Origin of the sequence: Microbacterium murale (genome assembly GCF_030815955.1) — a bacterium.
Taxonomy (GTDB): domain Bacteria; phylum Actinomycetota; class Actinomycetes; order Actinomycetales; family Microbacteriaceae; genus Microbacterium; species Microbacterium murale_A.
The window spans coordinates 2,087,390-2,202,732 of the sequence record NZ_JAUSXK010000001.1 but is presented as its reverse complement, the minus strand read 5'-3'; the positions used below and the strand labels follow the sequence as shown (position 1 = coordinate 2,202,732).

General features: G+C 67.0%; 97 protein-coding genes and 4 pseudogenes (1 of these 101 cut by a window edge). 42 read left to right on the top strand and 59 right to left on the bottom strand.

The window, feature by feature from the left end; translation table 11 throughout:
* Positions 1 to 239, bottom strand: the 5' portion of a protein-coding gene (locus QFZ46_RS10820; protein WP_307361242.1) for a universal stress protein. Its footprint begins 304 nt before the window's first position; 239 of the gene's 543 nt are visible here — the first part of the coding sequence; the start codon lies at positions 237 to 239; the stop codon falls past the left edge of the window.
* Between the two features lie 149 nt (positions 240 to 388).
* On the opposite strand from QFZ46_RS10820, the gene QFZ46_RS10815 reads away from it, so the two are divergent.
* Complete coding sequence (locus tag QFZ46_RS10815; protein WP_188438153.1) at positions 389 to 574, top strand: DUF3073 domain-containing protein; 186 nt, start codon at positions 389 to 391, stop codon at positions 572 to 574.
* 82 nt (positions 575 to 656) lie between these two features.
* On the opposite strand, the gene QFZ46_RS10810 is transcribed toward QFZ46_RS10815, so the two are convergent.
* Genes QFZ46_RS10810 through purM form a run of 3 tightly spaced genes read right to left on the bottom strand, consistent with a single transcriptional unit; the run spans position 657 to position 4,552 of the window.
* The gene (locus QFZ46_RS10810; protein WP_307361239.1) at positions 657 to 1,973 is read right to left on the bottom strand and encodes an MFS transporter; all 1,317 of its coding nucleotides are present in this window, start codon (positions 1,971 to 1,973) and stop codon (positions 657 to 659) included.
* Positions 1,970 to 3,427 (bottom strand): amidophosphoribosyltransferase, encoded by a 1,458-nt coding sequence (gene purF, locus QFZ46_RS10805; protein ID WP_307361238.1) that lies wholly within the window; start codon positions 3,425 to 3,427, stop codon positions 1,970 to 1,972. Before purF ends, QFZ46_RS10810 begins: the two co-directional genes overlap by 4 nt.
* A 6-nt stretch (positions 3,428 to 3,433) precedes the next feature.
* Positions 3,434 to 4,552 (bottom strand): phosphoribosylformylglycinamidine cyclo-ligase, encoded by a 1,119-nt coding sequence (gene purM / locus QFZ46_RS10800; protein WP_307361236.1) that lies wholly within the window; start codon positions 4,550 to 4,552, stop codon positions 3,434 to 3,436.
* Between the two features lie 199 nt (positions 4,553 to 4,751).
* On the opposite strand from purM, the gene QFZ46_RS10795 reads away from it, so the two are divergent.
* Positions 4,752 to 5,357, top strand: a complete 606-nt coding sequence (locus tag QFZ46_RS10795; RefSeq protein WP_307361235.1) for a zinc-binding alcohol dehydrogenase — start codon at positions 4,752 to 4,754, stop codon at positions 5,355 to 5,357.
* 6 nt (positions 5,358 to 5,363) lie between these two features.
* Here the strand turns inward: QFZ46_RS10795 and QFZ46_RS10790 are convergent, their stop codons facing one another.
* The 3 genes from QFZ46_RS10790 to QFZ46_RS10780 all read right to left on the bottom strand — a co-directional run bounded on the left by QFZ46_RS10790 (position 5,364) and on the right by QFZ46_RS10780 (position 9,992).
* The gene (locus tag QFZ46_RS10790) at positions 5,364 to 5,678 is read right to left on the bottom strand and encodes a potassium transporter Trk (protein ID WP_307361233.1); all 315 of its coding nucleotides are present in this window, start codon (positions 5,676 to 5,678) and stop codon (positions 5,364 to 5,366) included.
* Between the two features lie 158 nt (positions 5,679 to 5,836).
* The gene (locus tag QFZ46_RS10785; RefSeq protein ID WP_307361230.1) at positions 5,837 to 6,667 is read right to left on the bottom strand and encodes a siderophore-interacting protein; all 831 of its coding nucleotides are present in this window, start codon (positions 6,665 to 6,667) and stop codon (positions 5,837 to 5,839) included.
* Between the two features lie 4 nt (positions 6,668 to 6,671).
* The gene (locus QFZ46_RS10780; RefSeq protein WP_307361227.1) at positions 6,672 to 9,992 is read right to left on the bottom strand and encodes an HtaA domain-containing protein; all 3,321 of its coding nucleotides are present in this window, start codon (positions 9,990 to 9,992) and stop codon (positions 6,672 to 6,674) included.
* Between the two features lie 172 nt (positions 9,993 to 10,164).
* Between QFZ46_RS10780 and QFZ46_RS10775 the strand changes: the two genes are divergently transcribed.
* From QFZ46_RS10775 to QFZ46_RS10765, 3 genes are read left to right on the top strand one after another with little or no spacing between them, the layout of a single operon-like run.
* A complete protein-coding gene (locus tag QFZ46_RS10775; protein ID WP_307361224.1) occupies positions 10,165 to 11,277 on the top strand; it encodes a heme/hemin ABC transporter substrate-binding protein in 1,113 nt (370 codons plus the stop codon).
* Positions 11,274 to 12,347, top strand: coding sequence for a FecCD family ABC transporter permease (locus QFZ46_RS10770; RefSeq protein ID WP_307361221.1), 1,074 nt, complete (start codon positions 11,274 to 11,276; stop codon positions 12,345 to 12,347). The genes QFZ46_RS10775 and QFZ46_RS10770 overlap by 4 nt, the downstream gene beginning before the upstream one ends.
* Entirely contained in the window at positions 12,344 to 13,117 is a 774-nt protein-coding gene (locus tag QFZ46_RS10765; RefSeq protein ID WP_307361219.1) for a heme ABC transporter ATP-binding protein, read from the top strand. The genes QFZ46_RS10770 and QFZ46_RS10765 overlap by 4 nt, the downstream gene beginning before the upstream one ends.
* Before the next feature lie 115 nt (positions 13,118 to 13,232).
* On the opposite strand, the gene QFZ46_RS10760 is transcribed toward QFZ46_RS10765, so the two are convergent.
* The 8 genes from QFZ46_RS10760 to melA all read right to left on the bottom strand — a co-directional run bounded on the left by QFZ46_RS10760 (position 13,233) and on the right by melA (position 21,907).
* Positions 13,233 to 13,601 carry a sterol carrier family protein gene (locus tag QFZ46_RS10760; RefSeq protein WP_307361218.1) on the bottom strand — a complete coding sequence of 123 codons (369 nt, stop codon included), beginning with the start codon at positions 13,599 to 13,601 and terminating at the stop codon, positions 13,233 to 13,235.
* Positions 13,602 to 13,642: 41 nt separating this feature from the next.
* Positions 13,643 to 15,355, bottom strand: coding sequence for a hypothetical protein (locus tag QFZ46_RS10755; RefSeq protein ID WP_307361216.1), 1,713 nt, complete (start codon positions 15,353 to 15,355; stop codon positions 13,643 to 13,645).
* 39 nt (positions 15,356 to 15,394) lie between these two features.
* Positions 15,395 to 16,318 (bottom strand): carbohydrate kinase family protein, encoded by a 924-nt coding sequence (locus tag QFZ46_RS10750; RefSeq protein ID WP_307361213.1) that lies wholly within the window; start codon positions 16,316 to 16,318, stop codon positions 15,395 to 15,397.
* Positions 16,315 to 17,184 (bottom strand): carbohydrate ABC transporter permease, encoded by an 870-nt coding sequence (locus tag QFZ46_RS10745; RefSeq protein ID WP_307361212.1) that lies wholly within the window; start codon positions 17,182 to 17,184, stop codon positions 16,315 to 16,317. Before QFZ46_RS10745 ends, QFZ46_RS10750 begins: the two co-directional genes overlap by 4 nt.
* Complete coding sequence (locus QFZ46_RS10740) at positions 17,184 to 18,134, bottom strand: carbohydrate ABC transporter permease (protein WP_307361210.1); 951 nt, start codon at positions 18,132 to 18,134, stop codon at positions 17,184 to 17,186. Before QFZ46_RS10740 ends, QFZ46_RS10745 begins: the two co-directional genes overlap by 1 nt.
* 55 nt (positions 18,135 to 18,189) lie before the next feature.
* Positions 18,190 to 19,065 (bottom strand): SIS domain-containing protein, encoded by an 876-nt coding sequence (locus QFZ46_RS10735; RefSeq protein WP_307361207.1) that lies wholly within the window; start codon positions 19,063 to 19,065, stop codon positions 18,190 to 18,192.
* Positions 19,066 to 19,128: 63 nt separating this feature from the next.
* Positions 19,129 to 20,442, bottom strand: coding sequence for an extracellular solute-binding protein (locus QFZ46_RS10730; RefSeq protein WP_307361206.1), 1,314 nt, complete (start codon positions 20,440 to 20,442; stop codon positions 19,129 to 19,131).
* Between the two features lie 148 nt (positions 20,443 to 20,590).
* Positions 20,591 to 21,907: an alpha-galactosidase gene (gene melA, locus QFZ46_RS10725; RefSeq protein WP_307361204.1), complete on the bottom strand. Its 1,317-nt coding sequence runs from the start codon at positions 21,905 to 21,907 to the stop codon at positions 20,591 to 20,593.
* Between the two features lie 84 nt (positions 21,908 to 21,991).
* Between melA and QFZ46_RS10720 the strand changes: the two genes are divergently transcribed.
* The 3 genes from QFZ46_RS10720 to purD all read left to right on the top strand — a co-directional run bounded on the left by QFZ46_RS10720 (position 21,992) and on the right by purD (position 24,864).
* Complete coding sequence (locus tag QFZ46_RS10720) at positions 21,992 to 22,801, top strand: DeoR/GlpR family DNA-binding transcription regulator (RefSeq protein ID WP_307361202.1); 810 nt, start codon at positions 21,992 to 21,994, stop codon at positions 22,799 to 22,801.
* Between the two features lie 70 nt (positions 22,802 to 22,871).
* Positions 22,872 to 23,555, top strand: coding sequence for an NUDIX hydrolase (locus QFZ46_RS10715; protein WP_373457644.1), 684 nt, complete (start codon positions 22,872 to 22,874; stop codon positions 23,553 to 23,555).
* 31 nt (positions 23,556 to 23,586) lie between these two features.
* The gene (gene purD, locus QFZ46_RS10710) at positions 23,587 to 24,864 is read left to right on the top strand and encodes a phosphoribosylamine--glycine ligase (protein WP_307361199.1); all 1,278 of its coding nucleotides are present in this window, start codon (positions 23,587 to 23,589) and stop codon (positions 24,862 to 24,864) included.
* Between the two features lie 14 nt (positions 24,865 to 24,878).
* Here the strand turns inward: purD and QFZ46_RS10705 are convergent, their stop codons facing one another.
* The 3 genes and pseudogenes from QFZ46_RS10705 to QFZ46_RS10695 form a co-directional block, all read right to left on the bottom strand.
* A complete protein-coding gene (locus QFZ46_RS10705; RefSeq protein WP_307361196.1) occupies positions 24,879 to 26,057 on the bottom strand; it encodes an ROK family transcriptional regulator in 1,179 nt (392 codons plus the stop codon).
* Between the two features lie 102 nt (positions 26,058 to 26,159).
* On the bottom strand, positions 26,160 to 27,212 hold the full coding sequence (locus QFZ46_RS10700) for an ABC transporter permease (RefSeq protein ID WP_307364575.1): 1,053 nt from the start codon (positions 27,210 to 27,212) through the stop codon (positions 26,160 to 26,162).
* Between the two features lie 2 nt (positions 27,213 to 27,214).
* A pseudogene (locus QFZ46_RS10695) lies at positions 27,215 to 28,700 on the bottom strand (sugar ABC transporter ATP-binding protein).
* Positions 28,701 to 28,994: 294 nt separating this feature from the next.
* Between QFZ46_RS10695 and QFZ46_RS10690 the strand changes: the two are divergent.
* From QFZ46_RS10690 to QFZ46_RS10680, 3 genes are read left to right on the top strand one after another with little or no spacing between them, the layout of a single operon-like run.
* Complete coding sequence (locus QFZ46_RS10690; protein ID WP_307361193.1) at positions 28,995 to 30,047, top strand: substrate-binding domain-containing protein; 1,053 nt, start codon at positions 28,995 to 28,997, stop codon at positions 30,045 to 30,047.
* Between the two features lie 60 nt (positions 30,048 to 30,107).
* On the top strand, positions 30,108 to 31,271 hold the full coding sequence (locus tag QFZ46_RS10685) for a Gfo/Idh/MocA family protein (protein WP_307361191.1): 1,164 nt from the start codon (positions 30,108 to 30,110) through the stop codon (positions 31,269 to 31,271).
* Positions 31,272 to 31,310: 39 nt separating this feature from the next.
* Positions 31,311 to 32,315, top strand: a complete 1,005-nt coding sequence (locus QFZ46_RS10680) for a sugar phosphate isomerase/epimerase family protein (RefSeq protein WP_307364573.1) — start codon at positions 31,311 to 31,313, stop codon at positions 32,313 to 32,315.
* Positions 32,316 to 32,365: 50 nt separating this feature from the next.
* Here the strand turns inward: QFZ46_RS10680 and QFZ46_RS10675 are convergent, their stop codons facing one another.
* Both QFZ46_RS10675 and QFZ46_RS10670 read right to left on the bottom strand, forming a co-directional pair.
* On the bottom strand, positions 32,366 to 32,896 hold the full coding sequence (locus QFZ46_RS10675; protein WP_307361189.1) for a GNAT family N-acetyltransferase: 531 nt from the start codon (positions 32,894 to 32,896) through the stop codon (positions 32,366 to 32,368).
* 49 nt (positions 32,897 to 32,945) lie between these two features.
* Entirely contained in the window at positions 32,946 to 34,373 is a 1,428-nt protein-coding gene (locus QFZ46_RS10670) for a DHA2 family efflux MFS transporter permease subunit (RefSeq protein WP_307364572.1), read from the bottom strand.
* A 132-nt stretch (positions 34,374 to 34,505) separates the two neighbouring features.
* Here QFZ46_RS10670 and QFZ46_RS10665 point away from each other — a divergent pair, with 132 nt between their 5' ends.
* On the top strand, positions 34,506 to 35,366 hold the full coding sequence (locus QFZ46_RS10665) for a phosphoribosylaminoimidazolesuccinocarboxamide synthase (RefSeq protein WP_307361187.1): 861 nt from the start codon (positions 34,506 to 34,508) through the stop codon (positions 35,364 to 35,366).
* A gap of 314 nt (positions 35,367 to 35,680) precedes the next feature.
* Positions 35,681 to 37,021 (top strand): uracil-xanthine permease family protein, encoded by a 1,341-nt coding sequence (locus QFZ46_RS10660; protein WP_307361185.1) that lies wholly within the window; start codon positions 35,681 to 35,683, stop codon positions 37,019 to 37,021.
* 131 nt (positions 37,022 to 37,152) lie between these two features.
* Here QFZ46_RS10660 and QFZ46_RS10655 read toward each other — a convergent pair whose 3' ends face one another.
* Genes QFZ46_RS10655 through QFZ46_RS10635 form a run of 5 tightly spaced genes read right to left on the bottom strand, consistent with a single transcriptional unit; the run spans position 37,153 to position 43,339 of the window.
* Positions 37,153 to 38,865 (bottom strand): acetyl/propionyl/methylcrotonyl-CoA carboxylase subunit alpha, encoded by a 1,713-nt coding sequence (locus tag QFZ46_RS10655; protein WP_307361183.1) that lies wholly within the window; start codon positions 38,863 to 38,865, stop codon positions 37,153 to 37,155.
* A complete protein-coding gene (locus tag QFZ46_RS10650) occupies positions 38,862 to 40,499 on the bottom strand; it encodes a 5-oxoprolinase subunit B/C family protein (protein ID WP_307361181.1) in 1,638 nt (545 codons plus the stop codon). The genes QFZ46_RS10655 and QFZ46_RS10650 overlap by 4 nt, the downstream gene beginning before the upstream one ends.
* Positions 40,499 to 41,299, bottom strand: coding sequence for a putative hydro-lyase (locus QFZ46_RS10645; protein WP_307361180.1), 801 nt, complete (start codon positions 41,297 to 41,299; stop codon positions 40,499 to 40,501). Before QFZ46_RS10645 ends, QFZ46_RS10650 begins: the two co-directional genes overlap by 1 nt.
* 1 nt (position 41,300) lies before the next feature.
* Positions 41,301 to 42,065: a LamB/YcsF family protein gene (locus QFZ46_RS10640; protein ID WP_307364570.1), complete on the bottom strand. Its 765-nt coding sequence runs from the start codon at positions 42,063 to 42,065 to the stop codon at positions 41,301 to 41,303.
* Positions 42,066 to 42,067: 2 nt separating this feature from the next.
* A complete protein-coding gene (locus QFZ46_RS10635; protein ID WP_307361178.1) occupies positions 42,068 to 43,339 on the bottom strand; it encodes an NRAMP family divalent metal transporter in 1,272 nt (423 codons plus the stop codon).
* 129 nt (positions 43,340 to 43,468) lie between these two features.
* Here QFZ46_RS10635 and QFZ46_RS10630 point away from each other — a divergent pair, with 129 nt between their 5' ends.
* The gene (locus QFZ46_RS10630) at positions 43,469 to 44,107 is read left to right on the top strand and encodes a GntR family transcriptional regulator (protein ID WP_307361176.1); all 639 of its coding nucleotides are present in this window, start codon (positions 43,469 to 43,471) and stop codon (positions 44,105 to 44,107) included.
* A 38-nt stretch (positions 44,108 to 44,145) separates the two neighbouring features.
* Positions 44,146 to 44,997, top strand: a complete 852-nt coding sequence (locus tag QFZ46_RS10625) for a VOC family protein (RefSeq protein WP_307361173.1) — start codon at positions 44,146 to 44,148, stop codon at positions 44,995 to 44,997.
* A gap of 46 nt (positions 44,998 to 45,043) precedes the next feature.
* On the opposite strand, the gene QFZ46_RS10620 is transcribed toward QFZ46_RS10625, so the two are convergent.
* Entirely contained in the window at positions 45,044 to 46,078 is a 1,035-nt protein-coding gene (locus tag QFZ46_RS10620; RefSeq protein ID WP_307361171.1) for an alpha/beta fold hydrolase, read from the bottom strand.
* 119 nt (positions 46,079 to 46,197) lie between these two features.
* Between QFZ46_RS10620 and QFZ46_RS10615 the strand changes: the two genes are divergently transcribed.
* Positions 46,198 to 48,141 (top strand): TPM domain-containing protein, encoded by a 1,944-nt coding sequence (locus tag QFZ46_RS10615; RefSeq protein ID WP_307361168.1) that lies wholly within the window; start codon positions 46,198 to 46,200, stop codon positions 48,139 to 48,141.
* A 52-nt stretch (positions 48,142 to 48,193) separates the two neighbouring features.
* On the opposite strand, the pseudogene QFZ46_RS10610 reads toward QFZ46_RS10615, so the two are convergent.
* From QFZ46_RS10610 to QFZ46_RS10590, 5 genes and pseudogenes are all read right to left on the bottom strand, one after another.
* Positions 48,194 to 49,187, bottom strand: a pseudogene (locus QFZ46_RS10610) (LacI family DNA-binding transcriptional regulator).
* Between the two features lie 89 nt (positions 49,188 to 49,276).
* Positions 49,277 to 50,707 carry a GH1 family beta-glucosidase gene (locus QFZ46_RS10605; RefSeq protein ID WP_307361166.1) on the bottom strand — a complete coding sequence of 477 codons (1,431 nt, stop codon included), beginning with the start codon at positions 50,705 to 50,707 and terminating at the stop codon, positions 49,277 to 49,279.
* Between the two features lie 5 nt (positions 50,708 to 50,712).
* The gene (locus QFZ46_RS10600; RefSeq protein WP_307361164.1) at positions 50,713 to 51,600 is read right to left on the bottom strand and encodes a carbohydrate ABC transporter permease; all 888 of its coding nucleotides are present in this window, start codon (positions 51,598 to 51,600) and stop codon (positions 50,713 to 50,715) included.
* Positions 51,597 to 52,661 (bottom strand): carbohydrate ABC transporter permease, encoded by a 1,065-nt coding sequence (locus tag QFZ46_RS10595; RefSeq protein WP_307361161.1) that lies wholly within the window; start codon positions 52,659 to 52,661, stop codon positions 51,597 to 51,599. The genes QFZ46_RS10600 and QFZ46_RS10595 overlap by 4 nt, the downstream gene beginning before the upstream one ends.
* Before the next feature lie 97 nt (positions 52,662 to 52,758).
* A complete protein-coding gene (locus QFZ46_RS10590; RefSeq protein ID WP_307361158.1) occupies positions 52,759 to 54,072 on the bottom strand; it encodes an ABC transporter substrate-binding protein in 1,314 nt (437 codons plus the stop codon).
* A gap of 172 nt (positions 54,073 to 54,244) precedes the next feature.
* Here QFZ46_RS10590 and QFZ46_RS10585 point away from each other — a divergent pair, with 172 nt between their 5' ends.
* Positions 54,245 to 54,778, top strand: a complete 534-nt coding sequence (locus tag QFZ46_RS10585; protein ID WP_307361155.1) for an adenine phosphoribosyltransferase — start codon at positions 54,245 to 54,247, stop codon at positions 54,776 to 54,778.
* Positions 54,779 to 54,788: 10 nt separating this feature from the next.
* Here the strand turns inward: QFZ46_RS10585 and QFZ46_RS10580 are convergent, their stop codons facing one another.
* Positions 54,789 to 55,454 (bottom strand): MerR family transcriptional regulator, encoded by a 666-nt coding sequence (locus QFZ46_RS10580; protein ID WP_307361152.1) that lies wholly within the window; start codon positions 55,452 to 55,454, stop codon positions 54,789 to 54,791.
* Between the two features lie 307 nt (positions 55,455 to 55,761).
* Between QFZ46_RS10580 and purS the strand changes: the two genes are divergently transcribed.
* Together purS and purQ are read left to right on the top strand one after the other, a co-directional pair.
* Positions 55,762 to 56,010 carry a phosphoribosylformylglycinamidine synthase subunit PurS gene (purS, locus tag QFZ46_RS10575; RefSeq protein WP_307361150.1) on the top strand — a complete coding sequence of 83 codons (249 nt, stop codon included), beginning with the start codon at positions 55,762 to 55,764 and terminating at the stop codon, positions 56,008 to 56,010.
* Entirely contained in the window at positions 56,007 to 56,714 is a 708-nt protein-coding gene (gene purQ / locus QFZ46_RS10570) for a phosphoribosylformylglycinamidine synthase subunit PurQ (RefSeq protein WP_307361149.1), read from the top strand. Before purS ends, purQ begins: the two co-directional genes overlap by 4 nt.
* A gap of 40 nt (positions 56,715 to 56,754) precedes the next feature.
* Here the strand turns inward: purQ and QFZ46_RS10565 are convergent, their stop codons facing one another.
* Positions 56,755 to 57,636, bottom strand: a complete 882-nt coding sequence (locus QFZ46_RS10565) for a hypothetical protein (RefSeq protein ID WP_307361147.1) — start codon at positions 57,634 to 57,636, stop codon at positions 56,755 to 56,757.
* Positions 57,637 to 57,776: 140 nt separating this feature from the next.
* On the bottom strand, positions 57,777 to 58,205 hold the full coding sequence (locus QFZ46_RS10560) for a DUF1761 domain-containing protein (RefSeq protein WP_307361145.1): 429 nt from the start codon (positions 58,203 to 58,205) through the stop codon (positions 57,777 to 57,779).
* A gap of 87 nt (positions 58,206 to 58,292) precedes the next feature.
* Between QFZ46_RS10560 and QFZ46_RS10555 the strand changes: the two genes are divergently transcribed.
* The 6 genes from QFZ46_RS10555 to nhaA all read left to right on the top strand — a co-directional run bounded on the left by QFZ46_RS10555 (position 58,293) and on the right by nhaA (position 65,672).
* A complete protein-coding gene (locus tag QFZ46_RS10555; RefSeq protein WP_307361143.1) occupies positions 58,293 to 59,222 on the top strand; it encodes a 2-hydroxyacid dehydrogenase in 930 nt (309 codons plus the stop codon).
* A 171-nt stretch (positions 59,223 to 59,393) separates the two neighbouring features.
* Complete coding sequence (locus QFZ46_RS10550) at positions 59,394 to 61,055, top strand: glycoside hydrolase family 13 protein (protein ID WP_307361142.1); 1,662 nt, start codon at positions 59,394 to 59,396, stop codon at positions 61,053 to 61,055.
* 9 nt (positions 61,056 to 61,064) lie between these two features.
* The gene (locus tag QFZ46_RS10545) at positions 61,065 to 62,069 is read left to right on the top strand and encodes a LacI family DNA-binding transcriptional regulator (protein WP_307361140.1); all 1,005 of its coding nucleotides are present in this window, start codon (positions 61,065 to 61,067) and stop codon (positions 62,067 to 62,069) included.
* A gap of 102 nt (positions 62,070 to 62,171) precedes the next feature.
* Positions 62,172 to 63,539, top strand: a complete 1,368-nt coding sequence (locus QFZ46_RS10540; RefSeq protein WP_307361138.1) for a TrkH family potassium uptake protein — start codon at positions 62,172 to 62,174, stop codon at positions 63,537 to 63,539.
* Between the two features lie 37 nt (positions 63,540 to 63,576).
* Positions 63,577 to 64,272 (top strand): potassium channel family protein, encoded by a 696-nt coding sequence (locus QFZ46_RS10535; RefSeq protein ID WP_307361136.1) that lies wholly within the window; start codon positions 63,577 to 63,579, stop codon positions 64,270 to 64,272.
* An 80-nt stretch (positions 64,273 to 64,352) separates the two neighbouring features.
* Positions 64,353 to 65,672: a Na+/H+ antiporter NhaA gene (gene nhaA / locus QFZ46_RS10530; RefSeq protein ID WP_307361133.1), complete on the top strand. Its 1,320-nt coding sequence runs from the start codon at positions 64,353 to 64,355 to the stop codon at positions 65,670 to 65,672.
* Positions 65,673 to 65,691: 19 nt separating this feature from the next.
* On the opposite strand, the gene QFZ46_RS10525 is transcribed toward nhaA, so the two are convergent.
* The 3 genes from QFZ46_RS10525 to fdxA are packed head-to-tail and all read right to left on the bottom strand — an operon-like array spanning position 65,692 to position 68,472.
* Entirely contained in the window at positions 65,692 to 66,321 is a 630-nt protein-coding gene (locus QFZ46_RS10525; protein ID WP_307361130.1) for a superoxide dismutase, read from the bottom strand.
* Between the two features lies 1 nt (position 66,322).
* The gene (locus QFZ46_RS10520) at positions 66,323 to 68,149 is read right to left on the bottom strand and encodes a flavin reductase (protein WP_307361127.1); all 1,827 of its coding nucleotides are present in this window, start codon (positions 68,147 to 68,149) and stop codon (positions 66,323 to 66,325) included.
* Positions 68,146 to 68,472, bottom strand: coding sequence for a ferredoxin (fdxA, locus tag QFZ46_RS10515; protein ID WP_307361125.1), 327 nt, complete (start codon positions 68,470 to 68,472; stop codon positions 68,146 to 68,148). The genes QFZ46_RS10520 and fdxA overlap by 4 nt, the downstream gene beginning before the upstream one ends.
* A 76-nt stretch (positions 68,473 to 68,548) precedes the next feature.
* On the opposite strand from fdxA, the gene soxR reads away from it, so the two are divergent.
* Positions 68,549 to 69,037 carry a redox-sensitive transcriptional activator SoxR gene (gene soxR, locus QFZ46_RS10510; RefSeq protein ID WP_307361122.1) on the top strand — a complete coding sequence of 163 codons (489 nt, stop codon included), beginning with the start codon at positions 68,549 to 68,551 and terminating at the stop codon, positions 69,035 to 69,037.
* A 3-nt stretch (positions 69,038 to 69,040) separates the two neighbouring features.
* Here soxR and QFZ46_RS10505 read toward each other — a convergent pair whose 3' ends face one another.
* From QFZ46_RS10505 to QFZ46_RS10475, 7 genes and pseudogenes are all read right to left on the bottom strand, one after another.
* Positions 69,041 to 70,537, bottom strand: a complete 1,497-nt coding sequence (locus QFZ46_RS10505) for a SulP family inorganic anion transporter (protein ID WP_373457643.1) — start codon at positions 70,535 to 70,537, stop codon at positions 69,041 to 69,043.
* A 105-nt stretch (positions 70,538 to 70,642) separates the two neighbouring features.
* Positions 70,643 to 72,928, bottom strand: a complete 2,286-nt coding sequence (locus QFZ46_RS10500) for an exo-beta-d-1,3/1,6-glucosidase (RefSeq protein ID WP_307361119.1) — start codon at positions 72,926 to 72,928, stop codon at positions 70,643 to 70,645.
* Complete coding sequence (locus QFZ46_RS10495) at positions 72,928 to 73,854, bottom strand: ABC transporter permease (RefSeq protein WP_307364568.1); 927 nt, start codon at positions 73,852 to 73,854, stop codon at positions 72,928 to 72,930. Before QFZ46_RS10495 ends, QFZ46_RS10500 begins: the two co-directional genes overlap by 1 nt.
* A gap of 138 nt (positions 73,855 to 73,992) precedes the next feature.
* Positions 73,993 to 75,084 (bottom strand): ABC transporter permease, encoded by a 1,092-nt coding sequence (locus tag QFZ46_RS10490; RefSeq protein WP_307361116.1) that lies wholly within the window; start codon positions 75,082 to 75,084, stop codon positions 73,993 to 73,995.
* Positions 75,081 to 75,881 (bottom strand): ABC transporter ATP-binding protein, encoded by an 801-nt coding sequence (locus QFZ46_RS10485; RefSeq protein WP_307361113.1) that lies wholly within the window; start codon positions 75,879 to 75,881, stop codon positions 75,081 to 75,083. The genes QFZ46_RS10490 and QFZ46_RS10485 overlap by 4 nt, the downstream gene beginning before the upstream one ends.
* Positions 75,878 to 76,703: pseudogene (locus QFZ46_RS10480) on the bottom strand (ABC transporter ATP-binding protein). Before QFZ46_RS10480 ends, QFZ46_RS10485 begins: the two are co-directional and overlap by 4 nt.
* Positions 76,704 to 76,791: 88 nt before the next feature.
* Entirely contained in the window at positions 76,792 to 78,459 is a 1,668-nt protein-coding gene (locus QFZ46_RS10475; RefSeq protein ID WP_307361110.1) for an ABC transporter substrate-binding protein, read from the bottom strand.
* 161 nt (positions 78,460 to 78,620) lie between these two features.
* Here QFZ46_RS10475 and QFZ46_RS10470 point away from each other — a divergent pair, with 161 nt between their 5' ends.
* The 3 genes from QFZ46_RS10470 to QFZ46_RS10460 are packed head-to-tail and all read left to right on the top strand — an operon-like array spanning position 78,621 to position 81,151.
* Positions 78,621 to 79,265, top strand: a complete 645-nt coding sequence (locus QFZ46_RS10470) for a TetR/AcrR family transcriptional regulator (protein WP_307361107.1) — start codon at positions 78,621 to 78,623, stop codon at positions 79,263 to 79,265.
* Positions 79,266 to 79,280: 15 nt separating this feature from the next.
* A complete protein-coding gene (locus QFZ46_RS10465; RefSeq protein WP_307361105.1) occupies positions 79,281 to 80,495 on the top strand; it encodes an amidohydrolase in 1,215 nt (404 codons plus the stop codon).
* A gap of 2 nt (positions 80,496 to 80,497) precedes the next feature.
* Entirely contained in the window at positions 80,498 to 81,151 is a 654-nt protein-coding gene (locus tag QFZ46_RS10460; RefSeq protein ID WP_307361102.1) for a hypothetical protein, read from the top strand.
* Between the two features lie 24 nt (positions 81,152 to 81,175).
* Here QFZ46_RS10460 and QFZ46_RS10455 read toward each other — a convergent pair.
* A pseudogene (locus QFZ46_RS10455) lies at positions 81,176 to 81,875 on the bottom strand (GTP pyrophosphokinase).
* Between the two features lie 145 nt (positions 81,876 to 82,020).
* Here QFZ46_RS10455 and QFZ46_RS10450 point away from each other — a divergent pair.
* Complete coding sequence (locus QFZ46_RS10450) at positions 82,021 to 84,123, top strand: APC family permease (RefSeq protein ID WP_307361100.1); 2,103 nt, start codon at positions 82,021 to 82,023, stop codon at positions 84,121 to 84,123.
* Positions 84,124 to 84,246: 123 nt separating this feature from the next.
* Here QFZ46_RS10450 and QFZ46_RS10445 read toward each other — a convergent pair whose 3' ends face one another.
* Positions 84,247 to 85,218 carry an HNH endonuclease signature motif containing protein gene (locus QFZ46_RS10445; RefSeq protein ID WP_307361098.1) on the bottom strand — a complete coding sequence of 324 codons (972 nt, stop codon included), beginning with the start codon at positions 85,216 to 85,218 and terminating at the stop codon, positions 84,247 to 84,249.
* 824 nt (positions 85,219 to 86,042) lie between these two features.
* On the opposite strand from QFZ46_RS10445, the gene QFZ46_RS10440 reads away from it, so the two are divergent.
* The 8 genes from QFZ46_RS10440 (at position 86,043) to QFZ46_RS10405 (ending at position 95,525) form a co-directional block, all read left to right on the top strand.
* The gene (locus QFZ46_RS10440) at positions 86,043 to 86,978 is read left to right on the top strand and encodes an alpha/beta fold hydrolase (protein ID WP_307361097.1); all 936 of its coding nucleotides are present in this window, start codon (positions 86,043 to 86,045) and stop codon (positions 86,976 to 86,978) included.
* A gap of 31 nt (positions 86,979 to 87,009) precedes the next feature.
* The gene (locus QFZ46_RS10435; protein ID WP_307361095.1) at positions 87,010 to 87,600 is read left to right on the top strand and encodes a GNAT family N-acetyltransferase; all 591 of its coding nucleotides are present in this window, start codon (positions 87,010 to 87,012) and stop codon (positions 87,598 to 87,600) included.
* A 177-nt stretch (positions 87,601 to 87,777) separates the two neighbouring features.
* A complete protein-coding gene (locus QFZ46_RS10430; RefSeq protein WP_307361091.1) occupies positions 87,778 to 87,867 on the top strand; it encodes a potassium-transporting ATPase subunit F in 90 nt (29 codons plus the stop codon).
* Positions 87,867 to 89,546, top strand: a complete 1,680-nt coding sequence (gene kdpA / locus QFZ46_RS10425) for a potassium-transporting ATPase subunit KdpA (RefSeq protein ID WP_307361089.1) — start codon at positions 87,867 to 87,869, stop codon at positions 89,544 to 89,546. Before QFZ46_RS10430 ends, kdpA begins: the two co-directional genes overlap by 1 nt.
* A gap of 1 nt (position 89,547) precedes the next feature.
* Positions 89,548 to 91,692: a potassium-transporting ATPase subunit KdpB gene (kdpB, locus tag QFZ46_RS10420; protein WP_307361087.1), complete on the top strand. Its 2,145-nt coding sequence runs from the start codon at positions 89,548 to 89,550 to the stop codon at positions 91,690 to 91,692.
* A 25-nt stretch (positions 91,693 to 91,717) separates the two neighbouring features.
* On the top strand, positions 91,718 to 92,317 hold the full coding sequence (gene kdpC / locus QFZ46_RS10415) for a potassium-transporting ATPase subunit KdpC (RefSeq protein ID WP_307361086.1): 600 nt from the start codon (positions 91,718 to 91,720) through the stop codon (positions 92,315 to 92,317).
* Between the two features lie 14 nt (positions 92,318 to 92,331).
* Complete coding sequence (locus QFZ46_RS10410) at positions 92,332 to 94,857, top strand: ATP-binding protein (protein WP_307364567.1); 2,526 nt, start codon at positions 92,332 to 92,334, stop codon at positions 94,855 to 94,857.
* Entirely contained in the window at positions 94,854 to 95,525 is a 672-nt protein-coding gene (locus QFZ46_RS10405) for a response regulator (RefSeq protein WP_307361084.1), read from the top strand. Before QFZ46_RS10410 ends, QFZ46_RS10405 begins: the two co-directional genes overlap by 4 nt.
* A 1-nt stretch (position 95,526) precedes the next feature.
* On the opposite strand, the gene QFZ46_RS10400 is transcribed toward QFZ46_RS10405, so the two are convergent.
* The 6 genes from QFZ46_RS10400 to QFZ46_RS10375 all read right to left on the bottom strand — a co-directional run bounded on the left by QFZ46_RS10400 (position 95,527) and on the right by QFZ46_RS10375 (position 103,444).
* The gene (locus QFZ46_RS10400; protein ID WP_307361083.1) at positions 95,527 to 97,578 is read right to left on the bottom strand and encodes an iron ABC transporter permease; all 2,052 of its coding nucleotides are present in this window, start codon (positions 97,576 to 97,578) and stop codon (positions 95,527 to 95,529) included.
* Complete coding sequence (locus tag QFZ46_RS10395; protein WP_307361081.1) at positions 97,575 to 98,606, bottom strand: ABC transporter substrate-binding protein; 1,032 nt, start codon at positions 98,604 to 98,606, stop codon at positions 97,575 to 97,577. The genes QFZ46_RS10400 and QFZ46_RS10395 overlap by 4 nt, the downstream gene beginning before the upstream one ends.
* 74 nt (positions 98,607 to 98,680) lie before the next feature.
* Positions 98,681 to 99,508 (bottom strand): ABC transporter ATP-binding protein, encoded by an 828-nt coding sequence (locus QFZ46_RS10390; protein WP_307361079.1) that lies wholly within the window; start codon positions 99,506 to 99,508, stop codon positions 98,681 to 98,683.
* Between the two features lie 72 nt (positions 99,509 to 99,580).
* On the bottom strand, positions 99,581 to 102,427 hold the full coding sequence (locus tag QFZ46_RS10385; RefSeq protein WP_307361078.1) for an ATP-binding protein: 2,847 nt from the start codon (positions 102,425 to 102,427) through the stop codon (positions 99,581 to 99,583).
* A gap of 89 nt (positions 102,428 to 102,516) precedes the next feature.
* A complete protein-coding gene (locus tag QFZ46_RS10380) occupies positions 102,517 to 102,783 on the bottom strand; it encodes a hypothetical protein (protein ID WP_307361076.1) in 267 nt (88 codons plus the stop codon).
* 94 nt (positions 102,784 to 102,877) lie between these two features.
* The gene (locus QFZ46_RS10375; protein ID WP_307361074.1) at positions 102,878 to 103,444 is read right to left on the bottom strand and encodes a TetR/AcrR family transcriptional regulator; all 567 of its coding nucleotides are present in this window, start codon (positions 103,442 to 103,444) and stop codon (positions 102,878 to 102,880) included.
* A gap of 96 nt (positions 103,445 to 103,540) precedes the next feature.
* Between QFZ46_RS10375 and QFZ46_RS10370 the strand changes: the two genes are divergently transcribed.
* On the top strand, positions 103,541 to 104,383 hold the full coding sequence (locus QFZ46_RS10370) for an alpha/beta fold hydrolase (RefSeq protein ID WP_307361073.1): 843 nt from the start codon (positions 103,541 to 103,543) through the stop codon (positions 104,381 to 104,383).
* A gap of 121 nt (positions 104,384 to 104,504) precedes the next feature.
* Here QFZ46_RS10370 and putP read toward each other — a convergent pair whose 3' ends face one another.
* Positions 104,505 to 106,037 carry a sodium/proline symporter PutP gene (putP, locus tag QFZ46_RS10365; RefSeq protein WP_307361072.1) on the bottom strand — a complete coding sequence of 511 codons (1,533 nt, stop codon included), beginning with the start codon at positions 106,035 to 106,037 and terminating at the stop codon, positions 104,505 to 104,507.
* Positions 106,038 to 106,150: 113 nt separating this feature from the next.
* Between putP and QFZ46_RS10360 the strand changes: the two genes are divergently transcribed.
* Entirely contained in the window at positions 106,151 to 106,819 is a 669-nt protein-coding gene (locus QFZ46_RS10360; protein ID WP_307361071.1) for a TetR/AcrR family transcriptional regulator, read from the top strand.
* Entirely contained in the window at positions 106,816 to 107,904 is a 1,089-nt protein-coding gene (locus QFZ46_RS10355) for a Zn-dependent alcohol dehydrogenase (RefSeq protein ID WP_307361069.1), read from the top strand. Before QFZ46_RS10360 ends, QFZ46_RS10355 begins: the two co-directional genes overlap by 4 nt.
* 74 nt (positions 107,905 to 107,978) lie before the next feature.
* Here the strand turns inward: QFZ46_RS10355 and QFZ46_RS10350 are convergent, their stop codons facing one another.
* From QFZ46_RS10350 to QFZ46_RS10325, 6 genes are all read right to left on the bottom strand, one after another.
* Complete coding sequence (locus QFZ46_RS10350) at positions 107,979 to 109,034, bottom strand: DUF998 domain-containing protein (protein WP_307361068.1); 1,056 nt, start codon at positions 109,032 to 109,034, stop codon at positions 107,979 to 107,981.
* Between the two features lie 159 nt (positions 109,035 to 109,193).
* Entirely contained in the window at positions 109,194 to 110,135 is a 942-nt protein-coding gene (locus QFZ46_RS10345) for a siderophore-interacting protein (RefSeq protein ID WP_307361067.1), read from the bottom strand.
* Positions 110,125 to 110,925, bottom strand: a complete 801-nt coding sequence (locus tag QFZ46_RS10340; RefSeq protein ID WP_307361064.1) for an ABC transporter ATP-binding protein — start codon at positions 110,923 to 110,925, stop codon at positions 110,125 to 110,127. The genes QFZ46_RS10345 and QFZ46_RS10340 overlap by 11 nt, the downstream gene beginning before the upstream one ends.
* A complete protein-coding gene (locus QFZ46_RS10335; RefSeq protein WP_307361062.1) occupies positions 110,922 to 111,962 on the bottom strand; it encodes a FecCD family ABC transporter permease in 1,041 nt (346 codons plus the stop codon). Before QFZ46_RS10335 ends, QFZ46_RS10340 begins: the two co-directional genes overlap by 4 nt.
* On the bottom strand, positions 111,962 to 113,008 hold the full coding sequence (locus QFZ46_RS10330; RefSeq protein WP_307361059.1) for a FecCD family ABC transporter permease: 1,047 nt from the start codon (positions 113,006 to 113,008) through the stop codon (positions 111,962 to 111,964). The genes QFZ46_RS10335 and QFZ46_RS10330 overlap by 1 nt, the downstream gene beginning before the upstream one ends.
* Entirely contained in the window at positions 113,005 to 114,087 is a 1,083-nt protein-coding gene (locus QFZ46_RS10325; protein WP_307361057.1) for an iron-siderophore ABC transporter substrate-binding protein, read from the bottom strand. Before QFZ46_RS10325 ends, QFZ46_RS10330 begins: the two co-directional genes overlap by 4 nt.
* A 147-nt stretch (positions 114,088 to 114,234) precedes the next feature.
* Here QFZ46_RS10325 and QFZ46_RS10320 point away from each other — a divergent pair, with 147 nt between their 5' ends.
* Positions 114,235 to 115,269, top strand: coding sequence for an FUSC family protein (locus QFZ46_RS10320; RefSeq protein WP_307361056.1), 1,035 nt, complete (start codon positions 114,235 to 114,237; stop codon positions 115,267 to 115,269).
* The last annotated feature ends 74 nt before the right edge of the window (positions 115,270 to 115,343 follow it).

The following is a 115,343-nucleotide window of genomic DNA, read 5'->3' as shown; positions in this document are numbered from 1 at the left end:
GCCTCGAGATTGAGATCGATCGGCGCCGAATGCACGTAGCCGTCCGGGTCTTCATATGTGACGAACCGAGTGACGTCCACATGCGCGACCACGAGAGGGACGCTCAGCAGGCTCGCATAGCGCGCGGCCTCCTGCAGTACGTGGACGGCCTGACCCGGCTGCATGCCGACGATCACGGCCTTCTGCAACGCGGCGTTCTGGGCCGTTTCGTCGGACGGGGAGGAGGTTGCATCAGTCATGTGGATCGTTCCCTTCACCTGCCGGCAAGAGCCAGTGCGCCTGGCCCTCGTGCTATCCTGAATGCTACTCTTACCGGCCGCACGCCGGTGTCGTGAATGCCTCGGGCACCTGATTGTCCGACAGCTTAAATCGTTAGGGGGTCTCGCGCATGGGCCGTGGCCGTCAAAAGGCGAAGCACACCAAGATCGCTCGCGAACTCAAGTCCTTCAGTCCTTCGGTGAACTACTCCGCGCTTGAGCGAGAGCTCGCTCATCCGACGGATGAAGACGCCTACGTGGACAAGTGGGCAGACGATTATGCGGACGAAGACGAAGACGAACTGGAAAAGGCCTGACCGCCTGATCTGACAACCCCCGCACCTCGTGCGGGGGTTTCGTCGTGCCCGCAACCCGGTGCCCATATCCCGGTAGCGTGCCTCACCAGCGCCCGTGACGGCGCTCCCACTCCGCCTCGATCGTCTGGCGGCGACCGGCGATCAGGCCGAAGGGAACGGAGATCACGAGGACGGCGCCGATGATGAGCAGGGGCACCAGCCAGTCATCGGTCTGGTCATGCACCACGCCGAGCAGGATCGGGAATGCGGCCGCGCCGATGTAACCGGCACTCTGCACGAAACTGCTGAGAGCGACGGCGGTCTCGGGCGTGCGCGCGCGGACGCTGATCAGAACCAGTGCCAGCGGGAAGAGCACACCGACGACGCCGAACAGTGCGACCCACAGCCCCACGAGCGCGGCAGACGGCACCAGGATGAGGCCTGCGAGGCCCACGATGCCGCAGGCCACGGCGATGATGAACAGCGGCCTGGTCGCCTGGAAGCGCACGACCAGCAGCGGCACGACGAGCGACGCCGGCAGCCCCATGAAGGCGAAGAGCGAGAGCAGAAGACCCGCCACGGATGCTGAGACCCCGGTCCGGTCGACCAGAATGGCGGGCAGCCATGCGAACGAGACGTAGGCCATCGTCGACGAGGTGCCGAACACGATTGCGATCGACCAGGCCAACGGCAGACGGACCAGCCGCGCGAAGATCCGGGAGTTCGCCGGCGCGACCGCGATCGGACCAGTGACGAGTGTCACGGGCTCGGATTCCTCGGCGTCAGCGCGTGCCGCATCTCGAGCCGAGCGATCGTCCCGCACGGCGGGTACTGGCACGCCCTCGGTGCGTCCCCGCAGAAGCATGAGCACCCAGGGGATGCTTCCGGCGAGCGCGAAAACGCCCCACATCGCCAGCGACACGCGCCATCCGGCGGCATCCGCCACCGGCACCGCGACCAACGGTGGGATGAACGTGGAGAGCGCCATCGCTGTCGTGTACAGCGTCATCATCAAGCCGAGTCGGTCGGGGAAGTACTTCTTCACCAACGGCGGCAGCAGGATGTTCCCCATTCCGACACCGGCGAAGATCAACGCAGTGGACAGCAGAAGCGTGACGGCGTCCACCGAGAACCCGCGCAGGACGAGGCCTGCGGCGATCGCGATCAAGGCGATGACGGTGACCCGCTCGAGTCCCAGTCGACGCTCGAACACAGGGGTCAGCAGTCCGAAGACCGCGAAGCACACCGGCGGCGCAGTGCCGATCAATCCGACGACCGCCGAAGAAAGCGGGAAGTCAGCGGCGACATGGTCGAACAGCGGTGACAGCGATGCCACCGCTGACCGCAGTGAGAAGGCGCACAGCAGAATACCGAGCACTGCGAGCGCCCTACCCTGCCAGAGCGGGCGCGAGGTGGTCACGACGACTGCGAGCTCTCGACCCAGGACAGGTACTCGTCGGTGACGGTACCCGTGACGTAGCGGCCGTCGAAGCAGCTCATGTCGAGGTCGGTGACGTCGGACCCCTCGATGATCGCCGCCCTCAGGTCTTCGACCTCCTGGTACACCAGGTGATCGGCGCCGAGCTCGGCGGCGATCTCGGGGATCGTGCGGTCGTGGGCGATCAGCTCGTGCTTGGACGGCATGTTGATGCCGTACACGTGCGGATACCGCACCGGTGGTGCGGCCGATGCGAACGTCACGGAGAGGGCGCCGGCATCCCGCGCCATCTGGATGATCTGCTTGCTCGTCGTTCCGCGCACGATCGAGTCGTCGATCAGCAGCACGTTCTTGCCCTGGAACTCGGTCGACATCGCGTTGAGCTTCTGACGCACGCTCTTCTTGCGCACCGCCTGGCCGGGCATGATGAAGGTGCGGCCGACGTAGCGGTTCTTGTAGAAGCCCTCGCGGTACTCGATGCCGAGCTTGCGGGCGACCTCCATCGCCGACGGACGGGCGGAATCGGGGATCGGCATGACGACGTCGATCTTCTCGCGCGGCACGTGCTTGGCGATCGTGTCGGCGAGGCGCTCCCCCATCCGCAGCCGCGATTCGTACACGGCGATGCCGTTCATCGTCGAGTCGGGGCGGGCGAGATACACGTACTCGAAAGCGCAGGGCGTGAGCGTCGGGTTCGCGGCGCACTGCTGGCTGAACAACTCGCCCTGGTCGGTGATGAAGACGGCCTCGCCAGGCGCGACCTCGCGCACGACCTCGTAGTCGCCGTTCTCGAGCACCAGGGATTCGCTGGTCACGACCCACTCATCGTGCTCCGCGCCGTCGCGGCGTCCGAGTATCAGCGGGCGGATGCCGAACGGGTCGCGGAATGCCAGCAGACCGTAGCCGGCGATCACGGCGATCACGGCGTACGCGCCCTCGATGCGCTCGTGCGTGCGGCTGACCGCTTCGAAGATGCGCTCGGGTTCGAGGTCGACATCGCTGGTCGTCGCCTGCAGCTCGCCGGCGAGCACGTTCAGCAGCAGCTCGGTGTCGCTCGAGGAGTTCAGGTGCCGCCGGTCGCGCTTGGCCATGTCGGCGGTGAGTTCGCGCGTGTTGGTGAGGTTGCCGTTGTGGATGAGGACGATGCCGTACGGCGCGTTCACGTAGAACGGCTGCGCCTCTTCCTCACTGGATGCCGTGCCCTTGGTCGCGTAGCGCACGTGGCCGAGGCCGACGTTGCCGAGGAGGGAACGCATGTCGCGGGTGCGGAAGGCTTCGCGCACCATGCCCTCGGCCTTGATCGTGTGCATGACGCCATTGGGCTCTGCAGTCGAGATGCCGGTGGCATCCTGCCCGCGGTGCTGCAGCAGGAGGAGCGCATCGTAGATGTCCTGATTGACCGGGCCGCCAGCGACCACTCCGACGATTCCGCACATGGGGTATTACTCTGCTCCATCCGCGTATGCGCCGACGAGACGCACCGCACCACCATCGACGCCTTTGGCGCCCTCTTCGAATTCTCCGGACGGGCGAGCACCCGTACCGACTGTCGCGACCTGCCAGGCGTCGATGCCCTCTGCGGCGAGCGCGGCGATCGCGGCATCCTTCTGGCCCTGATCGATGACCGCGAGGAAGCCGATGCCGAGGTTCCAGGTACCCTCGGCCGATTCCAGGCTGGAGCCGGCGATGTCGCTGAGCACGCGGAAGACCGGGCTCGGCGACCACGTGGAGCGATCGATCTCTGCCCAGCTGCCCACCGGAAGCACGCGGGCGAGGTTCGCGGCGATGCCACCACCGGTGACGTGACTGAGAGAGTGCACGCTGCCGTCTGCCAGCGCCTCGATCAGACGCAGCAGCGGGAGCGTGTAGAGACGCGTCGGCTCGAGCAGCGCCTCGCCCCAGGTGGTACCGAGGTCGGCGGAGTTGTCGCCGTAGCCGATACTGGCACCGGTGATGATGTGGCGCACGAGGGAGTAACCGTTCGAGTGCAGGCCGCTCGATGCCAGCGCGAGCACGACGTCGCCGTCCTGGACGCGCTCGGCGCCGAGCACGGCATCCGCCTCGACGATGCCGGTGGCGGCGCCTGCGACGTCGTAGTCGCGGGGGCCGAGGAGGCCGGGGTGCTCAGCGGTCTCCCCGCCGACGAGCGCGGTGCCGGTGGCCGTGCAGGCGTCGGCGATGCCGCGCACGATGTCGGCGATGCGTTCGGGGACGACCTTGCCGCATGCGATGTAGTCGGTCATGAACAGGGGCTTCGCCCCCACCACGACGATGTCGTCGACGACCATGCCGACCAGGTCCTGACCGATCGTGTCGTGCTTGTCGATCGCCTGCGCGATCGCGACCTTGGTGCCGACGCCGTCGGTGCTGGTCGCGAGCAGCGGTTTGGTGTAGCCGAGCAGAGCCGTGGCGTCGAAGAGACCGGCGAAGCCGCCGACACCTCCGAGCACTTCGGGGCCGTGCGTCGCGCGCACTGAGGACTTCATCAGCTCGACGGCACGATCACCTGCTGCGGTGTCGACGCCGGCTTCGGAATAGGGATTGGTGGGGGAGGCAGCCACCCCATAAGACTACCGGTGCCTGAGCACTCGGTTCTCCGCTGTCCGTCTCACCTGATGGGTCGACGGTTGGTGACATGCGCGTGATTCCCCGCGACCGATCGCCGGCCCAAGCTGAACTTAGGTGCGGCCGCAGCAGCGGCAACGCGTGTTCCATCCAGCAAGTCGGACAGGTGCCCCATGACCTCCCTAGGATGGGGCCATGGCCGACAAGCCGCAGTGGTTGATCCGTGAGGATGCCGGGGTGCCGGCGCTGGTCGCGCTCGCGCTGCGACAGATGCTCGGCATCCGCGAGCCCGAAGGCCTGCCGAGCCTGCGCGATCTGCAGGTGCGGGCGCCGGATCAGGCAGACGCCAGCGCCGACCTCGAAGCGCAGTGGCGAGACTACTGGGACATGGCTGTGGAACCGCGGGCTCATCCCGCCGAGGGGCCGTTGGAGCTGATCGACGGATTCGACACTCTGGTCGCACTGCCTGCCACCGGCGCCGAAGAACTTCGTGCTGCGATCACTCCGCTCGCGGCACCTGCCCTGAAATACGCTCAGGATGCCCACAACCGCTATCTGGACACGATGAAGACGGCCACCGGGGGCGGCGCGTATCGCGCCTATGCGAGCGCGATCGCCGAGTTCGAGCGTGAGATCGGCCGCCGCGCGCATTCATTCGAACTGAACGTGCAGGTGCTGCCGTTCTCTCAGCGCGGCATCTGGTGGATCGGCGCGCTCACGGTCGCCGTCACCGATGGGCTCAGACGCGATGTAGTGGCGTTCGACGCCGCCATCCGGCCGATCATCGCCGAACTGGCGTGACGGTGATCAGTCCGACTCGATGATCGTTTCGCGGTCGACGCGCACGACGCGGTCGTGGCGGCGGGCGACACGTTCCAGCAGAATCGCGGCCACTCCCCCGAGTGCGAGCCCGATCGGCACGGTCCAGAGCAGCGCGAAGCCGAAGACCTGGCTGGGCGGGTAGACGACATCGAGCGCCTGCGACGGCTCGTAATTGCCGACCATGGTCAGGATGCCCGCAGCGATGATGCCGAGCACCACTCCGATGCCCATGAAAACGCCGTAGCGGGGCACCCGTCGAACGGTCGCCTCGACAGTCTCGTGAGAATCGGTGGAGGACATGCATCCATTGTCCCACTGTTCGCCGGCGAGCGGACCTCAGGTGCGGGTCAACGACAGTGGCCCGACACAGATGCAGGGCGATCGTACGGATGCAGGGCGACACGCCGCCAGATACCCCTGCATCCGTGCATCCGCCCTGCAGGTGTGCCGGCCGCGCGCTACACCTGCCCGACGGCCTCGCGCTTCTCGGCCTGGAATGCGTCTTCGCGGCGGCCGTGGGCCCAATACGCCGACAGCGACAGCTGCGCGCGGTCCAGGCCGCGCTCATCGGTCAGGAACGGCCGAAGCTGCTTCATCGCCCCGCGCTCGCCGTGCGCGAAGACCTGCACGCGACCTGGACGCCACTCGAGAGTGCGCACGGCGTCGATGAGTTCGGTCGTCGTCCCTGCTTCACGGTCGCCTCGGTGCAGCCAACGCACCTCGATCCCCTCGGGGGAGATCAGCTCAAGATGCTCGGACTCATCCTGCACCTCCAGGAGCACCGTGCCGACAGCATCCGCCGGCATCGCCTCCAACGCCGCCGAGATCGCAGGGATCGCCGACTCGTCACCTACGAGCAGATGCCAGTCCGCCGCGGCGTCCGGTGCGTATCCGCCACCGATCCCTCCGAGCACGACGGGATCACCCGGCTTCGCGTTCGCCGCCCACGGCCCCGCCACCCCCTCGTCGCCGTGCGTGACGAAGTCGATCCAGATCTGCCCCGCGTCCAGATCGAACCGGCGGATCGAGTACGTGCGCACGGAGGGCAGCAGTTCGACAGGAAGCCGCTCACGCAGCTCTGCCATGTCATACGGCGGCGTGAGCTGCGCCTCAGCCGGGGCGAAGTGCATCTTCGTATAGGCGTCGGTGAAGCCGTTGTCCTCGACGGCCGCGATGCCTGGGCCACCCGCGACGATGCGCACCAGATGAGGCGTCAGCCGAATGCGCTCGACGACGTCCAGCACGATCTGCGGACGGGGGCGTCGCTGCGGACGTTCAGTGGTGGCCATGGCATCAATCCTCGCCGATGGTGGCGGAAGCCGCATCCCGGCGCCGCTTGACGATGACGCCTGCGCCCGCACCTGCACCGACGACCAGCAGTCCGATGACCACCCACGCCCAGATCGGCAAGCCCGCGGCGTCGCCGGCGATCGGCGTCGCAGCGGCGCTGATCGCGGCGACGGCCTCGTTGTCTGCCGGTTCCTCCACCGGGGCGAGTCCGCAGTCCGCACCAACGGGGATGCGCAGCGACACCGGGTCGAACGACTCGCCGGCCGCGTAGGTGCCGAACGCCGCGGATCCGCTCTCGGTGAGGACGGATGCAGCGTCGTTCACCGTCAGCACGCCGTCGACGATCTCGGCATCCGCGACGGAGAACTCGACGAATCGCACACCCTTCTGGTCGATCTGCTCGCCGCCCTGCGTGGTACCGGCGATGTCGAACAGGATGTAGCCCTTGTCTCCGGCCAGTTCGACGCGCGCGTTGTTCAGCTTCGTGTCGAGTGCGCCGTCGTGACCGTGGAACGCGATAGTGCCACCGAAATCGACCAGACCGCTCCGGGCTTCGGGATCGAACGAGCCCGTGCCCTCGGACCAGACGAACTCGGGGAACTCGTAGACGACGCCGGTGAGATTCCAGCCGCCGTGCGCGATGCCTTCGATGTAGTTGCGGAAGCTCTCCTTGTAGCCCCAGTCGAGGCTGGCGCCCTCTACCGCGCAGACGCCGACGGCTGCCGTCGTGCGATCGAGGGTGAAGGCGAGCCCGCGGTCGACGGAGCCCTGGAAGGTCAGCGTGTGCGCGCCGGCCTCGAGCGTGGCAGGCAGCGCGCCCGTCCATGTGGCGACGCCGTTCGCATCCGCAGTGACCGTGTCGAGCAGAACCGGCGTCGAGTACACGACGACCTTGATGCCTTGTTCGCCCGGCTGGAACCCGGCTGCCGACGCGGTGGCGGATGCGCCGGACTGCAATGCTCTGAGGTTCTCCTTGTCGATTTCGATCCCATCGGTCGCCGGAGGCGCCGAAGGCAGTTCGACCTTCGGCTGGACGGATGCCGCCGCCACCGTGCCGACAGTGCCGTTGGGCGCCGCGGCCGGTGTTCCGATCGTGAAGGTCACCGGATTCAGGACGGTACTGAAGCCGCCGAGCACCTGATTCTGCCCCGCAGACGTCAGGGTCGCTGGTGCCGCGGTGAACGTCGTCGCACCCCCTGCGGTCGTCTTCGCAGCAGACGCGATGTCGATCGCCGCGAACGGCACGCGAGTGCCGTTGTGCGTGAGGTAGAGCGTCGCAGCCGTCGCGGAGGTGATCTCGACGCGGGGGTTCGAGATCATCACGTTGAGCACGCCGTGGTGGCCGGTGAATCGAACCGCTCCGGTGTATCCCACCGCACCGAGACCGGTCGCCCGATCGTAGGTCGCGCCCGCGGCCTGCCCGAACTGGAACTGGCCGCCGGAGCGCGTCGCGCCGCCGGTGACCCGGATCTCCCCCTGCGCGATGTGTCCCGTCACGTAGTCCGCGAACGATGACGAGATCGCCCAGCGCAGCGAACCTCCGGCGACCGGCTGCTGGGGGGCGGTGGGCGGAGCCGTCGGCGGCGTCGTCGGCTTCGGCGGCTCGGGCGACGGACCATCGATCAGCTTCCACTGGTCGGCGGTGATGGTCACTCCACTGCGCGCATGGATCGTGTCGGCGTTCGGCATCGTGTGCTGCTTCCAGACAATCACCTCGTAGGCCTTGGTCCGATCGAGCGTGTCACCGGCCGCGGTGAGAGCGGTCGTGAACGCGCCGTCTGCGAGGTTCCGCACGTACTGCATCGCGAGGAATCCGCCTCCGGCCGTGACATCCGCCTCGGTGCCCTCCTCGATCAGCGCGGCGTAGACGCCCGGTTCGCCGTCGAACCCTCGTCCCTCGACGTCGACGACGAGGTCGGTGCCGTCGACGGACGTGACAGTATCCACGACCTTGTCCTGCACGGTCCGATAGTCCAGCAGCACGCTCTGCTCCTGTGCGGCGTTCTTCACGCCTCCCGCGCCGTAGGTGTACACGCCGTACGCCCCGTTCTCCGGCTGTGCCGGCGCGTCCTTCAGCGTCAACGTCGCCGTGAAGGTTCCGTCTGCGGCGATATCCACCCACTGCGCGCGGATCGCTCCCTGGTACTGCGTCGGGACCTGGTCGAGCACGCTCTCGGCCAGCGCCCACGCCTGCGCCCCGACGGATCGTGCGCTGGACGCCGCGCCCGTGGACGGCTGCCAGTTGGCAGCGAAGTCTCCGAACACGACGTACGTGCCCTGCGGCAGATGCGCCGGGATCGGCACTCCGCGGCCGCCGACGTTGGCCATCGGGTCGTAACCGCTGCCCTTGATGATGACCTCATCGCCCGCCCTGAGTACTGAGCCAGCGGCCGGAGTAACGCCGTCCGAGAGGAATACCTCGATCGAGGGCTGCAGCGGGGCGGGCTGCAGCGCCGCCCACTGCTCGCTGCTGATGACCACGTCGGTGCGGGCGTGGATCGTGTCTGCGTTCGGCATCGTGTGCTGCTGCCACGCGATCACCTCGTATGAGACGGCCTGGTCGAGCGCATCAGCGGCGGCGGTGAGGTTCACCTGGAACGCACCGTCGGTGATGCCGCGGACGTACTGCATCGCGAGGAAGCCGCCCCCAGCTGTGACATCCGCCTCGGTGCCCTTCTCGATCAGTGCGACGTACTCGCCGGAGAGAGCGGCGAATCCGGCACCGGCGACGCTGACGACGAGACCCCCATCGGCAGATGCTGAAGACACTGCTGCCGTGACGGCCGGAGCCGGCGTCTCAGGTTCTACCGGGACCTCAGGCTCGACCGGGACCTCGGGCTCGACCGGAACCTCGGGTGGGAACACCGCATCCCACTGCTCCTGCGAGATCGACACGACCGAGCGCCCGTAGAGGTTCTCCGGTGCGAACGCGCTGTGCTGCTTCCACATGACCACCTCATAGGTCAGCGTTCGGTCCAGTTTCTCGATGGGCGCAGTCAACGCGAACGACGTCGATCCTGCGGCGACCGCAGGAAACGGCAGCGCGAACGCGACGTACTCCTGGCTGTTCAGCGCATCGTCCTCACCCTGCACGATGAGCGCCGCGTAAGTCCCCCCGATGTCGCCGGGAAGCCCCTCGGCGCTGACCTGGATCACCAGACCGGACTCAGATGCCGCGGTTACCTGGGGCGATACCGTCGCGCCATCGGCGGCGAACGCGGCCGGTGCGGTCAGCGTGCCGAACAGCATCATCAGCACGGCCAGCACCGCCGCGAACGCTGCTCGGGTGCGACTGTTCGTCGCGCGGATCTCGGTGTGATTCACGGATGCCTCCAGGCGTGGGGCCGTCTGCGCCCGGTCATCAGGGCGCGCGTGACGGCGGAAACCTCTTCAGGTCTGATGCTGTGATTTATGTTGGTTAGGCTTAGCTAACCTCCGCTTCTGACCATAGACTGATCGACGTCATCTCGTCAAAAATTAGGACAGGCTAACCTCAATGCGCGCTCGTCTTTCCCTGCTCATCGCGGCCACTCTGGTCTTTGGACTAGCCGGATGCGCCATCCCGGCGACCGCAGGCTCAGAGGGCGCAGCATCCGACACCTGCCCCGCCGCCGCGCAGCAACTGTCAGATCTCGAACTCGTCGACGACGTGCGCACCGCGACCGGGGGTTCCACCGCGTGCCTTCCCGATCATGCGATCAGTGCTGTCTCCGACAAGACCGCACCCGAGCTCCCCGTCACCGTCACCGACGCCGAAGGCCGAGACGTCGAGGTATCCGATGTGAGCCGCATCCTGCCGATCGACATCTCCGGCACCATCGCGGCCACGGTCTTCGCGCTCGGCATGGGCGCTGACGTCGTCGGTCGCGACTCCTCCACGACCTTCGACGGGACGCAGGAACTGCCGGTCGTCACCAAGGCCGGCCACACCCTCAACCCGGAGGCGATCCTCGAACTCGCCCCGACCGTGATCCTCACCGATACGACGATCGGACCGAAAGAGGTGCGCCAGCAGCTGCGCGACGCAGGCATCGCGATCGTCGTGATCTCGGATGAGCTGCGCCTCGACAGCACCGACCAGCTCATCGAGGAGGTGGCGTCAGCGCTCGGCATCTCGAGCCGTGGTCAGGAACTCATCGCCCAGGTGGACGCAGACCTCACTGCGGCGCTCGCGGAGATCGCACAGGTCGTACCTGCGGACGAGTCCGAACGCGCGCGGATGCTGTTTCTGTACGTGCGCGGCAGCGCGAACGTGTACTACATCTTCGGCAAGGACTCCGGCGCCGATTCGCTCATCGAGGCGGTCGGCGGCATCGATGTCGCGAGTGAGATCGGCTGGGAGGGCAACAAGCCCATGACGGCCGAGGCACTCGTCGCCGCGCAGCCCGACGTGCTGGTCATGATGACGGACGGCTTGGAGTCGGTCGACGGCATCGACGGGCTCATCGAACGGGTGCCTGCTGTCGCTGAGACGCCCGCCGGCGTCAACCGCCGCGTGATCGACATGGCGGACGGCGAGATCCTCAGCTTCGGCCCACGATCCCCCGAGATCATCCGCGCGATCGCGCGCGCTCTCTACGCGCCCGCCTCCGGCGAGATCGCAGAATGACCTCAGAGGTCATCACCCGCACGCCCGAGCGGCACCGGGTGATGAGGTTCGGGCTGGTCGCTCTCGGCCTCTCCGGGGCACTCGTGCTGACCTGCATCGTGTCGCTCGCGAGCGGACAGTACTCGCTGTCCCCCACCCAGATCGTCGGCATCCTGCTGCACGGCGTCGGCATCGAGACCACATGGGCCCCGGCGAATCTCTCCGATGCGGGCGTGATCTTCAACATCCGCCTGCCCCGCCTCGTGCTCGGCATCCTCGTCGGCACCGCGCTGGCGGTCGCCGGCGTGCTGATGCAGGCGATCTTCGGGAATCCGCTGGCGGATGCCAGTGTCGTCGGCGTCTCGTCCGGAGCAGCCCTGGGGGCGGCTGCCAGCCTCACGTTCGGCCTGTCGACCTTCGGGATGTGGACCACCCCCGCACTGTCGTTCATCGGGGGACTCATCGCAGTGTTCTCGGTGTACTTCATCAGTCGATCCGGCGGGCGGACCGAAGTCGTCACGTTGCTGCTCACAGGCATCGCGATCAACGCGATCGGCGGCGCGGGCATGGCGTTCATGACGTTCCTCGGCACAACCTCGACGCGCGAGCAGATCGTCTTCTGGCAGCTCGGCTCCCTCAACGGGGCGCTGTGGCCGAACATCGCCGTCGTCGCGCCGTTGACCGGGGTCGGCATCGTGGTCGCGGTGATCGTGGCTCATCAGCTGGACCTTTTCGCGCTCGGCGAGCGCACCGCACGGCACCTCGGGGTGCATGTGGAGCTTCTGCGGATCGTCGTGATCGTGACCGTCGCCATCCTGGTCTGCGCCGCTGTCGCGTTCGCAGGCATCATCGGGTTCGTCGGACTCGTGATCCCTCATCTCATGCGCATGGTCATCGGTCCCGCGCATCTACCGGTGATCGTCGCTTCTGCGATCGGCGGCGCGTTGCTCATCGCCCTCGCCGACCTCGTCGCCCGCACTGCCGTGCCACTGGCCGACATGCCGATCGGGATGATCACCTCGCTCGTCGGCGGCCCGTTCTTCTTGTGGCTGCTCGTGCGCACGCGCCGTCGCGCCGGAGGGTGGGCATGAGCGCGGGGCTGCGGGCCTCCGGCGTCACCGTCCGTGTCCCCGGAGGCAGAGCCATCCTCTTGGATGCCTCGATCGACGTGCACCCCGGTGAGATCCATGCCCTGGTGGGGCCCAACGGCGCGGGAAAGACCACGCTGTTCGGGGTGCTCGCCGGGGACATCGCGCCGGGATCCGGCACAGTCGAGATCGATGGGCGTTCGATCACCGGCATCCGGCCCCGCGAGCTCGCCCGCACGCGGGCGGTGCTGCTGCAGGAGAACGCCGTCTCGTTCCCTTTCCGTGCGGAACAGGTCGTGAGGATGGGCCGCGCGCCGTGGGCGCGCACCCCGCGCGAGGCGGATGACGACGCCGCCATCACCGCGGCGATGCGCGCAACCGAGATCGACGCGCTCGCGCATCGACCGGTGTCGTCGCTGTCAGGAGGCGAGCGGGCCAGGGTGGCCATCGCCCGCGTGCTGGCGCAGTCGGCGCCGATCATGCTGCTCGACGAGCCGACAGCCTCTCTCGATCTCAAACACCATGAAGACGTCATGCGCCTCGTGCGCGCCACAGCGGATGCCGGCACCGCCGTCGCCGTGGTGCTGCATGACCTCAACGCCGCACTCGCCCACGCCGACCGGCTGACGCTGCTCGCTTCCGGGCGCGTGATCGCGTCGGGATCGCCCGCGGAAGTCCTGACGGGTCAGCGCATCGCACAGGTGTACGGGCAGGCGGTGGATGTGTTCCCGCATCCGATCACCGGTGCTCCGCTGGTCGTGCCACGGCGGTGAGCGCACGACCTGCGCTGCACGCCTGCAGGACGATCGTACGGATACAGGGCGACACACCGACGGACGACCCTGCATCAGTGCATCGGCCCGGCAAGTGTGCGGACGGGGCGAGGGCCTAGGGGCGCAGCGGCATCAGGTCCGAAAGGTCGGCGCGTGTGCCTGAGGCCTGAACGCGCCCTCCGGCGACGGCCTCGTCCCAGCTCTCGACACCCGTCGCCATGTCGATCCAGGTCGCCGCATCCATCTCGATGACATTCGGTGGCGTGCCGCGCGTATGCCGCGGCCCCTGCACGACCTGCACCGCGCCGAACGGCGGCACTCTCACCTCGACGCTGTTGCCAGGTGCCTTCTCATCGAGCAGCTGCAGAAGGTAGCGCACCGCTGTCGCGAGGTCGGTGCGCGCTGGCTTCACCGTGGCCTCGGTCGCGGTGCGCACGGCGGCCAGTGCAGCGCGCCCTGCACTCACGTCGATCTTTCTGGCCACGGGATCAGCCTACGACGGCGCGCGAGATCTCAGACGCCGTCCTATCCCAGCGGGACGAGGCGGACGAACCGCACTGCGAGGTCGTCAGCGCCGTCGACGACGGAGATGCGCAGGCGGGTGGCGTCCGTTCCGATGGCACCGTCGGGAAGCGCGATCGTGGCGGTACGCCATTCGCCGGATCCGGTGCGCGTCACGGCGGAGGATGCCCCGGCGTCCGTGTCGACGGTGAAGGAGCCTGTGCCGTTATCGAGGAACGTCACTTTGATGACCGACTGCTGCCCGTCGGATGCCGCAGCGAACCGCGGATCGACATCGAGGAGGAACCCCGTGTCGCCCGCAGCGATGCCGGTGGACAGGCCCTCGTGCGCCGTCCCGTTGGCCTCTTCGAGCTCGCCGACGTGCGTGTCGACCTCGGTGCGGTGGGCGATCGATCCGGGTTCATCGACCTGCACGATCCAGCGCTCCAGATTGCGCACCCACGGCCGTGACGGCCAGGCGTTCTCATCCTCGAACGGACCTGTCTGGTCGCCGTGCGCCCAGAAGGTGTCCTCGGCATCGCGCAGCGCCGCCCACGCGTCAGGCGAAGTCGCGGCCGTCTGCCCCAGCTCGAGTCGCACCCAGTCCCAGTGCTCGGCGTACTCGGGCATGTACGAAGGTCCTGGCACGACGTACATCCAGTTCATCCGGAGCTGCAAAGCCTTCAGGTTCGCCTGCCGCACCGCGTAGTACGGGTCTGACGTGTCATAGCCGCAGTCGGTGAAGCACTCGTTCTCGGTCGCGACGACGAACCGGCCGGAGTGGATCGGCAGCGACTCGTCCACGATCATGTGCCCGTCCGGCTGGACGTGAGACCCGTACGCCGGCGCTTCGCTGAGGTGGAAGTTGCTCGGCTCGGTGATTCCGGTGCGGATGCCCATCCCCGCATCCACCGCCTGAGCGGCGAGCAGGTCGCCTGCCGAGCCAAACGGGCCCCATGGGTAGTCCTCGCCGGTGAAGACGAGCTTGTGAGCGTTGTCGCCGAATAGCTCGACGAGGTCGGTCCAGGCGTGCGCGTACCAGGCGAGGTAGGCCTGCTCGTCGAGATCACCGCTCTCCACGGCCGCTGTCACCATCTCGTAGTCGTACTCGGCCCATGTGAACGCCCCGGGCACGTACACGAACCGCAGCCGCGGGTCCTCGGCAAGGCCGAGGTCGACGAACAAGGCACGGTAGGTGTCGAGGAGATGGCCCCAGACGCACTCGTCCCAGATCGGCAGATGCAACTGGCCGTCGTAGTCCGGTCCGTACGATGCCACCCCGCAATCCTCTGCGACCCACTCCGGTGCCCAGTCCTCGCCGCTGGCGAAGACGCGCATCCAGAAGTCGCCGGGTGCGGCGAGCTGCGCTTCCAGCGCGTCGAAGCTCGTGCCCTGGGCTGCGCCTGTCGACTGCCTGTCGATCGGCCCGTCCTGCTCCGGTCGGATCTGTCGCCAGCTGACATCTATGGATCGCACGGCGACGAGGTCGCCGAGCGAGGCCTCCTCCGAGAAGTACCCTGAGTTCGGCGCTGGGCGAGCCCGCTGCGGCAGAGTCCAATCGTCGCCATCGACCACGCGGACACCATCGGGACCAGCATCGATGAATTCCGTTCGCGGTCCGACGTCGAGGTCGACATCGAGCGAGCCGCCATCCGGCAGCACCTCGCTGGTCATCGTGCATCCGGGGAGAGAGGCGAGGACGATGGCCGCGGCGGCCGCCGCCACCCTACGGTGCACAGAGCGCACCCTCTCCGCGGAAGGCGTCAAGACCGACGCTCATGCGTGCTGCTCGACTTCGGCGCGACTCGCCTGCCCGCCAGTGCCGCCGGCTCCGCGGGTGGAGAGCGAACCGGCGACAGCCGCCCAGCCCAGCGCACGAGCCACATCGCCGTGCTCGATCCACGAGGCGAGGAATCCCGCGTCGAAGCTGTCGCCCGCTCCGGTCGTGTCCACGACGTCGACAGGCAGGCCCGCAGCCCGCAGGACGAGTCCGTCTGTCACTGCCAGCCCGCCGGCGGCACCGTTCTTAACGACGACGACCGGTCCGTGTGCGGCGAGCAGCCGGGCTGCGGACTCGGCATCCGCGGCGACGCCCGGATCGAGCGCTGCCGCCAGCGCGATCGCTTCGGCAGCATTCGGCAACAGCAGGTCGAGCAGCGGCAGACACTCCCCCACTCCTTCCCACCGCTCGGCCGGGTCCCAGTTGGTGTCGAGGCTCGTCGTGATCCCTCGAGCACGCAACGTCGCGAGCACCGCGGACAGCTCGCGAGCGAGCTCGGGCACGAGGAAGTAGGACGCGAAGTGCACATGGCTCACGCCTTCGGCAGCCGCGAGCACCTCATCGGCGGTTATTCCGGCGAATGCGCCGGTGAGCGTGAGGATCGAACGGTCGTGAGGAGCGGAAAGGATGACGGACACGCCGGTGGGCTCGTCCACGACTCGAACAGCACCAATCTCCACGCCGGCCTGCGCAAGCAGTTCCCTGGTGCGATCGCCGAACACGTCAGCCCCGACCCTCGCCACCAGCGCCGTCGCGACCCCGAGCCGCGCGAGTCCGGCCGCACAGATGCCCGCACTCGATCCGAGCACGAGGTCGACCCCATCGAGCAATTGCTCGGCCTGGCCGAAGCGCGGCACTACATCACCGCGCAGCACGAGGTCGAGATTGGCATCGCCGGCGACCAGCACGCGGGCGCTCACCCTTTCATCCCCGACATCGTCATCGTCGCGACGAACTGCTTCTGCGCGAACAGGAAGAAGATGACCAGCGGAGCTGTCGCGATGACATTGCCCGCCATCAGCAGCTCCCACTGTGTGCGACGGGTGCTCTGGAAGTTCGCAATGCCCAGCTGCACCGTGAAGATGCTGTCGTCGTTGATCGCGATGAGCGGCCAGATCAGATCGTTCCAGGAGCTGAGGAGAGTGAAGATCGCCAGCGTCGCGATAGCAGGCTTGGCCAGCGGTAGCACGACGCGCAGGAAAGTCTGCAGCCGGTTCGCACCGTCCAAAGCTGCTGCTTCTTCGATGTCCGCAGGAATGGAGAGGAAGAACTGGCGCATGAGGAAGATGCCGAACGCCGAAGCGAGCCACGGCACGAAGGCGGCCGAGAGGGTGTTGATCACGCCGAGCTTGGAGAACATCACGTAGGTCGGGATCATGAGCAACTGGGTCGGGATCATGATCGTGGCGACGATCATGAAGAATCCGAAGTTTCGCCCTCGGAACTTCAATCGTGCGAAGCCGTAGCCGGCGAGCGAGCACAGGATCACGTGTGCGACGATCGCGATCACCGAGACGATGATGCTGTTCATCAGCCAGACGACGATGTCGGTTGTCGTGAACAACGCTATGAAACCGTCGATGGTGAACCGCGAGGGGATGAACGGAGGTGGGAACTTCACCAATTCGTCCGCAGGCGACAGAGAAGCCAGCACCATCTGCGCGAACGGGATCACGAAGAGGAGCGCGATGGGCGCGAGCACGAGATGCCAGCCGCTGAAGCCCTTGCGCCGCCGCGGCCGCTTGTCAAGCTTTCCTGTCGTGATCGCATAGGTGTTCAGCACCATCAGAACGCCTCCATCTTGCGGCTGCGGGCGTAGATCACCATGCCGATTGTGATGAGCAGTGTCACAGCGAACAGCACATACGCCGCGGCAGATCCGTACCCGAACTCGAGTGTCTTGAATGCCTTCTCCCACAAGAAGTAGACGATCGTCTTGGTGGCGTCCAACGGACCGCCGCGCGTGGTGGTGTAGACGAGATCGAACAGCTGCAGGGCGCCGATCATCTGCCAGATCGTCACGAACACGGTCACCGGCCCGAGCTGGGGCCAGACGACCTTCCAGAAGGTCTGCCAGCGGTTGGCGCCGTCGATCCGAGCAGCCTCGAGCAACTCGCCCGGCACATCCTGGAGGGCTGCGAGATAGATGACCGTGGTGAATGCCGCCTGCCCCCACAACGACGTGATCGCGATCACGAGCATCGCCTGGTTGGGGTCCTCCAGCCAACCCTGCGCTGGCAGGCCGGCCGAGCGGAGCACGTTGTTGGCCAGACCGTATTGCGGGCTGAACAGGTAGGTCGCAAGGATTCCGGTGGCTGCGGCCGACGCGACGAACGGAACGAAGATCGCGGTGCGGTAGAGACCGATGAATCTGATGTCGCGGTTCAGCGCCACGGCGAGAAAGAGACCGAGCAGCACGGATGCTGGAACGAAGAGCGCCACGTACAGGCAGGTGTGGCTCACTGCCTCCCAGAACTCGCCGTCGGTCATGAGGTAGGAATAGTTGTCTCCGCCCACGAACTGCGGCTCGGCGAAGCCGTTCCACTTCTGCAGCGAGAGCAGGAATGCCCATGCCGCGGGGAAGATCGACAGCCCGAGGATGATGATCATGGCCGGACCGACGAAGCCCCAGCCGGTCAGGTCAGCCCGCCATCGTCCGCGCGCTCGTCGACGATGCGGTGGTGGCGTATCCGGGTCCGGTTCGTTATCGGTGATCATCACCGGGTTTTCGCTCATCGTCGTCATCGTTCCTCCTCGGGCTGCGCGGTCTGGCCTCAGATGGAGTCGCCGGTCAGGACAGGACGATCGATCTCGTCAGATGACGGGGCTGATCGGGGTTCAGGCCTCGGTTCTCAGCCACGGTCACCGCGAGACGCTGCGCGAGAACCAACTCGATCAAGCCGTCATCCGTGCCTTGCACGACGGTCGCTCCGGTGCGTTCGATGTCGCGGGCAAGACTCTCATCGGCGACACCGAGGAACCAGACCAGAGACTCGGCGTGAGCGACGGCGAGCGGACCATGACGGTAATCGAGCAGCTGATACGATTCAGCCCACGCCTGCGCGGCCTCACGAATCTTCAGTGCTGCCTCCTGCGCGAGGCCGTACGTCCATCCGCGCCCGAGGTAGACGATGTGATCGAAGCCGGTCGGCAGGGTCGATTCGACAGCGAGAGCCTCCTCCAGCCTGCCCGGCAGGTCTGCCACATCATGACCGAAGGCGGCACGCGCGAGAAGGAGGAACGTGGTGGGGAACCGGGTCTGGACGACAGATTCCTCGTCGGCGAAGTCCAAGACGAGCACATCATCAGCGAGCTGGGCGCAGGGCGAATCCGCGACGCCGGTGACCACGATCTTCCGCACTCCCGCCGGGAGATCTTCCAGCGCCTGAATGATCTCCGTGGTCGTTCCCGACCGTGTGATCGCCAGCACGGCGTCGTAAGGGCGCCACGTGCGCGGCTCCGACGCATACGCGGCGTCCGTCTCCCCGAGCCCTGCCTGTTCGCGCAGCAGTGCGAAGGATTCGGCGACGAACGCCGAGGTGCCGCATCCGATGACCAGCATCCGCTCTCCTCTGCGGACGACGACCTGTGCCGCCTGCGCTCTCAGATCGAGTGCTCGGCGCCATACATCGGGCTGGCTGGCGATCTCTTCAGAGGTGATGCTCATGTCTGTTCTCCTGCGTGCATGTGGGGCCATGAATCGTGATGGTGGAGACCGTACGGTCGTGCGTCAATCGCCCGACAATGATCGGTCGGCTTTCTCCGCCGCCGCTTTCAACGCTTCCTCCGGTGTGCCCTGGCCCTGGAGCACCTGTGAGATCGCGTTGCCGACGGCTTCCGAAAGGCCTACGTATCCCGACACTGTCGGGCGGGCGTTGGTGGCGTTCTCATTGTTCTGGGCCATGATGTCGAGTCCTGGCAGAGCCGCGACCTGTTCCTGGAACTCAGGCGTGTCGATCTCACTGGCGCGCAGAGGCAGGTTGCCGTACGCGACATTCCAGCGCAGGTCCTGCTCAGAAGCGGTGAGCCATTTCATCAACTCCACCGACCAGTAGTTCTCGTTGACGTCCTGCGTGTCGAAGAGCGCCCAGATGTCGGGGCCGGAGACGGTCTGGTGATCGCCGTCTGTGCCGGGCAGCATCGTCACGCCGTAGTCGGTGCCGGCGACGCCCAGGTCCCACAACTGCCATGGACCGGAGGTCATCATGCCGATGCGGTCGGCAGCGAACAGCTGCGCGAACTTCGTGTCGGTCTGGTCGAGGTAGATGCTCTTGTCATCGACGGCCATCTGGCGAAGGAACTCGAGCGCCTCGACGCCCTCTTCGCTCGCGAACGCAGCAGTGGACTGATCCTCGGAGAGAATCTCTCCGCCGTTCTGCCACAGGTGCGGCCAGAACTGCCAGGTCGTCTCCTCGGAACCCGACACCGAGTAGGCATACCCATATGTCTCGTTCGCGGGATTCGTCAGCTTCTTCGCGGCGTCACGGAACTCAGCCCAGGTCCACTCCTCCGTCGGGTAGTCGACCCCGGCCGCGTCGAAGACGGTCTTGTTGTAGATCAGGGAGATGTTGTCGACAAGGGCGGGGAAGCCGATGATGGCCTCGCCTGTGGGCTGGACAGTGGCGCGCGCCGCTTCGGAGAACTCGTCCCATGCCACCTCAGGGTCGGCGACCTGCTCAGTGATGTCGAGCGTGCGCTGGGAGGACTCCAACTCGCTGGCCCAGGCTCCGAACGCGTACGAGATGTTCGGGTAGCTGCTGCCCGCAAAACCTGCGGAGAGCTTCTGCAGGAGTTCTTCTGTGGACGATGCTCCCGGCGAAATATCGATCGTGACATTGGGGTGGAGTTCTTCGAACTCGCCTGCCATGCCTTCCAGGAGCTTCTGCGCCTCGTCGCTCTGGCCCGTCCACCATGTGATCGTGACATCGGCCTCGGGATCGAGCTCGGTGGCCCCCTGGGAACCGGAGCATCCGGCCAGTGAGAAAAGTGCGCCGATCGCGGTGATCGCGATGGCCGTACGAACCATGCTGCTGCGGTGTGTCATGACGTCCTCTCGGATGGGGCGCGGAGTCGATGCGGTGCCCAGGTAGTCGCTAATTTGGTCTGAGAATGATCACTTGTAAAGAAATATGCGTAAAGCAGTCATTTTTCTTGATCAGATCATTGCCCGCAGGTCGGGAACGCGAGCGTAATCAGGCGGTCTGGAGCGTCCCGCCGAGGTCACGCGGCAGCAGGCCGGCATGCGCGGCGGTGAGCTCGTCGCACAGCTTCCAGATCTGCGCCGGTGTCAGCGTCGAGCTCGCATTCGGATCGGTGAGCACGGCGCGACGCACCATCTCCGGATCTCCCTCGCGCGCGCCGCGAATGGTGAGTTCGGCAACGGAGAGATACGTGCGGTTCAGGGCCGCGCCCGCCGCGGGGATCGAGCCCCACGCGATCGGATGCACGCCGTCAGCGTCGACCGAGGCCGGGACCTCGACCACGGCTTCCTCCGGCAGGTTGTCGATAAGACCGCGGTTGGGCACGTTCACGTGGATCTCACGCGTGATGCCGGTGAGAATCGAGTGGATGATCTGGGGTGCGTACTCGGCAGCATCCCCCTCCTCATGCAGAGGAATGGGTTGACCTGCGGCAAGCAGTTCGCGCGCTTCATGGAACTCGCGCACGTTCTCCTCGGAGATGCCGATGTATTGCAGCGGCTCAATGCGGAACCGCTCGATCTGCGCGTCGGAGCGGAGGAACCAATCGAGGTACTCGGCGGAATGCTCACTCGTCTCGGTCGGGTAGAAGCCGATGCGCCGGAAGATCTCAGCGCGCACGCGCCGCTGCAGATCAGCGTCCCCGTCGATGAGTTCGCGCAGGCGGGGATAGAGGTCCTCACCGTCGCGGCTCCATTCGGTGAGCCAGGCCTGGTGGTTCACGCCGGCGGCTCGGTAGTGGGTGCCCTCCAGCGGAACGCCGATGAGATCGCACAGGTCGTTGACCGTCCAGTAGACGCTGTGACAAAGCCCGACGGCTTTGATCTCGGGGGCGATGACCGACATCCACCAGACGTTCATCGCCATCGGATTGGTGTAGTTGAGGAACCACGCATCCGGGCACAGCTCCTGCATGTCACGGGCGATGCCGGTGAGCACCGGGAACGTACGCAAAGCCCGGAAGACCCCGCCGACGCCGGTCGTGTCGCCGATCGTCTGTCGCAGGCCGTGCGCTGCGGGAAGCTCGAGGTCGATACGAGTGGCGTCGATGCCTCCGACCTGGATCATATTGATGACGAAGTCGGCTCCCGTGAGAGCTTCGCGTCGAACGAGTGAAGCAGTCACGCGAACGTCCCGGCCAAGCTGCTCCGCGACGTTCAGCACCGTGCCGCGAGCGACCTCGAGGCGTTCGCCGTCGATGTCATGCAACGCGATGTCGAGCGTCGGCAAGTCGGGAAAGCGCAGGAGGTCGGTGACGAGCTGACGCGTGAACACGACGCTGCCCGCGCCGAGAAAGGTGATCGTTGGCATGACCCGATTCTCAGAGGAATGCGCGTTGCACGCAAGCAAATGACTGAATTGACACTCAAACGCTCAGCTGGCATGCTCATTTTCATGGCCACCGCCTACAGCACCAGCACAGTCGCCGAGCTCGGCGGCTCACCTAAACGCTCTCGCCGCATGGCCGGGATCCTCGACACGATCGCCGAACGCGGCGAGGTCTCGCTCGGTGAACTCACGCAACAGTTCGACAGCTCTGCCGCGACGTTGCGCCGCGACCTCACCGTGCTCGCCGATCAGGGACTCATCACCCGCACGCATGGCGGCGCGAAAGCGGCAGGCTCGCTCGCCGAGCTGCCGGTCGCTCTTCGCGATACCCGCTTCCAGGATGCCAAACGACGCATAGCGCGGGCGGCGGCCGGTCAGATCCCCCGGGAGCGCCATGCGATCGCTCTGAGCGGCGGAACCACCACCGCCGGCGTGGCCCGTGAGCTCACAGGCCACGCGGACCTCACCATCGTCACGAACTCGCTGTCGATCGCCTCGCTCGCCGCCCCGTATCCGAGACTACGGATCGTCATGACCGGCGGCATCCTGCGTCCGCAGTCCCTCGAGCTGGTCGGCGTGCTCGCTGAAGGCACGTTCAACGCGATCAACGTCGGCACTGCTGTCTTGGGTGCCGACGGGTTCTCAGCTGCGGCGGGCGTCACAACCCATGACGAGACCGAGGCCCGTACGAACCACGCGATGGTGGCCAAGGCGCAGCGCACGATCGTCGTCGCCGACGGCTCGAAGATCGGCAAGGTCGCTCTCGCACAGATGGCGGACACGTCGAGTATCGACATGCTCATCACGGACGACAGCGCCGACCCTGACCAATTGGATCAGCTGCGGGCAGCGGGCGTCACTGTCGTAGTCGCCTGAGTCCGATCCCCGTCACGCGGCTAACGCTCTATCCCACGCCGGCCCTTCGCGTGGCGGATAGGCTCGGATCGTGAGTGACAACCAGCATCCGGAGGGCGCCCGCGCCGAGTTGCTCGCCGCTGCACAGTCGGACGGCTGGGGCACGCGCATCCTGCCGCGGCTGGCCGATCCGGACGCCGCCCGCGAGTCCGCCGTGCTGATCCTGTTCGGGGTGCTCGACAGCACTCCCGCCCCGCTCGCGGACGTCTCCGTGGCGAAGGATCTCGACGTGCTGCTCCAGCGACGCGCCTCGACTCTTTCATCGCATCCGGGGCAGGTGTCGTTCCCCGGTGGCGGCCGTGAAACCGCCGATGCGGACTTCGTCGCCACCGCGCTGCGTGAGGCGGAGGAGGAGACCGGCCTCGACCCGGATGGCGTCGAGATCCTCGGTGTGCTGCCGGAGCTCCCCCTCGCGGCGAGCAACCACCTCGTGACGCCGGTGCTCGGATGGTGGACGAAACCGTCGAAGGTGGCGGCTGTCGATCACGCCGAGACCGTGGAGGTGTTCCGCGTACCGGTGGCGCAACTGCTGGCCCCTGCCACCCGCTTCACCTCGGTGATCGAACGTGACGGATTCCGGTTCAGCGGCCCCGCGTTCGACGTCGACGGCACGATCGTGTGGGGCTTCACCGCCATGGTGCTGGACCGCATCTTCGACACCTGCGGGTGGACGGTGCCGTGGGATGAGACGGTCGAACGGCCGGTGACCGTCTGACGTCGCGCGAGCGGCTCGGTAGTCTGGACGGGTGAAGATCCTCGTCCTCGGTTCCGGTGCCCGTGAGCACGCGATCATCCTCGCCCTGAAGGCAGAGGACGCGCAGCATGAGATCCTCGCCGCCCCTGGTAACGCGGGTATCGCCCAGGATGCTGCACTCGTCTCCGTCGATCAGCTCGACGGTGGCGCGGTCACCACCTTCGCGAACGAGAACGGGATCGATCTCGTCGTCATCGGCCCGGAGGCCCCGCTCGTCGCCGGCGTCGCGGATGCATTGCGCGAACGCGGCATTCCCGTGTTCGGCCCCGGGAAGGCCGCCGCTCAGCTGGAGGGCTCGAAGGCCTTCGCGAAGCGGGTGATGGACGCGGCGTCCGTGCCGACCGGCCGCGCCGTGCGCGCCGCATCCGTCGCCGACGTCGAGACGGCTTTCGACGACCTCGGCGCGCCCTATGTGGTCAAGGCCGACGGCCTGGCTGCGGGCAAGGGTGTCATCGTCACGTCCGACCGTGCCGAGGCCCTCGCGCACGCGACTCACTATCTCCCGCACGGCCCTGTGCTCATCGAGGAGTTCCTCTCCGGCCCCGAGGTGTCGCTCTTCTTCCTCTCCGACGGCGACACGGTCCGTGCACTGAGCCCCGCTCAGGACTTCAAGCGCGCGTACGACGGTGACGAAGGCCCGAACACGGGTGGCATGGGCGCGTACTCTCCGCTCCCCTGGCTCGACGAGCAGTTCGGCAGCGAACAGGCTTTCGTGTCTCTTGTGACAGAGCAGGTCGCGCTGCCGGTGATCCGCCAGCTCGATTCCGAAGGCACTCCGTTCATCGGCCTGCTCTACGCGGGGCTCATCCTCACGGACAAGGGCATCAAGGTCATCGAGTTCAACGCCCGCTTCGGTGACCCGGAGACGCAGGTCGTGCTGCCCCGCCTTGTGACTCCGTTGTCGGAACTGCTGTTCGCCGCGGCATCGGGCACTCTCGAAGACCAGCCGGACCCCGTGTTCTCGGAAGACGTCGCGATCACCGTCGTGCTCGCGAGCGAGGGCTATCCGGAGGCGCCGCAGACCGGGCGCCAGATCTCGGGGCTTTCGGATGCTGCGAGCGTCGACGGTGTGCGGATCGTGCACGCCGCGACAGCAGGGCCGGATGCTCCGGGCGGTGACCTGCTCGCCACCGGCGGGCGCGTACTGAACGTGGTGTCGGTCGGATCCGACTTCGCCGCCGCGCGCACGCGGGCGTACGACGCGATGAGCCGCATCGGCCTGGACGGCGCACACTTCCGCCGCGACATCGCCGCCCGCGTCGCCGAGTAGGCGGTGCGGCGCGCTCAGCCGTCGAGCGCGAAGCTGCGGGGCAGGATCTCCGGGCTCAGCGCATGCTCGATCGCGAGCAGGCTGGCACCGCGCACGGCGGCTTCTCCCGCTGTGACCGACTGCACGATCGCGAGGTGCTCGGTCGCCAGCGGCATGGAGTGCGTGTAGACGACCTCGCGAACGCCGGCGATCAGGTGCTCGCCCACGCGCGCCATGGCGCCGCCGATGGCGATCACCGACGGATTGAGCAGACTCACGGATGCCGTGAGCACCTCGCCGAGGTCACGGCCGGCCTGGCGCACGGCCTGAATCGCTTCGAGGCTGCCGGCTTTGACCAACTCGACGACGTCGTCGCCATCGGTCGCCGGGATTCCGCGCTGGCTGAGCGAGCGCGCGATAGCGGGGCCGGAGGCAAGCGCCTCGAGGCAGCCGGTGTTCCCGCAATGGCACGGCACATCCGCTCCTCTGGCGACGCGCACGTGACCGAAGTCACCAGCGATGCCCTGCGCCCCGCGAAGCAGACGTCCGTCCGAGATGATGCCCGCACCGATGCCGGTGGCGACCTTGACGAAGATCATGTGATCGGTCGATGGCCAGGCGGCAGCGCGCTCACCGAGCGCCGAGATGTTCACGTCATTGTCGACGAGCACAGGAACCTGCAGGTGCTGCTGCACCCAGCCCGGCACGTCGAATCCGTCCCAGCCGGGCATGATCGGCGGCTTCGCCGGACGACCGGTCGCGTGCTCGACGGGCCCTGGCACGCCGACGCCGACCGCCGCGACGCGGTCATGGCTGAGTCCGGTCTCGAGGATCAACTCGTTCGCAGCCTCGACGAGCCACGACAGCACGGTCTCCGGCCCGAGCGAAACGGCGAGTCTGCCGGTGCGTTCGGCGAGAATCGTTCCGGCGAGATCCGTCACGGCGACCGTCGTGTGCGACGCGCCGATGTCGACGGCGATGACGACCTTCGCCGTGGGGTTCAGGGCGAACTGGGAAGGAGGACGCCCACCGGTCGATGCAGCATCGGCGACGGGGGCGATCAAGCCCTTTCGCATGAGTTCGTCGACGCGCGCGGCCACGGTCGATCGGGCGAGTCCCGAGGTCTTCGCCAGTTCTGCTCGGGTACGCGGTTCACCGTCGCGCAGCAATTGGAAGAGTTCGCCGACACCGCCGGTGCTGAGATTGCTTGCCATTCCTACCCTGTGATTCTCGTGAACGGCTCTGTGCTTCGCCAGGACTGCACCGCATCCACGCCCTGGAGGCCCTCGTTTTCGGCCCTTCCGCGTCTGTCGAGTCTACGCGGGAGGCACCACCTGACCCGCGGGGCGCAGGCGGCTGCGCGGGACGCGTCCGACGGCGAAGCGCTGCTGCAGCAGTACCGCGACGACGATGATCACGCCCTTGGCGACGGCCTGCGCAGAGGACGTGAGGTTGTTCTGCACGAACACGTTCGACAGCGTCGCGAAGATCAGCACACCGAACACGGTGCCGGTGATCGTGCCGCGTCCGCCGATGAGGAGGGTACCGCCGACGACGACGGCCGCGATCGCGTCGAGCTCGTACAGGTTGCCGTGCGTCGAGGTGCCGGCCGTCGTACGGCCCATGAGCATGACGGCGGCGATTCCGGCAGTCAGGCCGACGAGCGCGTACAGCCACATCGTGTGCCGCTTGACCTTGATGCCCGCCAGACGTGCGGCCTCGGGGTTGCCGCCGATTGCGACCGTGCGGCGTCCGAACGTCGTGCGATTGAGGAGGAACCATCCGGCGACCGCGACGACGGCGAAGATCCAGATGAGGATGTCGACACCGAGGATGTCCACATTCATGGCGCGGACGAAGTCGCGGTCGGAGATCACCAGGGTGCGATTGTTGGCGAGGATCTCGGCCAGGCCGCGCGCACCGACCATCATCGCGAGCGTCGCCATGAAGGCCGCGACCTTGCCGTACGCGATCACGACTCCGTTGATCAGGCCGGCGCCGACCCCGACCAGCAACGCGACGACGACTGTCACGATCCAGTGGCTGGAGCTCGCGATGTCCTGGATCGCCGCCAGTGAGCCGACGACGGATGCCAGCGCCAGGACGGCGCCGACGGAGAGGTCGATGCCACCGGCGATGATGACGAAGGTCATTCCCACGCTGATCACGCCGATGATCGAAGCCTGGCGCAGGATCACGAGGGCGTTGTCGAAGTTCAAGAAGTTCGAGGAGGTCACCGCCCCGACGACGATGATCACCAGAAGCGCCAGAACCAGGCCGAGATTGCGCCCGACGGATCCGGACAGCCACCGGCGCAGCGCGGACGGGGTCTCAGCCTCGGTCTGACCGGGCGAGGTGGGGGTCTGCACGCTCACGCGGCGACTCCTTTCATGACGAGGTCGAGCACGCCGTGCTCGTCGATCTCTGATGCGGGGAGTGTGGTGAGGACGCGTCCGTCGCCGACGACGAGGACCGAGTCGGCGAGACCGAGGACTTCCTCGATCTCGCTCGAGATGACGACGATGGCGTGCCCGGATGCCGCGAGTCGGCGGATCAGCGCGTAGATCTCGGAGCGCGCTCCGATGTCGACGCCTCGGGTGGGCTCATCCAGCAGCAGCACTGAGCTGCCGTGCACGAGCCAGCGGGCGAGCAGGATCTTCTGCTGGTTTCCCCCCGACAGGGTCGCCGCAGGGCGGTCGGGATCAGCCGGCCGCAGTTCGAGAGCGGCGATCTGATCCCTGGCAGTGCGGCGCTCGCTGCGCTCATCCAGCAGCGGGCCCTTGGCGAACCGCGTGAACGACGACAGCGTGACGTTCTTGAAGATCGGCTCCCCGAGCACGAGACCCTGGGACTTGCGCTCCTCGGGACTCAGCCCGACGCCCGGCAGCCACTGCCGCGGAGACGGATCCGCGCGGAAGCTCTTTCCCGCCGACACGGACGGTTCCGGTCGACGCCCGCCGAGCACCGTAGATCGTCTCGATGATCTCGCTGCGCCCCGAGCCGACGAGACCGGCGAGACCGATGATCTCGCCGGCGCGCACGGAGAACGACACGTTCTCGAAGACCCCGTCGAGGCCCAGGCCCTCGACCTCGAGCAGCACCGGCGCGTCGGCGGCGATGGGCTCTGCCGGCGGGAAGACGTTCTGCACGGCGCGACCGGTCATGTGCTTGATCAGCTCGGCGGTGGTCGTGTCCGCCACCGACAGATTGCTGGCTACGGTGGAGCCGTCCTTGAGCACTGTGATGCGATCGCCTATCTGGCGGATCTCCTCGAGGCGGTGGGTGATGTACACGACCGCGATGCCCTGCGATGTCAGTTCCCGCACCACCGCGAACAGATTGCGCACCTCTTCGGAATCGAGAACCGCCGAGGGCTCGTCCATGATGATGAGCTTCGTGTCATGCGACAGGGCGCGGGTCATGCTGACGATCTGCTTCTCGGCAGCGCTGAGCGAGCCGACTTCGGCGTGCGGCGACATCGATCCGTGGCCGAGCCGCTCGAGGAGCCTGCGCGTCTCGTGGATGAGCTGGCCGCGCCGCGTGAATCCGAAGCTGTCGAACTCATGGCCGAGGAAGACGTTCTCCGCCACCGTGAGGCCGTCGACGACGTCGAGCTCCTGATACATGGTCGAGATGCCGAGCGAGATCGCCGTCTGCGGGTTCGCGATCTCGACGGGCTCACCCATCCAGCGGATCTCCCCGGCATCGGGAGTGTGCACACCGGCGAGAGTCTTGATGAGCGTCGATTTGCCTGCGCCGTTCTGGCCGAGCAGGCAGTGCACCTCACCCGGCATCACCTCGAGGTCGACCCCGCGCAACGCGCGCACACCGACGAAGCTCTTCTCGACACCGCGCATCTCCAGTAATGCCGGAGTCTGGTCAACTTTGATCACAGCAGGAACATAACATGCTCTGATTTCTAATGCGAGAGCGTCGTGCTTCACGTTCGAGCGATCCCCATCGAAGCAAGTTCCCCTGGATAACAGGATTACAACGCTGTACTTACTTCTGACAGTCTTCCAACAAAAGCTGGTCACGTGATGACATGTTCTGCTAACTTGACCATGTCAGTGCGCGGCGCACACCGACTCGATCCCGATCGAGAATGCCTGCACCGCACGCATCTGCATCACATTTCAAGGAGGAAAGACATGCACAGCATGCGCACACGCGGGCTCCGCCCGCTGATGGCAGGAGCGGCAGCACTGTTCGCCGTCACTCTGCTGGCCGGATGTACCAGCGATGGTGCAGAGGGCGAAGGCGAGACCGAGAACCAGGGCACCACGAGCGAGGAGAACACGGCCTCGGGCGACACCGTCGTCATCGGCTGGTCGGGCCCAGAGGCCGACCACGGATGGCTCGGCGCGATCAACACCGGCGCCATCAATGCGGCCGAGAGCTTCGACGACGTCGAGCTGCGTCAGGCAGAGGGAACCAACGACGCCAACCAGCAGATCGCGGCCGTCGAGCAGTTCATCAACGAAGGGGTCGACGCGATCGTGCTCCTTCCCACGGACGGTGCGGCGCTGACCCAGGTCGCGCAGAAGGCGATGGATGCCGGCATCCCCGTCATCAACGTCGACCGTGAGTTCTCCGACACGTCCGCCTCGCGCCTCACGATCCTGGGCGACAACTACGGCATGGGCGTCAGCGCCGGTATGTACATCTGCGAACAGCTCGACGGCCAGAGCGATGCCGTCGTCGCAGAGATCGCTGGAATCGACTCCCTGCCGCTGACTCAGGACCGTTCGCAGGGCTTCAAGGATGCTCTCGAGACCTGCGATCTCGAGGTCGGCGCCCGAGTCGCTGCAGACTTCACCGTCGCCGGTGGCGAGAGCGCGGCATCCCAGCTCCTCTCGGCGAACCCGAAGATCGACGCGATCTGGAACCACGATGACGACCAGGGCATCGGCGTCCTCGCGGCCATCGATGCGGCCGGCCGCGACGAGTTCTTCCTCGTCGGCGGCGCCGGAAGCGTCAACATGATGGACAACATCAAGGCGGACGACACCGTCGTCAAGGCGACCGTCATCTACCCGTCGACGCAGGCAGCCGACGGCATCGCGATGGCACGTCTGATCGCACAGGACAAGACGATGAGCGACCTGATCACGCCGAGCGTGCCGTACCGCATCGTGCTGGACGCGCCCGTCGTGACCAAGGACAACGTCGACGAGTTCATCAAACTCGCCTTCGAGTCCTGATCAACACCCGCGGGGCGAGCGCCACTGCGCTCGCCCCGCACCGTTTCCCCGGGAGTAGATATGACAACTGAGCTGCGAGTGGCCATGATCGGCCACGGATTCATGGGAGCCGCGCACTCCGTCGGCTGGCGCCAGGCGCCTGCGGCGTTCGACCTTCCCCTTTCCCCTCGGATGGCGGTGCTCGTCGGACGCGATGCCGACAAGACGGCATCCGCGGCACGCAAGTGGGGCTGGGACGAGACGTCTACCGACTGGCGAGCCGTCATCGCTCGTGACGACATCGACGTGATCGACATCGTCACGCCCGGGGAATCGCACGCCGAGATCGCGATCGCCGCGCTGGCCGCCGGCAAGCACGTGCTGTGCGAGAAGCCACTGGCCAACACGGTGGAAGAGGCCGAGGCGATGGAGCAGGCCGCGCAGGATGCTGCGACCCACGGCATCCACGCCATGGTGGGGTTCACCTACCGCCGCGTGCCCGCTGTCACCCTGATGCGCGACATGATCGCGGCCGGACGAATCGGCACGGTGCGGCAGGTGCGCGCGAGCTATCGCCAGGACTGGCTCGCCGACCCTGAGGCTCCGATGACCTGGCGGCTCGACAAGGACCGCGCGGGCTCCGGCTCGCTCGGCGACATCGGCGCGCACATCATCGACATGACCCAGTTCGTCACCGGGCAGTCGCTGACGCAGGTCTCGGCGGTACTGGAGACCCTGGTCGACGAGCGCCCGCTGCTGGGCGAATCCGTCGGACTCAGCGGCACCGCGAGCACCGAGCGCGGGAAGGTCACGGTCGACGACGTCGCTCTGTTCACCGGCCGACTCGAGTCGGGGACCCTGGCGACCTTCGAAGCCACCCGCTTCGCGACCGGCCGCAAGAACGCGCTCGACATCGAGATCTCGGGCGACGGCGGCGCGCTGCACTGGAACCTCGAGGACATGAATGTGCTCGACTTCTACGACGCCACGCAGCCCGCAGGAGAGCAGGGCTTCACTCGCATCCTGGTCACCGAACCAGAGCATCCGTACCTTGCGGGATGGTGGCCGACCGGGCATATGCTCGGCTACGAGCACGGTTTCTCGCACCAGGCGAAGGATCTCGTGGAGGCGATTGCGAGCGGGAGCGCCGCGCACCCGACGTTCACCGAAGGGCTGCACGTGCAGCGGGTGCTCGATGCTGTCGAGCGCAGTTCGTCGAACGGCTCGGCCTGGACCGGCGTCTGAGAACGACCACGATACGAATCTCATGAGAAGAGGACGATGATGTCACGACCTGTCACCCTGTTCACCGGCCAGTGGGCCGACCTGCCGTTCGAAGAGGTCGCGCGGCTCGCGGGCGAGTGGGGCTATGACGGCCTCGAGATCGCATGTTGGGGCGATCACCTCGACCCGTGGCGCTGGGATGACGACGCGTACATCCAGGACCGCCTGGAGGTCCTCGAGCACAACGGTCTGAAAGTCTGGACGATCTCGAACCACCTCAAGGGCCAGGTCGTATGCGACGACCCGATCGATCAGCGTCACCGCAACATCGTCTCCGATCATGTCTGGGGAGACGGCGACCCCGAGGGCGTGCGCCAGCGCGCTGCGGAGGAGATGAAGAACACTGCGCGCCTGGCCGCCAAGCTCGGCGTGAAGACGGTCACGGGGTTCACGGGGTCATCGATCTGGAAGTACGTCGCGATGTTCCCGCCGGCCACCGACGAGATGGTGGAGGCCGGATATCAGGACTTCGCCGACAGGTGGAACCCGATTCTCGATGTGTTCGACGAGGTCGGCGTGCGCTTCGCGCACGAAGTGCACCCGTCGGAGATCGCGTACGACTACTGGACCACCACGCGCGCCCTCGAGGCGATCGGACACCGTGAGGCGTTCGGGCTCAACTGGGACCCCTCGCACATGGTGTGGCAGGACATCGACCCGGTCGGATTCCTGTGGGACTTCCAGGATCGGATCTACCACGTGCACTGCAAGGACACGAAGAAGCGCCTGGGCAACGGTCGCAACGGTCGCCTGTCGTCGCACCTGCCGTGGGCCGACCCTCGGCGCGGCTGGGACTTCATCTCGACGGGTCACGGTGACGTGCCGTGGGAGGACGCGTTCCGCATGATGAACGCGATCGGCTACACGGGGCCGCTGTCGGTCGAGTGGGAGGACGCCGGGATGGACCGGCTCGTCGGCGCGCCGGAGGCTTTGGAGTTCGTGCGCAAGCTGTCGACGTACAAGCCGTCGGTTGCCGCGTTCGACAGTGCTTTCTCCGCGAAGTGAAGACGTTCCGGGCCCGCTGAGGACGGTCGCAGGCTGCTGGATCGCGCGGTCTAGAGCGTGATCCAGTAGCGGCGCAGCCGCGGGTGCCCCTCTTCCGACGCGTCGATGACGTCCTGCAACTCGCCACCGGCACCCTCGATCGTGCGGAACGAGCCGGGGTTGTCGTCGTCGCAGGTCAGCATGACGCGGTCGAGTCCTTGCTCCCGCGCGATGTCGAGCACGAGCCTCAACGCCTCCTTCGCTATTCCTTCACGACGGCGTGAGGATCGCACGGAATAGCCGATGTGCCCGCCGAACTGCCGCAGATGCTCGTTCAGTTCACGGCGCAGAGCGATGAACCCGGCGACCTCGCCCGAGTCCGTGATCCACAGGAAGTCGCACGGCACATGACCGTCGGGAAGTTCGGCGGCAGGATCGGCGTACCGCGCAGCCTTCGCGACGAAGGCCTCGCACGCGGCACGATCAGGCACCATACCGGCGTCGTATCCACCGCCGTCGACGTGCCCGCCCTCGAACTCCGCGACAGCGGCCGCCCAGGATTCGAAGAGCGCGGTCGTGGGGCGGGTGAGCTCGATCGTCATCGCAACAGAACATCACGGCCGCGGCCGTGCGCGCAAACTGACGCGCCCGCTACTTCTTGCGCGCCCCCAGGTGAGCAGGACGGCGCAGCACCAGCACGGCCGCGACTCCCAACAGGATGACGGCCGCAGGCAGCAGCATCGTCTGCGCCATCGCATCCGCGAAGTGACCGGCGACAGCATCGGGCATCGGGCCCCCACCGAATTCGCCGGTGGCATCCGATGCGCCAGGCAGGTTCGCCTCGAGTCGGTTCTGCATGAACGAAGCGATCGCTGCTGAGCCGAGCACCGAGCCGACCGTGCGCATCGTGTTGTAGATGCCGGAGCCGGCACCGGCCTGACGCGGCGGCAGGTCGCGGGTGGCCGTCGTGGCGAGCGGACCCCACATTCCCGCGTTGCCGAATCCGAGGATGGCCGAGGGGAGCAGCAGCCACCCGATCGGGATCTCGGTGTTCATCATCATGGCGAACAGGAACAGCGAGATCGACACCAGCAGCAGGCCGGGCACCAGCATGAGGCGCGGATCGATCCGGTCGAGCAGCCTGCCGGCGAACGGCGAGACGATGCCGGCGGCGAGAGCCATCGGAATCAGCAGCAGCGCGGACTCGGTCGGTGACAGACCGCGAGCGAGCTGCAGGAAGAACATCAGCGGCAATCCCTGAGCCGTCACAGTGAATCCGACGATGGCGATCGTGATGTTCGACCAGGCGAAATTGCGGTTGCGGAACAGCTCCAACGGTACGAGCGGCTCGTTCTTCGTCCGCGATTGGTACCAGAGGAACAGCACCAGCACGACGAAGCCGGTGATGATCAGGCTCAACACCGAGATCGGTCCCCAGATCACACCCCAGTCATACGCCTCTGCTTCCTGCAGACCGAAGACGATCAGGAACAGGGCGATCGCGCTGAGGAAGACACCGGGGACGTCGAACCGGTGCTTGTGCGTCTGCAGCTTCGGCACGAGGATGCACGCCAGGACGAACCCGACGACGCCGACCGGCAGGTTGATGAAGAAGATCCACTCCCAGCCGAGGCCATCGACGAGGAATCCGCCCGCGAGCGGGCCGACGAGCATCGCAACACCGGACGCTGCGCCCCACAGCCCCATCGCTGCGCCTCGACGCTCCGGCGGGAAGGTGCGGGTGATCACGGCCATCGTCTGCGGCGTGAGCAATGCCGCACCCAGCCCCTGCACCGCACGCGCCCAGATCAGGCCGTCCAGTGTCGTCGATAGACCGCACCACAGCGACGCGAGTGTGAACACCGCGAGGCCGATGAGGTAGATGTTCTTCGGGCCGAAGCGGTCGCCCAACCTGCCGGTGATCAGCAGTGGAACGGCGTACGCGAGCAGGTAGGCGCTCGTGACCCATACGACGCGGTCGAGATTGTTCGACGTCGAGTCGAGCGCCTCCTTGATGGCAGGGTTCGCGACGCCGACGATGGTCGTGTCGACGAGGATCATGAAGAACCCGATGACCATCGCCCACAGGGCGGGCCACGGGCTGCGCGGACGATGCCCGGTCGCGTAGGTGCCCGTCGATGGTCCGGAGGAGGGCGAAGAGTCAGTCACGCGGTAACGCTACACCCGGCCACCGACAGGGATAATGGGCGGATGAGCGATGCACTGAACATCCCCGGCTGGCGTCACCTCTACTCCGGCAAGGTCCGTGATCTCTATGCCTCGCAGGACCCCGCTGACACCCGCATCCTCGTCGTCGCGAGCGACAGGGTGAGCGCCTTCGACTTCGTGCTCTCCCCCGGCATCCCGGAGAAGGGTGCTCTGCTGACTACGCTCAGCCGCTGGTGGTTCGCGCAGCTCGACTTCCCGAATCACCTCGCCGAGGGGGAGATTCCGGATGCCGTCGCCGATCGCGCCATGCTCGCGCAGTCGCTGGAGATGCTGCCGATCGAGTGCGTCGTGCGCGGATACATCACCGGTACCGGCTGGGCCGAGTATCAGCAGAGCGGGACCGTGTGCGGCATCCCGCTGCCGTCCGGTCTGGAGAACGGCGACCGCCTTCCAGAGCCGTTGTTCACCCCGGCGTACAAGGCGCCGATGGGCGAGCACGACGAGAACATCACGTTCGATCGCGTCGCCGAGCTGGTGGGCGCGGAGCGCGCAGCCGAGCTGCGCGACGCCTCCATTGCGATCTACGCGAAGGCTGCGGCGATCGCCGAGCAGCGCGGGCTCATCCTCGCCGACACCAAGTTCGAGTTCGGAACGGATGCCGACGGCATCCTGCGCCTGGCCGACGAGGTTCTCACGAGCGACTCGTCGCGTTACTGGGATGCGGCGACGTGGGAATCCGGCACGACTCCGGCCGAGCGGATGGCGAGCTTCGACAAGCAGATCGTGCGCGACTGGCTCGCGTCGAACTGGGACAAGCAGGGCGAACCGCCCGTGCTGCCCGACGAGATCGTCGAGCGCACCGCAGACCGGTACCGCGAGCTCATCGAGCGCCTGACCGCGTAGGGATGGCCCGCGGGGAGCCGTGATCGGCCGCCCCGCCCGGCCTCGCCCCGCCCCGCCTCGCCACCCGCGCCACCCGGCGAGGACCCACCCGCCCGCGCCACCCGCCCGGCGAGGACCCACCCGCTCGCGCCGCGCCACACGCGCCCGACACTTCGGGGGCCGCTTGCACAGATGTCGGACTCGACCGCCCGAATGGTCCGACGCCTGTCGTTCCGGCCCCCAGACTGTCGCGTGCCACCCGCGTCGACGCGGCGGCCGTTCGCAACTCGATAGTGTTTCTCCAGCATCCCCCACCCGATTACCGAGGAGCCCCCATGCCCGTGTGGAAGATCCATGGCAACGGTCACACCGTCGCCCCCGGTGAGGTCGTCCGACCCGAAGAGCGGCTGAACTGGCCCGCCACCTTCGCGATAGGCGCACAGCACGTCATCGCGATGTTCGGCGCGACCTTCCTGGTGCCGATCATCACCGGATTCCCCGTCTCGACGACCCTGCTGTTCTCGGGCCTCGGCACCCTGCTCTTCCTGCTGCTCACGCGCAATCGCCTGCCCAGTTATCTGGGTTCGTCATTCGCGTTCCTCGCGCCGATCACCGCGCTCAACGGCGGCAACGCCCTCGAGACGCCGGAGCAGATCGCCCAGGCGCTGGTCGGCGTGCTCGTGGTCGGCCTGCTGCTGGCCGGCATCGGATTTCTCGTGCAGGCGGTCGGCAGCGGCTGGATCGACAAGCTCATGCCGCCGGTCGTCGCCGGCTCCATCGTCGCTCTGATCGGCTTCAACCTGGCCCCGGCCGCCTGGAACAACTTCACGCTGCAGCCCGAACTCGCATCCGTCACACTCATCGCCGTCGTGCTGTTCAGCGTGCTTTTCCGCGGGTTCCTCGGCCGCATCTCGATCTTCCTCGGTGTGATCGTCGGCTACATCGTCGCCGCCTTCACCGGTCAGGTCGACTTCGCACCGATCGCGGATGCCGCGTGGATCGGCCTGCCCGAGTTCCACCTCGCTGCGGTGACGGACCCCGGCGCATGGACCATCGTGCCGATGTTCCTGCCCGTCGTACTGGTGCTCATCGCCGAGAACGTCGGGCACGTGCGCGGCGTCGCGACCATGACGAACGACCCGTCCATCAACAAGCACACCGGACGCGCCTTGGTCGCCGATGGCCTCGCCACCACGCTCGCCGGTGGCTTCGGCGGCTCGGCCACCACCACGTACGGCGAGAACATCGGCGTGATGGCTGCGACCCGGGTCTACTCCACGGCCGCGTACTGGGTGGCCGGCTTCGCCGCGATCCTGCTGGCCTTCTCGCCGAAGATCGGCGTGATCTTCAACACGATCCCGCCCGGAGTCCTCGGCGGAGTGACCACCGCCCTCTACGGCCTCATCGGCGTCATCGGCATCAAGATCTGGGTCGACAACCGCGTGGACTTCTCCCGCCCGGTCAACCAGTACACCGTCGCGATCTCTTTCGTCATCGCTGTCGGCGGCTTCGCGATGCAGTGGGGTGCCTTCCAGCTCGGTGCGATCGTGATCGGCACGGTCGCGGCCCTGCTGGTGTACCACGTCGGCAACGCGATCGCCCGAGCCCGCAAGACCGGCGCGGATGACGGCGGCCCCATCCCCGCCGTCGGCCCACTGGGCGGCGACCCGGAGTAGGCCGCCCACCCTCACCGGGCTGCTCACCCGAACGGGAGGAGTTCACACGATCCGGAGGACGAGATCCGGCGCGTGGATCCTCCCGTTCGTGCGTTCTCCTCCGCATCCGTGTGGCGGAGGGATGCCGCGGCTCAGCCGATGCGGCCGATCACGGCATCCGCGGCCACTGCTGCGCCCGCTTCGGCACCGTGCACGAGTGCGCCGGCGCGGTGCGCGGTGACCTGCGTCTCCATCTTCATCGCGTCGAGTACTGCGACGGCATCCCCCGCCGCGACTGAAGCGCCGTCGTCCACGAGCCATCGCACCAGCGTGCCGGGGGCCGGTGCGCGCAGTTCAGCCGGATCGGCGGATGCCGGAGCATCCGCCTGCACGGTCGAAGAACCGAGCCCCCGCAGAAGTGCGGCCGGAACCCCGAGCATCACGCGCCGCCCGTCGATCTCGACCGGGAAGCGCTGCAGCGCGGCGTCCTCGACGGGAGCCGGTCGCAGTTGCGGCTCCAGGCGCGGCAGCAGTGTGCTCTCGATCCACTGCGTGTGCACGGCGAACGTCGAGGTCTGGAACTCCGGCTCGTCCACCGCGAGCCGATCGAACGGGATCACGGTCGCCGGTCCTTCGACCGACAGCTCGCGCAGCGCACGGCGCGCGCGGATCAGTGCAGCATCCCGCGAGTCAGCGTGCACGATGAGCTTCGCGATCATCGAGTCGAACGCGGGCTGCACGGCATCTCCTGCTTCGATCCCGCTGTCCCATCGCACGCCCGGGCCACCGGGAATCCGCAACGACTCGACGAGCCCGGGGCTGGGCAGGAAGCCGCGCCCCGGGTCCTCGGCATTGATCCGGAACTCGAACGCATGCCCGGCGGGCTCAGGTGTGTCGCGGAACGACAGCCCGTCACCGAAGGCGATCCGGAACTGCTCCCGCACCAGGTCGACCCCGGTGACCTCTTCGGTGACCGGATGCTCGACCTGCAGCCGCGTGTTCACCTCGAGGAACGAGATGGTTCCGTCGGCCGCCAGCAGGAACTCGACCGTTCCGGCGCCACGGTAGGACACCTCGGCGCAGATCCGGCGCGCAGCGTCATGGATCTCGGAACGCTGCTCGACGGTCAGACCGGGAGCCGGAGCCTCTTCGATCAGCTTCTGGTTCCGGCGCTGCATCGAGCAGTCGCGGTCACCGACGACCACGATCTCACCCTGACCGTCGCCGAGCACCTGCACCTCGATGTGGCGCGGACTCTCGAGGAACCGCTCCACGAAGCACTCACCACGACCGAAGGCCACGATCGCCTCGCGGGTGGCGGCGTCGAACGCCTCCGCCACCTCGGAGAGCTCGCGGACGACCTTCAGCCCTCGGCCGCCGCCGCCGAACGCGGCCTTGATCGCGATGGGCAGCCCATGCTCCTCGGCGAACGCGACGGCTTCGGCCGGCCCTTCGAGTGGCTGATCGGTGCCGGCCGCAAGGGGCGCATTCACCCTCTGCGCGATCCGGCGTGCGGTCATCTTGTCACCGAGCGCGTCGATGCTGTCCGGTGCCGGGCCGATCCAGACGAGACCGGCGCCCTCGACAGCACGTGCGAAGTCCGCGCTCTCGGAGAGGAACCCGTATCCGGGGTGCACGGCATCCGCTCCGCTGTCGGCGGCAGCGCGCAGCAATGCGGCGATCGAGAGGTACGTGTCGGCGGCAGTCGAGCCGTCCAGTCCCACCGCCTCATCGGCCAGACGCACGTGCAGCGCGTCGGCATCCTGATCGGCGTACACGGCGACCGAACCGTACCCGGCTTCTGCGCACGCGCGGATCACGCGCACCGCGATCTCGCCGCGGTTGGCGATCAGCACCTTCTTCATGACAGTCCTTCTTCGATGCGGGCGATACGGAAACGGATGCGTGCTCCTGGCGGCAGCTGTGCGGCGAGATCCAGGCAGCGATCGGTGAGCGCGCCGATGATCGGGTAGCCGCCGGTGAGCGGATGATCTGGCAGGAACAGCACGGGCTGTCCGTCCGGCGGCACCTGGATCGCGCCGGTGACAGCGCCTTCGCTGGGCAGCTCGCCCTGGGTCGTGCGCTCGAGCGGCACATCGCCCTGCAGACGGATACCGACCCGATCGGAGCGCGGCGTCACCACCCACTCCTGCGCCGTCAGCGTCTCAAGAGCGGATGCCGAGAACCAGTCGTCGCGCGGGCCGAGAGTGATGTCGAGGTCGACGAGGTCGCTGGATGCCGGCAGGTCGCGCAGGGGCGCCACGGGTTCGACCGAGTGCGGTGCGGCGTCGCCGACCTCGACGATCGCACCCACGACGAGCGGGTCTGGCCCGAGACCCGCGAGCGTGTCGCTGGAACGGCTGCCCAGAGCGGATGCAGCGGCGAGCCCACCGCGTATCCCGATCACGTATCGCAGCCCACGTGTCGGGTGGCCGAGACTGAGCTCGTCGCCGTCGGCCGTGGCGAACGGGGTGCCGTGCGCGATGCTGCGGGTGATGCCCGGAGCATCCGTCAGGGTGAGCTCCCCGATAGCGCCGGCGACGGCCGCGACGCCCTCGCCGTGGAACCTCAGCACCGCTCCGCCCACGCTCTCGAGCACGGCGGCATCCGGCTCATTGCCCACCGCGCGATTGGCGTCGCGCAGCGCGCGACGGTCGGCGGCTCCGGATGCCGAAACTCCGAGGGCGGCATGCCCCGGCCGGCCGGCATCCTGCACCAGCAGCTGCATCGACGTCCGGACGATCTCGACGCTGCCGCGTGCTGGAGAACCCGGACGACCTGGCGTGTCCTCGGCGTGGCGAGCGGCAACACTCCGGCGACTCGCCAGTTCGTCTCTGTTTTCCCGTGGTGGAGAGGCCGGAAGTGGTGGAGAGGCCGGAAGCGGCAACGTCTGTCGTGCAGCACGCTCGAACCGCACCAACGCCCCTGGCGACAGCAGCGCCGGAGGGTCGCGGTCGATGTCCCACATCACGGCATCCGTGTGTCCGATCAGCTGCCAGCCGCCAGGGCTCTCCCGCGGGTACACCCCGGTGAACTGTCCGGCGAGCGCGACCGATCCGGCCGGCACGCGAGTGCGCGGCGATGACCTGCGCGGTACGTCGAACAGCGGATCCCCGCTCACCACGTATCCGAAGCCCGGAGCGAACCCCGAGAACGCGACCTGCCAGTCGGCGGCGAGATGCCGGTTCACGAGCTCCTCCGCCGAGACACCGAGCAGCCCGGCGGCTTCAGAGAGATCCTCACCGTCGTAGTGCACTGGCACCGTGATCTCGCGGGTATGCGGCACGTGCTCGGCGTCGACCTCGGTCGCCTGGAGCACTGCGGCCAGCGCGGCGGCCGACGTCTGCAGTGGATCGAATCGCACGAGCACCGTACGGGCCCCGGGGATGCGCTCGACGATGCCGGGCACTCCATCCCATGCGAGGTTCAGCCGCATGGCTTCGTCGAGGTCGGCCGCCTCGACGAGCAGGGTGCGATCGGATGCAGTGAGGATGCGCATCAGACGATGTACTCCGCGTCCGGCACGTCGGTGATGAACATGTAGCCGGGCGCATGCGTGACCGCGAACGGTGGCTTCGACGCCATGATCGCCGCCTGCGGGGTGACGCCGCAGGCCCAGAACACCGGGATCTCCCCCTCGCGCATCTCCGGCGCATCGCCGAAATCGGGCCGGCTCAGGTCGGCGACGCCGAGTGACGCGGGGTCGCCGATGTGCACAGGTGCTCCATGCACAGCAGGAGTCCGCCCCGAGATCTGCACGGCATCCGCCACCCGTCCGGCGGGAATCGGCCGCATCGACACGACCATCTCGCCGCGCAGGCGCCCGGCCGGCGTGCAGTCGATGTTCGTGCGGTACATCGGCACGTTGCGGCCGAGTTCCTGGTGCCGGATCGGGATGCCGGCATCCACGAGCCCTGTCTCGAATGTGAAGCTGCATCCGATCAGGAAGGCGACCAGGTCCGGATGCTCCTCCCACGCAGCCGTCGCATCGGTCGTTTCGGAGGTGAGTTCGCCGTCGCGCCAGATCCGGTACCGGCCGATGTCGGTGCGGATGTCGCTGCCGGGCGCCAGCACGGATTCCACCTGTCCCGGCTCGATGACCTCGAGCACCGGGCACGGCTTCGGATTGCGCTGCGCGTAGAGCAGTGTCTCGAACGCCCAGTCCGCCGGCACAGCGATGAGGTTCGCCTGCGTGAGCCCCGCTGCGATACCGCTCGTCGGCGTCGCGTGTCCCGCACGGTACGCCTCACGCGCCGCCCTGGCGGCGGTGACCTGGACCGAAGTCGCGAGCACGACCATCTCAGACCCCGGCGAACGGTGCGATCGTGACGCCTGCTGCCTGCAGCATCCGCCTCGTCTCCGCCGCCATCGCGATGGAACCCGGGCTGTCGCCGTGCACGCAGATCGACTGCGCCTCGACGCGCACGTCGGAGCCGTCGATCGCCCGGATCACACCGTCGGAGGCGAGCCGCACCATGCGCTCGGCGACCGTGGCGGGGTCGTGCAGCACGGCACCGTCCTGGGTGCGCGAGACGAGCTGTCCGTCGGGCTGATACGCACGATCGGCGAAGGCCTCTGCGGCTACCGCGAGCCCCGCGCGCGACGCGACATCCAGCACGACACCACCGGCGAGGCCGAGCAGCACGAGGCTGGGATCGATCGCCTTGATGGCCGCCACCACGTCCGCTGCCTGCCGCTCATCGCGGGCGATCGTGTTGTACAGCGCCCCGTGCGGTTTCACGTACGAGACCCTGCCACCCACGGACGAGGCGAGGCCTATGAGGGCGCCGAGCTGGTACTCGACATGCGCCTGCAGCGTCGGAGAGTCGATCTCGACGTTCGTGCGGCCGAAGTTCTCGTAGTCGCGGTAACCGGGGTGCGCGCCGATCACGACCCCACCGCGCACCGCGGCCGCCAAGGTGTCGCGGATGCCCTCAGGACTACCGGCGTGGAACCCGCAGGACACGTTGGCACTGGTGACGATCTCGAGCATCGCGACATCGTCGCTGACGATGCGGTCCGGGACGTTCTCGCCGAGGTCGGAGTTCAGGTCGATAGTGGGCATTGTCACGCTCCGGTTCCGAGGAAGGCGAAGATGGGGCCGACTGAGACGATGCCCATGTACCAGGTGAGCAGCGTCACCAGAGTGCCGGCGATGAGCAGTACCAGCGGGTACTTCTTCGTGCCGAGCAGGTCGCGGCGGAACCATCCGATGTACATGAACACCGTAAGTCCGATCGGCAGGATGAGTCCGTTGAAGCCGCCGACGAACACCAGGATCGCTGCGGGCGCAGTACCGATCGACAGGTAGACGATCAGCGAGACGACGATGAACGCCACCGTGGCGATCTGAAGCGACCAGCCGCCGAGGAAGCGCTTGTGGAACGACGACAGGAACGTCGCCGAGGTGTATGCGGCGCCGATCACCGAGCTGAGGGCCGCGGCCCAGAAGATCGCGCCGAAGATGCGCAGACCGGCGTCGCCCAGCACGGATCCGAAGGCCTGACCCGCCGGGTTGGCAGCCTGGCTGGACAGGTCGAGCGCGACACCGGATGCGACGACGCCGAGGATCGCGAGGAACAGCACGTAGCGCATGATGCCGGTGATCAGGATGCCGTTGGCCGCTGCCCGCATGACCGGGCCCGCGTACTGCGGACCGGTCTGACCGGAGTCGAGATAGCGATGTGCGCCGGAGTAGGTGATGTAGCCGCCGACGGTGCCGCCGACGATCGTGGTGATGGTGGCGAAGTTCAGCTCATCCGGCACGAACGTCTGGCGCAATGCCTCGCCGATCGGCGGCTGGGCGACGATCGCGACGACGACCGTCATCACGATCATGCCGATGCCGAGGACGACCAGGACGATGTCCATCACCTTGCCGGCCTTCTTGATGAGGAAGATCACGATCGCCAGCGCCGCGGTGAGCAGGCCGCCGATCTTGGGATCGACGCCCAGCAGTGCGTTCAAGCCCAGGCCACCGCCGGCGATGTTGCCGATGTTGAAGGCGAGGCCGCCGATCACCACGAGGATCGCGATCACGTGGCCCGAGAACGGGATGGCCGAGTTCGCGAGTTCGCCGGCGCGCTTGCCTGAGGAGGTGATCATGCGCCAGACGTTGAGCTGGACGGCGATGTCGATCAGCACCGACACGAGGATGGCGAACGCGAACGCGGCCCCCATCGATGCGGTGAATGTCGCGGTCTGCGTGATGAAGCCGGGGCCGATGGCGGATGTGGCCATCAGGAAGATCGCACCGATGACCGCGCTGCGGCCGACGCGCTTCTTCACTGCGGCGAGCTTGGCGTCGGTCTGGTCGTCAGTCTGGGACTGCTCGGACATGGCGGGGGTTCCCATCGTCTTTGGCGGGTGTCGGATGACACCCGAGTGTAGAACGGATTAGGTCCGATTGTTCAACAATTATGTTTCCGGGATGCTACGCGGGAGGACTCGCCCGCTTAACATGAAGGCGTGAACCATCAAGGAGCGCTGGCCGATGTGCTGCGGCAGAGCATCATCGACGGCGACTTCGCGCCAGGGGCCCGCCTCTCGGAGGCAGCGCTGGCAGAACGGTTCGAGGTCTCCCGCAACACCCTGCGGGAGGCGTTCCGCGTGCTGGCAGAGCAGGGGCTCATCGAGCACATCCCGCACCGCGGCGTCTCGGTAGCGGCGCCCTCGATAGCCGATGTCATCGACATCTACCGTGCGCGCCGCGTGATCGAGTGCTCTGCGCTGCGCCAGTCGGAGCCGGAACATCCGGCGGTGCAACTGATGCGATCCGCTCTCGCCGAGGCCGAGCAGCATCTGCCGAACGAGGAATGGCACCGGGTCGGCAGCGCGAACATGGCCTTCCATGATGCGATCGTCTCCCTCGCCGACAGCCCCCGACTCGCCCGCACTTATCGTGACGTCGCGGCAGAGCTTCGTCTGGTGTTCCTGGAGATCGACGACCCCCGCGCACTGCACGAACCGTTCGTGCGCAAGAACCGCATCGTCCTCAAGACCCTTCTCGAAGACGGCCCGCATGCTGCGGCCGATGCGCTGGAGAGCTATCTCATCTCGTCCGAGCGCACCGTTCTCGGCGCGTTCGCCCGCATGGGGCGCGGGTAGACCGGAATACCTTCTGGTCGCGGCAGGTTCATATGTGTATGAATGAAAAGCTTGCCGCGGCGACATCGATGGGTGCCGTCACCCTGTTCGTCGCCGACCTCGATGCGATGACGGCGTTCTACCGCGATGTCGTCACGCTCGAGGTGCAGGATGCTGCCGGTGACACCGTGACGCTCGGGCGCGCCCGCACTCCGCTGGTCGTGCTCCATCACGATCCGTCGTTGAGCCATGCCGCCGCCGGCTCCGCCGGGCTCTTCCACACGGCGATCGTGTTCGAGTCGCAGGCGGCGCTCGCCGGCGCCCTGTTCTCGGTCGCGCAACGCGCGCCCCAGACGTTCACGGGCAGCGCCGACCACCTGGTCAGCCAGGCGTTCTATCTCACCGACCCCGAGGGCAACGGCATCGAGCTGTACTGGGACCGCGACCGCAGTGAATGGTCGTGGACGCACGGCCAGATCGAGATGGCCACGCTCTATCTCGATCCGAACGCGTTCCTCCGCAAGCATCTCGTCGAGGGCGCGACGAACACCGCCGCCGCGCGGATCGGGCACGTGCACCTCTCTGTCGGCGACGTCGCTACCGCCCGCGAGTTCTACGTGAATCGCCTGGGCTTCGACAGCACTGCATCCCTCGGTGAGCAGGCGCTGTTCGTCAGCGCGGGCGGATACCACCACCACATGGCCATGAACGTCTGGAACTCGCGCGGCGCCGGCCCGCGGATGCCGGCACTCGGGCTCGGGCAGGTCGATCTCGCCCTGCCGAACGCGGACGCGCTGGGTGAACTCGGCGAGCGCCTTGCGCACTACGGCACCGAGGTGCGCGACGACGGCCGCACTCTGATGTTCCAGGATCCGTGGAACAACACGCTGAAGGCAGAGCTCGCCGCCTGAGGACCGTGGCGCGACAGCGACAGCTACCGGCGCGCGTTGAGCACGTTCAGTTCACCCCGCCCCGCGCGGATGCGGTCGCTGCGGCGTGCGGCAACGCCAGGTTCACCAGGCTCACCACGAACTTCCCGGGCTCCTCGTGCATGCACAGGTGTGCCGAGTTCTCGAACCAGACGACGTCCTTCGATGGCGCAGTCACCCGTTCGATCCAACGCTCGACAGGAGCCGTCGGAGTCGTCCAGTCGTGGCGGCCGAGAAACTGCACCATGGGCACATCGAACGCGACCTGATCCCGCGCATCGAAGCCGAGCAGTGCGGGGAGCGCCTTCGGCATCGTCGCCTGCTGTCCGACACCGATGAGCTCCAGATCATCATCCGTGTAGTACGGCGACAGCTCTGTCGCATCCGTGAAGTAGGCGAACTCGGATCGAAACGCGGACAGGCCCCCGTAGTGTTGCGCCCACTTCCGGCAGGTCACGATCCGTTCGATCGTCAAGGGTTGCGCGCCGGGGTACTCGCCGAGCGCTCGAAGCTCCGCGAGGGCTTCGTCGTTCTGATCCGCGGTCGCGCTGCGCACGGCGTGTCCGAAGCTCTCCACTTCGTTCTCGGGACCGGAGATCACCTGGCCGACACCGATGTAGCACCAGAGCAGGTCGGGTCGTCTCTGCGCCAACGTGACTCCGAGGATCGTTCCCCAGCTGTGGCCGAGTACACCCACTTTCCTCACGCCGAGCTCGCCCTGGAGCCAGGCGATCAGCTCCACGAGATCTTCGACGTACCGGTCGACGCTCAGGTCCGTCTCGTCGTTCACGCGTGCCGCAGACTTACCACTCGCACGCTGGTCGTAGTTGACGACTGTGAAGTAGTCCTCGACTCCTCGCTGCCAGATCCACGACGACGGCAGTGAAGGAAGCGCCGGGCCGCCGTGGCAGACGATCAGCACCGGGTTGGTGGAGTCTCGACCGCGGATCGAGACGAATTGCTCGACTCCACCCAGCTCGACGAACGTCGTGCGATCGATCGCTTCAGGATTGGGGATGCGGCACAGATCCGCGATCAATGCTCGGCCGACTTCGTCGCTCATGTCGGTCAGTCTAGAAGGACGGTCGCTCGCACCGCTGCCGAGCCGGCCGCACTCGAATACCCCTTCGCGACCGGCGTGTCATGATGGGCCGGAACCACATTCCACCGCTGGGGGACACCATGACGAATCGGGTACGACGTGCGATGACAGCGGGATCGGCGCTGTTGCTCAGCGCCCTCGTCCTCACTCCTGCCATCGCCGCCAACGCCGAGACTCCGCCGAGACTCGACCCGGGGTATGTCAGCGACCTTTCCGGTGTGCTCGACGACGCAGACGAGGCACGTCTCGAGGAACGTCTCGGGGAGCTCGCGTCCGACGAGCGCCTCCCCGAGCTCTACGTGGTGCTGGTACCCGACTTCGAGAGCCCCTCCAACGCGCTCGCCTGGGCCGACGACACCGCCCAGCGCAACAATCTCGCACCCGACCAGTACCTTCTCGCGATCGCCACGGACGGCCGCAGTCTCGCCATATCGGCCGAGTACGGCGGCGAGGGCGTCTCAGCCGGCCCCCTCTCCGAATCCCGGGTGCTCGACATCGAGAACGGGCTGGGCGGAGGCTACCTCGCGGACGACGACTGGGCCGGCGGGATCGAGTACGTCGCCGACGAATTCTCGAAGGTCCCGACGCCGTGGTGGGTGTGGCTGCTGGGGGCAGCCGGACTCATCCTGGTCATCTTCCTCATCACACGGCTCGTGCTCTTCCTGCGCCGCCGTGCGAGTCTGGCCGCCGAGCTGCGAACGCTTGAAGGACAGAAGAAGCGCGCCGCCCGTCAACTGGTCCAGACCGATGAGGCGGTGCGCACCAGCGAGCAGGAGCTCGGATTCGTGACCGCGGAGTTCGGCGAGGAGACCACCTCCGAGTACGCCGACGTCCTGGACGCGTGCCGATCCCGTCTGCAGGAAGCGTTCCAGCTTCTCGAGAAGCTGGAGGACGCCGACGAGGACTCCACGCAGGAAACCCGGTCCTGGACCGACACGATCATCCGGCTGTGCGCGCAGGTCGACGGCGATCTCGAAGGGCGCAAGCGTGAGATGGCCTCCCTTCGGGCCCTGGCCGACGGAGCGGCGGACACCCTGACCCGGCTGAAGTCGGAACGCGCGGACGCTGCAGCTTTCCAGAACGAGGCGGCAGTTCGTCTCACCTCCCTCGCTGCCGCATTCCCGCCGGCGGATCTCGTCGGTGTAGCGGACAACGCCGACGAGATCGGCCGTCGGCTGGCCGCCGCAGACGGCCAGCTCGACGCACTGCAGAAGGCGGTTCACGCGCGCAAACCGCGGGCGATCACCCAGGCCGTGCACGAGATCGAGCGACTGCTCGCAGAGGCGAGGGACCTCCGCGACGCCGTCGGCGCCCAGGCGGACGCGCTCGCTGCGCGGTCTGTGCCACCCGCCGAAGCTGCGGGCTCGATCATCGACCGGGCGAAGGCAGCCGTGCACGCGGCGGAGATGTCGGTGCAAGCGCGGCCTGGTGAGGTGACGTCGTTCCCGTTGATGCGGTTGCAGCTGGCCCAGCGGCAGCTCGCCGAGTCCGTGGCTGCCGCCGGCACGGATGACGCGGAGCGGCTGGCGGCATCCGCCCTGTCCGCCGCCGAGCAGGTGCAGAGCCTCGTCGGCTCATCGACGGCACCCGAGAGCCGCCGGTTCGCCCGATCCGCGCAGCCGTCCGAGAGCGGTCCTGTCATGTACGACTCACCTGCCTCTCGCGCGACCGAGCGCTCCGAATGGCAGCGCCCGCGCGTATACGAAGAGGACGACGGCACAGCAGGGAAGGCCGTGTGGGGCGGGGTCTGCGGTGGCGCCCTCGGATTCTTCGGCAGTATGAGCGTCGCCGCGGAGCAGCCGGGGCTCATCCTGCTGTTCGTCCTCGGCGGGGCGGTGATCGGCGCGCTCTCCGGTGCCTTCGGCGGTAGCGGAGGCGGCAGCAGCAGCTCTTCCGGTTGGGGCGGATCTTCGCGGAGCAGTTCGTCGCGGAGCAGCTCTTCGCGCTCATCGAGCAGCCGGTCCTTCGGCGGCTCCTCCGGTGGCAGCAGGTCGTCGGGTCGTTCCGGTGGCCGCCGGTTCTGAGCGGCGGCGGGGGTCCCCGCTCGCTTGATAGAAGCTGGGGCGCAACCGCCTGCTAGGCCGAAGCGCGAACGACCAGCTCCGTAGGCAGGATCGTCATCTTCTCCGGCTCGCCGCCGGCGAGACGGGACAGCAGCACAGCCGTCATGGTCTCGCCCTGCAGATACATCGGCTGACGCATAGTCGTCAGCGGGGGGTCGGTCGACAGCGCCACCGAAGAGTCGTCGAATCCCATCAGCGCCACGTCCTCCGGCACCCGCAGCCCTATCGAACGCATGGCCGTCAGCGCGCCACGTGCCATGAGGTCGCTGGCGACGAAGATCGCGTCGGGAGTGCCTGATGCAAGAATCCGACGCACGGCCTCCGCTCCACTCGCTTCGCTGTAGTCGCCCTCCTCCTCTGCGAGAGGCGTGAGCCCTGCATCCGCGAGCGCATCACGGAAGCCCTGCGCCCGGTCGACGGACGCGAGCATCGTGAGCGGTCCGGAGATGGTCGCGATGCGCGTCCGGCCGGTGTCGACGAGATGCTGAGTGGCGGCGCGCCCTGCAGCGACGTTGTCGACGTCGACGATGTAATCACTCACCCCGCGGCCGCAGCGGACGTCCGCCCCACACCACCGGCACGGCATCCGCGATCCGATCGATGAACGCGTCACTCGTGTGGTGCGAGACGATCAGTGCGCCGTCGACCCCGCCGTTGCGTACGAAACTCGTCATCTTGTCGCCGGGGTCGTCACTGGCGATCAGCAGATTGAGCAGGTAGTCCGAGCCTCTGAGCGCACCGGTGATGCCGGCGACGATCGAGGCGAAGAAGGGGTCGCCGAAGAAGCGCGTGGTGTCTTCGGGGACGATCAGCGCGATCGCGTGCGTCTGCCTCGAGGCAAGCGACCGGGCGGCCCGGTTCGGCACATAACTGAGCTCGGCGATCGCGGCCTGCACTGCGGCGAGAGCCTCGGGACTCACCGCGGTCGACCCGTTGACCACCCGCGACACGGTCGAGCGTGACACTCCGGCGGTCGCCGCCACCTCTTCTATCGTCGCCCTCGTCATCGACTTCCTCCTTCGTTCGAATCGCGCGAAGGGTTGCGTTCAGAAGTCGAATGCAGCGCTTTGCGCGACTTGAAGGCCGTCGGCACCGGTCAGAGGGCCCGCGCGGCAATGATGCGAGCGTACTCCCGACCGCTGTCCTTGATGCTCCGCTCCTGGGTGTCGTAGTCGACGCGGACGATGCCGAAGCGCTTGTCGTAGCCCCAAGCCCACTCGAAGTTGTCGAACATCGACCAGTAGAAGTAGCCGCGCACATCGACACCGGCATCCGCAGCATCCAGCGCGGCGCCGAGGTGCGCGCGAAGATAGTCTGCGCGCCGCTCATCGTGAACCCGCGTCTCGCCGTCCTCCACGACCACGACGTCGTCGTACGCGGCGCCGTTCTCGGTCACGTGCAGCACCGTGCCTGCCGGCTCGGCGTACTCGAACCAGACCCTCTTTAGCAGGCGCGTCAGCCCTTCCGGCTGCACCTCCCAGTTCTGGGCCGTGCGCGGAAGGCCGCGCTCGACGGAATGGATGCCGTCGCTCGACGGATACGGACTTCGAGTCGCCCGTTCAGTCGCGGGTCCGCCCGCGACCGGCGGCTCGGCCGGCGCCTCGCCTGCGAGGAAGTCACCGTGGTAATAGTTGACGCCCTGGGTGTCGATCTTCTGCGCGATCATCGCGAGATCACCATCGTGGATCACCGCCTCGAATCGTGCGACAGCTTCTGCATCGACCGCGCGGATGTCCTCGACGATGTCAGCCGGGTACGTCCCCCGATAGATCGGGTCGAGGAACCAGCGGTTGAACTGTCCATCGACCCGTCGGACGGCATCGAGGTCCGCCGGGTTCTGCGGATCGGCCGGGTCGGCGACGGTATGGTTCAGCGTGATGCCGAGGTTCAGCGCAGCGTCACGGCCGCGCAGTTCCTGGATCGTGCGGCCGTGAGCGAGGAGCTGATGGTGCGAAGCGAGCAGCCCTTCAGCGATGCTCGTGTGCCCCGGTGCGTGTTCGCCCCCGGTGTAGGAGAGGAACGATGAGCACCACGGCTCGTTCAGCGTGGTCCACACGTTCACCCGGTCGCCGAGCGCGTCGTGCATGGTGCCGGCGTACTCGAGGAACCGGTCGACCGTGTCGCGGTTCGTCCAGCCGCCGCGCTCCTGAAGCGCCTGCGGCATGTCCCAGTGGTACAGCGTGAGCCACGGCAGGATGTCTGCGCCCAGCAGCTCGTCCACGAGTCGGCTGTAGAAGTCGACACCCTTCTGATTCACCGCGCCGCCCTCGGGGCGCACCCGCGACCATGAGGTCGAGAAGCGGTACGTCTGCAGACCGAGTTCGGTCATGAGGGCGACGTCCTCCGGGTAGCGGTGGTAGTGATCGCATGCCACATCCCCGCTCTCGCCGCCGACGACCGCGCCGGGCACACGGGCGAACGCATCCCAGATCGAGTCGGTGCGGCCGTCCTCGTGCGCTGCCCCCTCGATCTGGTACGCCGCGGTGGCCGCTCCGAACAGGAACTTCTCGGGGAAGGGGCGGGTCATAGAGGTCATCCTTTCACCGCGCCGGCCATGATTCCACTGACGAGCTGCTTGCCTGCGACCGCGAAGAGGACGAGCAGGGGCAGCGTCGCGAGCACAGCGCCGGTCAGCACGATCGAGTAGTCGACGTAGTACCCGGACTGCAGCTGGCTCAGCGCCGTCTGCAGGGTCGGGTTCTGCGGGGAGAGCACGATCAACGGCCACAGGTAGTCGGTCCATGCGGTCATGAAGGTGAAGAGACCGAGGATCGCCATGGCGGGTCTTGCAGCGGGGATGCCGACCGTGAGGAACGTGCGGAACTGGTTCGCGCCGTCCATCCGCGCCGCCTCGATGAGCTCGTCCGGGATCACGTCGACGAGGTACTGGCGCATGAAGAACACGCCGAACGCCGTGACGAGCGTCGGGATGATCACCGCACCGATGGATCCGGTCCAGCCGAGCTCGCGCATCACCATGAACAACGGGATGATACCGAGCTGCGTCGGAATCGCCATCGTCGCGATGACGAAGACCATGAGGCCCTCGCGGCCCTTGAAGCGCAGTTTCGCGAAGGCGTAGCCGGCGAGGGTCGAGAAGGTCACGACCGACAGTGTGATGATCGTCGACACGAGGAACGAGTTTCCGAGCGCCAGCCAGAACGGGATGGCGTCGAAGACCTTCGCGGCGTTCGCGAAGAAGTTCCCACCCGGGATCATCGGCAGCGTCTCAGCGCGGGTCGAGTTCGTGCCACTCGCGACCACGACCGACCACCACAGCGGGTAGATGCTGCCGATGATGAAGGCGGCGAGCAGCCCGTACGTGAGGAAGCCTGGACGGCTGCCGACGCCGGCATTACCGCCGGCACTGCGACGGCGTCGGATCTTCTCGGGCACGCTGAGTGCCTGCGTGGCGGTCATCGCGCCTCCTCCTGAGTGTTGTCGGCGGACGCGGTGCTCTTGCGGGTTCGACGCCTGACGGCACGGCCGCTCCTGGGTGCGGATCCGGTGGCGATCCGCCGGGAGAGCAGGAAGTTGATCACGCCGATCCCGACGATGAGCAGGAACAGGAGGATGGCGACTGCGGATGCTTCGCCGAGGTTCCTGCGGAAGAACGCGAGTTCCCACAGGAAGAGCACAGTGGTCTGGAACTGCCGGTCGCTGCCACCGATGCCTCCGGCCGTCGACACATCGAACAGTCGCGGCTCGGCGAAGATCTGCAGACCGCCGATCGTCGCGGTGATGATCACGAAGATCAGCGTCGGGCGGATCGTGGGAATCGTGATCGAGAAGAACCGTCTTGCAGGCCCCGCCCCGTCGATCGCGGCCGATTCGTACAGGTCACGTGGCACCGCCTGCATCGCGGCGAGAAGGATGAGTGCGTTGTAGCCGGTCCAGCGGAAGTTCACCATGACTGCGACCGCGACGTGAGAGAGGAACGTGTTGTGCTTCCACTCCTGATCGACGATGCCGATCAGGTTCAGCAGGTTGTTGGCGAGGCCGTCGGCCTCATTGAAGATGCTGGAGAAGATGATGGCGACCGCGACCGGGGTGACCACGAACGGGATGAGCACGCTCATCCGCCAGATGGTCGGGGCGCGGAGTCCCCGATCGAGCAGGTAGGCGACCAGCAGGGCGACCGACAGCTGCGGGATCGCGGAGAGCAGGAAGATGCTCAGCGTGTTGAAGATCGAGTTCCAGAACATCGAGTCGCCGAGGATCTCGATGAAGTTGCCGAAGCCGACGAAGTCGCCTTCGCCCTTGAGCAGGTCCCACTCGTGCACGGCGACGTACACCGTGTACACCAGCGGGAACAGCCCGACGAGACCGAACAACAGGAAGAAGGGCGCGACGTAGGCGTACGGCGAGGCATTCTGGTCGAATCGCGAGAGACGGTGGCGCCAGGAAGGCCTCGGCGGGGCATCCGTCTGCTGTGCGGATGCCGTGTCCCGGCGCTCCTTCGGCGGAGCGGTGAGAGTCATTGTGTGTTTCCTTGTCGCGTCTCGTACGAGTAACAGGGAGCGTGCCTCGACAGGCTCAGCAACCGGAGGCCGGCCGCTGAGCCTGTCGGGATGCACGTCAGCCGACGAGCTCGTCCAGGAGCTTGATCGCCTGATCCCAGGCGCCCTTGGTGTCTGTCTCGCCCCGGTCGAGGCTGCTCAGTGCCGGGCCGAAGACGTTCTCCTGGATGACCGAGTCATCGGCACCCTTGAACTGGGCGACGACGCCCTTCGCCCGCTCGGCGAGGATGGCGCCGGTGGGAGCGTCGTTGAAGAACTCGTTCGGTGCCGCGGCGGCAGCGAGCTCTTCCTGCGCCTCGACGGTCGACGGGAAGTTGCCAGCGGCCTCGGACTGCTTGACCTGCTGCTCGGGTTGCGTCAGCCAGTCGGCGAGAGCCGCTGCCGCCTCCTTGTGCTCAGAGCTCTCCGGGACGGAGAGGAATGCGCCGCCCCAGTTGGCTGCACCTCCGGGGAAGACATCGGCGAAGTCCCAGCCCGTCGAAGCGTCGCCGCCGCCTGCTTCGACCTGACCCTGAATGGTTCCCAGCATCCAGCCGGGGCAGACGAACGTCGCGAAGGTGCCGTCGACGAACGACTTGCCGCCGTTCCAGTCCCACGCCGCCTGCGCGGCGGACTGGCCGCCCTCGGTCGCTGCTCCGAGCATCTCGAAGCGTTCCTTGAGCTCGGCGTTGCCCTCGACGTTCAGCTCACCGTCCACGGTGTAATAGCCCTCGTCGAGCTGGTTGACCATCGAGTTCCAGACGAAGCCGGAGTGGTCGTACCAGGCCTTGCCGGTCTTCGCCGTGTAGTCGGCGCCGACGGTGAAGTAGTTCTCCCAGTCGCCGTTGAGCAGCTCCGCGACGGACTCGCGGTCGCTGGGCAGCCCGGCGGCCTCGAAGGCCGCACCGTTGTAGCAGATGCCACTCGGGCCGATATCGGTGCCGTAGCCGATCACGCGACCCTCGGCGTCGGTTCCCTGGGCGTACTTCCAGTCGACCCAGTCGTCCTTGCGGTCCTCGATGCCGTAGTCGCGCAGATCGACGAAGGTGTCGGAGACCTCCATGATCGCGCCGAGCCAGCCTTCTTCGACGGCGACGATGTCGCTGAGGCCGGAGCCGGCGGCGATCTTGGTGAAGGCATCGGTGCGTGCGTTGCCACCGGTGTCGATGTTCGTCGCCTCGATCGTGATGTTCGGGTTCTCCTCCTCGTACTGCTCGTAGAGGTCTTCGTAACCGAAGGTTCCGAACGTGGTGACAGTCAGCGTGATGTCGCCATCGGCGCTGCCGCCGGAGGTGTCGCCGTCTGCGCCGGCTGAACAGCCGGCCAGGGCGAGAGCGGAGACGGATGCGACGGCTGCTGTCGTCAGGATCCGTCGGCGGGCGCGTGTGTTCACAGGTCACTCCTTTGTGGTCGTGCAGTGGTTGTGGTGCAGGTAGGCGTTCGCGTGCGTCGCTGGGCGTGCGCCCCCCTGGGAGCGCTCCCACGAACGTGAGTGCCACTGTATGGGAGCGCTCCCATGAATGTCAAGCGAGCCCATGCGGGTGGCACTGAAGTAGCCTTGGGCAGTGCCGTCCGCCGAACTCTCCCCCGCTCTCACCCGCGCCGCATCGCTGATCCGCAGCATCCCGGACTACCCCGAACCCGGCATCCTGTTCCGCGACATCACGCCACTGCTGGCGGATGCAGAGGCGCTACGCGTCACGACCGAGGCGATCATCGAGCCTTTCGCCGGGCAGTTCGACGTCATCGCCGGAATCGAGGCGCGCGGATTCCTGATCGCGAGCGCCGCAGCGATATCGGCCGGCGTCGGGCTCATCCCGATCCGCAAGGCGGGCAAGCTGCCTCGACCCGCAGCATCCGTCGACTACGCCCTCGAGTACGGCACCGCGACGATCGAGATGCACGATGACCTGCCTGCCGGCTCACGCGTCCTCTTGATCGATGACGTGCTCGCAACCGGTGGAACTCTCGCCGCCGGACGCCAGCTGATCGAGCAGCTGGGTTCGCACGTCGCCGGCATCTCGGTGCTGTTCGAGATCGACGGCCTCGGCGGACGCGACCTCATCGGTGACCTGCACACGGTCTTCCACTCGGCCTGACAGCGGCGCGCTACTTTCCGGGAGGCTTCGCGAGGTCGGCCGGCGCGACGCCGCGATCTATCGCAGAGCGGATGGATACTGCCGCGTGCGCAAGACTGCTCACCGCGACGAGCTGTCGAGCGCGCGCGTGGACGGCGAGCAGCATCCTCGTGGCCACCTCGTCGCGCGATCCATCCGGCTGGAGGGCGGCGATGTTCCGCCCCGCGAGCGGCTCGAGCGCATCGGCGTACTCCATGAGCTCTTCGACGTCGTAGTCCAGACCGACCGTGGCGGCCTGCGCCAGCGCGTGCGCGAGGCCCTGCTCGGCCGCGCCAGGGTAACCGCGCCAGTCGCGGCGCCGCATCAGCTCGTGCGTACGTTCGCGGAAGACCTCGTAGTCAGGGTCGGAGGCGACGCCCTCGGAGATTCCGAGCGCGAACGCCTGACAGGCGTTCATCACTTCGAGAGTGGCCGCGTCGGAATCGATCACATCCGTGAGTGATCTGATCGCGGCTGTCGATGCGCGATAGGAATCGCGCATCACGACGATCAGCCGCGCGCGATCGACGTGGCGCCTCTCATAGACGGCTGTGGTGCGATTGCGCAGCCGCCCAGCAGGCATGATCCCCACCCGTATCCAGTGCTTGAGTGTCGTCGTGCTGACTCCGCTCTGAAGCGCGAGCTCGTTGAGCTTCATGCGTCCCTCCCTCGAGGTCGATCATTGGAGAGTGGCATGCCTCGCAACTCTCCACGATGCGGCTTCTGTGCGATGACTCTAACCTGCTTGTGGAGGGCTTTCTCGCCGCTGGGGTTCGCGGACGGGATCGTCGACGAGGGGGGCTCCTCGACGGGCCCGGACGGATTTACCGGGGGGTGCGTCATCCGTCCGGGCATTCCCGTCCCGCATCCGAAGCCGCGCCCGACGAGCTTCCCGAGCATCCGGGCGTCACTACCCGGACGCTAGACTGGAACTGCCCGCCTTCCCGCGACTTCTGGAGCCTTCAATGCCCACCATCGTCGTCGACGTCATGCCCAAGTCCGAACTGCTCGACCCGCAGGGGAAGGCCGTGTCCGGCGCTTTCGCACGGTTGGGCGTAGAGGGCTTCAGCGATGTGCGCATCGGCAAGCGCTTCGAGCTCACGGTCGACGGCGAGGTCACGGATGCCGTGCTCGCCGAGGTCAAGAAGCTCGCAGACGACGTGCTCTCCAACGCGGTCATCGAGGACGTCGTCGGCATCGAGGTCGTCCAGTGACGGTCCGCATCGGCGTCATCACCTGGCCGGGTTCGCTCGACGACCGCGACGCCCAGCGAGCGGTCCGCCTCGCCGGCGGCGAGCCCGTCGCCCTCTGGCATGGCTCGCACGATCTCGCCGGCGTGGACGCACTCGTACTGCCGGGTGGGTTCAGCTACGGCGACTACCTGCGCGCCGGCGCGATCGCAGCGCTGTCGCCGATCATGACCGAGGTGAAAGATGCCGCGGCCAAGGGCATGCCGATACTCGGCATCTGCAACGGTTTCCAGATGCTCGTCGAGGCGCACCTGCTGCCGGGCGGCCTGATCCGCAACGATCACCAGCACTTCGTGCGTCGCGACCAGAAACTGAAGGTGGAGAACGCCGGCACGGCCTGGACCGGCGGATTCACCGCGGGCCAGGAGATCACCATCCCGCTGAAGAACGCCGACGGCGGATACATCGCCTCGGAGGAGACGCTGGATCGTATCGAAGGCGAAGGCCTGGTCGCGTTCCGCTACGCGGGCGTGAACCCGAACGGCTCACTGCGCGACATCGCCGGCCTCACGAATACTGCAGGCAACGTCGTCGGCCTCATGCCGCACCCTGAGCACGCGACCGAGGCCGGCTTCGGCCCGAACACCTCCGACGCCATGCGCTCCGGCACCGACGGCCTCGCGTTCTTCACGAGCGCGATCGCCGCCGTCAGCCGCGTTGCCGCCTAGTCGCCGGATCAGGTCGCCCAGGTGGTATCCGCCCGCGTGATCAGACGCCGAGCTCGGCTCTGATGCGAGTGAGGTGGGCGGCGAACGCCTCGTCGTGGATGAGGCCCTCCTCCGTGAGCACCGCGTATGGACGCTCGAGGATGCCGTCGCCGGGGCGTACGTCCAGATGGGCCGTGTCGAACCCCTCCGCGTGGAGCTGATCGGCCATCAGATAGTCGCTGCGTGAATCACCCACGCTGAGCCACTTGCGAGGCATCGGACCGCGCGCCCGGAAGTGCTCCAGCGCGCGCTGGGCGGCGTGATCCTTGTCGAGCCGGATCGACTCGACGTCGGTGGAGATCACCGTCGGATCGATACGGAAAGGTACAGCACCGTCCGCGTCGGGAACGACCTGTTCTTCGTAGCGCAGCCCGACGCCCTGCGCAATCAGGATCCGAAACGCCTCGTCCTGGAAGTCGCGCTGGGCACGGCGGTACTCCTCGGATCCGACATCCGTGCGCTGCTCCACCGAGATCATCGCGCGCTTGGTCTCGTCGAAGAACATCGTGTCGGCGAAGCGCCGTTCGACCAGGTCGCGGATCGCGTAGACAGCATCCGCGCCGAAGGCCACCGTCTGATCGATCGTCGGCTCCCCCATGCCATCCGCGTCGATCGTCGACCAGGCGCCGCCCTTCTCGAAGACGCCGAACATGCGCGCCTCGGGTCGAAGCAGCGCTTCGCGCAGCCCCGCATCCTGAAGCGCCGGAATCACCACGTCGGCGATGAACTCGTGCGAGCGCCCGGTGATGAAAGCGATCGGAACGCCTTCGGCGACGAGATCCACGAGGTCACGGGCGATGGATCCGATCGCGATGGTGCGGGTGACGGGACTGGCAACCGGGCCATCGACGTCGAGGAGCAGACCGAGGTCAGGAAGATTCACCTTCTCAGCCTAGGCATTCGATCGGTGCTCTCCCGCCACACTTCGGGGGCTCGGAACACAGATGTCGGACTGAACCGACGGATGTGTCCGAGTCCGACATCCGTGCGTTCGGCCCCCAGAGTGTCGCTGCGAGGCGCGTCTCAGATCCCGGCCGGAGGCCACACGCCGATGAGCACGGCCATGATCACGAGCGTGACCAGCTCGTGCGCGATGTTCATGGTGGTGAGCGCAGTCGGGCGCCCCTCGAAGGCGTCGTGAGTGATGAACCGTGCCGCGGTGAATCCCGCCCACAGCAGTATCGACGTCACCACTGCGGATACGAAGAACGAGCCCTCGTAGAAGTGCCAGGCGATGGCGGATGCTCCGGCGAGCACCCATGCGGTCACGAAACTCACGATCAATGTGGTGACGATCGGCCAGACGGCGCTCTTCGCGGAGCCGCTCATGTCGACATTCGCGAGCTTCGCCCAGCGAGTGCCGAACACCTTCGGGGTGTACCAGATCGATCCGACGATCATGCTCGAGATCATGGCCAGCAGCACCGCCCAGTAGTTGATCTCCGGAATCATGGCTCCTCCTCCGCGCTCGAGCGACCGAGCGTCGCTGTTGCCGCTGACGCTACTCTCCGAACCGTCCTTGATCGATAGGCTCGACGTGTGAGTCTCTTCGTCACCGTTCCCACTGCCCGCCTGGCCGAGAGCATCGGCCCGCTCCCCGAGGGCGTCGAGCTCGAGGTCTGGGATCTCGCATCCCCCGCACCGCGAGAGAAGATCGACCTCGTGGTACCGCCGTACATGGGCGGATCGTCGGCGTTGGAGGCATTGGAGGGGCTCGATGTCGGACTGGTGCAGAGCCAATCGATCGGTTACGAAGGCATCGGGGAGAAGTTGCCCGCCGGCATCCCGTTCGCAAATGCGGCCAGCGTGCATGAGACCTCGACCGCGGAGATCGCCCTCGCACTGACACTGGCCGCGCAGCGGCAGTTCCCCCGATTCGTGCTCGCCCAGCAGAACGGCGAATGGGCACCGGCCTTCGCCGAGAGCCTCGCAGATCGACGCGTGCTGCTGGTCGGCTTCGGCGGCGTCGGCGAGGCGATCGCCCTGCGCCTTGAGCCGTTCGAGGTCGAGCTGACCGTCGTCGCCCGCACCGCCCGCCCGGTCTGGCACGAGCGGCTCGGACGCGTGCAGGTGCACGCCATAGACGAGCTCGCCGAGCTGCTCCCGAACGCCGAGGTCGTCGTGCTCGCGCTGCCCGGTGGTGACGAGACCCGCCACCTCTTCGACGACGAGATGCTCGCGTTCCTGCCCGACGGCGCGCTGCTCGTCAACGTCGGTCGCGGCACCCTCGTCGACACCGACGCGCTCGTACGCCAGAACGGACGCATCCGCGCCGCGCTCGACGTGATGGATCCGGAACCGCTCCCGGCGGAGCATCCGCTCTGGAAGACCGAGGGCGTGCTCATCTCGCCGCACGTCGGCGGAGCCTCGACTGCGATGAACCCGCGCATCGCGAAACTCATCCGCAAGCAGATCGAGCGGATGCTGCGCGGCGAGGCCCCGGTGAACGTCGTGCTCGACGGCTCCTGATCCGTGTACGGATGCAGGGCGATTTCACGGATGCAGGGCCGTCCGTCGGCGAGTCGCCCTGCATCTGTACGATCGCCCTGCATCTGTGCACAGCGCACGTTCCATCAGACCTCCGAACCGATTCGATCCCGGCCCTCGCGCAACTGTAAGCGCTTGCAGTAGGCTCGTCGCATGACAGAGCTTGAACAGTTCGCCGCCCCCGGAGCAGAGTGGTGGCGCAGCGCCGTCATCTACCAGATCTACCCGCGCTCGTTCGCGGATGCGTCCGGCGACGGCATCGGAGACCTTCCTGGCATCACGAGCCGCCTCGATTCGCTGAAGGAACTGGGCGTCGACGCGATCTGGTTGAGCCCGTTCATGACGAGCCCCCAGAAGGATGCCGGCTACGACGTGGCCGACTACCGAGACGTCGACCCGATCTTCGGCACCCTCGCCGACTTCGATGAGATGATCGCGCAGGCCCACGCCCGCGGTATCCGCCTCATCGTCGATCTCGTCCCCAATCACTCCTCCGATCAGCACGTCTGGTTCCAGGAGGCGCTCAAGGCCGGACCGGGCAGCCGCGAGCGGGCCCGTTACGTTTTCCGCGACGGCAAGGGCGAGAACGGCGAGATCCCCCCGAACAACTGGGAGAGCGTCTTCGGCGGCGGCATGTGGGAGCGCGTCACCGAGGCCGATGGCTCCCCCGGCCAGTGGTACCTGCACATCTTCGACCCGACACAGCCCGACTTCGACTGGACGAACGAGGAAGTGAAGGAGGAGTTCCGTTCCGTGCTGCGCTTCTGGCTCGACCGTGGCGTCGACGGCTTCCGCGTGGACGTCGCCCACGGCATGGTCAAGGAGGCCGGCCTTCCCGACTACGCCCCTGTCGCAGATGCCGACTCCATGGGCGGCGGCGAGGACAGCGTGCCGTACTGGGGTCAGGACGGCGTGCACGACATATACCGCGACTGGCATGAGGTGCTAGCGGAGTACGACGGCGACCGCGCCCTGTGCGGCGAGGCCTGGCTGCCGACGCTCAAGCAGACAGCGCTCTGGGTGCGTCCTGACGAGATGCACCAGACGTTCAACTTCCCGTACATGATGACCTCCTGGGACGCGAAAGCCCTCGGCGATGTCATCCGCGAATCGCTCACGGAGTTCGGCGGCGTAGGCGCCCCGAGCACATGGGTGCTCTCGAACCATGACGTCGTCCGACACGCTTCACGCCTCGCGCTGACGGCCGACAACCCGCAGGGCGAGGGCATCGGCCCGAAGTCGCCCGGCAAGCCCGATGCGGTCGTCGGTCTCGCCCGCGCACGCGCCGCGACGACCGTGATGCTCGCGCTTCCCGGCTCGTCGTACCTCTACCAGGGTGAGGAGCTCGGCCTCCCGGAAGCCATGGAGATTCCCGACGAGTTCCGCCAGGACCCGACATGGTTCCGCACGAACGGCAAGCGGTACGGCCGCGACGGGTGTCGCGTGCCGATCCCGTGGGAGGCGGATGCACCGGCCTTCGGCTTCAACACCACCGGTGACGCATGGCTGCCGCAGCCGGCGGAGTGGGCGACGTTCGCGCGCGATGCGGAAGAGGCGGATGCCACATCCACCCTCAACCTGTACAAGCAGCTGCTCCAGCTGCGGCGCGAGCGCTCGCTGGGCACGGGTTCGCTGGTGTGGGAAGACCTGGGTGCATCGGCAGTCGCGTTCCGCCGCGGCGACCTGCACGTGGCTGTCAACATCGGCACCGAGCCGCTGGATCTCGGCGACGGCGTCACATTCGTCGTGCAGAGCCAGCCCTTCGACGGCGCCGCTCTGCCGGTCGATCATGCCGCCTGGTACACCAAGGCCTGAACGTATTCCATGGTGAGCATCGATGAGGTCGCGCGACTGGCCGGCGTCTCCACGGCGACGGTCTCGCGCGCTCTCAGCGGTCGGGGGCACGTGTCTGCGGCGTCCCGCGACCGCGTGCTCGTCGCGGCGCAGACGCTCGGCTACGTCGTCTCGTCGCGCGCCTCGTCACTCGCCTCGGGTCGCACGCGCAACATCGGCGTGGTCGTACCGTTCCTTGACCGCTGGTTCTTCAGCACGGTGCTCTCGGGAGTCTCGAGCGCCCTGATGCGCCAGGGCTACGACATCACGCTGTACAACATCACGGCCGACAAGGACGTTCGACGCAACGTCTTCGACACGGCGTTGAGGCGCCAGCGGGTGGATGCCGTGATCGCCGTGTCGATCGAACTCGATGAGGCCGAGACGACCCAGCTCCTCGAACTCGGACTCCCCATCATCGCGATCGGCGGACCGAATCCGCAGCTCGACACCCTGACGGTGGACGACGGCGCAGTCGCGCAGCTTGCGACCGAGCACCTGCTCAGCCTCGGCCACACCGCCATCGCGCACATCGGAGCGAACCCGGAATTCGACATCGACTTCCACATCCCCACCCAGCGTCGGCTCGGCTTCGAGAAGGCCCTGGCGGATGCCGGTATCACACCGAAGCCCGCGTTCATCGAGCCTGCGGATTTCACCGTCGAGGGCGGTTATCGCGCCGCCAAGCAGCTGCTCGGCAGGCCGGGGCGTCGGCCGACAGCCGTGTTCGCGGCATCCGATGAGATGGCGATCGGCGCGGTGCTCGCCGCGCGCGATCTCGGTTTCCGCGTGCCGGAGGACCTCTCGATCATCGGCATCGATGGCCACGAGCTGGGCGAGTTCTTCCAGCTCACCACCGTCGACCAGTTCCCGTTGGGCCAGGGCGAGCGCGCGGCCGCCGCTGTGCTGGCGAAACTCGAGGATGCCGTGCCTGCCGCTCCTCCGGGAGCGCTGCCGTTTGAGCTCCTCGTCCGCGGGACGACCGCGCGGGTCTGACGCCGGGTGCGCGCCCGGACCGTCGACGTGATCGGTCGTGAGGCGTATGGATCCCGTTAGGATTCCGTCATAGACGTCGGCGCTCGCGTAGCGTTCCCTCTTGTGGTTCGAACCGACTCCTTCGCGCGCTCGCGTCGCCCGAAGCAGCGGAACCTCGCCCCCGCACGGGCGATAGCCACCGGATTCGGTGCCGCGATCGTGATCGGCACCCTCCTGCTGATGCTGCCGATCTCTTCAGCGAGTGGCAGATGGACCGGTCTGGTCGACGCGCTGTTCACCTCGACATCCGCCGTATGCGTCACGGGACTCATCGTCGTCGACACGGCGGTCTACTGGAGTCCGTTCGGCAAGGTCGTGATCCTGCTGCTCATCCAGCTCGGCGGGCTCGGGATCATGCTGTTCGCCTCGCTCATCGGCCTCGCGCTGGCTCGCAAGTTGTCCGTGCGCTCGCGCGTCATCGCCGGCACGGAGACCAAGACGACCGGCGGCGGAGACATGAAGCGCGTCGCGACCGGCATCCTGGTGACGACCCTGGTGATCGAGGCCGCCGTCGCCGTGCTCCTGTTCGCCCGTTTCACGATGGGCTACGGCTACGAGCCCGTTCGCGCCGCATGGCACGCGGTGTTCCACGCGGTCTCGTCATTCAACAATGCCGGTTTCGCGCTGTACACCGACAGCTTGATGGGATTCGTCTCCGATCCGTGGATCTGCCTTCCGATCTGCGCCGCGATCATCCTCGGTGGTCTCGGGTTCCCGGTGCTTCGTCAGCTGCGCAAGGAGTTCCGTCGGCCGCTGCACTGGACGATGAACACTCGCATCGTCCTGTGGGCGACGATCGGACTGCTCGTTCTCGGCACGGTCTACGTCGTGGCGATCGAGTGGCACAACCCTGAGACCCTTGGCGCTCTCGACCCCGGCTCCCGGATCCTGGCGGGCTTCTTCCACGCTGTCCAGTCCCGCACTGCGGGCTTCAACTCCGTCGACACGTCTCAGCTGCACGACGAGACGTGGCTCGGCACCGACGTCCTGATGTTCATCGGCGGAGGACCAGCCGGAACCGCAGGCGGGATAAAGGTCACGACCTTCGCCGTGCTGTTCTTCATCATGTACACCGAGCTTCGCGGCGGCACCGCCGTGAACGTGTTCGGCAAGCGCCTGTCGCGCGCAGTCCACCGCGAGGCGATCACGGTGGTGCTGGTCGCCCTTGGCGCTGTGATGTCAGCGGTGATCGCCATTCTCGCCATCACGGATCTCGACCTCGATCGAGTGCTGTTCGAGGTGGTGTCCGCGTTCGGAACGGTGGGGATGTCGACCGGAATCACGGCGGACCTTCCGGTAGCTGCTCAGCTCATACTGATACTGCTCATGTTCCTCGGGCGACTGGGCCCGCTGACGCTCGGGTCGGCGCTCGCTCTGCGGGAGCGGGCGACGGCGTACGAGCTCCCTAAAGAACGCCCGGCGATCGGATGATCTCTCTCCGACGCACGTCTGATCGAAAGGACCGCACATGACCAGATTCCTCTCATTCGGGCAGGACGCCCGACGGATCGCCGAAGCCGACTCCGTAGCCGTCATCGGCCTCGGCCGATTCGGTACGTCCCTCGCCATCGAGCTGATGGACTCCGGCACCGAGGTCCTCGGCATCGATGAGGACGAGGACATGGTGCAGTCGCTCAACGGTGTCCTGACCCAGGTGGTCCGCGCCGACTCGACGCGGCTGGAGGTGCTGGAGCAGCTCGCGATCGGCGAGTTCGACCGCGTCGTTCTCGCGATCGGCAGCGACATCACCGCATCCATCCTCACGGCGTCCCTGCTGCTCAAACTCGATGTTCCCGTCATCTGGGCGAAGGCGGTCGATGAGCGGCACGGTGCCGTGCTCGAGCAGCTCGGTGTGCACAAGGTGATCTACCCGGAGAAGGATATGGGACGCCGGGTCGCGCACCTCGTCCGCGGCGCGGCCGCCGACTATCTGGAGATCGACAAGGGGTACGCGGTGGTCAAGACCGTCGTGCCGCAGTTCCTCCATGACATCACCCTCACCGAAGGTGCAGTTCGTCATGCGCACGGCGTGACGATCGCGGCCTATCGCGACGCGAAGGGCTCATGGCGCAATGCCCAGGCCGACACCGTCCTGCATGACGGTGACATCGTGCTCGTGGTCGGCCCGACGGTCGAGGTGGAGCGCTTCGCCCAGCTGCGCTGACGCAGGCCTGTCGACTAGAATGGGCAATGGAGTGTCGGGAAGCCTGGTCGACGGCCCCGTCATCGACCAGAAAGGCGCTCATGTCGCCCTCCCCGTCCCGCTTCTCCCGCGTTCGCAGCATCTTTCCCTCGGCATCCCGAGCGGAGTCGATCCGCGTCACCGAGATCCTGCGCAAGGAGACGGTCGGCGGCATCCTGCTGGTGATCTTCGCAGCCATCGCGCTGATCTGGGCCAATTCGCCCTGGGCTGATTCGTACTTCGCGATCCGCGACTTCGAGGTCGGCTACGAACCGTGGCACCTCAAGCTGTCGTTGGGCGCGTGGGCCGCGGACGGCCTGCTCGCGATCTTCTTCTTCCTGGTCGGCCTCGAGCTCAAACGCGAGTTCGTCGCGGGTGACCTCCGAAAGCCGAGCACGGCCATCGTCCCCGTCGTCGCAGCGATCGGTGGCGTCGCCGTCCCCGCACTCCTGTACGTGGCCGTGGTGGGCACGACCACGAGCGAGGCCCGCGGCTGGGCGATTCCGACGGCGACCGACATCGCATTCGCCGTCGCAGTGCTCGCGATCATCGGATCACATCTGCCCAGCGCGCTGCGCATCTTCCTGCTGACATTGGCCGTCGTCGACGACCTCATCGCGATCGGGATCATCGCGATCTTCTACACCGAGTCCATCGAGCTCGTGCCGCTGCTGCTCGCGCTGGTGGCCATCGCCCTCTACGGTGCGATCGCGCAGCGCTTCCGGCAGTTCTTCCATGTTCGCCCTGGAGCTGCGTGGCTGATCCTGCTGCCCATCGGATTCACCGCCTGGGCTCTGATGCACGCATCGGGGATCCACGCCACGATCGCCGGCGTGCTGCTCGGGTTCACGATCCCGGTGCTGCACAGGAAGGCGCATCGGTCTCACGATGCCGGCCCAGGGCTTGCCGAGATCTTCGAGCACCGATTCCGTCCGTTGTCCGCAGGGTTCGCCGTTCCGGTGTTCGCGTTCTTCTCCGCCGGCGTCGCGATCGGTGGTGCCGAGGGATTCGTGTCGGCGTTGACCGATCCTGTGCTGATAGGGATCGTCCTGGGCCTCGTGGTCGGCAAGCCTCTCGGCATCACGGCTGCGACCTGGCTCATCACCCGGATCCGCCGCATCAACCTTGATCCGTCCCTGCGCTGGATCGACATCGCCGGGGTCGGCGTCCTCGCCGGCATCGGATTCACCGTCTCGCTCCTCGTGGCCGAGCTGAGCTTCGCGGCCGGCAGCCCGCACTACGACCACAGCAAGGTGGCGATCCTGACGGCGTCCGTCGTGGCGGCCGTACTCGCGGCGGTCGTGCTCGGGCTGCGAAATCGGCGCTACCGCAAGGCCGAAGAGCGCGAGGTCGGCGAGCACGACAGCGCAGGCGAACACTGACCGCCACGACGTCACTGAGTCATGGCACCGAGATCAGCCCCTGCGTCGCTGCCCGAGCCTTCTCGAACCGCTGCTGCACGTCGGCCCAGTTCACGATCTCCCAGAACGCCTTGACGTAATCGGCGCGGACATTCCGGTAGTCGAGGTAGTACGCGTGCTCCCATACGTCCAGCTGCAGCAACGGCGTGACGCCGAGCGGAGCGTTGCCCTGCTGATCGAAGAGCTGGAAGATCACCGGTCGCGCACCGAGGCTGTCCCACGCGAGAACGGACCATCCCGATCCCTGAACGCCGAGCGCCGTGGCCGTGAAGTGAGCACGGAAGGCGTCGATCGAGCCGAAGGAGTCTTCCAACGAGGCGGCGAGTTCGCCCTCCGGAGCCCCGCCCCCGTTGGGCGACATGTTCTGCCAGAACACCGAGTGATTGATGTGGCCGCCCAGGTTGAAGGCGAGGTCCTTCTCGAGCTTGTTCACGTTCGCGAGGTCACCAGCCTCGCGTGCGGCGGCCAGCTGCTCGAGTGCGGTGTTCGCGCCAGTGACATAGGCCTGATGGTGCTTGGAGTGATGCAGCTCCATGATCGTTGCGGAGATGTGCGGCTCGAGCGCCGCATAGTCGTAGGGCAGTTCGGGGAGGGTATAGGGAGTGGGCATGTCAGTTCCTTTCAGAGAGGGTCGGCAGGGAGTGGAAGCGTCGGTCGAGGTAGACGAGGGGTCGGCCGGATGGGCCGGCGACGACGTCGAGCACCTCGGCGATCACCACGGTCGATGACCCGACCGGAATGGTGTGCAGCGCCCGGCAGCGCAGCGCGGCTCTTGCGCTGGGCAGGTGCGGTTCGCCGGAGCCGAGCGTGATCCACCCCTGCTCGGAGGTGAACCGATCGGCGCCGCTGGTCGCGAAGGCCTGAGCGAGGTCGGCGTGGTCGTCGTCGATGAGGTGCACGACGAAGGTGTCTGCATCGAGAAGCGCGCCCGCGCTGCCCGTCGCCCTCGTGACCGAGAACATGATCGCCGCGGGGTCCACCGCGACCGAGGCGACGCTGGAAGCCGTGAGACCCACGGGGCCTGTCGGCGTCGCGGCGGTGATGACCGCGATGCCGGCCGGATGCGTACGAAATGCGGCCTTCAATCTGTCACCCACTGCTGAAGGCGTCGGTGTCGCGGTCGCAGTCATCTCGCCGCGGTCGACCAGCTTCGTGCGCTCGCGGCCGCGCTGTGCGCCGGCACTGCGCTCGGCCGCGTCGATCCTCAGCCAGCCCGTCCAGTCGACGGCGTGAGTGAGATGCACGAGCGGGTCGCGCTCGTCGCCGATCCGACCGGAGGCTGCGAGGTCGTCGACCAGGTGCTGCACGGTCTGCGCCGCATCCGACTTGGTCGAACCGATGAGTCCGATCGGTCCGCGTTTGATCCATCCTGTGGCGTACAGGCGCGGGATCGGCACGCCCTCCGCGTCAACGACGCGACCTTCTCGGTGCGGTACGACGCCGGAATCCTCATCGAAGGGCGCGCCGGGCACGGGCGATGACCGGTAGCCGATCGCCCGATAGACAGCGCCGACGTCGTGTCGAACGAGGTCGCCGGCACCCACCATGCGGCCAAGCGGGTCGGATGCCGTGCGCTCCATCTCGATGCCGGTGACATCCTGCGCACCCACGATCCGTACCGGCCGCTGGCGAAAGTGCAGGTGGATGCGGCGCGACGCGGTCAGTGAGGACGACGGACGTTCGGCCCAGGCGCGCAGCGTCCGCAGGATGATGCGACGCTGCGAGAACTGCTCCAGCATCCGCTCGCCGTGCGCATCCAGTTCCAGTTCGGCCGGGTCGACGATGACGTCGACGTCGCGCTGCTCGCCGAGCTCACGCAGCTCGAGCGCCGAGAATCGGACGTCTGCCGGCCCACGGCGGACGAAGAGATGGATGTCACGGAGCGGGTTCGCCGCCAGTGCCTCGAGCACATCGTCCGGGGTGTCGGTGCGATCGAGGTCCTTCCCATGTTTGGCGAGGATGCGGGTGACGTCCAGCGCCACGTTGCCGGCACCGAGCACAGCGACGGTCTCGGCCGCGAGCGGCCAGGTGCGCGGCACGTCTGGATGCGCGTCGTACCAGGCGACGAAGTCCGCGGCGCCGAAGGATCCTGGCAGATCAGCACCAGGCAGCTCGAGTGCCACGTCACGGTCGGCGCCCGTGGCGAGGATCACGCCGTCATAGGCAGCGCGCAGCTCATCGAGCGTGATGTCGACGCCGACCTCGACGTTCGCGCGCAGCCGGATCGATGGGTGCTGCAGCACATCGTGCAGCGCATCGATGATCTTGCGGATGCGTGGATGATCGGGGGCGACTCCGTATCGCACCAGGCCGTAGGGGGCGGGGAGCTTCTCCAGCAGGTCGATGCGGGCATCTGGAACGCGGGAGAGGAGGATGTCTGCCGCATAGATTCCGGCTGGACCGGCGCCGACGATGGCCACGCGAGGTGCGGTTGTCATTCGGTTCCTCCCTGTGGAGGCAGGGCGTCGACCAGCGGATGATCGTGCGCGATCACCCCGAGCTTCGCGGCGCCGCCTGGGGAGCCGATGTCGTCGAAGAACTCGACATTCGCCTTGTAGTAGTCGGCCCATTCCTCGGGCAGATCGTCCTCGTAGTAGATCGCCTCGACAGGGCACACCGGCTCGCACGCACCGCAATCCACGCATTCGTCCGGATGGATGTAGAGCGAACGCTCCCCCTCGTAGATGCAGTCGACAGGGCATTCGTCGATGCACGCTCGATCTTTGACATCGACGCAGGGCAGCGCGATCACATACGTCATAGGGGCATGTTCTTCCGGGTCATGCTCTCTACGCTAAAACCTCAAGTACACTTGAGGTCAAATCGAGGAGGGTCGCATGGTCGAATCGGGCGAGACGTCACCGTCGCACGCCCCGGATGAGCTGCTCAGCATCGGCGAGATGAGCAGGCGCACCGGCGTGGCTGTCTCCGCCCTGCACTTCTACGAGAAGCTCAACCTCATCGCATCGACGCGCACACCAGGCAATCAGCGTCGATACCCTCGCCACATGCTCAGGCGCGTCTCTCTGATCACGGTCTCCAAGAGACTCGGCATCCCGCTCGCCGACGTGCAGGAGGCGTTCGCCGACGTCCCCCTCACAGAGACGCCGAGCCACGAGGACTGGCAGCGTGCATCACGACGATGGAAGCGCGACCTGGAGCGACGACGCGAGGGGATCGAGCGTCTGGAACGAGAGCTGACGGGATGCATCGGCTGCGGCTGCCTGTCGATGAAGGCGTGCGGCCTGCTCAACCCCGACGACGCCCTCGGAAGCCAGGGCTCGGGCCCGCAGCGACTGCAGGATCTGGAAGACTCCGACGACTGACGCTCAGCCCTCGCCGCCGAGCCTCCCGGTCAGCCTGCCGTGGAACGATCCGCTGGCGTCGTTCAGCCCGAGCAGTTGCACGGTCTTGCCGTGCTGTGCGTATTTGGTCTCGATCGCGTCCAACGCGGCGACGGTCGACGCATCCCAGACGTGCGAGCGCGACATGTCGATCACGATTCGTTCAGGATCTGCCGCGTACTCGAACTGCGTCGTGAGGTCGTTGCTGCTGGCGAAGAACAGTTCGCCGTCGACGACGTAGTGCGCGGTGTCGTCCGACACGGTGCGGGTGACGGTGACGAAGTGCGCGACGCGCCTGACGAACAGGACGGATGCCACGATCACCCCTGCCACCACACCGATGGCGAGGTTGTGCGTGATGACGACTGCCAGCACGGTCACGAGCATGACGAAGGTCTCGCTCTTCGGCATCCGCTTCAGAGTCGACGGACGGATGCTGTGCCAGTCGAACGCTCCGATCGCGATCATGATCATCACTGCGACGAGCGCCGCCATCGGGATCGTGGCCACGAAGTCGCCGAACACGACGACCAGCAGGAAGAGGAAGACACCGGCGAAGAACGTCGAGATGCGGGTGCGCGCCCCGGACTTCACGTTGATCATCGTCTGGCCGATCACCGCGCAGCCGCCCATGCCGCCGAAGATGCCGGAGAGCATGTTCGCGACGCCCTGTGCCCAGGCCTCACGCGTCTTGCGGGAGTGCGTGTCGGTGATCTCGTCGACGAGCTTCGCGGTCATCAGCGATTCGAGCAGCCCGACCACAGCGACACCGAGCGCGAACGGCGCGATGATGGTGAAAGTCTCCCAGGTGAGCGGCACATTCGGGATGAACAGTTCGGGAAGGCTGCGCGGCAGCTCACCCTGATCCCCCACGGTCGGCACGTTGATCGCGAACACGATGACCACGGCGGTGACGATGACCACCGAGACCAGCGGCGCCGGAATGATCTTGGTGATCTTCGGCATGAAGATCATGACGAGGATGCCGAGGACGACAAGGGGATACACCAGCCACGGCACGTTCAGCAGATGCGGCACCTGCGAGCTGAAGACGAAGATGGCGAGCGCGTTGACGAAGCCGGTCATGACGCTGCGGGGGATGAAGCGCATGAGCTTCGCGACGCCGAGCACCGCGAGCAGCACCTGGAAGACACCGGCGAGCAGCACGGTCGCGATGAAGTAGTCGATGCCGTACGTCGGTGCGACAGGGGCGATGACGAGCGCGACAGCTCCGGTGGCCGCGGTGATCATCGCCGGTCGCCCGCCGAGGAACGAGATCGCCACCGCCATGATGAACGACGAGAACAGCCCGACCTTGGGATCGACTCCGGCGATGACCGAGAAGGCGATGGCCTCGGGGATCAGTGCGAGCCCCACCACGAGTCCGGCGAGCACCTCGCGCGTCAGCATCCGCGGCGACTTCAGCGCCGTGAGCACGGAGGGGTTCGCGCGGTAGCGCTCGCGGTCGGTCACAGTTGTCACGAGACTCAACCCTATTCCTGTCGCCGAGACCCCACCTTCGCGCCGAGACCCCTGTCTATTCACGCAGCTACCTAGGGGTCTCGACGATAACCGGGGGTCTCGGCGTCAGGTAATCGTGAACCCCGCGGTCAGCAGCACCTCGTCCCGTGAACTCGGACCCACCAGCAGTTCGAACTCCCCTGGCTCGACGACGCGGTCACCGGCGGAGTCGACGATCGTGCAGTCTTCGACCGGCAGCTCTATGCGCACGCGAGCGCTCTCTCCCGGCGCCAGCGACACCTGACGATAGGCCTTGAGCTCCTTGTCCGCCCAGCTGACGCTGGTCACCCGATCCCGCACGTACACCTGCATGGTCTCGATGGTCGGGCGCTCGCCCGTGTTCGTCACCGTCACGTCGGCGACGATGGTGTCGGATGCCGCGAGCGCCGCCTCCTCGAGAACGAGGTCCGAGTAGGAGACGGTCGTGTACGACAGCCCCTCGCCGAACGACCACGCGGGCGACTGCGTGAGGTCGGCGTAGCGATCGCCGTGCTGGCCGCGGATCTGGTTGTAGTACGTCGGCTGCTGACCGGCATGCCGCGCGAACGAGATCGGCAGACGTCCGGTCGGCTCGATCGCACCCGTCAGCAGTTCGGCGATCGCACGGCCGCCCTGCATGCCGGGATTCGCAACCCACAGCACGGCAGCGGCATTCGAGACAGATGCCGGCAGCACCAGCGGCTTCGATGACAGCAGTATGACGACCACGGGCGTGCCTGTGTCGACGAGGGCGTCGAGCAACGCGTTCTGGCCGCCGATCAGCTCGAGCGTCGCGGTCGAGCGACCCTCGCCGTACAGTCCCTGTGCGTCGCCGACGACAGCTACGACGACATCCGCCGCCTCCGCTGCAGCGACGGCTTCCGCGATCTGCACGGCATCCGGGGCGCACGGCTTCACTACTGGCGGACGCGGCTGACCATCTGGCCACGTCGCGCCGGCGGGATCGGGCGCGAGCGTGAGGATATCGGCTCCTCGCGCGTGCACGATCTCCCACGGGGCGATCTCGCGCAGTCCGTCGAGCACCGTCGTGATCATCTCGCGCGGCTGTCCGTCCAGCCAGCCGGCCTGCCCTGAGCCACCGGCCCAGTCGCCGAGCTGCTCCTGCGCGTCATCCGCAAGCGGCCCGACGACCGCGACGCGTGCGGTCGCGGCGGCACCTCCCGGCGCAACCGGCGAAAGAGTCCCACCGGGCGCAGCCGGCCGTAACGGCAGCGTGCCGTCGTTCTCCAGCAGCACGAGCGAGCGCCGCGTGATCTCGAGGTTCAGTTCAGCGTGCTCCGCGCTGCCGATGATCTGCTCGAGACCGTCGACCGGTGTGCGCGGGTTCTCGAACAGCCCGAGCTCGAACTTCAGTGTGAGGATCCGCTCGACCGCGGCATCGAACGCATCCGGTGCGAGCAGGCCGTGCGCGACGGCATCCAGAGCACCCTCGAAGAAGGTGGGCGTGTTCATGATCATGTCGTTGCCCGCGCTCACCGCGGCGGCCGCAGCGTGCGTGATGTCGGGCTGCACGTGCTGCTCCCAGACCATCCGGCCGACGTTGTCCCAGTCGGTGATGAGTGTGCCGGTGTACCCCCACTCGCCGCGCAGCACGTCGCTGAGCAGCCAGTCGTTGAGGGTGATCGGCACGCCGTCCATGCTCTGGTAGCCCAGCATGAACGAACGGCATCCCTCACGGGCGACGCGCTCGAACGGCGGCAGGAACCACGACCGCAGCTTCCGCCGCGAGATGTCGGCTTCGCTGGCGTCGCGGCCTCCCTGGGTCTCGGAGTATCCGGCGAAGTGCTTCGCCGTCGCGAGGATCGCCGTCGGATCCTCGAGCCCCTCGCCCTGATAGCCGCGGACCATGGCCGATGCGAGCTCGCCCAACAGGAACGGGTCTTCGCCGAACGTCTCGTTGACGCGCCCCCAGCGCAGGTCACGGGCGATGCAGAGTACGGGTGAGAACGTCCAGTGGATTCCGGTCGCCGCCACCTCGACGGCCGTCGCGCGGGCGACCTTCTCCAGCAGCGAGGCATCCCACGATGCCGCCATTCCCAGTTGTGTCGGGTAGATGGTCGCACCCGGCCAGAACGAGTGACCGTGGATGCAGTCCTCACCGACGAGCAGCGGGATCTGCAGTCGCGTGCGCAGCGTCAGCTCACGGGCAGCGACGATCCGCTCGGGCGAGGTGTGCAGGATCGACCCGACCGTCCGGCGCAGCACATGATCATCGAGATCGTCGCGAGCGTCGAGCTGCAGCATCTGCCCGACCTTCTCCTCGAGCGTCATGCGATCGAGGAGGTCGGCGACGCGCGCCGAGACGGCCAGGTCGGGATTCAGGTACGGGAGCGTCAGTGTCTCAGAGGTCATCACTTCTTGTTCTCTGCAGCCGGAACGGCCACGTCGGTGGTGCGCACGGCCGTGACCGCGTCGTTCACGTTCAGGCCCTTCTTCTTCATCGCGCGCGCCCGCTCGCCGGCGGAGCGCAGGCGCGGGTTGACGTACTCGTCGATGCCGAAGTTGATCAGCGACAGAGCCACGCCGATCGCGGCGATGCACAACCCCGGCGGCAGATACCACCACCACTGGTTCTGCCCGAACGCGCCCTGGGCGGATGCCCAGTTCAGGATCGTGCCCCAGTTGTAGGTGGTCACCGGGATCACGCCGATGTACGAGAGTGTCGTGAGGCCGAGGATGGCGGCGGTCACCGTGCCGACGAAGCTCGCAGCGATCAGCGCCATCAGGTTCGGCAGCATCTCCACCGTGATGATGCGGCGCAGCGGCTCGCCGTTCGCACGGGCGGCCTGCACGAAGTCGCGATTGCGCAGTGACATGGTCTGGGCCCGCAGCACGCGCGCACCCCAGGCCCATCCTGTGAGGCCCAGCACTGCGGCGATCAGCACCAGAGGTGGATCCTCGAACATCGAGGCCACGATGATGATCAGCGGAAGACCGGGGATCACCAGGAACACATTGGTCAACGCCGACAGCGCCTCGCTCTTCCAGCCGGAAAGGTATCCGGCGATCACGCCGACCGTGATGGCGATCACCGTCGCGATCAATGCCGCGAGAAATCCGACGACGATGACGCCGCGCGTGCCGTGGATGACCTGGCTCAGCACGTCTTCACCGATGTGCGTCGTGCCCAGCCAGTGCGCTGCGGACGGCGGCTGGAGCCGGGCGGAGTTGTCGATCTGCGTCGGAGAGAACGGTGCCAGCACGTCGGCGAAGATCGCGACCAGCACGAAGAACCCGAGGATCGCCAGGCCGGCGATCGACTTGCGGTTACGGAACATCGCGAAGGCGGACACGATCTTCGCCCAGAAGCTCTGGCCCTGGCCGCCGTTGCCGTTGCCGGCACCGCTGGTGCGGATGAGGAAGGTGTCCGGAGCACTCGCCTGGCGCCGACCGGCTTTCTCTGTTGTTGACATGGCTCAGGCCTCCGTCTGGCGCGTGCGCGGATCGAGGAATGCGTAGGCGACATCCGCGAGGATGTTCGCGACCAGCACCGAGAGGGTGATGACCAGGAAGACGCCCTGCATCAGCGCATAGTCCTTGGCATTGGTGGCATCCAGCAGCAGCTTTCCCACCCCGGGATAGCTGAACACCATCTCCATCACGATCGTGCCGCCGACGATGAACCCGATCGAGAGCGCGAAACTCTGGATCTGGGGCAGCACGGCGTTACGAGCGGCGTACCGCCACAGCACGCGCTGGTTCGGCATGCCCTTCGCCTGCGCCACGGTGATGTAGTCCTCATCGAGGACGGTGAGCATCATGTTGCGCATGCCCAGCATCCACCCGCCGAGCGATGCGATGACGATCGTGACTGCGGGAAGAGTGCCGTGGTGGACGACCTGACCGATGAACTCGAAGTTCCAGCCGGGCTCCATCCCGACTCCGTACGCCTTGCCGATCGGGAACCAACCGAGGTTGACGGAGAAGACGGCGATCGCGAGCAGTCCCAGCCAGAAGTAGGGGATCGTGCTGAGGAAGGTGGTGACAGGGATCAGTGCTTCCAGCCGACTCCCACGCCGCCATCCGATGACCGCGCCGCCCACTGTGCCGATCAGGAAGGACACGATGGTCGCGAAGCCGACCAGGCCCACCGTCCATGGCAGCGCCTGACTGACCACCTCGGTGACAGGGCGGAGGCCATGCAGCAGAGAAACACCGAGATCTCCCCGCAGCAGCAGACCCCAGTAGTCGAGGTACTGCTGGAACAGCGTCTTGTCGGTGTCGAGCCCCAGCAGCGAGCGCAGAGCGTCGGCGGCCTCCGGCGAGACATTGCGGTTTCGCGAGAGGTACTGACTGACCGCGTCGCCCTTCATCATGCGAGGAAGGAAGAAGTTGATCGTGAGCGCAGCCCAGAGCGTGAAGAGGTAGAACGCCGCGCGGCCGCCGAGGAATCGCCACGGGATGCGGGAACGTCCGGCGACCGCCTTCGTCGCGGTGGTGCCGATCTCGACGGCATCGACGTCTGGTCGATCGTCGGTGACGGGCAGTTGGGGTTCGACGGCGGTCATCGTGCACCTCCGAGAGTGTCGGCGAAGAATCGCTCGGGGTCGGGGGAGGCTGCGCGCAGCTCCTGCGTGTACGGATCCTGGGGCCGGAGGATGACGTCGTCCGCCGTGCCGTGCTCCACGATCCGCCCCTGATTGAGCACCATGATCTCGTCGCTGAAATGGCGGGCGGTGGCGAGATCGTGCGTGATGTAGAGCACGCCGAGTCCCTCCTCGCGCTGCAGGTCGGCGAGCAGATTCAGCACGCCGAGACGGATGGAGACGTCGAGCATCGACACCGGCTCATCGGCGACGAGGATCTTCGGACGCGAGGCGAGCGCACGGGCGATCGCGACGCGCTGACGCTGACCGCCGGACAGCTCGTGCGGGCGGCGATCGATCACGGCATCCGGAACCAGGCGAACGCGCTCCAGGAGCCGGCGCACCTCCGCCTCGGTCTCGTCCTTGGGAACCACCGCATCGAGCCGCAGCGGCCGCTCGAGGTGGTAACGGATCGAGTGGTACGGGTTCAGCGAGGCGAACGGATCCTGGAAGACCATCCGCAGCTGCTGTCGGTACGTGCGCAGCCCGCGGCCACGGCGTGGAATCGGCTTGCCGTCGAGGAGCACCTCCCCGCTTGTCGGCGTCTCCAACTGCGTCAGGATCTTGGCGATCGTCGACTTGCCGCTGCCGGACTGTCCGACCAGGCCGATCGTCTGCCCGGAACGCAGCACGAAGTTCACATCGTCGAGTGCGGTGATCTGACCGGCTCCGCGAACGTTGTACGTCTTGGTGACGTGACGCACCTCGAGAACACTCATCGCACCACCACCCCCTTCTCTCCGGTGAGGCGCGGGAACGATGACAGAAGAGTCCTGGTGTACTCGTCCTGCGGAGCGTTCCAGATCCGCTCGGCGGTGTCGAGTTCGACGATCTCGCCCTCACGCATGATCGCGATGCGATCGCTGATCTCCAGCAGCAGGGGGAGGTCGTGGGTGATGAAGATCACCGAGAATCCGAACTCCGCCCTCAGCTGGGATATCTGGCGAAGGATCTCGCGCTGTACGAGCACGTCCAGCGCCGTCGTCGGCTCGTCCATCACCATCAACTGCGGCCGGAGGGCGAGTGCCATCGCGATCATCACGCGCTGGCGCATACCGCCGGGACAGCTCGTGAGGGAAGGAGCGGACGCGCTGCGCCCCCACCTTGACGATCTCCAGAAGTTCGGCGACCGCGTCTCTGCGCTGCTTCCTGTTCATCCCTGGGCGGTGCACCTCGAACACGTCCTCGAGCTGCGCACCGATCGTGGCGACGGGGTTCAGCGCGTTCATCGCACCTTGGAACACCATCGAGATCTTGTCCCACCGGAATCGGCGCATCTGCTCGGCGTCGAGCACGTTCACGTCGATGTCATCACCGTCGGCGTCGTGGAAGACGACGGATCCGTTCGTGATCACGGCCGGCGCCTTCAGCAGCCGCTGGATGCCGTAGGCGAGCGTCGTCTTTCCGCACCCGCTCTCGCCGGCGAGGCCGAGGATCTCGCCGCGCTGCAACTCGAGAGTGACGTTCTTCACCGCCGCGACGGGCGGGTCCACGTCGTACACGACAGAGAAGTCGCGGACGGACAGCAGGGGATCTGGCATGGGTATCGCTTTCGTGCAGGGATGGATGCCGGGCGGAACGATGCTGAGCCCGTCGAAGTGCGCCTCGACGGGCTCAGCATCCGCCGTCTTACTTGGATTCGAGCTGCGTCAGCACCTGCACGATGCCAGGCTGGGTCGGGTCGCCCGACGCGTACTGGTCGTCCTCGCTGGGCCATCCGACGTAGTTGCGGGTGTTGAACTCGCCCAGCAGCGGATGCGCCCCCAGCGGGATCGCCGGGACGTTCTCAGCGAAAGCCGTCTGCAGCACCGCCGAGGCCGCCGCACGGTCCTCGTCGGTCGACGCGTTGGCGTACGTGTTCAGCGCCTCGGTCACGGCCGGGTCGTCGAAGCGGCCGAAGTTGTACTGCGCCTTGTCGTCGACGATCCACTTCGGGTCCATGGTCGAGGTGTACAGGCCGTAGACATTGCCGGTGTCTTCGAGCCAGTGGATGATCGCCTGGAAGGTGCCCTCCTGGCGGGCGGCGTCCCAGCCGCCCCAGTCGGGCTGGTCGACCTTGACCTCGATGCCGAGGGCCTCATCCAGCTCTTCGGCGATGAGCGCCTGCTCGGTGTTCCAGTCGCTCCATCCGGCGGGGACGGAGATCGAGAACGAGACCGCCTCGCCATCGGGGTCGATGAGCTTGTCGCTCTTCCACGTGTAGCCGGCGTCGGTGAGGATCTGCTTGGCCTTGTCGACGTCGACGGAGTAGTTCTCTTCCTGGTACTCGGGGAGGATCTCGTCTTCGAGAAGAGTGCCGAGGCCGGTCACGTTCCAGACCGGTTCGCTCGCGCCCTCACGGGCGATGTCGACATATGCCTCGCGGTCGATCGTCCAGGCCAGCGCCTCTCGGAGTGCCGGATTGTTGAAGGGCTTGGTCTGCAGGTTGAAGAACAGCGTTCCCGCGCCGGCCGTGGGCGATACCAGGAACTGGTTGTCCTCGTCGGCGGAGAGGTAGCTGTCCTCGATCTGCGGGATGAATGCCTGGGCCCAATCGGCCTCACCGGACGCGAGCGCCGTTGTAAGGGCTGCGTTGTCACCGTAGGAGACGTAGTGCAGCTCTGGAACTGCCAGCTCACCGCCCCAGTAGTCGTCGTTCGCCGTCAGGGTGACCGATTCGGTCGTCCAGCTCGAGAGCGCGTAGGGTCCGGTACCGACGGCGAGACCCTCTTCGGTCAGCGGGTCGGTGTTGGGGTCTTCGATGCTCTCCCAGATGTGCTTCGGCACGATCGGGGTGTGCAGCACGCGCGCCTGGGCGGTGTACTTGGAGTCGCCGAACTTCAGGGTGATCTTGTCGCCGTCGACCGTTGCGCCCTGGTAGTTCAGGCCCTGGGCGTCGGTGAGCTTGCCGTTCAGGAACTGATCGAACGTGAACACGATGTCTTCGCCGGTGAACGGCTCGCCGTCGCTCCAGTTGACGCCGCTTCGTGGGACGACGGTGAGCTCGGTGTAGTCGTCGTTCCACTCGACAGACTCAGCGAGCCATGGGGTGGTGGCGAGGTCGCCGGTGGGGTTGACGAGCGCGAGCGGCTCGAAGATGACCTTGGCGTAGCCGTACTTCGACGCGGACGAGTCTCCGAGATACGGGTTGTGCGACTCGGTGGTGATCGCGCCGTCGGGCTTGGCGATCGTGAGTGCGGCGGCCGATGAGCCGGAATCCCCGCCGCCGTCATTCGAGGCCGGCGAGCACCCGGCGAGCACGCCGATGCTGAGGGTCGCGATCGCGCTGATCGCGATCAGAGATCTGCTGAGCTTCATTGCTTCTCCTTGGACACGGGTCATTGTGCGGGTGTGGCTCGCGTCGGTGTGACGCTTTAGCTTACTCATGAGAAAGTAAACTGAAGCGAGGTTACCGACAAGTAAGTAAGCTTGCAAGTACGCGATGCCGGACCGTTACACTCACCTCAGAGGGGGATGCCGTGGCAACAGAGAATTCGACGCGCACGCGCCCTGCCACCAGGCAGAAGCGCACCGACATCCTGGAAGCAGCGGTCGAGATCTTCGGCAACAAGGGGTCGACGAACGGCACGCTCGCCGACGTCGCCGAGCAGGTCGGGATGACGCACGCCGGTGTGCTCCACCACTTCGGCTCGAAGCAGAAGCTGCTGCTCGAGGTGCTCGCCTACCGCGATCAGGCGGACGTCGCCGAGCTCGACGAGAAGCACATCCCCGGCGGGCCCGAGCTGTTCCTGCACCTGGTGCGCACGGCGTTCGCGAACGAGCTGCGCCCCGGCATCGTGCAGGCGTACACCGTGCTCTCCAACGAGTCCGTGACCGATGACCACCCCGCACGCGGCTTCTTCGAGGAGCGCTACACGACTCTCCGCCGCGAGGTGTCAGAGGCGTTCCGTGAGCTGTGCGCGCAGGAGGGCGTGACAGAGCCCGACACGATTGCGGCAGCATCGGCCAGCATCCTCGCCGTCATGGACGGCCTGCAGCTGCAGTGGTTGCTGCATCCCGAGATCGTCGGACTCGGCGAAGCCAGCGAGTTCGCGATCCGCGCGATCGTGGGCGCCGTGCTGCGGCAACCGCCTGAATTGGAGACGTACGTCCGCGAGGTCTGACAGTAGGCTCGGGCCATGAGCATCGATCTCGAAGCGTTGTACATCGACCTCCATCAGCATCCCGAGCTCTCGTTCCAGGAGACCCGGACGGCCGGCATCGCCGCCGGACACCTGCGTGATCTCGGGCTCGAGGTCGAAGAGGGTGTCGGCATCACCGGCGTCGTCGGACTGCTGCGCAACGGCGATGGCCCTACGATCTGGGCGCGCGCAGACATGGACGCTCTCCCCGTAGAAGAGCAGACCGGACTGGCGTACGCCAGCACAGCGACCGGCGTCGACCCTGCCGGCCACACCGTCCCTGTGATGCACGCCTGCGGACACGATATGCATGTCACCGCAATGATCGGCGCTGTCGAGCGGCTCGTCGCCGACCGGGCGGAATGGTCGGGAACACTCGTCGTCATCATCCAGCCGGCCGAGGAGTACGGCGCCGGCGCCAGGGCGATGCTGGACGCCGGCATCCTCGATCGCTATCCGAAGCCCGACATCGTGCTCGGCCAGCACGTGACCCCCTTCGCCGCAGGCATCATCGGCGTCCGCAGCGGCACGCAGATGGCAGCATCCGACGGCCTCACCGTCACTCTGCACGGCCGCGGCGGGCACGGATCAAGACCGCACACGACCGTCGACCCGGTGGTGATGGCCGCTGCCACCGTGATGCGCCTGCAGACGATCGCCTCTCGCGAGACCGACCCGCAGGACGTGGCGGTCGTCACGGTCGGCTCGATCCACGCCGGCCTGAAGAACAACATCATCCCCGCCGAGGCGACGCTCGAGCTCAGCCTGCGCTACCCGAACGACGAGGCCCGCGCGACCGTGCTCGCGAGCGTGGAGCGGATCGTCCGGGCTGAGGCCCTCGCATCCGGCGCCGAGCGCGAGCCCGAGATCCGCACCGACCACACGCTGCCGCCCACGATCAACGACGAGGATGCCGTCGCGCGGGTCACGACCGCGTTCCAGCGCGTCCTCGGCGAAGCCGCTGTGATCGACCCAGGGATGATCACCGGCAGCGAGGACGTCTCATGGTTCGCGCGTGATGCCGGCGCGCCTCTGGTCTTCTGGTTCTGGGGCGGTGTCGACCCGGCGACGTTCGCGGCGGCGGTCGCAGGCGGCTCGGTCGCCCACGACATCCCCACCAACCACTCGCCGCTGTTCGCGCCGGAGATCCATCCGACCATCGAGGTCGGGGTCACCGCGATGGCGACGGCGGTGCGCGAGTTCCTGGGCTGAGCGTGCGGAAACGGCGCACACCCCTCGCCGTCGCCGGCGCGGCGGGAGTCGCTGTCGTGCTGGCCGGATGCGGGAACATCGATGCGGGTTCCTGGGCGGAGGAACTCTTCGTCGAGCACATGGCGGCCACTCCGGGGGTGCTCCAGGCGAGCGGCTCGATGAGCAACGACCTGCCCTTCCAAGGCAGCGGCGATCTTGCGGTGGAGCTGGATTCCCGGAGCGACGTTGACGTGCTCGACGCCGCGCTGGAGCATGCGCTGGAGTTCGATGTCCCCAGCACCGTCAGTGTGAAGTGGCTGATCGTCGAGTTCTCCGAAGGGTTCGACACCCCCGGCGATGCTCCCGCAGACGGAGCGAGCATCACGATCGAGATGCCGTGGTCGGGTGAAAGCGACGGCATCATCGATCGCGCGCTGGCGCTGAGCATGATCAACGGGTTGCGCTCGTACCAGGAAGAGCAGGAGTACGTGCCCGGCGATGGGTACGAGGTGGTCACGACTGTCGTGGTGGATGCTCAGATCGATCCCTGCCCGGTGCTGGAACTCGTCGGCGGCGTCTCCGGCGTCGACGACGCCGCGCTCGAAGAGTTCCAGCAGGCGACGCGGGCTTCGACCAGTCATCTCATCCGCAGCGAGATCTGCGCTGCCGCCCCCTGACCCTCGAGCTGAGCCTCTGCCGGCTCACACCTCGACGATGCGCGGCGGGGGCGGCGGATCCAGCTGACGCTGTGGCACGCCGTGCGCCTCGCGGTGCAGTCGCTCCATGCGCGAGTCGAGCTCCGCGGCGGCATCCGCCGCGTCCGACAGGCTCTCGACGAGATGCGAGGGCACCTGGTTGGAGAACTTGTAGTAGATCTTGTGCTCGAGGCTCGCCCAGAAGTCCATCGCTATCGTGCGGAACTGCACCTCGACGGGCACCAGGAGCGGCCCGGTCGACAGGAACACCGGCACCTCGATGATGACGTGGAGGCTCTTGTAGCCGTTGGGCTTGGGGTTCTTGATGTAGTCCTTGACGGCTCGCACCGTGATGTCGTCCTGCTGCGTGAGCAGGTCGAACAGCTGGTACACGTCGGCGACGAAGCTGCAGGTGACTCGGACGCCTGCGATGTCGGTGATCTCCTCGCGGATGCGCTCGAAGTCGGGCTCTTCGATCCCCTTGCGGGCGATCTTCTCGACGATGCTGTCCGGCGTCTTGATGCGGCTCTTCACATGCTCGATCGGGTTGTACGCGGTGATCGTGCAGGAACTCGTCCCGCAGGATCGAGATCTTCGTCTCGACTTCACGCATCCCGAACTCGTACTCGCGCAGGAACTTCTGGAATTCGTCACGGAGCTCGCGCGTCTGGCGGATATCGTCTTCGCTGACCTGAATGGTCGTCATGAGATCGACGTTACGTGAGCGTGATCAGAACGCGCTGTGCGTTTCGCTGTGGGCGGATGCCGCGGGCATGAGGATTCCGTATGGGGGATGCCGGCACCCGTAGGGATTTCGTAAGGATCCCGTGAGGATGCCGCGAATCGGCGTAATGTCACGCCTCGTGACAGAAGAAACCCGCGCGCTCCCGGACGCCCCACCGCTCGCCAAACGCATCCTCCTCGGCGACCCGCTCACCTCGAAGCAGGTCGACGATCAGCTGCTGCCCAAGCGGATGGCGCTGCCGATCTTCGCATCGGACGCACTGAGCTCGGTGGCCTATGCGCCCCAGGAACTCGTGATGATCCTCTTGATCGGCGGGCTGACCTTCCTTTCGTTCACCCCGCTGGTCGCCGCAGCAGTCGTCGTGCTGCTGATCGTCGTCGTGCTCAGCTATCGGCAGCTCATCAAGGCGTATCCGTCCGGCGGCGGCGACTACGAGGTCGCGTCGAAGAATCTCGGCGAGATTCCCGGTGTGGTGGTCGCGGCAGCGCTGCTGGTCGACTACGTGCTCACAGTCGCGGTGTCCGTGGCATCCGGGGTCGACAACATCATCTCGGCTGTGCCCGGCTTGAACGCCTGGCGCGTCGAGCTGGCCGTCGGCTTCGTCATCCTGATCATCATCGTCAACCTGCGGGGCGTCCGTGAGGCATCCACGGTGTTCGCGATCCCCACCTACGTGTTCATCGCCTCCGTCGGTTTCATGATCGTCACCGGTCTCGTCCAGACGTTCCTCGGGAACGCTCCAGTGGCGTCGAGCGCCGAGTTCGCCGTGCATTCCGAGGATCTCAGCCAGGCCGCCGTCATCCTCTTGGTGCTTCGCGCATTCTCCAGCGGATGCTCCGCCCTGACGGGTGTCGAAGCCGTCTCCAACGGTGTGCCCGCGTTCCGCACGCCCAAGGTGCGCAATGCGCAGGCGACGCTAGTGCTCATGGGATCCATCGCCATCTGCCTCTTCGCCGGTCTCACTGCGCTCGCACTCATCACCGGCGTGCACTACGCCGAGAACCCCTGCGATCTGGTCGGCTTCGACTGCTCCAATCCGCAGCCGAGCCTGATGGCGCAGATCGCGGCGGCGACATTCGGCGGCGGCAGCATCCTCTTCTTCATCGTGCAGGCGGCCACCGCCTGCGTGCTGCTGCTGGCCGCGAACACGGCGTTCAACGGCTTCCCGTTGCTCGGTTCCGTCCTCGCCCGTGACGGATACGCTCCCAAGGCCCTGAACACGCGCGGCGACCGACTGGTCTTCTCGAACGGGATGATCCTGCTGGGCATCGCAGCGATCGCCGTGCTCGTGGTGTTCCAGGCACAGCTCACGACGCTCATCCAGCTCTACATCATCGGCGTCTTCGTTTCGTTCTCGCTCGGCCAGATCGGAATGGTGCGGCACTGGCGGCGGATCCTGCGGACGACGTCGTCGGGCGAAGACGACGCTGACGTCGCGGTCGACGGTGCCGCAGCATCCGATCGCCGGTCAGCTCGGGTCGGGCTGATCATCAACTCGGCCGGTGCCACTCTGACGATCCTCGTGCTCCTCATCGTGACGATCACGAAGTTCACGCACGGGGCGTATCTCGTGTTCTTCGCGATCCCGATCCTCGCCTTCCTGATGATGGGGGTGAAGCGCTACTACCGAGATGTCGACCACGAGATCGCGATCGACGACACGACCCACTTCGGTGCGAGCGGTGATGTGGCGCTGGTGCTGGTCAGCAAACTGCAGAAGCCGGTCATCAAGGCGATCGATTACGCGATCGCGGCGAAACACGGAAAGACGCTCGCGGTGCACATTGCGGTCTCCGAGGACGATGCGGAGCGCCTGCAGCGGGAGTGGGCGGAGCATCGCATCCCCATCCCGCTGATCATCGTGGATTCGCCGTACCGCTCGTTCGCGCAGCCGGTCGCCCAGTTCATCAAGCAGTACCGACAGAAGCACGGTTCCTCGGTGGTGACGGTCTACCTGCCGCAGTACATCGTGGGGCACTGGTGGGAGAGCTTCCTGCACAACCGGCGGGCTCGCCGCATGGCGAACCAGCTCATGCTCGTGCACGGCGTCTCCATCACGCTTGTGCCGTGGCTGCTGGACTCGTCGGAGCTGATCTACGGGCGGCGCTCACGGCCGATTCCGGGGCAGGAGCGCGCCGGCCGCCCGGTACTCACCGCCACCAGCGGCCGCCGGGCGCACCGGCCCGCCGGCCCGCCGACGGAGGACTGAGCGCGTCTCACCCGCTCCGCCGCTTTCTGCCGACTCACCTCTTCGGCCGGATCCGACGCTTTCCGCCGACCTATCTCTTCGGCCGACTCAACCCTTTCGGCCGATTCAATCGGCTCGCTCTCCCTATCCGGGGATGGGTTGTCGGTGGTGGGGGCTGCGGGTGGGGTGCCATCTCTGGTGGCGGTCCCACCAGGCGGGGCCGCGGACTTCGGGAACGCCGTGGTTCATGCGGATCACCCACTCGGTCAGGTGCAGGGTGCGGTGATGGAACCAGCACAACAGCACCCCGTTGTCGGTATGGGTCGGGCCGCCGCCGGCGTGCTCCTGCACGTGGTGCACTTCGCACCACGTCGCGGGGATCGTGCACCCCGGGATCACGCACCCGCCATCCCGTGCGGTGATGGCGCGGCGTTGCAGGGCGTTGAAGATACGACCACTGGTGCCGATCGACACGATCCGACCGTGGTCATCGAACAGGATCCGTTGGATGCCACCGGCGCACCCAGTCTGCAACGCCGCAGCGAGCGGAACCAGATCACCGGTGTGCCCGATCTGCGCCCACCCGTAACCGGCCGAAAGGTCCGCCTCGGTCGCGGAGACAGTGAGCGTCGGTGCCGCACCGCCCAGGTGCGGGAACAGGTCAGTCCGGGCCGCCGTGTTCAGAATCGCCGCCAACGCATCATGCAGCCTCTGCCCACGCGTACGGGTATCCGTGACACCCGTATCCGTCACATCCGCGGGACCCGCGTCTGCGTCCTCGTGGGCGGACGGGACGAACCGCACCCCACCACCCGCACCCATCGACCCGCCATCCTGATCCGGGTCGTCCGCCCTATTCACCTTCGGGTTCAACAGACTGTCGATCAGCAGGCTCAGCTGCGCGGCGACTTCGGGCAGGAGGCTGCCCCGTACCGGTGCCGCACCGTCCTTGACCCTCCCGATCGAGAAGTACCGGCCCCGCATCGCCGCCTCTTCCGCCGGTTCGGCACCATCCGGATCCAGATACGCCACCATCACCCGCGCCAACACACCCAGATCCTCCGGAAGAGGGATCGGACGCGGCACCCCCTCGTCCACCGCGGCACCGGCGTCCATGCCGCGGGGCGAAGTCCGCGAGCTGCCGGTCCGCCTCGACCCGGTTCTCGTCACTGATCCGACGCGCGGACTGCTCGATCGGATCCGTTGCCGCCAACAACCCCGCCACCCCCAGACCGCCCTCGACCATCACCTCCCGCAGCGCCTGATACCGGGCCGGAAGGAACGCCCCATCCGTGATCCCCACCTCGCGGCGCACCAACCGCGCCGCCCGCACCAACCGCGCCGCGCCACGCGTGTCCGTGCCGACCAGCATCCGCACCAGATCCGCAGGCTTCGCACACCCATAACGAGTCGTCATCCGCTCTTCGTTGAGCCCCTGCGACCGGTCACTGACGAGAACTGTCGTCTCGACCTGCATACCTTCCAGTCGCCGCTGAATCTTCCCCGTCAGTACAAGAACCTCCGCCGCATCCTGATCAGACAACCCCGGAATCTGCTCCGAACCGAACGCATCACACGCCACGGAATCGAGGGACTCCTCGAGTTCCCGAAGCCGAGCAACGATGCTGTTCATACCAACTATTCAACACCGGACCACCGACATTCCCACCCCGCTTTCACCCAGGTCAGAGAACCTTTCCCAACAACTTTCGAAGCGCCGCACAAACCCGCACACGCTACAGGTTTCAACACCGGACAGCGACTTCTCCGAGCCGATGCCGGCACGACGCGCACCGCCCCCACGCCCCCTGACCCGAAGCCATGACAGTTGTCACCGACATGGGTGACAGCGCAGCACTTCTGTGCACGCCGACCGATTGCTTGACTGGTCGGACACCCGTAGAGCGATGCCCTTGCTCCGCCGAATCGAGAAGAGCAAGATGCGCAAGCCCTGGAGAATCGCCCTCACGACCGTCGGCGTCATCGTCGCGATCCCGGTGCTCCTTCTCACGACGACCACCGTCGTCAACGTGGTCGCGACGGCAGTGGAGAAGGACTCGATCGAGTCGTACGGTCAGCTCGTACCCGTCGACGGCAAACAGATGAACGTCGTGGTCAGCGGTGCGGGAGACGAGACCATCGTGCTCCTCCCCGGCCTCGGCACCGCCGCACCAGGACTCGACTTCCGTCCGCTGATCGACGAGCTCGACGACACCTATCGCGTTGTGGCAGTGGAACCCTTCGGCACCGGACTGAGCGACGCGACCGATACACCGCGCACGGCCCAGAACATCACGCGAGAAGTGCATGAAGCGCTGCAGCAACTCGACGTCGACCGATACGCGCTGATGGGCCATTCGATCGCGGGCATATACGCACTGACTTACGCGGCCGCCTACCCCGACGAGCTCACTGCTTTCGTGGGGATCGACAGCAGTGTCCCCGATCAGCCGGGAATGGATGACCCGGTCCAGACCTCGACACTTGTCGCGCTCCGCAATCTCGGAATCACGCGCATACTCACGGCGATTGCAGGCGATCCTTTTGCCGGCCTCCCCTACGACGAGCACGTCAAGGAACAGATGGCGCTGCTCACAACGAAGAACGCCACCGCCTCGACGCTGATCGACGAGATGGATCGCATCCCCGCCAATTTCGCTGCGGCCAGCGGAATGACGTTCCCACCCAACCTGCCGGTGCTGCTCTTCGTGGTGTCGGACGGCGCCGAGGTGCCGGGGTGGATGGCGCTCCACGAGGAGCAGGCGGCAAGCGTCGACTTCGGTCAGGTCATCCCGATGGCGGGAGAGCACTATCTCCACCACACCCTCTCGAAGGAGATCGCTCAGGACACCGCCATCTTCCTGTCCTCACGATGAGCGGATCACAGCCCCGGTCTACTCTGAAACCATGACCGACGCGCAGCGCATCGACCCGTGGCCGATCCGCACCTCCCGGCTCGAGATCCGTCGCTGCGCACCGGACGACCTCGACCCGATCTGGGAGTTCAGGCGGCTCCCCGCAGTCAACCGCTGGCTCGGCGTCGCGCCGGCCACTCGCGAAGAGTTCCATGAGCGCTACCTCGATCCCGACCGCCTCGCAGCGACCTTCGTCATCGAGCTGCTGCCGACTTCAGACAACGAACCCGTGATCATCGGCGACCTCATGGTGCGCATCCAAGACGCGTGGGCGCAGCTGGAGGTGGCCGACGACGCCAAGGCCGTCGAAGCCGAGCTCGGCTGGGCGCTCGACCCCGCGTTCGCGGGGCGCGGTTACGCCACCGAGGCCGTCAAGGCCGCGATCGACGTGTGCTTCGGCCCGATGGGGCTGCGCCGCGTGCATGCCGGATGCTTCGCCGACAACGAGCCGTCGTGGCGACTCATGGAGCGCATCGGCATGCGCCGCGAGGAGTTCAGCCGCAAGACAGCCCTGCACCGCTCGGGCGAGTGGATGGACGGGATGAACTACGGGCTCCTCTCCGAGGAATGGCAGACGAACTAGCGCCGATGTGAGCATCCCGCATGCATCGCCCCTGCAGCCGTAGGGAAAGCGTGAGGATCATGGCCGCGGCGCCCGCACCGGAGTTGTATCGAGTCTCGTGCTCGACATCATCTACCTCGCGCTGACATTCGCGCTCTTCGCCCTCGTCGCTCTGATCGCGAAGGGGGTGGAACGACTGTGATCGTCTTCGAGATCGCCGCCGTGGCTCTCGCCGTCGCCGCGATCGTCTACCTCGTGGTCGCCCTCGTCGCACCGGAGAAGTTCTGATGGATGCCACTATCTGGTTCGGCATCCTCCAGGCCGCGACGCTCATCGTCGCCCTCGTGCTCCTCTACCGCCCACTCGGAGACGGCATCGCGCACGTCTACTCCTCGGCACGCGACCTTCGCGTCGAGCGCGGCATCTACCGCCTGATCGGCGTCGACTCCGCATCGGAGCAGACCTGGCGCGCCTACGCGCGCAGCGTGCTCGCCTTCTCGCTGGTCGGGTTCCTCCTGGTATACGGGCTGCAGCGCCTGCAGGCGTTCCTGCCGCAGTCGCTCGGGCTCCCGGCCGTGCCGGAGGGCCTCGCGTTCAACACCGCCGCGTCCTTCGTGGCCAACACGAACTGGCAGTCGTACTCGCCCGAGCAGACCATGGGCTACGTCGTACAGCTCGCCGGTCTCACGGTGCAGAACTTCGCCTCCGCGGCTGTCGGCCTCACGATCGCGATCGCTCTGATCCGCGGGCTCTCCCGTCGCGGCTCCGCGACGATCGGCAACTTCTGGGTCGACCTCATCCGCGGACTCGGCCGCATCCTGCTGCCGATCGCCCTGATCGGGGCCGTCGCCCTGATCGTCGGAGGCGTCGTGCAGAACTTCGCCGGCTTCACCGAGGTGCAGACCGTCTCGGGCGGGACGCAGACGATTCCCGGCGGGCCGGTGGCCTCGCAGGAGGCGATCAAACTGCTGGGCACGAACGGAGGCGGATTCTTCAACGCGAACTCCGCGCACCCGTTCGAGAATCCCACGGCCTGGACGAGCCTGCTGGAGATCATCCTCGTGCTCGCGATCCCCTTCGCACTGCCGCGCACCTTCGGGCGCATGATCGGCGACCACCGCCAGGGCTACGCGATCGCGGCCGTCATGGGCACGATCTTCCTGCTCTCGACGTTCGCCCTGTCCGCCCTCGAACTGGCAGGCCGCGGCACCGCACCCGAACTCGCCGGCGCCGCCATGGAGGGTAAGGAGCAGCGATTCGGCATCCTCGGATCAACACTGTTCGGCAGTGCGACGACCCTCACCTCCACCGGCGCGGTGAACTCCATGCACGACTCCTACACGGCGTTGGGCGGCATGATGCCGATGCTCAACATGATGCTCGGCGAGGTCGCCCCCGGCGGCGTCGGCTCGGGCCTCTACGGAATGCTCGTGCTCGCGATCATCGCCGTGTTCGTCGGCGGGCTGCTCATCGGGCGCACGCCCGAATACCTCGGCAAGCGGATCGGGCCGCGGGAGATCAAACTCGCGAGCCTCTACATCCTGGTCGTGCCGGCACTCGTGCTGGGCGGCACCGCCCTGAGCTTCGCCATTCCGGGCATCCGGGAAGACGTCGAATCGACCAGCATCCTGAACCCCGGCGTGCACGGCATGAGCGAGGTGCTCTATGCGTTCACCTCGGCAGCCAACAACAACGGCTCCGCGTTCGCCGGCCTCACCGCGAACACTCCGTGGTTCAACACCGCGCTGGGCATCGCGATGCTGCTCGGACGGTTCATACCGATCGTGCTCGTGCTGGCTCTCGCCGGTTCGTTCGCAGCGCAGGAGCGCATCCCCGCGACATCAGGGACGCTCCCCACCCACCGGCCGCAGTTCGTCGGCCTCCTCCTCGCCGTGACGGTCATCGTCACCGCGCTCACGTACTTCCCGGTGCTCACTCTGGGCCCGCTCGCCGAAGGACTCGTCTGACATGACACTCATCACCTCCGTTTCTGAACAGCAGGATGCTGCGGCATCCGCACCCTCGCAGAGTTCGACATCGCGGGCGTTCGGCTGGGCGCAGCTCGGTCAGGCCCTTCCTGGCGCGGTGCGCAGACTCAATCCGGTGAGCCTCGTCCGCAACCCCGTGATGCTGCTCGTGTGGGCCGGAGCGGCGTTCACGACTGTTCTCGCGATCGCCGAGCCGTTCCTCGGCGGCCCTGGCGAGTCCGGCGGCACCGCGGTGCCCGCGCCGTTCACCTGGGGCATCGCCGTGTGGCTCTGGCTCACTGTGCTCTTCGCAAACGTCGCGGAATCGATCGCCGAGGGGCGCGGCAAGGCCCAGGCCGCCAGCCTGCGCAAGACGCGCACGAGCACGCTCGCACGTCGCGTGTCCGCTTATGACCAGGCATCGGATGTCGCGGCGACCAGCTCCGCGACATCCCAGGTGTCATCCGCCGATCTGCAGCGCGACGACATCGTGATCGTCGAAGCCGGAGAACTGATCCCCGGCGACGGTGACATCATCTCCGGCATCGCGACGGTCGACGAATCGGCGATCACCGGCGAGAGCGCCCCTGTGATCCGCGAATCGGGAGGCGACCGCAGCGCCGTCACCGGAGGCACGCGAGTGCTCTCGGACCGCATCGTCGTGCGCATCACATCCAAGCCGGGCGAGACCTTCGTCGATCGGATGATCGCGCTCGTCGAAGGGGCGAGCCGTCAGCGCACCCCGAACGAGATCGCCCTGAACATCCTGCTCGCGAGCCTGTCGATCGTGTTCCTGATCGTCGTGCTGGCACTCAACCCGATCGCCGCGTACGCGGCGTCCCCCGTGAGCATCCCCGTGCTGATCGCCCTGCTCGTATGCCTCATCCCGACGACGATCGGCGCACTGCTCTCCGCGATCGGCATCGCCGGGATGGACCGACTCGTGCAGCGCAACGTCCTGGCCATGTCGGGTCGCGCGGTCGAGGCCGCAGGCGACGTGACGACCCTGCTGCTCGACAAGACCGGCACCATCACCTACGGCAACCGCCGTGCACATGAAGTGGTGCGGATGCCGGACATCGATCCGGACGAGCTGCTCCGCACCGCCGCACTGTCATCGCTTGCGGATCCGACTCCAGAGGGCGCGTCGATCGTCGAGCTGGCCATTGCTCGCGGCATCCGGGTCGACGAGCCCGCTGACGCGATCATCGTGCCGTTCACAGCGCAGACCAGGATGAGCGGGCTCGACCTCCCGGACGGCACGCAGATCCGCAAGGGCGCAGGTTCCGCCGTGCAGGCCTGGCTCGGCGCGCCGGACGACGACGAGCTGACGTCCCGCACCGAGGCCATCGCGCAGAGCGGTGGCACACCCCTGGTCGTCGCGGTGAAGGACGCTGCCGGCTCCGGCCACGTGCTCGGCGTCGTGCATCTCAAGGACATCGTGAAGGACGGCCTGCGGGAGCGGTTCGATGAGCTGCGCAGCATGGGCATCCGCACCGTCATGATCACGGGCGACAACCCGCTGACCGCGGCCGCGATCGCGAAGGAGGCGGGCGTCGACGACTTCCTCGCCGAAGCCACCCCGGAGGACAAGCTCGAGCTCATCCGCCGCGAGCAGGAGGGCGGCCGGCTGGTCGCGATGACGGGTGACGGCACGAACGACGCCCCTGCCCTCGCCCAGGCCGACGTCGGCGTGGCGATGAACACGGGCACATCGGCCGCGAAGGAGGCCGGCAACATGGTCGACCTCGACTCGGACCCGACCAAGCTCATCGACATCGTGCGCATCGGCAAGCAGCTGCTCATCACCCGAGGTGCGCTCACGACGTTCTCACTGGCGAACGACATCGCGAAGTACTTCGCGATCATCCCCGCCATGTTCATGGGCGTCTTCCCCGGACTCGCGGCGCTGAACATCATGCAGCTGCACTCGCCGGCATCCGCCGTGACCAGCGCGATCATCTTCAATGCGATCGTGATCGTCTTCCTCATCCCGCTCGCCCTGCGCGGAGTGAAGTACCGCCCGGCGAGCGCCTCGCGGATCCTGCAGCGCAACCTGCTCATCTACGGCCTCGGCGGCGTGATCGCGCCGTTTATCGGCATCAAGCTCATCGACCTCGTCGTCAGCCTCATCCCCGGTTTCTGACCGGCACCCGTTAGGAATCAGAGACATGTCCTCCACCCGCACCGCGGCTCGTACCGCAGGCGTCGCCGTCCGCGCGATGCTCGTCATCACACTCCTCCTCGGCGTCGGCTACACGCTGCTGGTCACCGGCATCGGCCAGTTGATCCTGCCGTGGCAGGCGAACGGATCGGCCGTCGACGACGGGAAGGGAAGCGCCCTGATCGGCCAGTCCTTCACGGATGCCGACGGCGAGGCCCTGCCGGAGTACTTCCAGTCACGCCCTTCGGCCGCAGGAGACGGGTACGACGGCGCCTCCTCCAGCGGCAGCAACCTCGGTCCGGAGAACCCCGATCTGGTCGCGGCGATCGAAGACCGAAAGGCGCAGATCGCCGAGCGCGAAGGGGTGGAGGCGTCCGAGATTCCGGCCGATGCGGTGACAGCATCCGGATCCGGTCTCGATCCGCACATCAGCGTCGCCTACGCCCTGATCCAGATACCGCGGGTCGCCGAGGCACGCGGGCTGTCAGAGGCGGAGGTCCGCAGCGCAGTGGAGTCTAGGATTCAAGGGCGGGACCTGGGCTTCCTCGGCGAAGAACGCATCAACGTCGTCGAGCTCAATCTCGCACTCGACGAGCGGGAGGGCTGATGCGCGCAGAGCGGATGCCACGGCGCGGCCGGCTCCGCGTTCTGCTGGGTGCCGCCCCTGGCGTCGGCAAGACCTTCGAGATGCTCGACGAAGGCCGCCGACTGCTGGACGAAGGGCGCGACGTCGTGATCGCGATCGTCGAGACCCACGAGCGGGCAGCGACCCTGGCCCAGACGGTCGGGCTGCCCGAGGTTCCACGCCGCGGCGACCGGCACCGTGGAGTCGCGCTCACCGAGCTCGACCTGGAAGCCGTGCTCGCCCGCGCACCGGAGATCGCTCTCGTCGACGAGCTCGCACACACCAACATCCCCGGCTCAGCGCATCGCAAGCGCTGGGAGGACGTCCAGGTCCTCCTCGACGCCGGCATCGATGTCATCACGACCGTCAACGTGCAGCACGTCGAATCGCTCAACGCCGTCGTGGAGAAGATCACCGGGATCGCCCAGCAGGAGACGATTCCGGATGCCGTCGTGCGCGCCGCCGACGAGATCGAAGTCATCGACCTCGCACCGCAATCGCTTCGCGATCGTCTGGCAGCCGGCCTGGTATACCCCGCCGAACGCGTCGACGCCGCGCTGTCGAACTACTTCCGGCTCGGCAACCTCACGGCGCTCCGGGAACTCGCACTGCTGTGGCTCGCCGACGAGGTCGACAGCGCGCTGCGCAGCTATCGCGCGGAACAGGGCATCGAGGGGGCCTGGCAGGCCAGGGAACGTGTCGTCGTCGCCCTCACGGGCGGCGCGGAGGGCGAGACGCTGCTGCGACGCGGCGCACGGATCGCCGCGCGCTCTGCGGGAGGCGAACTGCTCGGCGTGCACGTGTCCACACAGGACGGCCTGCGTACAGAGGCGCCGGGGGCGCTGACGGCGCAGCGCGCGCTGGTGGAGTCGCTCGGCGGCAGCTACCACCAGGTCATCGGCGATGATGTGCCCGAGACGCTGGTCGAGTTCGCGCAATCCGTCGATGCCACGCAGCTCGTGATCGGCGTGAGCCGCCGAGGACGTCTGGCCACGATGCTCACCGGCCCCGGCATCGGCGCCGAGGTCATCAGACGCTCAGGCGACATCGATGTGCACATCGTCACGCACGCCCACGCCGGTGGTCGCACCGCCCTGCCTCGGATCACCGGTGGGGCACTCGGGTGGCGCCGCCAGGTGCTCGGCTTCGTGGTGGCGCTCGTCGGCGGTCCGCTGCTGTCGTGGCTGCTGATCACGCTGCGCACCCCTGAGTCGATCACCTCCGACGTGCTGTCGTATCAGCTGCTCGTGGTCGTGGTCGCGCTCATCGGCGGCCTGCGCCCCGCGCTCTTCGCCGCTGTGCTCTCCGGGATAACGCTGGACTTCCTGTTCGTCGCCCCGCTGTACACCGTGACCGTCGCGCACCCTCTGCACGCGATCGCCCTCGCGCTCTACGTCATCATCGCCATCCTGGTCAGCCTGATCGTCGACCAGGCCGCTCGCCGCGCACGCTCCGCGCAACGCGCGACAGCTGAAGCAGAGCTGCTCGCCTCCATCGCCGGCAACGTGCTGCGCGGCGACAGCGCGGTGCTCGCCATCGTCACACGCACCAGAGAGGCGTTCGCCCTGTCCGGCGTGCGCCTCGTCGCACCTGACGGCGAGGTCCTTGCGAGAGACGGGGAGCCCCTGCGCGACGGCCGCGCGACCACGATTCCGGTCGGTCGCGGAGCCAACGGTGAGCCCCGTGCGTTCCTGGAACTGCACGGCGGCCCCCTCGACACTCCGTCCCGCAGGCTGCTGGATGTGATCGTGGCGCAGTTGTCGGCAGCCATCGAGCACACCGATCTCAGCGCGACCGCACGAGCGGCCGAGGCACTCGCCGAAACGGATCAGGTGCGCAGCGCACTGCTGTCCGCCCTGAGCCATGACGTCCGTCGCCCACTGGCCGCCGCCGTCGCCGCCATCGGTGGACTGCGCGGATCCCATCGGCTCTCGGCATCCGATCGCGATGAGCTCCTCGCCACGGCAGATGAGAGTCTGGCGGCCCTGTCGACTCTCGTCACCGACCTTCTCGACGTGAGCCGGGTGGAGGCCGGCGTCCTGGCGGTCTCCGCCACGCGCGTGGATGCCGCCGGCAGCATCCTGGCCGCCCTCGATGAGCTCTCGCTCGGCCCCTCCGACATCGAGCTCGCGCTCGACCCCGCTCTCCCGCCGCTGCAGGCGGATCCGGTGCTGCTGCAACGGGTGCTCGTGAATCTGCTGACCAACGCGTTCCGGCATTCGCCACCGGACCAGCACGTGATCGTCTCGACGAGTCGTCTGGGCGACCGGGCCGAGCTGCGCATCATCGATCGAGGAGCCGGGGTTCCGCCAGAACGCCAGAACGCCATCTTCCAGCCGTTCCAGCGCTACGGAGACACCGACAACACCACCGGTCTCGGACTCGGCCTCGCGCTTTCGAAGGGGTTCACGGAGGGAATGGGCGGTAGCCTGACTCCGGAGGACACCCCAGGTGGCGGCCTCACGATGGTCATCTCCCTGCCCCTCGCTGCGGGAACGTCCGACAACCAGGAGGCGGAGTGAAGCTCCTCATCGCCGACGACGACCCGCAGATGGTGCGCGCCCTCCGGATCACGCTTTCCGCGCACGGCTACGACGTGGTCGCCGCCGCTGACGGCGCCGCCGCGATCGCCGCAGCCGCGCAGACGCATCCAGACATCATCCTGCTCGATCTCGGAATGCCGCGGCTCGACGGCATCGAGGTGATCCACGCCCTCCGCGGCTGGACGACGGCACCCATCATCGTCATATCCGGACGTACCGGATCCGCGGACAAGGTCGAGGCCCTGGATGCCGGCGCGGATGACTTCGTCACGAAGCCCTTCCAAGTCGACGAGCTGCTCGCCCGGCTGCGCGCACTGTCCCGCCGTGCAGCGCCGACGACCGGCGAATCGACCGTGCGCTTCGCGGACGTCGTGATCGATCTGGCCGCGAAGGCCGTGACGCGCGCAGGCTCTCGGGTGCACCTCACACCGACCGAGTGGCGGATGCTGGAGCACCTCGCCCGCAACCCCGGCGCACTCGTCACTCGCCAAGATCTGCTGAAGGGGATCTGGGGCAGCGAACAGGTGTCGGATTCGGGTTACCTGAGGTTGTACATGTCGCAGCTGCGCAAGAAACTCGAGGCGTCACCTGCTGCGCCGGAGCATCTGCTGACAGAGTCGGGGATGGGTTACCGCCTGGTGCTCTGACTCAGGTGTCCCGCGACCGCCAGAGCAGCCAGACGAAGTACGGCGCCCCCAGCAGCGCGACGACGAGACCTGCCGGCAGTTGCTCGGGCGCGATGATCGTGCGGCCGATCGTGTCGGCCACGCCCACCAGCAGCGCCCCGAGCAGCACCGCGACCGGGATCACCCGAGTGTGACGGGAGCCGACCAGTGCACGTGCCGCGTGCGGGGCGACGAGTCCGACGAAGCCGATCACACCGACCGCGGTCACGCTGAGCGCCGCCAGCACAGCCGCCGCGACGAGCAGGATCATGCGCGTGCGCTCCACGCCGATGCCGATCAGGCGAGGGGTGTCCTCATCCAGCGCAAGCACGTCCGCCTCACGGCGCACCGCGAACGCGAGCGGCACGGCGATGACCAGCACGATCGCGACGGGGATGACCTGTTCCCAGATCCGCCCGTACGTCGTGCCGGAGAGCCAGGTGTAGATCTTCGGGGTGTCCCACGGGTTGGCGCGCAGCAGCAGGAACGTGGTCAGCGCCGAGGCGCCGTAGGAGATGCCGATGCCGATGAGGATGAAGCGGTCGGCGTTCAGTCCGCCACGCCAGGCGAGCAGGTACACCAGCGCGAAGGCGAGCAGCGCGCCGACGACCGCTGCCGCGATCATCCCCGCCGTCGAGGCGACAGCGCTGGTCACGACGATCACTGCGCCGAGGCCCGCACCTCCGGTGACACCGAGGATGCCGGGGTCGGCCAACGGGTTGCGGCTGACGGCCTGGATCAGCGTTCCGGCGAGTGCGAGGGCAGCACCGGCGCACATCGCCGCCGCGACGCGCGGCGCTCGTTCGGAGAGCGCGAAGGCGATCTGCGGAGGAGCCTGACCCTGCAGCCACAGCATCACGTCCCCGGTGAGCAGCGCGGTGTGGCCGAGCAGCAACCCGATCATGCCGATGGCCACGACCCCGGCCCCCGCGAACACCATGACGAGCCGGAACCGGGCCACGCTGCGCACGCCGAAGCGCACCTTCGGGGGCTCCCTGGTGGGTCCGGCATCGCGCAGGCGCCGCGCCATCAGCACGAGCACGAGCGCGCCCAGCAAGGTGGTGGCGACACCAGTCGGAATGCTGATCGCCTGCTCCGCGCCGAGGATGGCCCGAAGGACGGCATCCGACAGGATCACGACGAGAGCGCCGAGGAGACCGGATGCCGGCAGGAGGAAGATGTGCCGGCTGAGGCCGGGAACGACCCGGGTGAGCAGTCGTGCGAGCACGGGGGCGCACAGACCGACGAAGCCGAGCGGACCGGCGAGCGTCACGGAGACGGCGGTCAACGCGACGGCGAAGAGGATGCCGATGGCCCGCGTCGAACGGATCGGGATGCCGAGGGACGAGGCGGTGTCGTCACCGAGGGCGAGCACGTCGAATCGACGGGCGAGCAGCAGAGAGGCCGCCAGCACGAGCACGACGACCGGCGCCGCCTGCAGGAAGGCGTTCAGGTTCAGCTGCGTCAGCGAACCGCTGCCCCAGGCCAGCAGTCCCTTGGTCTCCTCCGAGAAGAGGATGAGCAGCGTGGATGACCCGGCTTGGAACGCCATCGCCAGTGCAGAACCTGCGAGCACGAGCCGTGTGGTCGAGGATGCCGCGCCGCCGGCAAGGCCGAGCACGATCATCGCGCCGACCAGACCACCGATGAAGGCCACGGTCCCCGATGCCCAGATCGGCAGAGCGATGCCGAATGCGGCGATCACGGTCACAGCCAGGTAGGAGCCGGCCGTCACGCCGAGGGTGTCAGGGGAGGCAAGCGCGTTGCGCGAGAGCGACTGCAGCAGCGTGCCGGCGATGCCGAGAGCGACGCCGACCGTGACTCCGGCGGCGAGACGCGGGATCCGCGACCCCCACAGCACCGTCTCGTCCGCGAAGACCGCACCGCTGGTGCCCTGCGTAAGATGCCACACCGAGGCGAGGACGAGCAGCGCGGCGAGGGCGACGAGCGCCCCCACCGCGCCGAGGCGCGCGGCACGCCGAACGGGAGCGGCGGGCGCCTCCGTCGGCGTGCCGCGCGTCTCGGCGAGCGTCACTTGCTCAGCGCCGCGACGTACGCGTCGATGATCTGCTGTGCCGAGCGAGGGCCGCCGAACGTCCAGATGCCTGCCGGGAAGCTGTAGATCCGCTCTTGTGCGACGGCCGGGACCGTCTTCCAGATGCTGTTGCCGTCGAGGGCTGCGAGGAACTCATCGGAGTCGTCGCCGACCGTGCCGGTGTGCAGCAGCGTCGCATCGCCGATGGCGAGCATGCCTTCGATGTCTGTCTGGCCGAGCCCGTACGCCGCGTCCACCTCACCGGTCCACGCATTCGTGAGACCGAGCTCCTCGCCCAGCTCGCCGATCAGCGAGCCCTGTCCGTACGGTCGCAGTGCGACGTTGCCGCCGTCGACCCAGCCGTCGAAGAACACGAAATCAGTGGTGGGAAGGTCGGCATCCGCGAGCTCGCCTTTGGCGTCGGCGAGGTACGCGTCGAACTCGTCCTTCACGACGTCAGCACGCTCTTCGCGGCCGGTGGCCTGCGCGATCAGGTCGAAGGTGGCGAGCATCTTCGCGATCGGGTCCGCCGCGTCCGCGCCGATGGTGGCGATCACGGGCACGTCGTAGGCCTCGAGTTGAGCGATGATCTCGTCGTCCGGACCGGAGGCTTCGACGATCACCAGATCGGGGTTCGTGGCGAACAGTGCGTCAAGATTCGGCTCTTGCCGCGTGCCGACATCGACCACGCCCTCCGGCAGCACCTCTGCGGTGTCCCAGGTCGTGTACCCCTCGGCATCTGCCACGGCGACCGGCGTCACACACAGCGTCAGCGTGTCTTCGATCTGCTGCCACTCGAGCACGGCGACGCGCTCGGCAGGCTTGTCGAGCTCCACCGTGCGTCCGAAGTCATCGGTCAGCGTGACCGGGTCGGCCGAAGTACTGGTCTCATCCGCAGCGCAGTCTTCGCTCGCGACGGATTCGGGCGCGGCGCTGTCCTGCGGGGCGACTTCGGTGGTGCCGCACCCGGAGAGCGCCAGCGCCAGGATGCTGATGCTCGCGAGCGTCGCGATCTGGGTCTTCTTCATCATTCCTCGGTTCACTTCATCCTCTGTTCGCACGTCGTCTGTTCACTGCGACGTCTGTTCAGTGCGACGTCCGTTCATGGTGCGGCGATGCCGCCGGCGGGTACGAGTCGTCGCTGTTGGTGGCGTCCGCGCGGGAGCACGCGGACGTGGCCTGTCTCGTCGTCGACGACGGTGTCGATGTGCAGCCCGTACACCTCTGAGAGGTTCTCCGAGGTGAGCACATCGGCCGGGAGACCGCTGGCGCGGACGCGACCGCGGTGCAGCAGGATGACCTCATCGGCGACGGATGCCGCATGCCCGAGGTCGTGGAGCACGACGCCGAGGGCCGTGCCCCGATCGGCGAGGTCGCGCACCAGATCGAGCGTTTCGATCTGGTAGCGCAGGTCGAGATGATTTGTGGGTTCGTCCAGGAGGAGGATGCCGGTGTCCTGAGCGAGACACGTCGCCAGCCACACACGCTGCAGCTCGCCTCCGGAGAGTTCGTCCACGGCACGGTGAGACATCTCGCCGAGGCCGGTCAACGCCAGCGCACTGTCGATGGCTGAGCGATCAGCATCGCTCACTGCGGAGAATCGTCCGCGATGAGGGTGCCGTCCGAAGGCGACGACGTCGCGGATCTCGAGGCCGGACGGATGCGGCCTCGACTGCGAGAGCATCGCCACGTTGCGGGCGAACTCACGTGCGGAGAGGCTGCGCAGTTCGGCATCACCGACGTGGACGGTTCCGGAGTCGACCGGATGGAGCCGCGCGAGCGAGCGCAGCACGGTCGACTTGCCGCTGCCGTTCGGGCCGATCAGGGCAGTGACGGCGCCCGGACGCAGCTGGAGGGAGACGTCGTGCACGACGCGGTCCCTGCGGTAGCCGAGGGCGAGGTTGTCGCCACGAAGGACGCCTTCGGACACACGAGAATGGTCGGATCTCACGTTAGGAGAGCCTAACCTATATCTCGCATCCGTGCGTATTCGTTGCGAGATTCAGCGCCGGGCCACCACCAACGCCGCCTCGGTACGCGTCGCTACTCCGAGTTTGCGCAGGATCGCCGACACATGCACACTCGCCGTCTTGGCGCTGATGAAGAGTCGCTCGCCGATCTGCTTGTTGCTGAGCCCCTCGGCCACGAGCTCCAGCACCTGTCGCTCACGGGCAGTGAGCTCAAGGTCATCCTTCACGTGCCCGTCTGCAGTGACGCCGCTCGCCCGCCCGAACGCCGCGATGCTCTCCTGAAGAGGCACGTGACCGATCGCCGTCGCCACCGTCGCGGCCTCCGCCAGCACAGTCTGCGCCTCGCCTCTCTCACCGCTCGCGACAAGCATCCGCGCCAATTCGAGGCGGGTGACACCGCGCATGATCGCGGGGACATCCTGCTTCTCGGAGGCATCGATCGCCCCACGCAGCGCGTCGATCGACGGGTCGAGCAACGAGTCGAGCATCGTCGCCCAGCCGTCGTCGCGCACGGACGATGGAACCACGGCCCAGAGCCGACGAATCGCCGCCACGGCTGCGTCGGTCGAATGTCCGGAGGCACGTACCTCGGCGACGAGCCAGCCCGACTCGAGCAGCAGCCGATACGCGTGCAGCAGCACGAAACCCTTGTCCTCGGTCATCTCGACAACGGCGTCCAGAGCCGCGGACCACTGCCCGCGGGCCACGGCGAGAGCGATCTCATCCTCGATGATCCGGTACCACGCCTGACGCTCGATCTCGCCGGTGCGGCGCAGCGACGGCATCCACTCCTCGCGCAGCCGCTCGACCTCGTCCACCTTGCCCTGCCAAGCGAGGACGCGGATCCGGGTGAGAACGACATACTGATCGTTCAGCACCTGGGGCCTGCCGATCGGCACCGCCGACAAGCGCGCCTTCACACCGTCGATGTCGCCGAGCGTGAGCAGCGGCTCGACCATGTTCTGCCCCATGAGAGTGCCGGAGGCGCGCTCGACGCCCAGTTCCCGCGCTCGCACGACCCCGGCTTCGGCCACCTCGAACGCCTCACGGTGTCTGCCGAGCAGCGCCAGCATGTCGGAGTAGTTGACGTGATAGCGCAGCTCGGCGCCCCCGTTGCTGCGAGGGGCGAATCGTGCCGCTTCACGGTAGTCGGCGAAGGCGTCATCGAGCTGCCCGAGGTAAGTCCGACAGGTGCCGCGGAGGTTGTGGGCGACTGAGATCTCGCGCGCGTCACCGGCGCGAGTCGCGATCTCGAGCGCTTGGGTCGCCGTGATGATCGCCTCGCGCGGCATCGATGCGAGCATGTACTTTCCGGCCAGGCCGTTGAGCAGCGTCGCGTGCAGCTGGTCGTCGTCCACGGCCCGGTCGACGATCTCCAGCGCCTGGAGGAACAACTCCATCACACCTGGCAGTCCCAGGTTCGCGAGGAACAAGCCCTTGTCGCGCAGGAGTCGTGCGTGCTCGGCGGGCTCGGTGCTCTCATCGACCTCGGCCAGAGCGCGCTCGGCGACCACGAGGGCGCGCTCGGCCTCACCGGCGTTGCGCAAGAGCGAACCCAGCTGCCGCATCAGCCGCACGTGCGGAAGACCGACGATGACCTCGGCGTGCGGGACCTGCTCCCACAGTTCCAGGGCGAGCTCGCCGAATCGGGCCGCGCTCGCGAACGCGAACCGGGACTTGGCCTCCTGCATCGCGGCGACCGAGGCGACCAGCGCGCGGTCGGGCACTTGGGCGAGACGCCAGTGATGGGCGAGTGAGGAGCGGTCGCATCGGTCGAGCGACGTTGCGCGTTCCTCGAGAGCTTCGGCGTACGCGTGGTGCAGTCTTGCTCGTTCACCTGGCAGCAGATCGTCGTGCACCGCCTCGCGCAGCAGCGCGTGCCGGAAGGCGTACTGATCGCCGTCGACGGAGAGGATGCCGCCTCGCACCGCTGCCCGGATGGCGTCATCGAAGCGTTCGTCCGGAAGGCGTGCGAGCTCGGCGAGCAGGGAGTGAGACAGCATCCCTTCGCCACCCGACGCGACACGCACGACGTGCCGAGCGTCGTCGTCGAGCTGGTCGAATCGCACGAGCAGCATGTCTCGCAGCGAGTCGGGAAGCGGCCCGGCCGCGCAGCACGCGACCTCTTCGATGAAGAACGGGACGCCCTCGACTCTTTCCATCAGACGTTCCAGCGCGGCCTCGGTGAGCGAGTCGCCCGCTATCAGTCGGACCAGCTGGCGCGTGGCGTCTGCGTCCAGGCGTCGCAGAGGGAGCCGTTCGATGAGGCGTGCGCGAGTGGTCTCGGCGATGAATCTGCTCACGGCGTCGCCGCGCCGCACGTCATCGCTGCGGCAGGTGATGACCACGAGCACGCGGCCGGACTGCAGGGTGCGCAGCAGGAAGGAGAGCATGCCCAGCGTGGAGTCGTCGGTCCAGTGCACGTCTTCGACCACGATGACCTGCGGCGCACGTTCGGCTGCCGCCTCGATCAGCGCGACGACCGCGCCGCGCAGGGCATCTGGGCTCGTGAGGTCTCGCTGCGCCGCGCCGTCACCGAGCTCTGGGACGAGCATGCGCAGTGCCTCGGTGCCGACGCCGACCGCCTTCCGCGCCTCTGCGACGCCCACGCGGTGGACGATCGAGCGGAGGATGCTGATGAGCGGGCCGTACGCGGAGCGGGCGGTTCCGAGGTCGAGGCAGCGACCGACATGGACGTCAGCGTATGCCGCCACATCGCCCAGGAACTCCCGCAGCAGACGTGTCTTGCCTATGCCGGCTTCGCCCTCGATCAGCACCGCCGAAGGCTCACCCCCGGCGGCACGATCGAAGGCGCGCCGCAACTCGGCGAGGTCGGCATCGCGACCCACCATCGCCGTGCTGTCCGTGGGAACCGTCACCACATCATGGTGCCACGTACCGCGGACATCAGGATCGGCGATCCCGCTCGTAGACGAGTTCACCGCAGGCGGGCTCACCGCCGGCGAGTTCACCGTGCGTGCGCCGGCTGGGCGGGCTGTTCGCAGACGACGCGCGGCTTGTCCGATGGCGTACTCGACGACGCTGCGGCTCTCGCCGACCGCGGCGCGCCTTTCTCACCACGGAATGCCCGCTTCAGCAGGGCGATCAACGGACGTTCCCGCCGAACGATCCGGGACGGATGATCCAGCATCGAACGGCGACGTTCGAGCTCGCGGGCAGCGCGGGCCTGCTCGCCGGTGACTCTTGCGTGGGTGTAAGACGGGTGCTCGTACATGACGACTCCTTGGAGAGATGCGGTACGTCTACATTCCCTTCTAAGACACCCCTCAGACATCCGGCAGATGCCCTATTTCTGGCGGACGCCCACCTCAGGCGCTGGCCACCGCCGCACCGATGAGCACCTCAGCCGCGCCTCGAGCCTGGACGGCGACCTGCGGATCGCCGGAGATGGCTGCAGTGCTCTGCGCGCCCTCGGCGAGGATGGAAAGCTGCGCGGCGAGGACCTCAGATGCTCCCGTGTCGGCGACGAGTCGAGACATGTACTCCTGGAACGACGCCTTGTGCTCGCGGACGATCTGCGCGACCTCGGGGATCGTGCCGCCGAGTTCGCCGAAGGCGTTGATGAACGCGCAGCCACGGAAGTCGTCCGCGCCGAACCACACCTGCAGGAAGTCGTACACGGCCAGCAGACGCGCACGGGAGTCATCTCCCGCCGCTGCCACCGCACTCGTGAGCATGCTCTCCCACTCGTCGTGCTTGCGTCCGAGAACAGCCTTGATGATGTCGTTCTTCGAAGGGAAGAGGGCGTACACGCGCTTCAGCGACACACCGGCAGCCGCGCGCAGCTCGTCCATGCCGACAGCGGCGTACCCCTTGGCGTAGTAGAGCTCCTCAGCCGCATCGAGGATGCTCTCTCGTGAATTCTCCGAATACATAAGTCCATGGTACTTGACAAGAGAACGATCGTTCTCTACATTTGTGATCAATGGCGGAGAACGATCGTTCTCCCCTCTTTTCAGAAAGGCAGAACCATGGGGTACATCAACGTCGGCACCGAGAACTCCGCTCCTATCGAGCTCTACTACGAAGACCAGGGCTCCGGTCAGCCGGTCGTCCTCATCCACGGGTATCCGCTCGACGGGCACAGCTGGGAACGACAGACGCGAGAGCTGCTCGCGAACGGCTACCGCGTGATCACCTACGACCGCCGCGGATTCGGCCAGTCCTCCAAGGTCGCCGCCGGATACGACTACGACACGTTCGCCGCCGATCTGAACACGGTGCTCGAGACCCTCGACCTGCGCGATGTCGTTCTCGTCGGCTTCTCGATGGGCACAGGTGAGCTCGCCCGCTACGTCTCGCGCTACGGACACGAGCGGGTCGCGAAGCTCGCCTTCCTGGCGTCGCTCGAGCCGTTCCTCGTCCAGCGCGACGACAACCCTGAAGGCGTGCCGCAGGATGTCTTCGACGGGATCGAAGCAACTGCGAAGGCTGACCGCTTCGCCTGGTTCACCGACTTCTACAAGAACTTCTACAACCTGGATGAGAACCTCGGCAGTCGCATCAGTCCCGAAGCCGTCACCGGCAGTTGGAACGTCGCGATCAGCAGCGCCCCGGTCGCGGCATACGCTGTCGTCTCGGCCTGGATCGAGGACTTCCGCGCCGACGTCGAGGCGGTTCGCGCCAGCGGCAAGCCGACGCTGATCCTGCACGGCACGAAGGACAACATCCTCCCCATCGACGCCACTGCTCGCCGTTTCCACCAGGCGGTCCCTGAGGCCGACTACGTCGAGGTCGAGGGCGCTCCGCACGGGCTGCTCTGGACTCACGCAGACGAGGTCAACGCCGCGCTGAGTGAGTTCCTCGGCAAGTAGATCCGGGCTGACGTCGACCCTGACGGCCCACGTCGACTCTGGCGGCCAATTCGCAACGTTGTGGCCGCCGGAGTCGCGCGCGGCCGCCAGAGTCGCGCGTGGCCGCCGGCGTCGACGCGCCCTACGGCGTCATGCGGTCGATACGCGCACCGCGGCCGACGCCGTTCACGGTCAGCAGCGTGCCGGTCTCGCTGAACTCCTGCAGGATCTCGTTCTGCCGCTCGGAGCCGTCGCGGTGGGTGAGCAGGCTCACGACCACCGCCACGAGCATCGCGAAGACGAAAGCAGGCAGCAGCTCGTACATCTGAGGCCAGACGGCTTTGAACACGAAGACACCGGCAGCCCCGACGAACATGCCGGCCAGCGCGCCCCAGTTCGTGAGCTTGCGCCAGAACAGGCTGAGCAGGATCAGCGGGCCGAAGGCGGCGCCGAAGCCTGCCCACGCGAACGAGACCAGCCCGAGGATCGTGTCGTTCGGGACCAGCGCCAGCAGCGCCGCGATGATGCCGACACCGAGCACTGTCATTCGCCCGAGCAGCACCAGCAGCTTCGGCGACGGCTCCTTCTTGACGACCTTGAAGAGGTCTTCCACGAGGGCGGACGACGCGACGATGAGCTGGCTGGAGATCGTGCTCATGATCGCAGCGAGCACGGCAGCGAGCACGAGCCCGGCGACGAACGGGTGCAGCAGCGTCTGCGACATCACCAGCACGACGGTCTCGGGGTTGGTGAGGTCGATGCCCTTCTGCGCCATGTACGCGATGCCGATGAGGCCCGAGAACACTGCACCGACGAGCGAGATGATCATCCACGTCATGCCGATGCGGCGGGCAGCCTTGGCCTCACCTGGGTTGCGCAGCGCCATGAACCGCACGATGATGTGCGGCTGACCGAAGTAGCCGAGGCCCCATGCGAGACCCGAGACGATGGTCAGCACGACCCCACCGGTCAACGCCGTCCCTCCGATGAGAGACAGGTGGTTCGGAGCGAGCTCGTCGATGTACGTGCCAACCTCGCCGAAACCGCCCACGGCGATCACGGCTGCGACCGGAATGACGATCAGCGCGATCACCATCATCAGGCCCTGCACGACATCGGTGAACGATGCCCCGAGGAACCCGCCGAACAGGGTGTACAGCAGGGTGACGCCCCCGACCAATGCGATGCCGAGCAGATAGTCGGAGTTGAAGGAGGTCTCGAAGAAGAAGCCACCGGCGACCATGCCGCTGGAGATGTACAGGGTGAAGAAGACCAGGATCACGACGCCGGCGAGGATGCGCAGCAGCCGCGTGGAGTCGCGCAGTCGGTTCTCGAAGAAGCTCGGCACAGTGATCGAGTTGCGCGACACCTGCGTGTACGCGCGCAGGCGTGGGGCGACGAGAAGCCAGTTCAGGTACGCGCCGATCGTGAGGCCGACGGCGATCCACGCTTCGATGAGTCCGGAGAGATAGATCGCTCCCGGCAAGCCCATCACCAGCCAGCCGGACATATCGGATGCTCCGGCGCTGAGCGCCGCGACCCAAGGCGGAAGATCACGGCCGCCGAGCATGTAGTCCTCGTGGTCGGCTGTCCGGCGGAACGCCAGGTAGCCGATGACGAGCATGGCTGCGAAGTACAGCCCCAGCGCGATGAAGATGAATACCTGGTCGGACATCGTCGTCCTTTCGTGGAGGTCGGTCCCCCGATCCTGACAGGGACGGATACCGATGGCCAGGGCGCCACGCCTGTTTCTAGACACTTGTCCAGAAACAGGCGTAGGATGAGATCATGACTCGCGAAGACGCGACGGCGGATCTCGCATCCGTCCGCGACGCGATACGCGCGTCCACGGACAGAAGACCCGCCGCCACCAGATCCCGCCTGTATGAGGCGGTACGCACACTGGCCACGACGGACGCCGAGATAACGGTGAAGAGCGTGGCGGAGGCCGCCGGCATCAGCCGCGCGACCTTCTACACCCACTTCTCGGGCATCGACGACCTCGCGCTGCACCTGCAGGAGCTCACTTTCCATGAGATCTCGCAGCACACGAGTGCGGCATCTTCGCGCGTGGACACTTCACTCATGGAGCAGTCGCAGCGCGCCCTGATCGCGCACTACGGCACCTACCGCAGCCTCTACGCTCGCGTCTTCACCATCGCGACGCCGCGCGGCGCCGAATCACGCGTCGTCGAGATCATGCGGACCGAGATCCTCGCGCACATCGTCGAGGGCACTCGCCCACCGGCTGATCTCGACCCCACCATCGCTGCGACGTACATCGCTCACGCAGCGGTCGGGCTCATCGTCGATTGGGTGCTCGGTGATGTGACCGCCACCCAGGACGAGCTGGCGCATCATCTGACCCAGCTCATGCCCGCATGGATGCACATCAGCGTCCCATCAGTGCCCGCCGGAGACCCCGACGGACAACGCCCAGAAGGAGAGAACAAATGAAGGCAACACTCGTCCGCGAGCTCGGCGCAGGATTCGTCAGCGCCGACATCGACATCGCGGATCCCATCGGCCGCGAGGTACTCGTCGACGTGAAGGCCTCCGGCCTGTGCCACACCGACCTCACCATGTCGCGTTTCGAGATGGGCAATCCGCTGCCCGGCGTGTTCGGGCATGAACTCGCAGGCGTCGTCACGCAGATCGGCCCCGGCGTCACGGAGCTCGCGGTCGGCGACCATGTCGTCGGATGTCTCGTGCAGTACTGCGGCGCCTGCGAGAAGTGCCTGTCGGGCAAGGTCTACCAGTGCCTGCACCCGGAGAAGACGCTCCGCGCAGAGGGTGACGCACCCCGGCTGTCGGAGAACGGCCTACCTGTCGGCCAGGCCTTCGGCCTGGGCGGATTCGCCCAGCAGGCGCTTGTGCACGAGAACCAGCTCGTGAAGGTGCCGGACGAGATCCCGTTCGCTCAGGCCGCCCTGCTCGGCTGCGGCGTCGTCACCGGCGCAGGGGCTGTTCTGAACACTGCCAATGTGCAGGCCGGTGACACCATCGTCGTGATCGGCGCAGGTGGTGTGGGTCTCAACGCGATCAACGGCGCCGTCATCGCTGGAGCGACGACGATCATCGCCGTCGACATCGCAGATGACAAGCTCCTCAAGGCGCGCGAGTTCGGCGCGACCCACGTCGTCAACTCCAAGTCCGTCGACCCTGTGGCCGCCGTGATGGAGATCACCGGCAACGGGGCGGATTCGGTGTTCGACTTCGTGGGCACGAAGACCGTCGCAGAGCAGGGGCTCGAGATGGCCGCGCCCGGCGGCGGACTCTACTTGATCGGCGTCATCGATCCCGCGTCGCATATCGACGTGCACCAGGTCGGCCTGATCGGATCGCAGAAGCGCATCCAGGGCGTCTACATGGGATCGACGACCGCGAAGCACGACATCCCCATGTACGCGAAGCTGTACCTCGAAGGTCGATTCGAACTGGATTCGCTGCTGTCGAAGGAGATCGCTCTTGACGAGGTCAACGAGGGCTACGAGTCACTGAAGGACTCGAACATCACCCGGGTGGTCATCACCTCGCTCTGAGCACCGGCCGGTTCCCGTCGCACGACACACCGCACGACAATGGAAAAGTGCGACGGGACCGGTCGCGACGCGCGTCACCCATGCAGCAGCGACTCGCGTGCCGACGGACGCGCAACATCCGGTGTCAGCACCGCGAGCACGCGCACCAGGGTCGTGAGCCAGAGCAGCCCGAGTCCGATCACGATCGCCTCGAGCACGGTGATCGAGTAGAGGTCGAGGCTGTCGGCCCCCACGAACGCGATGACGAGCAGCAGCGCGACGCCCACCGTGGTCAGCAGCAGTGGCCGTGGCGGTCCTGGCATCACCGTGGTCGTGAGCACACCTGCCGCGACGAACAGCACGAGCGTCGAGACGGCTGCGATGTTGTGCAGCACGACGATGTCCTCCTGCGGGAACAACCCGACTCCGGCGAGCGCGACCCCGGTGGCCGTCCACAGCACGACCACCCAGACGATGCGACCCAGCGCGGCGTCGCCGAGGATCCGGTGCAGGTCACGACCGATGTAAGCGCCCACCGTGGCGGTCAGGATGCCGGCGACGACGAGGGTGCCGTTGAAAACCCAGGCACCGACCCCGATGCCGAGCTGCGAGAAGTTCGTCTCCCACCACCGCGGGTCTGCGGCGGTGAGCATCGCGAACAGCGTGCCGATCATCAGGTAACTGAACAGCAGCGCGGCGAGATCAGCGGTGTGCAGCCCGATTCCAGCGCCGAAGGTCAGCCTGCCGGCGACGGCGCTGGCGACTCCGGTGACGATGCCGCCACCCAGCGCCGGAAGCACGACGCCCTGCAACCCCACGCCGAGCACCTCGCTCGCCAGCAGCACACCGAGCGCCGTCACGCCGGCGAACGCGATCGTGAGGGCGACGGCCGAGGATGCGGAGATGATCGTCTGCCACCTCGGCATCGACGCATGCTCGCCTCTGCGATTCAGGAACGTGCTGACGACGAAGGATGCCGCGGCGACGACACCCGCGACGAGGGCTACCGGCAGGCTGACCGATCCGTCTCCGGCGATCGGTCGCGGATTTCCCCACAGCACTGCCGTACCGATGCCGGTGCCGGCCAGGAAGCAGATGACGGTGGCCCAGATGGCACGGGATTCCTGTTGCATCCGCTGCTCCTGGTTCATGCCTCCATCGAACCACGCAGGTGGGACAGGGCTCGTCACCTCACGCCTCGACCCGTGTCCCGATTCGCGGACGCGGTCCCGATCAGCTGACATTTGCGCCGAATACCTCAGCTAATCGGGACAATGTCCGCAGATCGGGACGCGTGGACGGCGAAGATCTCAGCCGCGCATCGCGACGCCGCGGCGCCAGTACCCCATGAACGCCACCTGCGAGCGGTCGATGCCGAGGTCCTTCACCAGGTGCCGACGCAGCGTCGTGACGACGCCGCTCTCGCCGGCGATCCAGAAGTACCGGTCGGTGCCGTCCTCTGAAGCGGAGACCTCTTCGCCGCTGCCGGAGTAGATCGGAGTCTCCCAGACCATCTCTTCGCCCTCGGCATCCTGCACGACGATCTCGCTATGCCCTGTGTCGCCGAGGCAGTCGAGCACCGTGGGGATCAGCCGCAGTCCGTGCGCCGCATCACCGCGCGGCAGCCAGTGCACCTCCACACCCTCCGGAGCATCGATCGGCAGGATGTCCTCAGCCGTCGGAATCTCGATGAATGCGAGCCCACGCAGATCACGCGGGGCATCCTCCAGGATGCGGGCGATCGCGGGCGCAGCGGTCTCGTCGCCGACCAGCATCACCGACGACGCAGAACCTGGCGCGTACTCGATGCCGCTGCGGTCCTCACGTCCGCGGCGCGGCCCGACCATCCAGAGCTCATCGCCAACGGAGGCCGCGCTCGCCCACAGAGAAGCGGGTCCGGTGAGACCCGGCGCGAGGTGCAGCACGAAGTCGACGACGACCTCGGTGCCGGCATCCGCGACGTCGAGAGAGCGCACCGAATAGGTGCGCATCGATCCGCGTTCCTCCTCGGGAACCGCGAGATACGAGCCCCACCAGTCGTCGGTGTCTCGGTCGAGGTCGGGGAGGATGCCGGAGGCCGGCGGGAAGACCAGCTTGATCCGGGCGTCGTAGACGTCGCCGGGAGTACCGAACTCGTCGAGGTCGATGCCCCCGAAGGTGACGCGCACGAAGTTCGGCGACACGCGGTCGACCGCGCGCACCTCGGCGCGAGCGAGGACGTAGGGAGTGCGAGTGCGAGTCTCAGCGGACATGATGCCTTCCGATCGGTGTCACCATCGGCTTTCCCGAAACCGGGTCGGTGGTGATCTGGTTCGCCATGCCGAAGACCTCTTCGACCAGCGTGTGAGTGAGGATGTCGTCCGGCGCTCCGAGGGCGTGCACCTGACCGCTGCGCATCGCGACGAGCTCATCGGAGTAGCGCGCGGCGAGGTTGAGGTCGTGCAGCACCATGACGATGGTCGTGCCGCGCGAGACGCTGAGATCGGTGAGCAGATCGAGCACCTCGACCTGATGCGCGACATCGAGGAACGTGGTCGGCTCGTCGAGCAGCAGGATGTCGGTCTCCTGCGCGAGCGCCATGGCGATCCACACTCGCTGGCGCTGACCACCGGAGAGCTCGTCGACGCTGCGGTCGGCGAGATCTGTGATGCCAGTCGCCTCGAGCGCGTCGGCGACGATCTCGTAGTCGTGGGAGGTCCAGCGGGCGAGCACCTTCTGATGCGGATGCCGTCCTCGCCCGACCAGGTCTGCCACTGCGATCCCCTCCGGCGCGATCGGCGACTGCGGCAGCAGGCCGAGCACGCGGGCGACCTCCTTGGTGGGCCGCGAATGCACGGATTTGCCATCCAGGACGATCTGGCCGGAGGCCGGCGACAGCAGCCGCGCGAGCGAGCGAAGCAGCGTCGACTTGCCGCATCCGTTCGCTCCGACGATCGAGGTGATCTTCCCCGGCGCGACCTGGAGGTCGAGGCCTTCGATGACCGTGCGGTCGCCGTAGGCGAGGGTCACTGCCTCGGCAGTCAGTGTGTGCGCCTCGGTCATAGCGAGCCCCCAGAACGGTTGGTGCGGATGAGCAGGTAGATCAGATACGGCGCGCCGAGCACGCCCGTGATGACGCCGACCGGATAGCGCGCGTCGAACGCGAACTGACCGATCAGGTCGCCGCCGAGCACGAGAACAGCCCCGACGAACGCCGACGGCAGCAGCAGGTTCGCGCCGGGGCCGGTGATGCGGGCGGCGATGGGTCCGGCCATGAATGCGACGAACGCGATCGGGCCGGTGCCCGCCGTCGCGAACGCGAGCAACGCGACGGCACCGAGGATGAACATCAGCCGCGTTGCCGTGACGCGCACGCCGAGGCCGGAGGCCGAGTCGTCGCCGAGCTGCAGCATCCCGAGCGCTCGTGCCTGGCTGAACAGGAACGGCAGGATCACGACGCTGGCGATCGCGAGCGGGATGACGTCGTCCCACGCGGCGTTGTTCAGACTGCCGGTGATCCAGCGCATCGCCATCTGGATGTCCCAGTCCGCCGCGCGCGAAAGCACGTACGACACGACGCTCTGCAGCATCGCAGCGACTCCGATGCCGATCAGGATCAGGCGGATGCCGGAGAAGCCGCCCTTGTTCGAGAGCAGGTAGATCGCGATCGCTGTGATCAGGGCTCCGCCCAACGCCATCCCCGAGACGGCAGGACCGCTCAGACCGAGCACGACGATGCCGACGACCGCGGCAGCGCTCGCCCCCTCGGTGATGCCGATGATGTCGGGCGAGGCCAGTGGGTTGCGCAGCAGCGTCTGGAACGTGACTCCGGCGATGCCGAAGGCGAACCCGGCGAGTATCGCGAGCGCGGTGCGCGGCAGGCGCAACTCCCCGACCGTGAAGGATGCTCCTGGCACGGTCTCGCCCAGCATGACGCGGATGATCTCGCCGGGGGTGTAGAACGAGTTGCCGAACATCAGGGCGACGGCGGCGAGCGCGAAAAGCACCACTCCGAGCACGATCGTGGCCACGGCATGACGACGATGGCGTGCACGGCGTCCGGCCATGATCGCGGCCGGCCCCTTCGTCTGCACAAGCATCACAGTTCACGCACCTTCTGGCGGCGGACGATCCAGATGAAGAACGGAGCGCCGATGACGGCGGTGATGATACCGACCTGGATCTCCTCCGACGACGGGGCGATCACGCGTCCGATGATGTCGCTCGCGAGCAGCAGCGCCGCACCACCGAACGCGGAGAACGGCAGCAGCCAGCGATGGTCAGTGCCGATCAGCATCCGGCACATGTGCGGAACGACGAGACCGACGAAACCGATCGGACCGGCGATCGCCGTCGCGGCGCCAGCGAGGATCACGGCGCCGAGTGCGGAGACGAGACGGGTGCGGAAGACCCGCTCGCCGAGCCCGGCCGCCATGTCGTCGCCCAGCGCGAGGGAGTTCATGCCGCGCGCGCACATGAAGCAGATGAGCGCGCCGATCGCGAGCACTGGCGCGGTGACCGCGATGCGCGGCCACTCCGCACCTCCGACGCCGCCGACCTGCCAGGACTGGAACGTCTGCAGCAGATCGACGCGGGGCAGCATGACGGCGCTGATCAGCGAGCCGAGCGCGGCCGAGGTCGCGGCCCCGGCGAGGGCGAGTTTGAGAGGCGTCGCACCGCCGCGGCCGAGCGAGCCGACCGAGTAGACGAAGACGGCGGCGAGCGCCGCGCCGAGAATGGCGAGCAGCATGTAGCCGTATGCGCTCGAGATGCCGAAGAAGGCGATTCCGAAGACCACGGCGAGCGAGGCGCCGTTCGTGACTCCGAGGATGCCGGGGTCGGCGATGGGGTTGCGCGTGACGGCCTGCATGGCCGCGCCCGAGAGCGCGAGAGCTGCCCCGACGAGGATGGCGAGGACTGTGCGCGGAATCCTCTTGATGATCGCGGCCTGCGCCACGGTGTCGTCGTGCCCGCTGAGGGCGGCGATGATGTCGTCGAGCGACACCGTGCGCACGCCGAACGAGACCGACAGGATGCCGAGGACGAGGATCGCACCGGCGCCGATCAGCAGCCAGAGCACACGCACCGACGCCGGACGCCGCAGGTTCGCGGCGCCCGACGTCGAAGCCTGGGCGATTGAGGTCACTCGTCGAGCAGCGGGGCCTCGAGGATCGCGAAGTATTCGTCGATGCCCCACGGAATCGAGAGCGGCGACGGGTTCGCGGAGTTCGCCATCGGCGATGCGTCGGGAAGGACTGCGATGTTCCCGGCGGCGATTGCGGGGATCTTGCTCAGCAGCGGGTCGGCCTGGAGCAGGGGAATGATCGACTCGTCGCCGTAGGTGATGAATACGTCGACGTCGTCGAACTTCTCGACCTCCTCGGCACTGACCATCAGGTAGAAGTCGGTGCTGTCAGCGTTGTCCGCGACGATCTGCGCCTCGGGCAGGCCGAGGTCGAGCAGGAACCCGGGGCGGGTGTCGATGCGCGTGTAGTAGCCGACCTGGCTCAGATCGTTCGGGTCGATGTACGTGAAGAGCAGCTTCGACTCCTTCAGCGCGGGGTGCGCATCGAGTGCGGCCTGCGTCTCGGCGTCGAGGTCCTCGATCAGGGCCTGCCCCTCATCTGCGAGCCCGATCGCCTCGGAGTTCAGGGTGATCATGTCTTGCACGGAGGTGCCCCATGCGACCTCGGGGAAGGCCACGACAGGTGCGATCTTGGAGAGGGTGTCGTAGTCCTCCTGCGTGAGGCCGGAGTACGAGGCGAGGATGACGTCCGGCGCGGTGTCAGCGACGGCCTCGAAGTCGATGCCGTCGGCCTCGTCGAACAGCACGGGCACCTCGCCGGCCTTCTCTGCGTCCTTGTCGCCCATCAGCGACACGTCGATGCCGAGCTCGTCGAGCTTGTCCTCGACCCACGGCAGCACGCCGTTGTCGTCATCGTCCCCCCAGGCGACCTTGCTCATGCCGACCGGCACGACGCCGAGCGCGAGCGGAACCTCATGGTTCGCCCAGTTCACGGTCGCGATGCGATCGGGCTTCTCACTGATCGTGGTCTCGCCGTAGAAGTGCTCGACGGTGACCGGGAACGCGTCGGCGGATGCCGGGTTCGTGCCGATCAGCGATTCGGTGTCCGATCCTTCGGAGGCCGCGGGGGTGGAGCAGGCGGCGAGGCCGACGGCCAGGGCAGCGACTGCGCCGAGGCCCAGGAGACGAGAGATGCGCACGGGTATCCCTTTCGGGTAGATGGAGGCTGGCACGAAGGGCGCCGGATGCTTTGCAAGCGGAGGCTTTGGTAAGCCTGCCCTAATTTATCAGAGAGTTAGGGTGACCTCATACGGTGAGCCGATATGGCCCGGGGCTAACGTGGATGCATGCGGATGACATCGGCTGTGCGCAGCGCGAAGCGCGCTCCCCTGCTGCAGGTCGTGAAGTCTGCCGTGGCCACGATCGGCGCATGGCTCATAGCCGGCTGGCTCATCCCGGGACCGCTGCCGGTGTTCGCCGCGATCGCCGCTCTGCTGGTGGTGCTGCCGAGCGTGAATCAGTCGTTCACCAAGGCGATCGAGCGCAGTCTCGGTGTGATCGTCGGCGTCGTGATCGCCACAGGGCTCAGCCTGCTGCTGGGCCCGCAGAGCTGGGTGGTTCTGCTTGCGATCGTGGTGGCGATGCTCGTGGCGTGGGCGTTCCGTGCGACACCTGGCATGGGCAATCAGGTCGCGATCTCGGCGATGCTGGTGCTCGCCCTCGGCTCTTCCAGTCCGCAATACGCTCTGGACCGCATCCTCGAGACCCTGATCGGCGTCGCGATCGGCATCATCGTCAACGCCCTCATCGTGCCGCCGGTGCTCACCGCTCCCGCGCGGCGGGATCTGGGGCTGCTCCGGGCGGAGATCGCCGCCAGCCTCGATCGGCTGGCGACGGCCCTGCCCACTGCGCAGACCCCGGCACAACTGCAGGGCCTGATGGTGGAGGCCCGGCTTCTGCGTCCGATGCTGGCAGCAGCCGAAGCATCCATCACGGCCGGCGAGGAAGCACTGACGCTCAACCCGCGCCGGTCGCAGCGCGGCGAGCTCGTCGAGATGCGGGCGCTTCTGAGCACACTGTCCCCGATCGTCACACAGGTGATCGGGATGACACGTGCGTACTTCGACCATTACGACGACTCGATCGCTGATGAGCCGACCGTGCACGCGATCGCCGAGCAACTGCATCGAGCCGGTCACGATGTGCGCCTGGCCGTGCAGGTCGCCGACGTGGCCCCCGAGCCTTCGTCTGAGACCTCGACGATCCCCGCGCTGACCGCGCCGCTGCGGGTGAAGCCGCCGGCATCCGGTCATTGGATCCTGATCGGATCGCTCATGGAGGATCTGCGCCGCATTCGCGGGAACCTCGTCGGGGAGGATTAGTCGCCCTCACCTCGTTCGAATCGCGCAAAGCGCTCCATCCGATGCGTGATCGTGCACTTTGCGCGATTCGAGCG

Bases quoted from the DNA above. Each gene is read 5' to 3' on its own strand.
- QFZ46_RS10335 (WP_307361062.1), bottom strand. From the start codon at position 111,962: ATGCTTGTGCAGACGAAGGGGCCGGCCGCGATCATGGCCGGACGCCGT.
- QFZ46_RS10685 (WP_307361191.1), top strand. From the start codon at position 30,108: ATGACAACTGAGCTGCGAGTGGCCATGATCGGCCACGGATTCATGGGA.
- QFZ46_RS10485 (WP_307361113.1), bottom strand. From the start codon at position 75,881: ATGAGTGTTCTCGAGGTGCGTCACGTCACCAAGACGTACAACGTTCGC.
- QFZ46_RS10745 (WP_307361212.1), bottom strand. From the start codon at position 17,184: ATGGTGCTGAACACCTATGCGATCACGACAGGAAAGCTTGACAAGCGG.
- soxR (WP_307361122.1), top strand. From the start codon at position 68,549: ATGGTCGAATCGGGCGAGACGTCACCGTCGCACGCCCCGGATGAGCTG.
- QFZ46_RS10525 (WP_307361130.1), bottom strand. From the start codon at position 66,321: ATGCCCACTCCCTATACCCTCCCCGAACTGCCCTACGACTATGCGGCG.
- QFZ46_RS10490 (WP_307361116.1), bottom strand. From the start codon at position 75,084: ATGACCGCCGTCGAACCCCAACTGCCCGTCACCGACGATCGACCAGAC.
- QFZ46_RS10775 (WP_307361224.1), top strand. From the start codon at position 10,165: ATGCGCGCTCGTCTTTCCCTGCTCATCGCGGCCACTCTGGTCTTTGGA.
- QFZ46_RS10790 (WP_307361233.1), bottom strand. From the start codon at position 5,678: ATGTCCTCCACCGATTCTCACGAGACTGTCGAGGCGACCGTTCGACGG.
- QFZ46_RS10500 (WP_307361119.1), bottom strand. From the start codon at position 72,928: ATGACCTCTGAGACACTGACGCTCCCGTACCTGAATCCCGACCTGGCC.
- QFZ46_RS10410 (WP_307364567.1), top strand. From the start codon at position 92,332: ATGCCACGGCGCGGCCGGCTCCGCGTTCTGCTGGGTGCCGCCCCTGGC.
- QFZ46_RS10440 (WP_307361097.1), top strand. From the start codon at position 86,043: ATGCGCAAGCCCTGGAGAATCGCCCTCACGACCGTCGGCGTCATCGTC.
- QFZ46_RS10580 (WP_307361152.1), bottom strand. From the start codon at position 55,454: ATGAAGCTCAACGAGCTCGCGCTTCAGAGCGGAGTCAGCACGACGACA.
- nhaA (WP_307361133.1), top strand. From the start codon at position 64,353: ATGTCGCCCTCCCCGTCCCGCTTCTCCCGCGTTCGCAGCATCTTTCCC.
- kdpA (WP_307361089.1), top strand. From the start codon at position 87,867: ATGGATGCCACTATCTGGTTCGGCATCCTCCAGGCCGCGACGCTCATC.
- QFZ46_RS10560 (WP_307361145.1), bottom strand. From the start codon at position 58,205: ATGATTCCGGAGATCAACTACTGGGCGGTGCTGCTGGCCATGATCTCG.
- QFZ46_RS10380 (WP_307361076.1), bottom strand. From the start codon at position 102,783: ATGTACGAGCACCCGTCTTACACCCACGCAAGAGTCACCGGCGAGCAG.
- QFZ46_RS10435 (WP_307361095.1), top strand. From the start codon at position 87,010: ATGACCGACGCGCAGCGCATCGACCCGTGGCCGATCCGCACCTCCCGG.
- QFZ46_RS10550 (WP_307361142.1), top strand. From the start codon at position 59,394: ATGACAGAGCTTGAACAGTTCGCCGCCCCCGGAGCAGAGTGGTGGCGC.
- QFZ46_RS10465 (WP_307361105.1), top strand. From the start codon at position 79,281: ATGAGCATCGATCTCGAAGCGTTGTACATCGACCTCCATCAGCATCCC.
- QFZ46_RS10705 (WP_307361196.1), bottom strand. From the start codon at position 26,057: ATGGCAAGCAATCTCAGCACCGGCGGTGTCGGCGAACTCTTCCAATTG.
- kdpC (WP_307361086.1), top strand. From the start codon at position 91,718: ATGTCCTCCACCCGCACCGCGGCTCGTACCGCAGGCGTCGCCGTCCGC.
- QFZ46_RS10520 (WP_307361127.1), bottom strand. From the start codon at position 68,149: ATGACAACCGCACCTCGCGTGGCCATCGTCGGCGCCGGTCCAGCCGGA.
- QFZ46_RS10535 (WP_307361136.1), top strand. From the start codon at position 63,577: ATGACCAGATTCCTCTCATTCGGGCAGGACGCCCGACGGATCGCCGAA.
- purS (WP_307361150.1), top strand. From the start codon at position 55,762: ATGCCCACCATCGTCGTCGACGTCATGCCCAAGTCCGAACTGCTCGAC.
- putP (WP_307361072.1), bottom strand. From the start codon at position 106,037: ATGTCCGACCAGGTATTCATCTTCATCGCGCTGGGGCTGTACTTCGCA.
- QFZ46_RS10680 (WP_307364573.1), top strand. From the start codon at position 31,311: ATGTCACGACCTGTCACCCTGTTCACCGGCCAGTGGGCCGACCTGCCG.
- QFZ46_RS10675 (WP_307361189.1), bottom strand. From the start codon at position 32,896: ATGACGATCGAGCTCACCCGCCCCACGACCGCGCTCTTCGAATCCTGG.
- QFZ46_RS10370 (WP_307361073.1), top strand. From the start codon at position 103,541: ATGGGGTACATCAACGTCGGCACCGAGAACTCCGCTCCTATCGAGCTC.
- melA (WP_307361204.1), bottom strand. From the start codon at position 21,907: ATGCCAACGATCACCTTTCTCGGCGCGGGCAGCGTCGTGTTCACGCGT.
- QFZ46_RS10375 (WP_307361074.1), bottom strand. From the start codon at position 103,444: ATGTATTCGGAGAATTCACGAGAGAGCATCCTCGATGCGGCTGAGGAG.
- QFZ46_RS10445 (WP_307361098.1), bottom strand. From the start codon at position 85,218: ATGGACGCCGGTGCCGCGGTGGACGAGGGGGTGCCGCGTCCGATCCCT.
- QFZ46_RS10635 (WP_307361178.1), bottom strand. From the start codon at position 43,339: ATGTCCGAGCAGTCCCAGACTGACGACCAGACCGACGCCAAGCTCGCC.
- QFZ46_RS10450 (WP_307361100.1), top strand. From the start codon at position 82,021: ATGTCACGCCTCGTGACAGAAGAAACCCGCGCGCTCCCGGACGCCCCA.
- QFZ46_RS10620 (WP_307361171.1), bottom strand. From the start codon at position 46,078: ATGAGCGACGAAGTCGGCCGAGCATTGATCGCGGATCTGTGCCGCATC.
- QFZ46_RS10640 (WP_307364570.1), bottom strand. From the start codon at position 42,065: ATGCCCACTATCGACCTGAACTCCGACCTCGGCGAGAACGTCCCGGAC.
- QFZ46_RS10360 (WP_307361071.1), top strand. From the start codon at position 106,151: ATGACTCGCGAAGACGCGACGGCGGATCTCGCATCCGTCCGCGACGCG.
- QFZ46_RS10730 (WP_307361206.1), bottom strand. From the start codon at position 20,442: ATGACACACCGCAGCAGCATGGTTCGTACGGCCATCGCGATCACCGCG.
- QFZ46_RS10615 (WP_307361168.1), top strand. From the start codon at position 46,198: ATGACGAATCGGGTACGACGTGCGATGACAGCGGGATCGGCGCTGTTG.
- kdpB (WP_307361087.1), top strand. From the start codon at position 89,548: ATGACACTCATCACCTCCGTTTCTGAACAGCAGGATGCTGCGGCATCC.
- fdxA (WP_307361125.1), bottom strand. From the start codon at position 68,472: ATGACGTATGTGATCGCGCTGCCCTGCGTCGATGTCAAAGATCGAGCG.
- QFZ46_RS10795 (WP_307361235.1), top strand. From the start codon at position 4,752: ATGGCCGACAAGCCGCAGTGGTTGATCCGTGAGGATGCCGGGGTGCCG.
- QFZ46_RS10355 (WP_307361069.1), top strand. From the start codon at position 106,816: ATGAAGGCAACACTCGTCCGCGAGCTCGGCGCAGGATTCGTCAGCGCC.
- purF (WP_307361238.1), bottom strand. From the start codon at position 3,427: ATGTGCGGAATCGTCGGAGTGGTCGCTGGCGGCCCGGTCAATCAGGAC.
- QFZ46_RS10350 (WP_307361068.1), bottom strand. From the start codon at position 109,034: ATGAACCAGGAGCAGCGGATGCAACAGGAATCCCGTGCCATCTGGGCC.
- QFZ46_RS10595 (WP_307361161.1), bottom strand. From the start codon at position 52,661: ATGACTCTCACCGCTCCGCCGAAGGAGCGCCGGGACACGGCATCCGCA.
- QFZ46_RS10665 (WP_307361187.1), top strand. From the start codon at position 34,506: ATGAGCGATGCACTGAACATCCCCGGCTGGCGTCACCTCTACTCCGGC.
- QFZ46_RS10655 (WP_307361183.1), bottom strand. From the start codon at position 38,865: ATGAAGAAGGTGCTGATCGCCAACCGCGGCGAGATCGCGGTGCGCGTG.
- QFZ46_RS10345 (WP_307361067.1), bottom strand. From the start codon at position 110,135: ATGTCCGCTGAGACTCGCACTCGCACTCCCTACGTCCTCGCTCGCGCC.
- QFZ46_RS10625 (WP_307361173.1), top strand. From the start codon at position 44,146: ATGAATGAAAAGCTTGCCGCGGCGACATCGATGGGTGCCGTCACCCTG.
- QFZ46_RS10735 (WP_307361207.1), bottom strand. From the start codon at position 19,065: ATGAGCATCACCTCTGAAGAGATCGCCAGCCAGCCCGATGTATGGCGC.
- QFZ46_RS10770 (WP_307361221.1), top strand. From the start codon at position 11,274: ATGACCTCAGAGGTCATCACCCGCACGCCCGAGCGGCACCGGGTGATG.
- QFZ46_RS10670 (WP_307364572.1), bottom strand. From the start codon at position 34,373: ATGGTCATCGGGTTCTTCATGATCCTCGTCGACACGACCATCGTCGGC.
- QFZ46_RS10690 (WP_307361193.1), top strand. From the start codon at position 28,995: ATGCACAGCATGCGCACACGCGGGCTCCGCCCGCTGATGGCAGGAGCG.
- QFZ46_RS10815 (WP_188438153.1), top strand. From the start codon at position 389: ATGGGCCGTGGCCGTCAAAAGGCGAAGCACACCAAGATCGCTCGCGAA.
- QFZ46_RS10740 (WP_307361210.1), bottom strand. From the start codon at position 18,134: ATGAGCGAAAACCCGGTGATGATCACCGATAACGAACCGGACCCGGAT.
- QFZ46_RS10785 (WP_307361230.1), bottom strand. From the start codon at position 6,667: ATGGCCACCACTGAACGTCCGCAGCGACGCCCCCGTCCGCAGATCGTG.
- QFZ46_RS10645 (WP_307361180.1), bottom strand. From the start codon at position 41,299: ATGGTCGTGCTCGCGACTTCGGTCCAGGTCACCGCCGCCAGGGCGGCG.
- QFZ46_RS10720 (WP_307361202.1), top strand. From the start codon at position 21,992: ATGGCCACCGCCTACAGCACCAGCACAGTCGCCGAGCTCGGCGGCTCA.
- QFZ46_RS10320 (WP_307361056.1), top strand. From the start codon at position 114,235: ATGCGGATGACATCGGCTGTGCGCAGCGCGAAGCGCGCTCCCCTGCTG.
- QFZ46_RS10765 (WP_307361219.1), top strand. From the start codon at position 12,344: ATGAGCGCGGGGCTGCGGGCCTCCGGCGTCACCGTCCGTGTCCCCGGA.
- QFZ46_RS10545 (WP_307361140.1), top strand. From the start codon at position 61,065: ATGGTGAGCATCGATGAGGTCGCGCGACTGGCCGGCGTCTCCACGGCG.
- QFZ46_RS10605 (WP_307361166.1), bottom strand. From the start codon at position 50,707: ATGACCCGCCCCTTCCCCGAGAAGTTCCTGTTCGGAGCGGCCACCGCG.
- QFZ46_RS10650 (WP_307361181.1), bottom strand. From the start codon at position 40,499: ATGCGCATCCTCACTGCATCCGATCGCACCCTGCTCGTCGAGGCGGCC.
- QFZ46_RS10340 (WP_307361064.1), bottom strand. From the start codon at position 110,925: ATGACCGAGGCGCACACACTGACTGCCGAGGCAGTGACCCTCGCCTAC.
- QFZ46_RS10660 (WP_307361185.1), top strand. From the start codon at position 35,681: ATGCCCGTGTGGAAGATCCATGGCAACGGTCACACCGTCGCCCCCGGT.
- QFZ46_RS10600 (WP_307361164.1), bottom strand. From the start codon at position 51,600: ATGACCGCCACGCAGGCACTCAGCGTGCCCGAGAAGATCCGACGCCGT.
- QFZ46_RS10475 (WP_307361110.1), bottom strand. From the start codon at position 78,459: ATGAAGCTCAGCAGATCTCTGATCGCGATCAGCGCGATCGCGACCCTC.
- QFZ46_RS10495 (WP_307364568.1), bottom strand. From the start codon at position 73,854: ATGTTCCGTAACCGCAAGTCGATCGCCGGCCTGGCGATCCTCGGGTTC.
- QFZ46_RS10395 (WP_307361081.1), bottom strand. From the start codon at position 98,606: ATGAAGAAGACCCAGATCGCGACGCTCGCGAGCATCAGCATCCTGGCG.